The organism is Fibrobacter sp. (genome assembly GCF_017551775.1).
Lineage (GTDB): Bacteria > Fibrobacterota > Fibrobacteria > Fibrobacterales > Fibrobacteraceae > Fibrobacter.
In genome coordinates this window covers 1-97,491 of the sequence record NZ_JAFZKX010000017.1, presented here as the reverse complement: position 1 = coordinate 97,491, position 97,491 = coordinate 1, and the positions used below count along the sequence as shown (strand labels likewise).

At 55.7% G+C, this 97,491-nt stretch carries 87 protein-coding genes, 2 tRNA genes and 1 pseudogene; 69 read left to right on the top strand and 21 right to left on the bottom strand.

Annotation, left to right across the window (positions count from 1 at the left end; genetic code table 11):
* Positions 1 to 225 precede the first annotated feature (225 nt).
* Both IK012_RS02070 and IK012_RS02065 read left to right on the top strand, forming a co-directional pair.
* Entirely contained in the window at positions 226 to 1,242 is a 1,017-nt protein-coding gene (locus IK012_RS02070) for a fibrobacter succinogenes major paralogous domain-containing protein (RefSeq protein ID WP_290949789.1), read from the top strand.
* A 14-nt stretch (positions 1,243 to 1,256) separates the two neighbouring features.
* Entirely contained in the window at positions 1,257 to 2,204 is a 948-nt protein-coding gene (locus IK012_RS02065) for a fibrobacter succinogenes major paralogous domain-containing protein (RefSeq protein ID WP_290949787.1), read from the top strand.
* Here IK012_RS02065 and IK012_RS02060 read toward each other — a convergent pair.
* The 3 genes from IK012_RS02060 to IK012_RS02050 form a co-directional block, all read right to left on the bottom strand.
* Positions 2,201 to 3,541, bottom strand: coding sequence for an MATE family efflux transporter (locus IK012_RS02060; protein WP_290949785.1), 1,341 nt, complete (start codon positions 3,539 to 3,541; stop codon positions 2,201 to 2,203). The two genes, IK012_RS02065 and IK012_RS02060, sit on opposite strands and share 4 nt — an antisense overlap.
* An 85-nt stretch (positions 3,542 to 3,626) precedes the next feature.
* Positions 3,627 to 4,139 (bottom strand): acyl-CoA thioesterase, encoded by a 513-nt coding sequence (locus tag IK012_RS02055; protein ID WP_290949783.1) that lies wholly within the window; start codon positions 4,137 to 4,139, stop codon positions 3,627 to 3,629.
* Positions 4,136 to 5,380, bottom strand: coding sequence for a DegT/DnrJ/EryC1/StrS aminotransferase family protein (locus tag IK012_RS02050; protein WP_290949781.1), 1,245 nt, complete (start codon positions 5,378 to 5,380; stop codon positions 4,136 to 4,138). The genes IK012_RS02055 and IK012_RS02050 overlap by 4 nt, the downstream gene beginning before the upstream one ends.
* Positions 5,381 to 5,654: 274 nt before the next feature.
* On the opposite strand from IK012_RS02050, the gene rpsT reads away from it, so the two are divergent.
* From rpsT to IK012_RS02020, 6 genes and pseudogenes are all read left to right on the top strand, one after another.
* On the top strand, positions 5,655 to 5,915 hold the full coding sequence (gene rpsT / locus IK012_RS02045; RefSeq protein ID WP_173343556.1) for a 30S ribosomal protein S20: 261 nt from the start codon (positions 5,655 to 5,657) through the stop codon (positions 5,913 to 5,915).
* 180 nt (positions 5,916 to 6,095) lie between these two features.
* Positions 6,096 to 6,683 (top strand): annotated as a pseudogene (locus IK012_RS13560) (ATP/GTP-binding protein); the annotation flags it as partial.
* 423 nt (positions 6,684 to 7,106) lie between these two features.
* On the top strand, positions 7,107 to 7,493 hold the full coding sequence (locus IK012_RS02035) for a roadblock/LC7 domain-containing protein (protein ID WP_290949776.1): 387 nt from the start codon (positions 7,107 to 7,109) through the stop codon (positions 7,491 to 7,493).
* Positions 7,494 to 7,532: 39 nt separating this feature from the next.
* Entirely contained in the window at positions 7,533 to 8,015 is a 483-nt protein-coding gene (locus IK012_RS02030; RefSeq protein ID WP_290949774.1) for a hypothetical protein, read from the top strand.
* A gap of 5 nt (positions 8,016 to 8,020) precedes the next feature.
* A complete protein-coding gene (locus IK012_RS02025) occupies positions 8,021 to 10,915 on the top strand; it encodes a hypothetical protein (RefSeq protein ID WP_290949772.1) in 2,895 nt (964 codons plus the stop codon).
* A 96-nt stretch (positions 10,916 to 11,011) separates the two neighbouring features.
* Entirely contained in the window at positions 11,012 to 12,559 is a 1,548-nt protein-coding gene (locus tag IK012_RS02020) for a BamA/TamA family outer membrane protein (RefSeq protein ID WP_290949770.1), read from the top strand.
* Positions 12,560 to 12,578: 19 nt separating this feature from the next.
* On the opposite strand, the gene IK012_RS02015 is transcribed toward IK012_RS02020, so the two are convergent.
* Positions 12,579 to 13,421, bottom strand: coding sequence for an undecaprenyl-diphosphate phosphatase (locus tag IK012_RS02015; protein ID WP_173378771.1), 843 nt, complete (start codon positions 13,419 to 13,421; stop codon positions 12,579 to 12,581).
* A 135-nt stretch (positions 13,422 to 13,556) separates the two neighbouring features.
* Here IK012_RS02015 and IK012_RS02010 point away from each other — a divergent pair, with 135 nt between their 5' ends.
* The gene (locus IK012_RS02010; RefSeq protein WP_290949766.1) at positions 13,557 to 14,282 is read left to right on the top strand and encodes a polysaccharide deacetylase family protein; all 726 of its coding nucleotides are present in this window, start codon (positions 13,557 to 13,559) and stop codon (positions 14,280 to 14,282) included.
* Positions 14,283 to 14,306: 24 nt separating this feature from the next.
* Here IK012_RS02010 and IK012_RS02005 read toward each other — a convergent pair whose 3' ends face one another.
* The 3 genes from IK012_RS02005 to IK012_RS01995 form a co-directional block, all read right to left on the bottom strand.
* Positions 14,307 to 16,295: a M23 family metallopeptidase gene (locus IK012_RS02005; RefSeq protein WP_290949764.1), complete on the bottom strand. Its 1,989-nt coding sequence runs from the start codon at positions 16,293 to 16,295 to the stop codon at positions 14,307 to 14,309.
* Between the two features lie 104 nt (positions 16,296 to 16,399).
* Positions 16,400 to 16,472: transfer RNA gene (locus IK012_RS02000), tRNA-Ala, on the bottom strand.
* Positions 16,473 to 16,677: 205 nt separating this feature from the next.
* Entirely contained in the window at positions 16,678 to 17,223 is a 546-nt protein-coding gene (locus tag IK012_RS01995; protein WP_290949762.1) for a peptidylprolyl isomerase, read from the bottom strand.
* 114 nt (positions 17,224 to 17,337) lie between these two features.
* On the opposite strand from IK012_RS01995, the gene IK012_RS01990 reads away from it, so the two are divergent.
* From IK012_RS01990 to IK012_RS01940, 11 genes are all read left to right on the top strand, one after another.
* On the top strand, positions 17,338 to 18,270 hold the full coding sequence (locus tag IK012_RS01990; protein ID WP_290949760.1) for an FISUMP domain-containing protein: 933 nt from the start codon (positions 17,338 to 17,340) through the stop codon (positions 18,268 to 18,270).
* 67 nt (positions 18,271 to 18,337) lie between these two features.
* Positions 18,338 to 18,898: a bifunctional pyr operon transcriptional regulator/uracil phosphoribosyltransferase PyrR gene (gene pyrR, locus IK012_RS01985; protein WP_290949758.1), complete on the top strand. Its 561-nt coding sequence runs from the start codon at positions 18,338 to 18,340 to the stop codon at positions 18,896 to 18,898.
* A 1-nt stretch (position 18,899) separates the two neighbouring features.
* Positions 18,900 to 19,835 carry an aspartate carbamoyltransferase catalytic subunit gene (locus IK012_RS01980; protein WP_173378766.1) on the top strand — a complete coding sequence of 312 codons (936 nt, stop codon included), beginning with the start codon at positions 18,900 to 18,902 and terminating at the stop codon, positions 19,833 to 19,835.
* Entirely contained in the window at positions 19,828 to 21,075 is a 1,248-nt protein-coding gene (locus IK012_RS01975) for a dihydroorotase (protein ID WP_290949755.1), read from the top strand. The genes IK012_RS01980 and IK012_RS01975 overlap by 8 nt, the downstream gene beginning before the upstream one ends.
* Positions 21,076 to 21,078: 3 nt before the next feature.
* Positions 21,079 to 22,098 (top strand): PilZ domain-containing protein, encoded by a 1,020-nt coding sequence (locus IK012_RS01970; protein ID WP_290949753.1) that lies wholly within the window; start codon positions 21,079 to 21,081, stop codon positions 22,096 to 22,098.
* Positions 22,099 to 22,200: 102 nt separating this feature from the next.
* On the top strand, positions 22,201 to 23,337 hold the full coding sequence (gene pilM, locus IK012_RS01965) for a pilus assembly protein PilM (RefSeq protein ID WP_290949750.1): 1,137 nt from the start codon (positions 22,201 to 22,203) through the stop codon (positions 23,335 to 23,337).
* Positions 23,337 to 23,969, top strand: a complete 633-nt coding sequence (locus IK012_RS01960) for a PilN domain-containing protein (protein ID WP_290949748.1) — start codon at positions 23,337 to 23,339, stop codon at positions 23,967 to 23,969. The genes pilM and IK012_RS01960 overlap by 1 nt, the downstream gene beginning before the upstream one ends.
* Position 23,970: 1 nt before the next feature.
* On the top strand, positions 23,971 to 24,570 hold the full coding sequence (locus IK012_RS01955) for a type 4a pilus biogenesis protein PilO (RefSeq protein ID WP_290949746.1): 600 nt from the start codon (positions 23,971 to 23,973) through the stop codon (positions 24,568 to 24,570).
* Complete coding sequence (locus tag IK012_RS01950) at positions 24,567 to 26,432, top strand: hypothetical protein (RefSeq protein ID WP_290949744.1); 1,866 nt, start codon at positions 24,567 to 24,569, stop codon at positions 26,430 to 26,432. Before IK012_RS01955 ends, IK012_RS01950 begins: the two co-directional genes overlap by 4 nt.
* Positions 26,429 to 27,994, top strand: a complete 1,566-nt coding sequence (gene pilQ / locus IK012_RS01945; protein ID WP_290949742.1) for a type IV pilus secretin PilQ — start codon at positions 26,429 to 26,431, stop codon at positions 27,992 to 27,994. Before IK012_RS01950 ends, pilQ begins: the two co-directional genes overlap by 4 nt.
* 83 nt (positions 27,995 to 28,077) lie before the next feature.
* Positions 28,078 to 28,569, top strand: a complete 492-nt coding sequence (locus tag IK012_RS01940) for a hypothetical protein (RefSeq protein WP_290949740.1) — start codon at positions 28,078 to 28,080, stop codon at positions 28,567 to 28,569.
* Here the strand turns inward: IK012_RS01940 and holA are convergent.
* A complete protein-coding gene (gene holA / locus IK012_RS01935; protein WP_290949739.1) occupies positions 28,566 to 29,534 on the bottom strand; it encodes a DNA polymerase III subunit delta in 969 nt (322 codons plus the stop codon). The two genes, IK012_RS01940 and holA, sit on opposite strands and share 4 nt — an antisense overlap.
* Before the next feature lie 15 nt (positions 29,535 to 29,549).
* Positions 29,550 to 30,017, bottom strand: coding sequence for a transcription elongation factor GreA (gene greA, locus IK012_RS01930; RefSeq protein ID WP_290949738.1), 468 nt, complete (start codon positions 30,015 to 30,017; stop codon positions 29,550 to 29,552).
* 74 nt (positions 30,018 to 30,091) lie between these two features.
* Between greA and argJ the strand changes: the two genes are divergently transcribed.
* Both argJ and IK012_RS01920 read left to right on the top strand, forming a co-directional pair.
* A complete protein-coding gene (gene argJ, locus IK012_RS01925) occupies positions 30,092 to 31,309 on the top strand; it encodes a bifunctional glutamate N-acetyltransferase/amino-acid acetyltransferase ArgJ (protein WP_173378758.1) in 1,218 nt (405 codons plus the stop codon).
* 116 nt (positions 31,310 to 31,425) lie between these two features.
* On the top strand, positions 31,426 to 31,974 hold the full coding sequence (locus IK012_RS01920) for a hypothetical protein (RefSeq protein ID WP_290949735.1): 549 nt from the start codon (positions 31,426 to 31,428) through the stop codon (positions 31,972 to 31,974).
* A gap of 353 nt (positions 31,975 to 32,327) precedes the next feature.
* Here IK012_RS01920 and IK012_RS01915 read toward each other — a convergent pair whose 3' ends face one another.
* Together IK012_RS01915 and IK012_RS01910 are read right to left on the bottom strand one after the other, a co-directional pair.
* The gene (locus tag IK012_RS01915) at positions 32,328 to 33,254 is read right to left on the bottom strand and encodes an FISUMP domain-containing protein (protein ID WP_290949733.1); all 927 of its coding nucleotides are present in this window, start codon (positions 33,252 to 33,254) and stop codon (positions 32,328 to 32,330) included.
* A gap of 14 nt (positions 33,255 to 33,268) precedes the next feature.
* Positions 33,269 to 34,381 carry a glycosyl hydrolase family 8 gene (locus IK012_RS01910; protein WP_290949732.1) on the bottom strand — a complete coding sequence of 371 codons (1,113 nt, stop codon included), beginning with the start codon at positions 34,379 to 34,381 and terminating at the stop codon, positions 33,269 to 33,271.
* A gap of 65 nt (positions 34,382 to 34,446) precedes the next feature.
* Between IK012_RS01910 and IK012_RS01905 the strand changes: the two genes are divergently transcribed.
* Complete coding sequence (locus tag IK012_RS01905; RefSeq protein WP_290949729.1) at positions 34,447 to 35,316, top strand: NAD(P)/FAD-dependent oxidoreductase; 870 nt, start codon at positions 34,447 to 34,449, stop codon at positions 35,314 to 35,316.
* A gap of 24 nt (positions 35,317 to 35,340) precedes the next feature.
* Positions 35,341 to 36,324 carry a radical SAM protein gene (locus tag IK012_RS01900; protein WP_290949727.1) on the top strand — a complete coding sequence of 328 codons (984 nt, stop codon included), beginning with the start codon at positions 35,341 to 35,343 and terminating at the stop codon, positions 36,322 to 36,324.
* Positions 36,325 to 36,359: 35 nt separating this feature from the next.
* Here IK012_RS01900 and IK012_RS01895 read toward each other — a convergent pair whose 3' ends face one another.
* Positions 36,360 to 37,295 (bottom strand): hypothetical protein, encoded by a 936-nt coding sequence (locus tag IK012_RS01895; protein ID WP_290949725.1) that lies wholly within the window; start codon positions 37,293 to 37,295, stop codon positions 36,360 to 36,362.
* A 338-nt stretch (positions 37,296 to 37,633) separates the two neighbouring features.
* On the opposite strand from IK012_RS01895, the gene IK012_RS01890 reads away from it, so the two are divergent.
* The 16 genes from IK012_RS01890 (at position 37,634) to IK012_RS01815 (ending at position 56,966) form a co-directional block, all read left to right on the top strand.
* Positions 37,634 to 38,110 (top strand): division/cell wall cluster transcriptional repressor MraZ, encoded by a 477-nt coding sequence (locus tag IK012_RS01890; RefSeq protein ID WP_173378750.1) that lies wholly within the window; start codon positions 37,634 to 37,636, stop codon positions 38,108 to 38,110.
* Positions 38,097 to 39,053 (top strand): 16S rRNA (cytosine(1402)-N(4))-methyltransferase RsmH, encoded by a 957-nt coding sequence (gene rsmH / locus IK012_RS01885; RefSeq protein ID WP_290949722.1) that lies wholly within the window; start codon positions 38,097 to 38,099, stop codon positions 39,051 to 39,053. The genes IK012_RS01890 and rsmH overlap by 14 nt, the downstream gene beginning before the upstream one ends.
* Entirely contained in the window at positions 39,050 to 39,367 is a 318-nt protein-coding gene (locus IK012_RS01880; protein WP_173378748.1) for a hypothetical protein, read from the top strand. The genes rsmH and IK012_RS01880 overlap by 4 nt, the downstream gene beginning before the upstream one ends.
* The gene (locus IK012_RS01875) at positions 39,357 to 41,303 is read left to right on the top strand and encodes a penicillin-binding protein (protein ID WP_173378747.1); all 1,947 of its coding nucleotides are present in this window, start codon (positions 39,357 to 39,359) and stop codon (positions 41,301 to 41,303) included. The genes IK012_RS01880 and IK012_RS01875 overlap by 11 nt, the downstream gene beginning before the upstream one ends.
* The gene (locus IK012_RS01870; protein WP_173378746.1) at positions 41,303 to 42,727 is read left to right on the top strand and encodes a UDP-N-acetylmuramoyl-L-alanyl-D-glutamate--2,6-diaminopimelate ligase; all 1,425 of its coding nucleotides are present in this window, start codon (positions 41,303 to 41,305) and stop codon (positions 42,725 to 42,727) included. The genes IK012_RS01875 and IK012_RS01870 overlap by 1 nt, the downstream gene beginning before the upstream one ends.
* Positions 42,721 to 44,109 (top strand): UDP-N-acetylmuramoyl-tripeptide--D-alanyl-D-alanine ligase, encoded by a 1,389-nt coding sequence (gene murF / locus IK012_RS01865; protein WP_173378745.1) that lies wholly within the window; start codon positions 42,721 to 42,723, stop codon positions 44,107 to 44,109. Before IK012_RS01870 ends, murF begins: the two co-directional genes overlap by 7 nt.
* 16 nt (positions 44,110 to 44,125) lie before the next feature.
* Positions 44,126 to 45,328 carry an FtsW/RodA/SpoVE family cell cycle protein gene (locus IK012_RS01860; protein WP_173378744.1) on the top strand — a complete coding sequence of 401 codons (1,203 nt, stop codon included), beginning with the start codon at positions 44,126 to 44,128 and terminating at the stop codon, positions 45,326 to 45,328.
* Entirely contained in the window at positions 45,325 to 46,464 is a 1,140-nt protein-coding gene (gene murG / locus IK012_RS01855; RefSeq protein ID WP_290949715.1) for an undecaprenyldiphospho-muramoylpentapeptide beta-N-acetylglucosaminyltransferase, read from the top strand. Before IK012_RS01860 ends, murG begins: the two co-directional genes overlap by 4 nt.
* Positions 46,464 to 47,846 carry a UDP-N-acetylmuramate--L-alanine ligase gene (murC, locus tag IK012_RS01850; protein ID WP_290949713.1) on the top strand — a complete coding sequence of 461 codons (1,383 nt, stop codon included), beginning with the start codon at positions 46,464 to 46,466 and terminating at the stop codon, positions 47,844 to 47,846. The genes murG and murC overlap by 1 nt, the downstream gene beginning before the upstream one ends.
* Positions 47,843 to 48,685 (top strand): FtsQ-type POTRA domain-containing protein, encoded by an 843-nt coding sequence (locus tag IK012_RS01845; protein WP_290949711.1) that lies wholly within the window; start codon positions 47,843 to 47,845, stop codon positions 48,683 to 48,685. The genes murC and IK012_RS01845 overlap by 4 nt, the downstream gene beginning before the upstream one ends.
* On the top strand, positions 48,678 to 49,919 hold the full coding sequence (gene ftsA / locus IK012_RS01840; RefSeq protein WP_173378741.1) for a cell division protein FtsA: 1,242 nt from the start codon (positions 48,678 to 48,680) through the stop codon (positions 49,917 to 49,919). The genes IK012_RS01845 and ftsA overlap by 8 nt, the downstream gene beginning before the upstream one ends.
* A gap of 39 nt (positions 49,920 to 49,958) precedes the next feature.
* Positions 49,959 to 51,557, top strand: coding sequence for a cell division protein FtsZ (gene ftsZ / locus IK012_RS01835; RefSeq protein WP_290949708.1), 1,599 nt, complete (start codon positions 49,959 to 49,961; stop codon positions 51,555 to 51,557).
* Between the two features lie 175 nt (positions 51,558 to 51,732).
* Positions 51,733 to 53,289 carry a hypothetical protein gene (locus tag IK012_RS01830; protein ID WP_290949706.1) on the top strand — a complete coding sequence of 519 codons (1,557 nt, stop codon included), beginning with the start codon at positions 51,733 to 51,735 and terminating at the stop codon, positions 53,287 to 53,289.
* A gap of 128 nt (positions 53,290 to 53,417) precedes the next feature.
* Positions 53,418 to 54,602: a formate-dependent phosphoribosylglycinamide formyltransferase gene (gene purT, locus IK012_RS01825; RefSeq protein WP_290949704.1), complete on the top strand. Its 1,185-nt coding sequence runs from the start codon at positions 53,418 to 53,420 to the stop codon at positions 54,600 to 54,602.
* Between the two features lie 64 nt (positions 54,603 to 54,666).
* Complete coding sequence (locus IK012_RS01820) at positions 54,667 to 55,836, top strand: hypothetical protein (RefSeq protein WP_290949702.1); 1,170 nt, start codon at positions 54,667 to 54,669, stop codon at positions 55,834 to 55,836.
* Positions 55,837 to 55,844: 8 nt separating this feature from the next.
* Positions 55,845 to 56,966, top strand: coding sequence for a hypothetical protein (locus tag IK012_RS01815; RefSeq protein ID WP_290949700.1), 1,122 nt, complete (start codon positions 55,845 to 55,847; stop codon positions 56,964 to 56,966).
* Positions 56,967 to 57,028: 62 nt separating this feature from the next.
* Here the strand turns inward: IK012_RS01815 and IK012_RS01810 are convergent, their stop codons facing one another.
* Complete coding sequence (locus IK012_RS01810) at positions 57,029 to 57,943, bottom strand: tyrosine-type recombinase/integrase (RefSeq protein ID WP_290949699.1); 915 nt, start codon at positions 57,941 to 57,943, stop codon at positions 57,029 to 57,031.
* Positions 57,944 to 58,126: 183 nt separating this feature from the next.
* On the opposite strand from IK012_RS01810, the gene IK012_RS01805 reads away from it, so the two are divergent.
* From IK012_RS01805 to IK012_RS01785, 5 genes are all read left to right on the top strand, one after another.
* Positions 58,127 to 59,338, top strand: a complete 1,212-nt coding sequence (locus IK012_RS01805) for a hypothetical protein (protein ID WP_290949698.1) — start codon at positions 58,127 to 58,129, stop codon at positions 59,336 to 59,338.
* Between the two features lie 75 nt (positions 59,339 to 59,413).
* The gene (locus IK012_RS01800; protein ID WP_173378734.1) at positions 59,414 to 60,076 is read left to right on the top strand and encodes an STAS domain-containing protein; all 663 of its coding nucleotides are present in this window, start codon (positions 59,414 to 59,416) and stop codon (positions 60,074 to 60,076) included.
* Between the two features lie 4 nt (positions 60,077 to 60,080).
* On the top strand, positions 60,081 to 61,004 hold the full coding sequence (locus tag IK012_RS01795; RefSeq protein ID WP_290949695.1) for a peptidase M23: 924 nt from the start codon (positions 60,081 to 60,083) through the stop codon (positions 61,002 to 61,004).
* A 16-nt stretch (positions 61,005 to 61,020) separates the two neighbouring features.
* Positions 61,021 to 62,091: a hypothetical protein gene (locus IK012_RS01790; RefSeq protein ID WP_290949693.1), complete on the top strand. Its 1,071-nt coding sequence runs from the start codon at positions 61,021 to 61,023 to the stop codon at positions 62,089 to 62,091.
* Positions 62,092 to 62,109: 18 nt separating this feature from the next.
* Positions 62,110 to 62,847: an NUDIX domain-containing protein gene (locus IK012_RS01785; protein ID WP_290949689.1), complete on the top strand. Its 738-nt coding sequence runs from the start codon at positions 62,110 to 62,112 to the stop codon at positions 62,845 to 62,847.
* Positions 62,848 to 62,926: 79 nt separating this feature from the next.
* Here the strand turns inward: IK012_RS01785 and IK012_RS01780 are convergent, their stop codons facing one another.
* Positions 62,927 to 63,139 carry a hypothetical protein gene (locus IK012_RS01780; RefSeq protein ID WP_290949684.1) on the bottom strand — a complete coding sequence of 71 codons (213 nt, stop codon included), beginning with the start codon at positions 63,137 to 63,139 and terminating at the stop codon, positions 62,927 to 62,929.
* A gap of 264 nt (positions 63,140 to 63,403) precedes the next feature.
* Here IK012_RS01780 and rimP point away from each other — a divergent pair, with 264 nt between their 5' ends.
* The 9 genes from rimP (at position 63,404) to IK012_RS01735 (ending at position 72,152) form a co-directional block, all read left to right on the top strand.
* Positions 63,404 to 63,850 carry a ribosome maturation factor RimP gene (gene rimP, locus IK012_RS01775; RefSeq protein WP_290949682.1) on the top strand — a complete coding sequence of 149 codons (447 nt, stop codon included), beginning with the start codon at positions 63,404 to 63,406 and terminating at the stop codon, positions 63,848 to 63,850.
* 14 nt (positions 63,851 to 63,864) lie between these two features.
* Entirely contained in the window at positions 63,865 to 65,082 is a 1,218-nt protein-coding gene (gene nusA, locus IK012_RS01770) for a transcription termination factor NusA (RefSeq protein ID WP_173378730.1), read from the top strand.
* 41 nt (positions 65,083 to 65,123) lie between these two features.
* Positions 65,124 to 68,198, top strand: a complete 3,075-nt coding sequence (infB, locus tag IK012_RS01765) for a translation initiation factor IF-2 (protein WP_290949678.1) — start codon at positions 65,124 to 65,126, stop codon at positions 68,196 to 68,198.
* Positions 68,188 to 68,541 (top strand): 30S ribosome-binding factor RbfA, encoded by a 354-nt coding sequence (gene rbfA, locus IK012_RS01760; RefSeq protein ID WP_088638362.1) that lies wholly within the window; start codon positions 68,188 to 68,190, stop codon positions 68,539 to 68,541. The genes infB and rbfA overlap by 11 nt, the downstream gene beginning before the upstream one ends.
* A 69-nt stretch (positions 68,542 to 68,610) precedes the next feature.
* On the top strand, positions 68,611 to 69,546 hold the full coding sequence (locus IK012_RS01755) for a tRNA pseudouridine(55) synthase TruB (protein WP_290949675.1): 936 nt from the start codon (positions 68,611 to 68,613) through the stop codon (positions 69,544 to 69,546).
* Positions 69,546 to 70,457 (top strand): riboflavin biosynthesis protein RibF, encoded by a 912-nt coding sequence (ribF, locus tag IK012_RS01750; protein ID WP_290949673.1) that lies wholly within the window; start codon positions 69,546 to 69,548, stop codon positions 70,455 to 70,457. The genes IK012_RS01755 and ribF overlap by 1 nt, the downstream gene beginning before the upstream one ends.
* A 57-nt stretch (positions 70,458 to 70,514) precedes the next feature.
* Positions 70,515 to 71,036 carry a hypothetical protein gene (locus IK012_RS01745; protein ID WP_290949671.1) on the top strand — a complete coding sequence of 174 codons (522 nt, stop codon included), beginning with the start codon at positions 70,515 to 70,517 and terminating at the stop codon, positions 71,034 to 71,036.
* A 36-nt stretch (positions 71,037 to 71,072) separates the two neighbouring features.
* Complete coding sequence (locus IK012_RS01740) at positions 71,073 to 71,675, top strand: hypothetical protein (protein ID WP_290949669.1); 603 nt, start codon at positions 71,073 to 71,075, stop codon at positions 71,673 to 71,675.
* A gap of 54 nt (positions 71,676 to 71,729) precedes the next feature.
* Complete coding sequence (locus IK012_RS01735; protein WP_290949668.1) at positions 71,730 to 72,152, top strand: hypothetical protein; 423 nt, start codon at positions 71,730 to 71,732, stop codon at positions 72,150 to 72,152.
* Positions 72,153 to 72,205: 53 nt separating this feature from the next.
* On the opposite strand, the gene IK012_RS01730 is transcribed toward IK012_RS01735, so the two are convergent.
* Genes IK012_RS01730 through IK012_RS01715 form a run of 4 tightly spaced genes read right to left on the bottom strand, consistent with a single transcriptional unit; the run spans position 72,206 to position 79,336 of the window.
* Positions 72,206 to 76,054 carry an SNF2-related protein gene (locus IK012_RS01730; RefSeq protein ID WP_290949666.1) on the bottom strand — a complete coding sequence of 1,283 codons (3,849 nt, stop codon included), beginning with the start codon at positions 76,052 to 76,054 and terminating at the stop codon, positions 72,206 to 72,208.
* A 43-nt stretch (positions 76,055 to 76,097) separates the two neighbouring features.
* Positions 76,098 to 78,074, bottom strand: a complete 1,977-nt coding sequence (gene lnt, locus IK012_RS01725) for an apolipoprotein N-acyltransferase (protein WP_290949664.1) — start codon at positions 78,072 to 78,074, stop codon at positions 76,098 to 76,100.
* A 4-nt stretch (positions 78,075 to 78,078) separates the two neighbouring features.
* Positions 78,079 to 78,762, bottom strand: coding sequence for a 16S rRNA (cytidine(1402)-2'-O)-methyltransferase (rsmI, locus tag IK012_RS01720; protein ID WP_173379206.1), 684 nt, complete (start codon positions 78,760 to 78,762; stop codon positions 78,079 to 78,081).
* Between the two features lies 1 nt (position 78,763).
* Positions 78,764 to 79,336, bottom strand: coding sequence for a hypothetical protein (locus tag IK012_RS01715; protein WP_290949662.1), 573 nt, complete (start codon positions 79,334 to 79,336; stop codon positions 78,764 to 78,766).
* A 56-nt stretch (positions 79,337 to 79,392) separates the two neighbouring features.
* Between IK012_RS01715 and IK012_RS01710 the strand changes: the two genes are divergently transcribed.
* A complete protein-coding gene (locus IK012_RS01710; RefSeq protein ID WP_290949660.1) occupies positions 79,393 to 80,112 on the top strand; it encodes a UDP-2,3-diacylglucosamine diphosphatase in 720 nt (239 codons plus the stop codon).
* A gap of 6 nt (positions 80,113 to 80,118) precedes the next feature.
* Here the strand turns inward: IK012_RS01710 and IK012_RS01705 are convergent, their stop codons facing one another.
* From IK012_RS01705 to IK012_RS01695, 3 genes are all read right to left on the bottom strand, one after another.
* Positions 80,119 to 80,562, bottom strand: a complete 444-nt coding sequence (locus IK012_RS01705; RefSeq protein ID WP_290949658.1) for a hypothetical protein — start codon at positions 80,560 to 80,562, stop codon at positions 80,119 to 80,121.
* Positions 80,563 to 80,577: 15 nt separating this feature from the next.
* Complete coding sequence (locus IK012_RS01700; protein WP_173345637.1) at positions 80,578 to 81,273, bottom strand: hypothetical protein; 696 nt, start codon at positions 81,271 to 81,273, stop codon at positions 80,578 to 80,580.
* A 217-nt stretch (positions 81,274 to 81,490) separates the two neighbouring features.
* On the bottom strand, positions 81,491 to 82,264 hold the full coding sequence (locus tag IK012_RS01695; RefSeq protein WP_290949655.1) for an alpha/beta hydrolase: 774 nt from the start codon (positions 82,262 to 82,264) through the stop codon (positions 81,491 to 81,493).
* A gap of 484 nt (positions 82,265 to 82,748) precedes the next feature.
* On the opposite strand from IK012_RS01695, the gene IK012_RS01690 reads away from it, so the two are divergent.
* The 14 genes from IK012_RS01690 to IK012_RS01625 form a co-directional block, all read left to right on the top strand.
* The gene (locus IK012_RS01690) at positions 82,749 to 83,603 is read left to right on the top strand and encodes a TIGR02147 family protein (protein ID WP_290949653.1); all 855 of its coding nucleotides are present in this window, start codon (positions 82,749 to 82,751) and stop codon (positions 83,601 to 83,603) included.
* The gene (locus IK012_RS01685; RefSeq protein ID WP_290949651.1) at positions 83,600 to 84,985 is read left to right on the top strand and encodes a carboxypeptidase regulatory-like domain-containing protein; all 1,386 of its coding nucleotides are present in this window, start codon (positions 83,600 to 83,602) and stop codon (positions 84,983 to 84,985) included. Before IK012_RS01690 ends, IK012_RS01685 begins: the two co-directional genes overlap by 4 nt.
* 53 nt (positions 84,986 to 85,038) lie before the next feature.
* A tRNA-Gln gene (locus IK012_RS01680) sits at positions 85,039 to 85,109 on the top strand.
* 102 nt (positions 85,110 to 85,211) lie between these two features.
* Positions 85,212 to 85,976 carry an RNA methyltransferase gene (locus IK012_RS01675; protein WP_290949650.1) on the top strand — a complete coding sequence of 255 codons (765 nt, stop codon included), beginning with the start codon at positions 85,212 to 85,214 and terminating at the stop codon, positions 85,974 to 85,976.
* A gap of 70 nt (positions 85,977 to 86,046) precedes the next feature.
* Positions 86,047 to 87,594, top strand: coding sequence for a hypothetical protein (locus IK012_RS01670; RefSeq protein ID WP_290949648.1), 1,548 nt, complete (start codon positions 86,047 to 86,049; stop codon positions 87,592 to 87,594).
* 13 nt (positions 87,595 to 87,607) lie between these two features.
* The gene (locus IK012_RS01665; protein ID WP_290949645.1) at positions 87,608 to 88,195 is read left to right on the top strand and encodes a DUF1007 family protein; all 588 of its coding nucleotides are present in this window, start codon (positions 87,608 to 87,610) and stop codon (positions 88,193 to 88,195) included.
* Positions 88,196 to 88,333: 138 nt separating this feature from the next.
* Positions 88,334 to 89,227 (top strand): hypothetical protein, encoded by an 894-nt coding sequence (locus IK012_RS01660; RefSeq protein ID WP_290949643.1) that lies wholly within the window; start codon positions 88,334 to 88,336, stop codon positions 89,225 to 89,227.
* A gap of 10 nt (positions 89,228 to 89,237) precedes the next feature.
* On the top strand, positions 89,238 to 90,896 hold the full coding sequence (locus IK012_RS01655; protein WP_290949641.1) for a PCMD domain-containing protein: 1,659 nt from the start codon (positions 89,238 to 89,240) through the stop codon (positions 90,894 to 90,896).
* Positions 90,897 to 92,720, top strand: coding sequence for a PCMD domain-containing protein (locus IK012_RS01650; protein ID WP_290949639.1), 1,824 nt, complete (start codon positions 90,897 to 90,899; stop codon positions 92,718 to 92,720). It abuts the gene before it with no gap.
* Between the two features lie 43 nt (positions 92,721 to 92,763).
* Positions 92,764 to 93,087: a thioredoxin gene (gene trxA, locus IK012_RS01645; protein WP_173379753.1), complete on the top strand. Its 324-nt coding sequence runs from the start codon at positions 92,764 to 92,766 to the stop codon at positions 93,085 to 93,087.
* Positions 93,088 to 93,152: 65 nt separating this feature from the next.
* Complete coding sequence (gene hisF, locus IK012_RS01640) at positions 93,153 to 93,944, top strand: imidazole glycerol phosphate synthase subunit HisF (RefSeq protein WP_173345648.1); 792 nt, start codon at positions 93,153 to 93,155, stop codon at positions 93,942 to 93,944.
* Position 93,945: 1 nt separating this feature from the next.
* On the top strand, positions 93,946 to 95,346 hold the full coding sequence (locus IK012_RS01635; protein WP_290949635.1) for a TldD/PmbA family protein: 1,401 nt from the start codon (positions 93,946 to 93,948) through the stop codon (positions 95,344 to 95,346).
* A gap of 295 nt (positions 95,347 to 95,641) precedes the next feature.
* Positions 95,642 to 96,046 carry a hypothetical protein gene (locus tag IK012_RS01630; protein WP_290949633.1) on the top strand — a complete coding sequence of 135 codons (405 nt, stop codon included), beginning with the start codon at positions 95,642 to 95,644 and terminating at the stop codon, positions 96,044 to 96,046.
* 162 nt (positions 96,047 to 96,208) lie between these two features.
* On the top strand, positions 96,209 to 97,491 hold a 1,283-nt coding region (locus IK012_RS01625; RefSeq protein ID WP_290949632.1), incomplete at its 3' end, for an AAA family ATPase.

The following is a 97,491-nucleotide window of genomic DNA, read 5'->3' as shown; positions in this document are numbered from 1 at the left end:
TTTTTTTTTTGCTGATTGCTTGCAGATAAATTAATAAAATGGCGGTGAAAATAGCAAAAAAGTTCCGATTTCACCGCCACTTCGGTATTTTGAGCGTAAAAGGATATCTTATATTTTATGCAGATAATGGAAAAAGGAGGAAATATGACGAATTTGTGGTGTCATCCTGGATTGCGGTCATCCTCGCGTAGGCGAGGATCCATACATCTTGTACTTTCGCTTATCTTGGCTGCATTCTTTGTCGCCTGTAGTGACGACGATAGCAGTTTCGCGACGCGGCCTTCGGACTGGTCGTCGTCGAGCGTGTGCGATGACTGCGATGACGGGTCTTCTTCCAGCGTCACACCGAAGTCGAACGATAGTGAGACAAGTGTGTCCAGTAGCAGTACTAAATCCAGCAGCAGTTCGGCGGAGTCTTCGTCCTCATCTGTCATCCCCGGCTCGTCTGGGGATCTCCTGTCTAGTTCCAGCGCTAAGTCAAGCAGCAGTTCTGCGGAGTCTTCGTCCTCATCTGTCATCCCCGGCTCGTCTGGGGATCTCCTGTCTAGTTCCAGCGCTAAGTCTAGTAGCAGTTCGGCGGAGTCGTCGAGTTCGGTCACTTTGGCGACTCGGTGTAAGACAGAAAGTAAAGACAACTGCGAATATGGTGAATTGGTGGATGAGCGTGATGGCCAGGCTTACAAGACAGTGAAAATTGGTGACCAGTGGTGGATGGCGGAGAACCTGAATTACGATACGGCGAGTGGTTATTGTTATAACGACTCTGCAGAATACTGCGCAAAATACGGTCGCCTATACGACTGGGCGACAGTTATGGACAGTGCGGGTATATGGAGTACGAACGGCAAGGGGTGCGGTTATGACAAGACTTGCTCGCCGACATACCCCGTGCGCGGCATATGCCCTAGTGGTTGGCACCTGCCTAGCAAAACTGAATGGGAAACGTTGTTCATCGCTGTTGGTGGCTCATCGGTTGCTGGCTGGGTTCTCAAGTCTACATCCGGATGGAATAACAGTGGTAACGGTTCGGATGCCTTTGGGTTCTCGGCGCTCCCTGCCGGTCGCAGGTATGACGAAGGGAATTACGCCATTGAGGGCGAGGGCGCGCGTATCTGGAGTTCTACTGAGCAAAATAACGGCGGGTCTGTGTACGACCTGTGTTTGTATGACGACAGCAACAAAGCGTTCCTGCTCAACGGCGACAAGGAAGGCGGATTTTCGGTCCGCTGCATCAAGGATTAGTTTTAGGAGGAAATATGTCTAAACTGTCACCCTGGAGCAAGCGGAGCGCCGCGATAGGGTCCATAGCGTTTCTTTGTGCGGCTCTGTTTGTCGCCTGTAGTGACGACGATAGCAGTTTCGCGACGCGGCCTTCGGACTGGTCGTCGTCGAGCGTGTGCGATGACTGCGATGACGGGTCTTCATCCAGCGCCAAGTCGAGTAGCAGTTCTGTGAAGTCCTCTTCCAGCGCCAAGTCCAGCAGCAGTTCGGTGGAGTTATCGTCTAGTTCACGAATAGGCTGCAAAACAGAAACGGAAGACAACTGCGAATACGGCGAGTTGGTGGATGACCGCGATGGTCAGACCTACAAAACCGTGAAGATAGGTGACCAGTGGTGGATGGCGGAGAATCTCAACTACGCATTCACGGACGTTCCTTATTCCTTTAGGGAAATTACCTCTGATTCCACTAGCTGGTGCTACGACAATGACTCGGATAACTGCACCAAATACGGCCGCTTTTATACTTGGGCGATAGCTATGGACAGCGTGGGCATCTGGAGTGGGAACGGCAAAGATTGCGGTTCTGATAAAATCTGTTCACCGACATATCCTGTGCGTGGTATATGTCCCGAGGGCTGGCATCTGCCAGACAATGGTGAATGGGATGTTCTATTCACGGTAGTTGGTGGAGGATCAAAGGAAGAAGGTAAAGTGCTCAAGTCTACTAGCGGCTGGGATGACTATTACACTCATATTGGCAATGGCACGGATGTATTCGGTTTTTCTGCGCTCCCTACTGGTGGCAGATCCTGCTATGGAGGAAAATTCAATAACGAGAGCTTCTATGCAATTTTTTGGAGTTCTACCGAATACGATAGCGACTACGGGAATGCTGTGAGTATGGCATACGCCTTTGACTATGCGGTTCTGAGCAAAGAAGAAAAGCCTGCTGGTATCTCAGTCCGTTGCATCCAGAACTAAACCACGGCCTTGCTTTTCCAGCGGCCGCTGCGCCAGCGCCAGATGTTGGCAAACGAACGGTAGAGTTCGTCAGCGGCCATGCCGAGCCAAAGTCCCGGCAGCCCGAGCCCCAATGCAAACGCGAGTATGAGCGAGGTGACAAGCCCGAGCGTCCACATCATTCCGCTTCCGACAATGGCGGGGAACTTGGAATCGCCCGCGGCGCGCAGAGAGGTGGTGACGATGAAGTTTACTGCCTTGAAGGGTTGCACGGCTACGTCGCACCAGAGACAAATTTTTCCGAGTCGGAGTACTTCGGGATTGTCGGTGTAGAGCCTGAGCAAATGTTCGCCCAAAAGCGCTACGATAATCGAGAGCAAGAGCCCGCTCGTGATGCCGATGGCAAGCGTCTGGCGCACGCGGCGGTTCGCCTTGTCGAAATCGTGCGCACCAACCAAATGTGCCACGAGAATCTGGTTTCCGCTGCCGAGGCCGACTCCGAGGATTACTGACAAAGCGGCGAAATTGCCTGCGAATACGCGGGCGGTCATGGCGGTGGTGCCTACGTACACGACCATCGCGGTGATGAACACTTGGAAAAGCTGGAAACTGATGGGTTCTGCGGCGGCGGGGAGGCCGATGCGTATCCAGTCGGGGAGAAGGATGCGGGAGCGCTTCCAGTCACGGGCCTTGCTCTGGTGATGCACCTTGAATTTGAGTACGAGCCAGAGGATGCACGAGGATATCAGCCACGAGAGCGCTGTGGCAAGGGCCACGCCGTGCACGCCCATCTTGGGGAGTCCGAAGAGCCCTTCCAAAAACACGACGTTCAGGGCGGCGTTGCTCGCGATGGTGAGCGTGTTGCCGACGAGGTTCCAGATGGTAAGGCCGTGCGTGGCGATGAGGGCGGTGAGGATGGTCTGCAGCGCGCGGAAGGCGAACCCGAACGAGACGACGCTCAAAAATTGCATCGCGTATTCGGCGGGTTCTTCTGTCAGGCCCATCCAGCGGGGAATGGTGCCCGAAAGCGGGTAGATGAGGAGCGTGAGGGCCACCCCGAGCAAGATGCTCCCGAAGAGGACCATCGTTTGCGTGCTGCGTGCGTGGCTGTTCTGCTTGGCGCCGATGTACTGCGAGACGATGCTCGCGCCCGACTGCGAGAAGGCGTGGAGGGCGGTAAAGAGCGCCCCGAGGATGGGGAGCATGGCGCCGACGCCGGCGGCTGCGGTTTCGGATGTGCGCGAAAGGAACCAGCTGTCCATCATGGGCTGGATCATGCCCACGGCGAAGGTGAGGATAAGCGGCCAGGAGAGGCTTATCAGGGAACGGTCTTTGACGTCTTTTTGTGTTCCGCGCATGCCTAAATTTTAGAAATGGGAAGGGGGCTCAGAAAGAGCCCCGGACATAAATAATGGTTCCGCCTGTATACAGGCCGCGCCGCTGCTATACCAGCTTCTTCCCTAATGCAATTCGGGCTTCGCGGCGGACAAGCGCCTGTTCGTACCTGCGCTTTTCTTCGGCGGTTTCGGGCTCTACCGGGGCGACCGCGGTGGGGCGGCCGTCTTCGCCGATGGCGACGAACGTGAAGTAGCCGTGCGCGATGGGCAGTTCCTGCTTGTTTACCGGGTCGGTCTCGGTGATTTTCAGACCGATTTCCATCGAGGTGTTGAACGCGCGGTTCAGGCTCGCGTGGATGTTCAGGATGGTGCCGAGTTTTGCCGGGCGGAAGAACCTTACCCCGTCGATGGAGATGGTGTTCACCTTGCGGCCCGCATGGTTGAAGGCGACCACGCAGGCGGCCACGTCCATGAGGCCCATCAGGTAGCCCCCGAAGGCGTTGTGGAGCGCGTTCGTGTTGTCCGGATGCACAATGGCGTGCGTTTCGGTCTGCGAGTCCTTGACCTTGCGGGGGGTCATGTCGTTCGCAATTTCGGGGATCAGGTCGGTGTTTCTCATAGGACGGACCTCAGCTTGTTTATGATAAAGTCGACATCGGTAAACGCGCAGACGGGGAGGCTTACGGCCTTCTGGCTCGCCATGATGGCGTTCTTGTTCTCGCTTCCCTGCGCGAGTCCCTTGAAGCAGGGCTGTTCGTGCAGCGGCTGCGGGTAGTGGATGCAGTGCGGGATTCCGGCTGCGTTTAGCTTTGCAATAAACGCTTCGCGGTTGTCGGCCAGCACCGTATATTGCGCGTAGGTGCTCGTGCAGTTTATCTCAAGTTTCGGCGTCTTGCAATTTGCACCGATTTGCTGCGGCACGATTTTTGCACCGTCAATGCCGCCGGCGTCGTTCAAAGCGCCGAAAAACTCGTCGTACTTGCGGGCGTTCTCGCGGCGCACCTTCAGTTCGTCTTCGAAGTGGCGGAGCTTTACCCGCAATATGGCCGCCTGTAGGGCGTCGAGCCTGCTGTTGATGCCGACGGATTCGTGCAGGTAGCGGCCGGTACTCCCGTGGTTCGCGATCTGCCGGATTTTCGCTTCCAGCTTCGGGTCGCTGGTGAATAGCGCGCCACCGTCGCCGTAGCATCCCAGCGGCTTGCTCGGGTAAAAGCTCGTGATGGAAATGGTCGCGAGGGTACAGGCGCGTTGTGCTATGCTGCCAAATTCGGACGAAATTCTATACTCTGCGCCGAATGCCTGCGCCGCATCTTCCACTAGCCACAGGTCGTTCACGACGGCGATTTCCCACAGCGTTGTTTCTGCCTGATGTGCAAACGGCGCGCACTGCCCGAACAGGTCCACGCCGATAATCCCGCGCGTCTTTGGGCCGATTAGCGCCTTTACGCTTTCCGGGTCGATTTGCAAGGTCTCGGGGTCGATGTCTGCGAACCGCGGTATGCCGCCCAGAAACGCGACGCATTCCGCCGGTGCAATGAACGTGAAATCGGGCACGATGACCTCGTCCCCCGGTTTAAGCCCGAGGGCCATGAGGGCGATGGTGAGGGCGTCGGTGCCGCTCGCGCACGTTACGGCCCTGGTTTTTGGCTCCGCGCGGTCACTTCCTGCGATACCCCCCAAAAAAGAGCCCTTCCCGGCATTCCGACCCGCAGAATTGCAAAAATCCGCAAGTTCCGCCTCCAGGGCGGCCACTTCGGGCCCGCCGATATAGCATCCGCTATCGAGGACGGCCCGTTCTGCGGCCAAAAACTCCTCGCGGTAGGCATCCCGTTGCCCTGTAATGTTCACGAAAGGCATCATAATGGGCAAAATTTAGCATTTTTGCGTAGGGCGAGTGAAGCGAGGCTGCTTGCAGACTCATTTCTGTGCCTAGCAAAAAAACGCACGAAGTGCCTCAATGGCGAGTGCCGTAGCAAAGGAATTTTGCTTCGATAGGGCCGAGCCTGGCTAAAAGCGCTCGTTTTGGGCGCAATTTTAACGAAATTAGCAAATGTGGGGGGGTTGACAAATTTCCATTGTTTACTATCTTTGTCCCTACAAAAATTTATAAGTAGGTTTTACCCGGAGATTTAAGGTGCCTCAACATCAATCTTGCAAAAAGCGTTTGCGTCAGGCCGAAAAGGCCAATGCCATGAACCGTGCAGCCCGCGCCGAAATTCGCGCAAGCCTCAAGGTCATCCGTACGGCCACCACCAAGGATGCCGCCCTTGCCGAAATGCCGAAGCTTTTCCGTCTTCTCGACGTCGCTGCCAACAAGAGCCGCGCCGGCTTCAATGCCAACCGCGCTGCCAACTACAAGGCTAAGGTCGCAAAGCTCGTCAACGGTTTCGCCTAATCAGGCGTAACAAGACTTGAATCGGTCTTAAAACCGGTGCACTTACGTGCATCGGTATTTTCTGTTTTTGAAGAATGCGTTTGGCGTGGCCGTGGACACAATGAGGGCCCTGTTTGCGTTGACTCACATACAGATACGCAAATAATTTACTAGATTAATCGCAAGTATCAAGGATTAGTGATGTCTTCAATCAATTTTGCAACACGCGAAATCAGTTGTAAGGTGGTCTATTACGGGCCGGGTCTTAGCGGTAAGACTACGAACCTGCAGGTCATCCACCAGAAGATGCCCCAGGACAAGCGCACGGACATGGTGTCGCTGGCAACCGAGGGCGACCGTACTCTGTTTTTCGATTTCCTTCCTCTAAATCTTGGCGATATCAAGGGTTTCAAGACTCGTTTCCAGCTTTATACGGTTCCCGGTCAGGTCTATTACAACAGCACCCGTAAACTTGTGCTTCGCGGTGTGGATGGTATTGTCTTTGTGGCCGACTCGCAGCGCTCCCGCCAGGCCGAAAACCTGGAGAGCCTCCAGAACCTTCGCCAGAATCTGCAGGATTACGGCATGGATCTGGACGACATGCCCTTCGTGCTCCAGTACAACAAGCGCGACATGGAAAACGTTTTTACCCTCGACGAGATGAACGCGGAACTCAACCTCCGCAACGTCCCGTTCTTCCCGGCTACGGCGCATAACGGCAAGGGTGTTGTCACGACGCTCAAGACTATCGCCATGCTGGTGATCGAGAAGTTCAACGTGAAGCAGGGATTCCTGCGCAAGGCCGCTGAGAGCGTGAACAACACCGGCGTGCACGACGTGAGCCTCACCAAGGAAGGCGTTTCTGTTTCCCAGGCGGCTCCCGCAGCTCCTGCACAGCCTGCCGCTCCTGCAGCAGCACCTGCAGCGGCGACTCCGTTCAAGATGCCCTCGTTTGCGGCAAAGCCCCCCGTCGGCGGAATGGCGTCCGGTGGTGCCAGTCCGTTCCAGAAACCGGTGTCGTCCCCCTTCGGACGTCCGCGTGCGACCCCGCAGCCGCCGCGTATGCCGTCATTCGGTCGATCTGTGGATCGAGGTAACGCCGAGGTCTCGGACGACGAAATTGAACTGCGTCCGTACGTACCCAAGAAGTAGTTAACGGGTTTAAAGTCATAGCAGGTTTGAATGAGCGACTTTACGATTTTTTCAGATGATGTGGGAAAGGTTCGCCGGTTGATGCTTGCTTACCAGGCCAGCGTCAAGGCTGATTACATTGTCCTTTGCCACCGTGACGGTTCCATTATCGCCGAAGTCGGTACCCTCGGTATCGACGCCACTCCGCTTGCAGTTCTTAGCACGGCATCGTTCGACTCCGCCCGCCAGGTGGGCATGATGCTCGGCGGCGAGAACTTCCAGTCCGTCTCCTATGCGGGCGAGAAGCGTTCCATCTACATTTCTCCTGTGGACGAGGCGCTCTTGCTGGTGCAGGTGTTCCCGGGCTCCAGGCTCCCGAACCGCATCGACGACTTCAACCGCCTGCTTGTCGAAAAGCTGGTGGACGCCGTTCCCGCATTCACCCAGAACACAAGTAAACTCAGGTAATAGGGGTTTACCGTGGCCGGCATTCCGCCACTTCGCAATTTGAGGAAGACAACCATCGTCGTGGTGCTTGTCTTCCTTGTTTTCTTTGGACACCGCATCGTCAGTTTCTGGATGGACGACGCTTCGTTGCAGAGTTTTTCGGGTGCCGAACTTTCGCCCTCGCAGAGCGTGGTATGCCGCGATGTGGTGCGCGGGACGCCCTTCGGTGCCGATACCGTATTCGAAGAAAACACGAGGCTCTATTTCTATTCCACGATATCGAATCCGGCGCGTTATTCCTCCGATACGTTGTTGCACATATGGTATTGGGGTACGGACACCATACAGACAGTGCGCTGCATTATAAAGGCGACTGAATACCACAAGGGCATCGAAGACAAGGAATCTTCGCAGTCCGGAATCGGCGTGTGCCATACGGAGATTTCTCCCAAACTCCTCAAGCCGGGAGAGTGGAGCGTTGACCTTGTTGCGGGGCGCAAGCTCCTGTCGAGCAGGCAGTTCCGCATCGAATCCAATAGGTAGTCCCGATGAGGCGTTTGCTGTGGGTAGGCGCCCTTTCGGTCGGGAAGGCATTTTCTCTCGATATAGATTCGCTTCCGGTATGGAATCCGGATATCCTTTCGCATAAGGTGGAGGCGTCCGCTCCCGCCGATACGGCGCATGTCGAAAACCGTCTGGAGACTCACGGTTACAAGACCATGCAGGTGACCGTGGGCGACGGCGATACGCAGGTCGACCAGCAGTTGAAGCTCTCTATCCAAGGAATCGTGGGCGACAGCGTCGTGATAGATGCCTTGCTGAACGACGTGGACAGGCGTGCGGGCGACCAGACGACGGCTACGCTCCAGGAGGTGGACCAGGTGTATTTCAAGGCGACCTCCAGGCACTGGATGCTCCATCTGGGCGACTTCCTCTGGCAGGATGCCGATCTTGGCCTGTTCTCGCTGGAACGGACCTCGCTTGGCGGTATGGTTGGATTTAGGACAAACTATTCTGACGTGCGGGCCGCCGTAGGTACCGACGAAGTGAACCGAACCGTGCGCACGTTTGCGGGTGTGAGCGGCCAGCGAGAAGGTTATGCCCTGAGCGGCGACGGCAACTACATCTCGGTCGTCCCGAATTCAGAATCCGTATGGATAAACGGCGAAAAGCTCGAACGCGGCAAGGATTACGAGGTGAATTATGCCGGTGGCCTTTTGAATTTCAAGGGGCTGCGCATGCCGTCCGCCGAAGATGAAATCCGCGTGGAATACGATGCTTACGACGATGACAACATAATGAGCCTCTATGCGGCTGCGGGCAAGTTCCGCCATCCGAACCTCTACTTGGACGTGTCTGGCTTCCGGCTGGAAAACGACGTGGACCGCTTGAAGAAGGGCGCATGGACCGATGACGACTATGCGATGCTCAAGCACGACGACGGAAGTGAATTTGTTCGTGACGATACGCTCGGGGCGCTTTCCCGCCCGTCTAGGACGGACATGGCGGGCGCAAGGTTGCGCGCGCAGCTGGACAACCGCTACTATACCGATTTGGAAGTGGCGTATTCCAGGCGCGATACCAATACGGTTTCCGACGACGTGGGCGGCCCGGAAGCCCATGCGTTCCGCTGGTTTTTGACTTCCGATTCCTCGTCGGCGATGAAACGTTTACCGGTGGCGTTTTCCGCATATGGCAACTATGTAGGGGAAGGCTTTGATATTTCGGATTTCAAGGGCGGCGATGACGACTGGAATTCGTACAGGCTGAAAGACGAGTGGGACCTGGACAGCGCGCTGCTTGCAAACGGAAGTTTCCGGCACGACGAGTTCGCGATGCGGCTCCGTCTGGGTTCGGAATGGTTCGGCAATCTTGCGTGGGGTTACCGGCAAGGGGACGATGAACGCTGGAATTCCTCGCGAATAAAGGCGAGCCTGACGCATAATACGCAGGACGGGCGTTCGACCGAGGTTGCGCTCGTGCATGTGCAGAGCCAGACGGACGTTGCCCGCGAAAGGTTCCAGGGCTATGCGAACGTGAAAAAGACGCGCGGTTTTTTCCAGGGCTTTGTCGGGGCGGACGTGCGCTATACCGAACGCGACAGCGCGGAAATCGACGACGGGGAACTTTATTTGCGCACGAATTACGGAGTGAAACTTTCGGAGAGTTCCTGGAACGTACTTGAATCCATCGACCTTTTGAACGTGAGCCGCGGGGGCGATTCGTATACGGGCCGGGGAGGCAATACCGGCGATCCCTTGAAAGACAACTGGATAGATTCTTTGCGCCAGTTCAAGTGGAACCAGTCCGCGGAAGTCCACCTGAAGGGAATAGACCTCACGCACTATTTGCAGTACGTGTATCGCGACCTGGCGGAATCCGGGGACGAGCACAACTGGGCGGGCGACCTGAACGCGCGTTTCGGCAACGAACGCATTGGAATCCACGGAAACGTTGCCTACAAACTGGGCCTCACTGAAGAACAGACCTATACCGCCATATACAAGGCGGTGGCGAAGGGCACGGGCGACGTGCGTTACGATAGCCTGACCGGCGCGTTTATCGAGGGCGTGGACAACGGTGACTTCGTCTACGAGGGAATGGGCCGAAACGATTCCATCGGGGCGGTGCTCGCCTCGAACGCGTCTTTCAGCGCGAATCTCGAATGGAATCCGGGAAAGACCTTCGGCATAGACCGTGGAATCCTTCGCGATATCAAGCTTTCCGGTTCAATCAGCGCCGTCTCCGAAGACACTACGGGCCGCAAGCTGTATTTCCCGGAGGTTCTCCCGTCGGGACTGCGCGATGTCTCCTCGGGTACGTTGTCGTGGACGGGCAACCTGGAATGGACGCATCCCTCGGGTGCCACGCTTGCTTACAAGCCCTCCGCCTCGTACGACAAGAAGCTCTCTTCTATCGAGTATTACGAGTCGCTCTTCCATCACGAAATTGCGGGTTCCTACAGGCTGAACGAGAATCATTACGTGGGTGCGGAAGCCTTCATGGAAGATGTCGGGCTGCAGGCGCTCCAGGATTTGGAATGGAACATCAGGAGTGTCGCGGGCAGGTACCGCCTGAGTTTCTGGGAGTTCTTCAGCGTCGAGCCGGGCGGACGATTCCGCTACGGGTCCGGCGAGGAAGCGGCTGGGCGCGAGTTCGACGCCTACCTCTGGGAAGCCTACTTGCGTCTGGGTTACAAGAACCCCAAGCGCTTTGACGGGTACGTGCGCTTCTCGACAGTCCAGGTGGAGACCGGCGACGATGCGGTGCCGTACCAGATGATGTCGGGCTACAGCGATGGAACCACGTTCCGCCTGGAAACGTCCCTCTCGTTTACCGTGAACCAGAACATTTCCTTCGGGTTGCATTATATCTTGCGCTTCGGCGATGCCGAGGAAAATATTTTCCAGAAACTTTCGACAGAAGCGAGGGCGATATTCTGATGTGTAATGTGGAATGTGTCATCCTGAGCGGAGCAACATAGTTGCGGAGACGAAGGATCCTGTTGAGATGTCTTGTGAGAAATTAGCAGTTAGAATATGAAAAAATTGGTGCTGTACATAATGTTGTTTGCGGCCTTCGCATTGGCGGAGGGTGTGGGCGCATGTACCGTAGACAGCATCGCGTGGACAGGCGAACATTCCGGATTCGACGATTCGCAGATGGATGCGGCCTTGGGCGCGCCCTGTGACGCTTGGAAACCGCTGGCCGACAAGCTTGCCCGCTATTACGAGGACCAGGGTTTTGTCGCGGCGCATGTGACGGGAAAAATCCGGCAGGCGGAACTTAAGCAAGCGGAACTTTGGCAGGCAGGCGCTGATGCGAACGCTGTTGCTGATGCAGGCGCGGTTGTGGGCGCTGTTTCTGTTGCGGGCATGGATTCCGCACGCGGAATGCATGTGCTCGAACTTGAAATCGTGCGGGGAGCGCTCTACGTGTGGGCTCCGCCCGAAAACGCTGATTCCGCGGGAACGAAGCGCGATGTGTTCGCGAAACTCTCGGGCATCGAGGATGGCAAGCCCGTTTCCCTCACGGACCTGGAACGCTCGGAACGCAGGCTTGCCCGCATGGGCTACTTCGAGAAGACGGCACCCGCGCGCCTTTACCGCGATCCGTCGCGCAACAGGATTTTCCCCGTGTTCAGCATGCGCAAGGCGAACGTCTCTACGGCGGAAGGCGTCCTGACCTATTCGAGCGACGAGAACGTCTGGGAGGGTAGGCTTGACGTGAGCCTGTACAATATTGCGGGGACGGCGCGCGACCTGCAGCTTGAGGGTTTTACGGGCGAAAACTCGCGCCACCTGACGGGCTACTACAAGGAACCGTGGATTTTAGGCTCGGCCTGGAATGTCGTTGTGCGCGGGAACTTCGACGAGGAAACACTTGACGGCGACGGAAGTGCCGCCGGCGATTCTCTGGAATCGGACTCCGCCTCGAGCGATGTTATCGAAAGGACCATCGTGGGCGAGGTGGGCGTCACGCGCGACATCGGCTTCGACTTCAGTATCGGCGTGTTCTTCGGCATGAGCGAAGACGACAAGCATTCCACCTTCGAGATTTCGTACGTGTCGCTGGACAGGTTCGTGCTTCCGCGCAGGGGCTGGCGCCTGGAAGCCTCGGCCACATGGAAGATGGGCCGCCCCGACTCGCTCGACAACTACCTCGGTGCCACCGCGAGCGTCCTCGCGTACTTCCCGCTGTACGGCAATTTCATCAGCCGCTTCTCGGGCATGGCCGGCGGAATCTTCCCGACAGGCGCGTCACTTGCGCGCAAGGACTACTTCGCTCTGGGCGGGCCCGAGAATTTCAAGGGGATGCATTACCGCACGCTTCGCAGCAGGAGCTACGGGCTTTCGGAAATCGCTATCCTCTGGCAGTACGGCTATGACTTGAGCATCGAGGCGTTTTACCAGCCCGGACTCTACCGCCGGCTTGCGCCCGATCACGGCTGGTCCCGCGAACAGAACTACGGTATTGGCTTCACGCAGTACCGCGGCAACTGGAGCGTCAATCTGTATTATGCGCTGCGGAACGGCGAAAACTACCTTGACGGCATTATCGGTTTCGGTTTGAGGACGCTGTTCTAGACGGGTGGCGGGAGTCGGCCTAGATGAAAATCAGGCCGAGGATACCGACGATCCACAGGTAGTACGAGAAGTAGTGGAACTTGCCCTTCTGCACGAAGTTCATGAGCCACACAAGCGCGAATATGCCTGCGATGAACGCGACGAGCATGCCGGCCAGGAGCTCGGGACTGAAACTGCCGGCGTCGATGCACTTCATTGCCTTTTCGGGGTCGAGCAGCGCCTTCTCGGGCGTCATGCCCTGGCACTTCACCCACTTGATCACGTCGAGCAGTGCGGCGCCACCTACGGCGGGAATGCTCATGAGGAAGCTGAATTCTCCGGCGTACTTGCGGTTCACTCCCATGAAAATCATGCCGCTGATGGTCGAGCCGCTGCGGCTGATGCCCGGGATGCAGGCGATGCCCTGGACGACGCCGGTGACGAGAGCGCGCCACCAGTTCATCTTGACGCCCTCGGCTTCAGGATGCTTGCTGCCGGTACGGCCCCACTGGCTTACGAAAAGCAGGGTGGCGGTGACGAGCAGGGCGACGCACACGGCGCGCGGGTTTTCGAACAGGCTTTCGAGCGGCTTCTTGAATCCGATGCCGATAATCGCCGTCGGGATGCTTGCGAGAACGATGTAGCCCGCTTCCTTGAGCTGTACGGGGTCGCGGTGGATGCAGCCCACGATGATTTCCACAATCTTCTTGCGGAACACGACGAAGATGGAGAGCAGCGTGCCGGCGTGGAGCATGATGTCGAAGAACATGCCCGCTTCGCTTACGCCCAGGAGTTCTTTCCCGAGGACGAGGTGGCCGGAGCTGGAAATGGGGAGAAATTCGGCGAGGCCCTGCAATAGGCCCAGAATGATGGATTCAAGCATGGCGGGAAAGATAGCAATAGGAGTTGCTGATTAATAGTTGCTAGTTGCTAGAAATGCGGAAAACAGGCGCTTCTTGCCGCCCGAAGTCCTATAACCGGTAGACATAAACTTGCAACTATTAACTATATTCATGACATGGTTCGCAAATTCCTTCTCTGTTTTCACGATTTTAGTGTCTGGAATTTCCGGAAGGTGTTGCCGTACCTGCGGGACCTGAAGGCCCTGGCGGGTGCGCCGTTCTGCATCCTCGTGATTCCCGATACCGAAGGGGCGTCCGCTGAATCTGTCGCGGCGTTCCGTTCCACCCTTGCCGATCTCAAGGCGGAGGGGTTCGAACTTTCGCTCCACGGCTACAAGCACAAGGCTGAATTCAGCCAGGGCCGTAGCTACATGGGGCTCTTCGGCATGACCGTGACCCACAGGGAGGCGGAATTTGCGGGACTCAGCGAGTACGAGTCCGGAAGGCTTCTGCAGGCGGGCATCGATGCCTGGAAAGCCCTGTTCGAGGGTACGCCCGATGCGGGCCTTAAGCCCGTGGCGTTCGTGCCTCCGACATGGTACAGCAACAAGTTCCTGCCCTTGCAGGTGCGCCGCATGAAGATGCTCTACGAAGACCGTTTCTCGCTCACGACTGTGGGCGGCAAGCGCTACGCCTCTCCGGTCGCGAGCTTTGCGGGTGTACCCGAATTCATGGTGAAGCCGACGTTCAAGTTCGGCGCGCTGATGCTGGACGCTCCTCTCGGTACTCCGCGCATTGCGCTGCACCCGGTGGATTTCCCCGAACGCGACGACGATGTGCGCGATCTCGTGCGCATAGCCCTGAGCAGCGGCCGTAAGCTGGTGCGTTACGCCGACCTTTAGCGGATTCTAAAAAATTGATTGCGGCTACATGCCCGGAACGGGAATGGTGTAGCTCGCCTTGTGCTTTGCTTCGTCTTCGATTTGGATGGTGATGCTTTCGCCCTCGTCGGGCAGCCTTTCGCCTTCCAGTATAATTTCACGCGGTTCGGAATCGTATTCGGCGGCAATCCATTTCTTGCCGGCCTTGACCGTGATGGAATTTCCGCTTTCGACACCGTTGTACTTGAACTGCAGGGGAATCTTGAGTGCGGGCTGGTGGACGCCACCGATGATGGCGTTGTCCCAGTAGGGGAACCCGAGCGTCGGGACTTCCTGGTTGTCTATCGATGCGATGTCGCGGAGTTCGTTCGTGTTCGCGCAGCGCTTCTTGCCGCCGGTCTGCTTGCTGAAGATGAACCAGTTGCGGCTCGTCTCGCCGAGCCAGTAGAGAGGCGCCTTGGCAGTCTGCGCGTCTATGCAGACTTCCCATTTGCCGCTGAACTGCAGTCCCTTCGGGTGGAATTCGAAAAAGTTCAGGCTGTCAGTGATGTTCCTTGTGAAGGCGAGCACCGGAGTGCCGTCGTTCGTTTTAACCGCCATCCCGGACACCTTCTGCGAAATTTCGAAGTCTTCGTCCTTGACGGTCCAGTTCGCCGACGCGGCTCCCGGGCGGAGCGTGGTCATGTAGATGGTCTTCTCGTCGTTGCCCCTGCCGTATACGATTTTGTCGGCGGCGGGGAAGGTCTCTGCAATCTTGCCCAGGAAAGTCAGCTTGTGGCCGAATACCTTGCACAGGTTGGAACTGAGCATCTGACCTTCTTTGCCTACGGCGGAGAACGTGTAGTTGGAATCGCAGCGCGCAAGGTTCAGCGCGGGCCTCGAGAGGTAGGTGATGAGCGGGGTCGTCTGGAAATGCTGCTTCGGGAAGTCGCTATTGCCCTTGCAGTGCGAGCGCAGGGAGAACTTCTTCGTGGTGATGTTCCCCGCGTAGTCTTCCACTTCCAGCCGGTATTCGGACTGGGGCGGCAGCTTTGCGTTTATGAAGTGCCAGTCGCCCGCGGTGTCCGCCTCTTCGGCCCACAGCAGCTCGTCGCGAATCCTGAGCTGCTTCGACATCGGGATGGTGTCTTGTATCTTGCTGTAGATTTTCTCGTCGTAGCGGAAAAGTTCGAGCCTCCGGATGGACATCGGGTTTTCCTTGGGCTCGCGGCTGTAGTCTACGATCTTGAAGGCGACGTGCACGGGCGCGTCGTTCTGGAAATTGTTCTTGATGGGCGTGACGACGCATTTCTTGTCGAGCGCCTCCGTGGAGGTGAATGCGACATCGTCCTTGTATAGTGCCGCCGCCGCGACAATCTGCGGTGCGATGGTGTCCAGGCAAAGTGCGCCTTCGCCGCAGGGGGAGAGCGCCTTGTTGTCGGCGGTACGGACTTCGAGGTGCAGGTGCGGGTTGCCGATGCCCGTGCTTCCGGCAAACGAGAGCGTGTCGCCCTTCTTGAACGAGATTTTCGGTGAAATCGAGATGTCGTTCTTTTTGCTGTCGTACATTTTTTTGTAGACGATTTCGTCTACTGCGGGACTGAAACTGCTCTGGTGGGCGAAAACCCATGTCTTGCCGCTAGCGCCCTTGAAGAATAGAACCTTGCCGTAGCCGAAGGGAGAAGTCTTCACTTCGCTTATCACGCCGTCTTCCGGAGCGTAGACAACCCAGCCTTCTTCCATCTGCGTGGAGTAGTCGATGCCCAGATGGTATCGCGTGCCGCGGTTTTCGCCGAAGCTCGAAGTGAGGTAGGCGTCGCGTCCGAAGGGGCTGTACGAGAACGGCTTGCTTGTTGTCTGTTCCGTGCTGCTTTCGCTTGCAACCGCTGCTCCCGTGCCTGTCGTGATTCCTTTTGCGGCGAGGCAGTCTTCGTAGGCGAAGGCGTCCATGGTGGCTTCATTGCATTCTTCCGCGAAAGTGACCGTGCCCGCAAACAGGGCGAACAATAACGCGCTCCCAGCGCTACCGATAAGTTTGTTTGAATTCTTCTTCATGCAAGGAAAAATACAAAATTCTTACGGTTGCATTAAGTTTGTTCTGGCAAAAACACGTGCCGAACGGGTATAAAAAAAGACCCGCTTTAAGCGAGTCTTTTTAGTGGAGCTAAGGAGAGTCGAACTCCTGACCTCCTGCATGCCATGCAGGCGCTCTACCAACTGAGCTATAACCCCGAAAGGTGAGCCAAATAGAGAAAATTATTTGACTCTTGTCAAGGGGTTTTCACCATTTTTTTCAAAAAAAATAGTGAAAGTTGCGAGTTCCAAGTTCCTTGTTGCTAGAATGGCCAAAAAACAAGAAATTTTTTTTCTGGAATTCTTCTGGTAACTATTGCCTGGTAACTGGGAACTCGTGATTGCGTCGCGGTTGCGGCTGCAATTACACCTTCTCGATGGTCACGGATTCGATAATCACGTCATCGAAGGGGCGGTCCATGCGGTCGGTCTTGACGCCTGCGATTTCGTCGAGCACTTCGAAGCCTTCGTAGAGCTGGCCGAACACGGAGTAGCCGTCAGCCGGGCCGGGGCCCACCTGGTCGTGGTCGAGGAAGTGCACGTTGTCGCCGTGGACGATGAAGAACTGGCTGCCGATGGAGTTCGGCATGGCGGTCTTTGCCCAGCTGAGTGCGCCGCGCATGTGGGTGAGGCACGGGTCGTACTTGTCGCCGATCGTGGTGCCCGGGCCCTTGGCGGAGTGGCCACCGGTACCGTTCCTGCGGGTGAAGTCGCCACCCTGGATCATGAAGTCCTTGATGATGCGGTGGAACGGGGCTCCGTCGTACTTGCCCTGCTTGGCGAGTTCGATGAAGTTCGTGGCGCATTCGCCGACGCGTTCTTCGAACAGGCGGAGCTTCATGGTGCCGTGGTTGGTTTTCATGATGGCGATGGTTTCGCCGGCCTGCGGTTTGTCGAGCTGGTTGAACATAAAAATCTCCTTGGAGTTGTTGAATTTACCGCCTTAATATAGGTAAAAAAGCGTGCCTTTATTGACGCGATAGGGAGATAATGGTATTATGTTGCAGAAAGGAGGTGTGCTACAATGCTCAAAAAAATCGTTTTTCTTTCGTGGATGGCCTTATTCGCTGTCTTTGCCTTGAATTTTACCGCCTGCGGTGATGACGAATCCTTTATCGACAAACCTGAAGACGGGGAAAAATCATGTTCTTCGCTCAATGGAGCAGGTTCGTCGAGTTCGGGAGCGCAGGTGACAGGTTGTGAAACATGCGAATTCGACAAGCTAAAAGATGACCGCGATGGACAGACGTATAGGACCGTTAAAATTGGGAACCAGTGGTGGATGGCGGAGAACTTGAACTACGCATACCTTGAACCCACGGAAACCTTGGATTCAAGCAGTTTCTGCTACGACAATGACCCCGAAAACTGTAAACAATATGGCCGTCTGTACGTATTTAGTGCGGCGATGGATAGTGCGGGGCTTTTCTCTTCTGACGCAGAGGGGTGTGGCGATGGTTCGGAGTGTCCTTTTGACCACATTGTCCCTAAAATTTACAAGGGATACAGCGATACGGCGAGTTCTTTGGAACACCCTATCCGCGGGGTGTGTCCGGAGGGGTGGCATGTGCCCACTGTGGATGAATTTGTGATATTGTTTGAATCTGTGGGTGGACAGAATGACGAAAAAGAGTACTGGACATGGGAAAATGTTGACTTGCGATCTACCAGTGGCTGGTCTGAAATTTCTGGAAAAGATTTTAATGGTACCGATTCTTTTGGTTTTTCCGCATACCCTGCAGGCGAATGGTATAAGCCGTCAAATCTGGATTATCCGATATTCAGTTCTTTAGGTAAACAGGCTCATTTTTTTACGGCATCAACGAAGTATCCGAATTTTTCGGGTCATGGTCGTGTGCACATCATGGAAATATGGCGTACTAAAAATAAAAATGGGGCCGAATTTAATTTTTACTGGAAAAATTCTGCTCAATCAGTCCGTTGCGTCAAGGACTAGTTATTGCTAGGCCTTTTCTAGAAGACTGTCCCGCCAAACTATATGTTGGATTACTAAATTCTTGAATATGAAAGACAACTGCAAACGTATTCAGGAACTGCTTTCGGCGCAGGCGATGGAATTCGCCCTCGACGAGATGGCTGCAAAGATTGCCAAGATGCATCCGTCCGCCGAAAACTTGATTGTACTTGGCATGGCAAGCCGCGGGATTCCGCTGGCGAAAAAATTGAGCGAAAGGCTCTCGCAAAAATTCGGCAAGCCCATCGAGATGGGTAGCCTGGATGCCACGTTCTACCGTGACGACTTCCACTACCGCAAGAAGGTGGGCTCCACCGAGATGCGCTTCACCGAGATGCCCGCGACTGTCGAAGGCAAGACGGTCATCCTCGTGGACGACGTGCTCTATACGGGCCGCTCCGTGCGTGCCGCCATGCAGGCCATCCTCGACCTCGGGCGCCCTGCCGCCATCCGCCTCTGCGTGCTGGTGGACCGCGGGCACCGCGAGCTCCCGATTGCGCCGGACTGCGTGGGCCTCACGGTAGAGACCGCACAGAACCAGGAAGTCCGCGTGATGATTGAACCTATCGATAACGAAAATTCAGTTTACCTCGTAGAAGTGGAGGCTTAGCTTGAGCGCCCTTGAGATTAAACACCTGTTCGGGCTGCGCGGAGTATCCAAGCACGATATCCGCCTGATTCTCGACAATGCAAAACAGTTCCGTGAAATTTTGGAACGCCCCGTGAAGAAGGTGCCGAGCCTTCGCGGCATGACGGTCGTGAACCTGTTCTTCGAGAACAGCACCCGCACCCGCACGAGTTTCGAACTCGCCGAGAAGCGCCTTTCCGCCGATACGGTGAACTTCACGAGTTCCAACTCCAGCGTGAAGAAGGGCGAGACGCTCGTCGATACGCTTCGAAACATCGAAGCCATGAAGATTGACATCGTGGTCGTCCGCCACAAGGGGACGGGAGTCCCGAAGTTCCTCGCCGACAACAGCGACGCGATTATCGTGAACGCGGGCGACGGCGCGCACGAGCATCCGACTCAGGCGCTGCTCGACATGCTCACCATCGAAGAAAAACTTGGAACGCTCGAAGGCAAGAACGTGACCATCGTGGGCGATATCCGCCACAGCCGCGTGGCCCGCAGTAACCTCTGGGGCATGACGACGATGGGTGCGCACGTGACGCTCTGCGGACCGAGCACCCTGGTCCCGCGCAATAGGGAACTGATGGACAAGGTCACTTGGGAACCTGACGTGAAGAAGGCCGTGAAGGATGCCGATGCCATCATCGCGCTCCGCCTGCAAAAAGAACGCATGGACGACGCCCTCTTGCCCAGCATGCGCGAATACCGCAACACGTTCGGCATCACGCACGAACTGCTGGAATGCGCGAAGGACAAGGTGCTCATCATGCATCCGGGTCCAATCAACCGCGGCGTGGAACTCGACAGCGAGATTGCCGATGGCGAGAACTCGGTAATCTTGAACCAGGTGACTAACGGGGTGGCCGTGCGTATGGCCGTGCTTTACCTTTTGGCTGGAGGCCGTGCAAATGCGTAATATGGTTTTGAACAACGTTCGTCCGTTTGTTGACGGAAAGTTCGGCGAACCGACGAAGATTTGCCTTGTAGATGGAAAGTGGGCCGACAGCGCTCCCGAAGGTACACCCGAATTCGACGCGAAGGGCGCGCTTGCGCTCCCCGCGCTCTTTGGCCTCGGTCTCGATTTTAAGGAACCCCTGCGCGACGACATCTACACGTTCAAGGATGGCGTGAGTGCCATGCGCCGTGGCGGGTTCTTCGGCGGGCTTTACGAAAGCTCCGCGAACCCGATTGACGATTCGCAGAAGCTCACCGCGATGCAGCAGCTGGCTTCGAAGTCCGGTCTCGAGTTCGCGTTCCTCGGCGCCTTCAGCATGGGTTACCAGTGCAAAGATTTGGCCGAGATGATGGAACTTGCGCAGGGCGGCGCCGTCGGCTTCGGCGACGGCAATCAGGACGCTTCCCGCACGCGCTTCTTGCGCCTCGCGATGGAATACGGTTCCATGACGGGCAAGCGCTTCTTCTTTATGCCGCTCGACGATTCGCTGCGTCACCACGGGCTCGTGCACGAGGGCAGCTACGCCGACACGCTCGGCATGAAGGGCATCCCGCGTATCGCCGAGACGATTTCCGTCTTCAGGATTCTCGAGATGGCGCGCTTCCTCAAGGTTCCGGTGCATTTCAAACAAGTTAGCTGCGGCGAGACGCTTCGCCTTATCGAGACCGCGCGTGCTCAGGGCGTGGATGTCACCTGCGACGTGGATATCTACCACCTTCTCCTGGACGACAGCTGCCTGTTCGACCTCGACTCGCACTGCAACGTGCCGATGCCGTTCCGTTCCGCCGACGATCGCGAGGCCCTGTGGAAGGGCCTGGAATCGGGAACCGTGAATGCGATTAGCGTGAACCACGACCCGGTGCTCAGGCAGGACAAGGAAGTGAATTTCGAGGATGCGGTGCCGGGAGCGGTTTCTTTGGAGATCGCGCTCGGGGCCATCTGGAAACCGCTCAGCGGGCGGCTTGGCGCCGCACGCGCGGTGGAACTCCTTTCCACCGCCCCGGCACAGCTTGCGGGCGTGGAACCTGCGGCCCTCCGCAAGGGTGGACAGGCGAGCCTGGTCCTCCTCGACCAGGACCGCCCGATGAAGGTCGTCCCCGCCATGTTCGCTGGCAAGACCCGCAATACGCCGCTCCTCGGCAAGGAACTGCCGTCTTCCATTGTCGCTTCCTACATCAACGGGGAGTGGACCGAGGTGTAGCCCGTGATTTTTCCTTATCAGTTAGCGTGGGTTGTCGCCATCCTCTTGCTGGGACTGCTGCTTGTAGTCCTGTTTGAAATCCAGCGGTCGAATTACCGCCGCGAACACGAAGAAATGTTCGGGACAAAGGAATTCGACACGAAGGTGGCGCTTTACGACTTGACTCCTAAGGAAATCAGGACCCTCGAAAAACTGGTCCGTGCCTCCAAGTTCGAGAACAAGGACGCCGTCCTCAATTCCTCGCACTTGTTCGAGGCTGCGGTTCTGGATTTTTACGAAATGCGCGATGTCGACACGATTCGCGACGAGACCCTCGACGCGGTAACGCGCCTGCGCCAGAAGCTCGGGTTCGATGCGTCGAACCCGCTGACCGTCATCGTGAGTACGCGCCAGTTCAACATCGGGAACAGGGTGGACCTCCTCCTGGACGGTGTAAGTAAATTAAAACATTCCGAAATTCTCTCGCAAAGGGAGAAAATCTGGAAGGTCTCCTACGACGACAGCTTCGGCCCCGGCAGCGTCTATGTGGGCAAGGAAGTGCGCGTCCGCTGGACCCGTCCTGAGGATGCGGTCTACTCCACGAACGTGCGCGTCTTTGCGAGCGAACCTGGCAAGCTGGTTCTTCGCCATTCCCAGCAGCTCGACAAGCAGCAACTGCGTCGCTGGCTGCGCGAAGTCGTGAATTTCCCGGTCGAGGCCGTCTTTGCGGACGGCAGTACCTGCAATGGCGTATTATACGACCTTTCCGCGGGCGGTATCCTCATCGGGCTGCCCATAGAATGCGAAAGCGGGAAGCACATCCGTATCAAGTTCGACCTCCCGAGCTTCGGTCCGGAAGATGTAGAAATTGAGATTTTGCGCAATTTGGGCCACAAAAACCCCGATTACCCCGAATATTTCTCCACGACAGCCTCGTTCAGCGGCGCCTTCGGGTGGACCCAGGAACGTGTTCTGCAGTACATATTCGAGGTCAACAAGAAAAAAAAGGCCAAAGAAACCGCCCAAAATGCGCTAACTAGTTAATTTTCAATGACTTAGGTGCATTTTCCGCTTGACATTTCGCTTTTATAAAGGTAGAATTAGGGTAGTACAGTTTCCGATCGGAGTTATACTTTGGCACTTGATTTGTTAGCTAGAATTCGCGGTGAGCGCGAAACTATCGGCATAGATGTTGGCCACTACAGCATCAAATACGTGAAGGTTTACCATAACAGTCGCGGTGGCAAGGTTGTCGTCGAGATTGATACGGAACCAGTGCCCGACGGCGCCATCATCAATGGTGAAATACAGCGCCGCGATGGCGAACCCGTTACCGGCCCCGACGGCAAGAAGGAAAAGGACGGCTACGAGCTTTTGAGCGAAGCCCTCACCAAGATGATGATGAGGCATACTCGCGACAGCAATACGGACATTGTCGCCTGCGTGAACTGCTGTGCTGGCGCGGGTGGCGTGCTGGTCGATAGAATCAGCGTGAAGGTCCCGAAAAACGGCAACGAGTCGGCGATTATTCTCCAGACCGCGCAGTCCCGTCCGCCCTTCGATGACCAGGACAACGTTATCGACTTCGAAATCGAATCCCGCGAGGGCGACGACGTGAAGGCGAACGTGGTGGCGGCGAAGAACGCGCTGCTCGACTCCTGGGCCCAGTTCTTTACCATCAAGGGGCTCAAGCTTACTGCGATGGACGTCGATATTTTCGGCCTTTTGAACGCCTATACGGCGACCGCCTCCGAAGAAGACCTCAAGCAGACGACCGCCGTGATTAACATCGGCGAAAAGAAGATGAGCATCGGGTTTATCCAGGCGGGCAAGTTCCATTCCATGCGTGCCATGACCGGCGGTTCGATTGATATCATTATCGCGAAGCTGAACGATACTCTCGGAATCGATGCGGCGAAGTGCCACGAAATTTTCGAGACGGGCGACCTGAGCGTCGTGGACGGCTATGCCGAAGCCGAAGTCGAACAGGCCTTGCAGATTGCGTTCGAAGACATCATGGCGCAGGTGGATTTCGGTTTGCGCTACTACTCTTCTTCGGAAGATTCCGAACCGCTCGACAAGATTCTGCTTGGCGGCGGCGGCGCTTCCATTAAGGGATTGAAGGAATTCATTGCCGAACGTTCCGGCATCGAAACCGATACGGTAAACCCGTTCCGTTACGTTGAATGTGATGCGAGCGTGGTGGGCGAATCGGGCGTGTCCCTTGCTCTTTCTAACATCCTTGCGCCAGCGCTTGGGCTTGCTATGAGGAAGTTTGACTAATGGCTGATAAGAATACAAAGACAAAGGAAAAGGCCAAGGCGAAGAAGTCGAAACGCGACATCTGCATTTCGATTAACCTTTTGCCTGCGGAATACCGCAAGGTCAAGAAGGACCTGTCGTGGATTACTGACCGTCGAATCATCTGGCCTACGGTGGCGCTGCTTATTGCGATTGTCGGTATGGTGATGCTTTATACCCACACGACGGAAACTTTGGAAGAGCACCAGAACAAAGTCACCCAGATGAAGGCGGAAGTCGAGCGTGAACGCCCGTTGCTCACCAAGATTGGTGAACTGGAGCAGAAGCAGGCTATCGTCAACACCAAGATAAACGCGCTCAAGAGCATCCAGGTGAGCAAGAAGCGCTGGGTCGTGCTCTTCGAGAACGTCTCGTCGGTGCTGCCGCCCAATATGTGGCTCACGAGCCTGAACCAGGTGTCCGAAGACAACCTGGAAATGAAGGGCATGACGTTCGACTTTTCTGAGGTGGCCGAATATATGGTCAAGCTCGAAAAGCAGGTCAGCATTGAAAAGGTCTCGCTGTTGACTATCTCTACGACGAAGGTCGAGGGAGAAGAGGCGTATAGCTTCACCATAAAGGTTGTCCTGAAACAGGACCTGGGGGATAACTAGTATGGGTAATTTCGATTTTAAAGACAAAAAGAATATATTCGCGATAGTCGTGGTCGTGCTGATCGGAGCGATTCTGTACTACATGTGGTTCTACATGTGGACTCCCTTCTCTGAAGAGGAAGATCGCCTCAATGCCGAGGAAATCGCAACCCAGGCGGAACTCGACAAGATTGAAGCGAAGAAGCATCGCATTGCCGAACTGGAACTTCAGCTCGTGCAGGCTGAGAAGGACTTCGAGAAACTCAAGGAAATGTTCCCCGAAGAGGAAAAGGTGCCGCTGCGCCTGCAGGACCTCTATGCGGTGCTCCGCAGTTCGGGCGTGCAGATCCAGAAGTTCAACCCGGAAGGCTCTTCCGAGAAGGAACACTACGTGGAGAATCGCTACTCCATCGCGGTCAACTCCGGTTACCATATGCTCGGTTACCTGTTCGCCGAAATCGCGAACTTCAATTACCCGACCGCCATTACGAACCTGAGGCTGAACCGCTATTCGGGCATCGCGGCCGAACTCCAGAAGGCCGAAACCCACGGCTGGACGCCTATCACGGTGTCGGTGTCGTTTAACCTGACCACCTATACATCCAAGAAGGTTGCCAAATGATGAAGAACAAATTAATAGTTTTGTTCCTGTTCGTTGCGGTGGCCGTCAATGCAGCCCAGATCAAGGACGTGTCGCTTGATTGCAGCGTGAAGGGCTGTGCGCTTACGTTCAAGTTTGCTTCGGACAAGGATCTGCCCTCGTTCTACCAGAAGTACGATGCGAAGTCCCACAAGCTTTCGCTCGGTTTCTCCGCTACGTCTTTCGCCCTCGGCGAAGGCAATTTCGAAATCGATGCGGCGAGCAACTTCGTGAAATCGATGAAGGTGTACAAGGAACCGTACCGCGGTACCGAATTCTTGAAAATCGACTTGATGGTCGGTTCCTCGATTGCGACCGACAAGAACGCCATCGCGCTCAACAAGTCCGACTTCATGTTGAAACTCGCGAGCAAGGGCGGAAAGTCCTGGACGCTCTCCAAGCTGTTCGCCGACAGGAAGAAGGCTGCGGAAAAGGCCGCTCTCGAAGAGAAGAAGCGTGCTGCCGAAGACAAGAAGGCTGCGGAAAAAGCTGCTCTTGAAAACAAGAAGCAGGCTGCGCTCGACAAGAAGGCCGCCGAGAAGGCCGCCCTCGAAGAGAAGAAGCGTGCTGCCGAAGAAAAGAAGGCTGCGGAAAAGGCTGCGCTCGAACAGCGCAAGCGTGAAGCCGCCGAGAAGAAGGAAGCCGAAAAGCGCGCCCTCGAAGAGAAGAAGGCGGCTGAGAAGGCTGCGAAGGAAGAAGAGAAGCGCATCGCCGAAGAACAGAAGAACCTGGACAAGGCTATCATGGAAGGCGGCAAGATTTCGGCGCTCCTCCCGAACTTGAAAGAAATGACGGTGCTCGTGGGCTCCGGCATGGAACAGTTCCGTCTCGTCGCGACGACGCCGATTGAACTGCAGAATGTCATCGGCCCGGACAAGGCGTCCACCATCACGGTCGGGCTTGCCGGCCCGCAGAAGTCCCCCGTGTTCAAGATTGGCGCGGGCTCGCTCGTGAAGCATGTGACCTGGGGTGCTAACGGCCTCAAGATCCAGCTGCAGCCGAACGCGAAGCCCGTAATCGTGGTGCAGGAAGGCGCCCTGATCCTCCAGGCCGCCGAGAAGACCATCAAGAAGGACGGGTTCCTCTTCTGGTCCGCGCATCCGGATGGAATTTTCATACGTGACTGGATGAAGTCTTCCGAAGAAAAACCGAACTTCGAGACTTTCGTGAACAAGTTCGACAAGGACAGCAAGAAGATTGTTTCCGGAGCGCAGACGTTCCACCTGCGTCCGGTTGTTCGCGAACTCATCGTGGTCGCCGACGAAATCGAACTCTTTGCCGCCCCCAACGACAATGCGCAGGTGCTCAAGCGTCTTACCTTCGGTGAGCGCCTCGTGAGCCTCGACGTGAAGGGCATTTACTGCAAGGTGCAGCACGGCAGCCACATCGGCTTCGTGAACAAGCGCGCCGTGAGCTACATGGATGAACTTTCCGCCGTACAGACGGAACGTCTCAAACAGGTCGACAAGGAAAGGGGCGAGGTCGTCTCCGATGGCGGCGAAGTTGCCGGAAGCCAGCTCGACGGCCTCTACGACGATCGCGTGACCTACAGCTCGTTCGGCCGCCGCGACCCGTTCGTCGAAATCAAGGGTCTGGTGGAAGAAGGTATCAATATCGACCAGGTCGAACTCGTCGGTATCATCTGGGAATCCGATGTCCCGATGGCAATTCTCGTAGAATCCAAGAATCCGGCCGTCTCCTACACGCTCAAGGAAGGCGACAAGATTCTCAACGGAAAAGTTCTTAAAATCACACAAACAGACGTGCTCTTCCTTATCCAGGAATTTGGCGTGAGCCGTCGCTACTCCATGGGTCTTCCCGATAAATTTGGGGGTCAAAAGTGAAAAAGCTGATAAACATTCTCGCAGTCCTGTTACTCGTCGCAGGCCTCAGCTCTGTCTGGGCAGCCCCCGCTTCGGGTTCGATCGAACCGAACAAGAAGCTGTATGACTTCTCGTTTGTGGATACCGACTTCAACGCCGTGTTCCGTTCTGTTTCCGTTGTCGCTGGCGTGGATATCTTGCTTGCTCCCGATGTGAAGGGCAAGATGAGCCTCAAGGTTACCAAGAAGACTTGGCAGGAGACTCTGGATATCATCTGCGAAATCAACGACCTTACCTGGGTCATCCAGGACAAGTACATCGTGGTTCAGCGCCAGAGCACCTACCAGGCGAAGCAGAAGAAACTGGCTGACGAAGAGAAGCAGCACGAAGAGACTGCGCCGCTCGTCCGCAAGAACTTCCAGATTCACCATGCGAAGGCCGAAGAACTCGTGAAGGTGCTCGAAAGCATGAAGAGCGGCCGCGGCAAGATTACCGTCGTGGAACGCACGAACTCCATCATCGTCTACGATACCGATTCCAAGATCGAGCAGATGGAAAATGCGCTTACCGAACTCGACGTGGAAACGCTGCAGATCATGATTACCGCGAAGCTCGTGGTGGTGAACAGCCAGCGTGCACGCGAACTCGGCGTGGACTGGAGCGCAATGCTTGGCAACAACGTGGCCATGACTCCGGGTGCTGCTACCGGCGAATACGGCAGCGCTGCTAATGCAAGCCGCAACGGCGCCATGATAACCTCTTTCCCGAACAACGGCGCGACTCCCGCTGTCAGCGGTGCTGCTACGACGATTACCACGAGCCTCTTCGACAACAACCTGAAGCTCGCCATCTCGAGCCTCATGGGTGACGCTTCTACCGAAGTGCTCGCCTCTCCGCAGGTTTCTACCCTCGACAATACCGAAGCCCAGGTGTTCATGGGTGACAAGGTCTCCATCCGCGTGATTGACGACAGCGGCGAATCTTCTACGCAGCTCGTCGAAACGGGTATCAAGCTGACGGTGACCCCGCACGTTTCGGGCGACAACCGCATCTTGCTCGACCTGCATCCGGAAAACAACTCCTACGATTACGACTCCAAGGGCGAAATCGTGATTTCTACGCAGGAAGCCAAGACGAAGGTCGTGGTGGCCGACGGCGAGACCGTGATTATCGGCGGCCTGACCCGCAACGAAACTCAGGAATCCGAAAGCGGCATCCCGTTCCTCAAGGACATTCCGTTCTTCGGCAACCTCTTCAAGTACACTCGTACTTCCGTGGTCAAGAAGGACCTCGTGATTTTCGTGACCCCGCGTATTATCCGCAACTACATCGGCAACGTGGAACTTTCGGAACCCTCTGCCGAAACGCAGGGTGACGCCGCCCCGCAGATGCAGAAGGTGGAAAAGCCCGCAGCCCAGAGTGCCCCGGCCGCAAAGCCTGCCGCTCAGAGCGCCCCGGCTGCCGAACCGGCTCCTGTCGAGGAAAGCTTCCCGGAAGAAGAACCCGCTCCTGCCGAGGAACCCGCCGTGGAAACGCCCGCCGCACCGGAGCCTTCCGAAGAAGTCCAGGACGAGTGGAACTAAGCGACAAACGAGAACTTTAAGAGAGCCCTGCGGGGCTCTTTTTAAATTATGCGGGAATGGAAATTTAAAAGGATATTTGCAATATGCCGGAACAGTCTTTGACGCGTGAATCCCTGGTGGAATTTTTCGGGGAAGAGGAATACAGGAAGTTGTGCAATCACGAGGCGGGGCACGCCTTGGTGGCGTTCCTGTTCAAGCGCCCGCTCGATTACGTGAAGATGGACCGCTCCAAGGAGCGTCCGGGCATTACGCATATCGCGGGGAGCGAGCTGGACGGCGACGCGCACATCGCGATGGCGGGCCACATTTCGGAGTTCCTGATGCGCAAGGATTTCGCGTGTGACCTCGATACCGTCATGAAGGAACTGCCGATGGAACTCTACAAGAGCGATGCGGATTACCAGCGCTTTCAGGCCGCGTGCTATTACTTCCAGCTGGCCGAGACGAACGTGGTCGAGCAGGATTACAACATCCTGATGGCGTGCAAAAAGCAACTATGCGAAATCGCGGGAGCCCTGAACGAGCGGGCGTACCTTTCCCGCGCGGAGATTGAAAATATCGTAAAAGGCGCCTAGCGCACGACCAAGGCGGCGAGGGCGAGTTCCTGCGACATCCTGGTGCTGCACAACCCGCTCTTGATTTCGTAGTCTAGGTCGGCCAGGCGGCGGATGACCCTGCAAAGCAGCGGCTTGCCCCAGCGGCGCGCGCATTCGGGAGCCTTGCCCTTCACGTTGAATATGAAGTCGTTCTTGCCCAGGGCTGCTGCTGCGTCCTTCGGGGTCATGCCCTTGGAGAGCAGCGCCGAGAAGTTCATCAGGTCGACCGCGTAACGGTAGAGCGAACCCACGATCTGGATGGCGTTCACGCCGTTGTTGAGCATCTCGTTCAGCATGCGGGCGTACGTCTTCGCGTCGCGCATCCCGAAGGAATCGTTAATCTCGAACGAGACCATCTCGCGCTGCGGCACCACCATGGTGCGCACGAGTTCTCCCGTAATCTTCTTGCAGTCGGGGGCGTACAGCAGTACCTTCTCGACTTCCTCGCACACGAGCTTCGTGTCGGTGCCGAGCGCCTCGGCCAGGTACTGGCAGGCGTCTGAATCGATGGCCTTCTTGAAGTGCGTCGGGATGGCGGATGAAATCCATTCGGCCATCTTGTACTGCTTGGGGACGTCGTACTTCTCGATGGTACCCGCGGCCTTGAGCGCCTTGAAGAGTTCCCCGCGGGCGTCGAGCTTGCTGAATTCCAGCAGGAGCTTGCAGTTGGGCCCGTGGCTCATCCACTTGGCGAGACTCTTGGAATCGTCGGCCTTGAGCGCCTCGCACTTGCGGACGACCACGACCTGTTCCGGCGCGAACATCGAGACGGAGTCGCAGGCGGTGATGACCGCATCCGCGATGGACGGGATGTTCGAATCCGTAGCGAACAGTATCTGGCGCGACATCGGGTCGTCCTTGAGGTCGCCGAGGGCGTCTTCGAGGAAGCGCTCGATGCACTTGTCCTTAGTGAACTGGTCTTCGCCGATGATTGCGGTTATCATTGGGGGCGTTTCGACTTAGTTGATGTCGAGAATTTCGAACTTGTTGATGCCTCTCGGGGTCGTGACCTCGATGGTCTCGCCCTTCTTCTTGCCCATGAGGGCGGCGCCGATGGGGCTCTTGAAGCTGATCTTGCCGTTGAGCGCGTCCGCTTCTTCGGGGCTCACCAGCTGGTAAACGACGTTCTTCTTGGTCTTCGAGTTGAGGAGGGACACCTTGGCGCCAAAGCGGATGGTATCGCAGTTCGGGTCGAACGCGACGACTTCGGCACGGGCAATCTGGTCCTGGAGCCTCGGCATCTCGATATTGTCGATGGAGGAGAGACGTTCCTTCGCTGCGTGGTATTCGGCGTTTTCGCTCAAATCGCCCTGTGCACGGGCATCAACCAGTTCTTGCAATACGCGCGGACGTTCTACATTTTTTAAATTTTCTAGGTCTTTAACGAGCTTGTCGAAAGCTTCCTGTGTAAACTTGATCTTTTCCATGCTCTACAAAGTACAAATTTTAACGAGGCTTCGCGGGCCCGTAATCGCGAAAGAACATCTTTTTAGGAGATAGTATGTACAATCTGCTGGATAAGGGCGGCGTATGTTCCCCCAAGGGGTTCACCGCATCTGGAATTTGTGCCGGTATCAAGGCTAGCGGCAATGCCGATATGGCGCTCCTCAAGAGCGAGAAGGCTGCGCGCTGCTTCGCCGTTTTTACCACCAACAAGGTGAAGGCCGCTCCGGTATTGTACGACAAGGCTGCGCTTGAACACGCCCACTTCGCGACTGCCGTCGTGGTGAACAGCGGCAACGCGAACGCCTGCACCGGTGAACAGGGTTACAAGGATGCCGAACGCATGGCGACGCTTACCGAAGAAGCGCTCGGCCTTACCCCGAAGAGCGTGCTCGTTTGCAGCACGGGCGTGATTGGTCACCTGATGCCGATGGACAAGATCGAGGCGGGAATCCCGAGGCTCGTCGAAAAGCTGCATGCCGATGCTTCCGAAGAATTCGGCCGCGCCATCCTCACGACCGACCTTGCCCTCAAGAGCCATGCCGTTGAAATCCACACCGAGAAGGGCGTGGTGACGATTGGCGGCGCCTGCAAGGGCTCGGGCATGATCCACCCGAACATGGCGACCATGCTTGCCTTCATTACGACCGACATTTCGCTCCCCATCGACTTCTTCGCCGAATTCCGCGCCGACATTGCGGATTCCTTCAATGCGATTACCGTCGATGGCGACACGAGCACGAACGACACCTGCATCTTGCTGGCCAACGGCATGAGCGGGCTTCGCTACGAAGACCTGAGCCTTACCGAGCAGGGTGAATTCCGTGCGGCGCTGATGCTCATTATGCAGAGCCTCGCGAAGGACATCGTGCGTGATGGCGAAGGCGCCACCAAGCTTATCGAACTGCGCATCGAGAAGGCCGAAAGCCACGAAGAAGCTCTCCGCATGGCGCGCTTCATCGGTACCAGCAACCTCGCGAAGTGCGCGATGTTCGGTGAAGACCCGAACTGGGGCCGCATCCTCAGCAGCGCGGGTTCCAGCGGCTGCAACATGGTGGCCGAACACACCGACCTGTACTTCGGCGACGTGAAGGTGCTCGAAGGCGGGCGCCCCATCCAGCTCGACGAAGCCCAGACGGCGGCACTCCATGCGGTCGTTCGCCAGCGTGAATACAAAGTAACGCTCGTGCTCAACATCGGGCAGGCATCCGCAAGCGCGTTTACCTGCGACTTGAGCTACGGCTACGTGAAGATCAACGCCGAGTATACGACGTAAGCGACCGCTCGCGTACCATTTGAAGTAAACAAGAAGCCCTCGGTAATAACCGGGGGCTTTGTCTGTAATGGGATTTATTTTGCTATAATGGATTATTGTTGAAGGGAACGCATCCTATGGTAAAAAAGTCCTTTTTGTTTCTGCTTGTTTTTCTGGTTGGTTGCACGACTAATCAAATAAAAATGTTTGATCGGGTGTTGGGTGGGTATAGGGTGCTAGGTTCTTTTGAAGTCGATATAAATAATACGGAAAAACAGACTTTTGTAGTTGATAAACCGCGAAAACCATCTTTTTGGGGCTCAAGATTGGATGGCCAGATACATTGGATTGTTCATTTATGTTTTGATAATGTTGATACCTTAGAAAGACTGCCCGATCATTTAAATGCTTTAATAAAAACATCCTTGACAATAGGGGGCGAATCCTATGTTTTTGAAACAGATTCCGTTTTTCCTAAATCGTCTGGATGCTGGTGGTTTGATGAACGGGATGAAATTCGACGTCAGGGATGGGGAATAAGTGGTGTGTATTTACTATCATCAGAAGCGCAGTTTAACTCCCCAATGGTCGTTGAAATACAAATTATAGATGACAAGGATTCCGTTTTGAAGAATACTGCAAAAAAATATTCTAATCCATATTTGCTGATATCTACGGGAGATTGATTGTAGATATATGGTGGTTTGGAATTGAAGAACATTTCATAGAAAACTTTGTACGAAAGAAACGAATCTTATCGACAGGGGTGGTATATTGCTGGTGGGTTTCTTCCGATGAATGCCGACTTCTCTTCCCCTATGATTGTTGAAGTCCAGATTCTAGATGACAAGGACTCCGTATTGAAAAAATATGCGGAAAAGTATTCGAATCTTCATGTGATGGTTACGACGGGCTACTAGTTCCTAGTTCCAAGTTATTAACAAATAAGGTCTCGAGAATCATCTCGAGACCTTTGAGTCTATTAACTAGTAACTAATAACTCATCACTAATAACTAATAACTGCACCGTAGGTGCTCGCTAGTCCTTCAGGCAGCGGAGGCTGGCGCCGAATTCGGGATTGAACTTTTCGAACTTTGCGATGTCCTTGTCGTGGTAGAACACGAGGACTTCGCCTTCGGCGGTCCAGAGGTAGGCCTTCTTGCCGGCATCTTCGAACTTGCGTTCCTTCAGCGGGACGTCGCTCTTTGCGAAGTGGGCGCCGCCGGCCTTCACGCCGAACCCGAGTTCATCCTTGCCGTTGCCGTAGTCGTTCCCGCCTTCCTTGATGGGATCCCAGCCGAAGCCGGCCTTGAGTACGGTACCGACCTTGCCGCTTGTTTCGGCGAAGGTGAGCAACGTCTTCCATTCTTCCTTGGTGGGCATGTGGAAACCTTCGAGGCAGGCTTTCTTCGCGTTCTCGAAGTTGTAGAGGCGGCCCCAGTGGTTGCACTGGTTGCACACGGAACCTTCATAGGTACCGAAGTTCATGTTCTCGGCGGTCCAGAGCTGCGTGCCGATGCGGATCCACTGGTAGGCGTATCCGTCGCGCGGGTCCTTGTAGCTGCCGTCGGTAGCGGGGCTTCCATCGGGGTCGAAGACTTCGCCGAATTCAATCTGCTTGTTCTTCTGGTATTTCGCCTTGGAGGCGAGCTTGCCGTTCTTGTGGTACTTCGAGACTTCGCCTTCGATGTAGCCGTCGGCGAACGGGGTCTCGGCCTGGAGCGTACCGTCGTCGTAGTATTCCTTCTGCACGCCTTCCTTGCGGTCTTCGTTGTAGTTCGTTTCGCGCTTGAGAGTGCCGTTGTTGTAGTATTCCTTTTCGATACCCTGCTTCTTGTCCTTGACGTAGGTCGTCTCCATACGTACCTTGCCGTCAGGGAATTCCTGCACGCGGACGTCTTCGCAGGCGGTGAGAGCGAAGGCGGCCATGATGGCGAGGATGGAGATGGTGGTTCTCTTTTGCATAGGTCCTCCTGTTTTTAGATGATAATCTTGCCGGCGGTGGCCAGTAGCCCGATGATGTAGAGCATGCCGTCGTAGTAGCGCCAGAAACGGAAAGGTACGGAGAGCGCCGCGAGGTCCTTCACGAACGATTTTACCAGCGGGTCTTCGGAATCGAGTACCTGCGTGGCGGCGGCGTTCATCGCGATGATGCCGGGCGTTGCGTTGCGGCCCTGGCGCGGATAAGGCGATCCGTCTGTCGCGTAGTCCGAAAGGTAGGGCCTGCGGCTCTCGAAGAAGTTCAGCAGTCGCGTGCAGGTGTCCTTTTCGCTTTCGTCGCCGCGGTTGAGCGCGTAGTCGAGGCTCAGGTTGAGCGCCACGCGCCATGCGTCGCCGCTGAAGCAGTTGCTTTCTGGGAACCAGGGCATGGCCTTCGGGGTGCCGTCGTATTCGGAGTAGTCTCCGCAGAGCCCGGTGACCGGGTGCGCGGCCTTTTTCAGGTATTCAATGCTTTTCTTTGCGATTTCGAGCCATTCGTTGTCGCCGGTAGCCACTGCGAATGCGCGGTAGAAGGCGATGGTGTGGTAGCTCGGGTCGGTAAAGTCGTTGCCGAGCACGGGCGAGAACTTGACGAGCTTTTTTACGGGGTCGATCATCGGGCCCACGAGCTCGTTGAACGGCTTGTCCTTGATGCAGTTGATGAGCTCGATGGCTTCTTGCTTGTAGTCGTCGCGGTTGAATTCCCTTGCGGCGATGAGGAGGGCTGCGGCGATGTATTCTTCGCCGTCGGGGGCGGCACCCGGGTCCATCATCGAGAAGTCGGTGGTGGATACCTGCCAGGAGAAGTATCCCTTGTGCGGGCCGTCGTTGTTCCTCAGGTATTTCTTCGCGAAGTTCCACAGTTTCTGGAACAGCTTGTCGTGGCCGGTGAGGGCCGCGATGAACATGCCGTAGCTCATGCCCTCGGAACGGATGTCGTCGTGCCCGATATCGATGATGTATGCCATGTCATCGGAGGCGTCGAAGCAGACCCGCTCGTCGATGGGGTCGCCTTCAAAAAGCTTGCTGAATGCGTTCTGGATAAGTTGATCGGCGAAGTTGGGGCCGTAGCCTGCTTCGACGAACATGTCGCGGGGCTTTTTGCAATCCATGGTTATAGTCCTTTTATATATACACTAAAATAAATTTTTTTCGTATTTTTGGAATGGAGGTTCTTATGTCAGATGTAATTATTATCGGTTATGGGCCGGCAGGTGTGTCGGCTAGCTTGTACGCATTGAGGTCCGGATTGGACGTCGTGCTGGTAGGCAAGGATTCCGGGGCGCTCGAAAAAGCGCACATGATAGAGAATTACTATGGCCTGGAGAAGCCTCTGGCCGGCTCCGAGCTTTTTGCGGTCGGCAAGCGCCAGGCGCAATCCCTCGGTGCTCATATCGTGGACGACGAGGTGACGGACCTGTACTTCGACGGCAATATGTTTGTCGCAACAGGGCTTGCGGGGGAATACCGCGGACGCGCATGCATCATGGCGACCGGTTCTGCCCGCAAAAAACAGCCCCTGCCGAAGATGGCCGAACTGGAAGGCCACGGCGTGAGCTATTGCGCCATATGCGACGCCTTCTTCTATCGCGGCAAGAACGTCGCCGTACTCGGGGCCGGGGAGTACGCCCTCCACGAGTGCAAGGAACTTTTGAATATCGCCGGCAGCGTGACGCTCTTGACCAACGGGGCCGAGGTCACGGCTGAATTCCCGGAGACTGTGAAAATCGAGAAGCGCCCGCTCAAGGCGCTGCTTGGCGAAGGCCAGCTTGCCGGAGCGGTGTTCATGGATGAATCCGAAATCAAGCTCGACGGGTTGTTCGTTGCCCTCGGGAGCGCGAGTGCGATGGACCTTGCCCGCAAGGCGGGAGCCGCCTTCGAGAACGGGAATGTGGTGCTCGACAAGAACTTCATGACGACGGTTCCCGGACTGTTCGCCGCGGGCGACTGTACCGGCGGGACGTTGCAGGTCGCCGTCGCCGTAGGCGAGGGCGCCATTGCGGGCCTTGCCGCCATCAAGTATTTGCGGGAGACGCGGGAAGGCTAGAATCGCACCCGCGGTATCTGTGCGATGCGCCGGCTCACCCTCCTCACGAATCCGGACAAGTGCAACCTGCGCTGCCCGTTGTGTTTCTTGAACCAGCGGGGAAGGCCTTTCGGGATGGGCGAGATGCCTCTCGAAGTCGCGAAGGCCGCTATCGAAAAGTATGCGGGGGTAATCGCGGGCGATGCCTCAAGCGGCTTGCCCGGTAAAGGGCAGTGCGGGCTTCGCGAGGTCATCCCGAGTACGATGGGTGAACCATTACTTTATTCAAAATTTGAGGAATTGCTCGAGTTTTGCGGTGAAAAGAAAATCCCGCTCAACCTCACGACAAACGGCAGCTTCCCCGGAATATGGGGCACGGCTGCAGGGATGGAGCGCCTGCTCCTTGCCTGCAGCGATATCAAGGTGAGCTGCATGGGGTTCGACGCTCCCACATTCGCCGAGATGATGCCGGGATTGTCTTTCGATTGCTGGTGCTCCAACGTGGAAAAACTGCTTTCCCTTGCGGGCGAGTTGCGGCAAAGAATCGCCTGCGGGCAGGAACATGAAAAGAATAGCGGACAATCTTGGGTCGCGACGGTCTCGCTTCAGGTGACGTTGCACAAGAATCTCCTGCGCGGCGTTCCTGAAATTCTACGCTGGGCGGATTCTGTCGGGATTGTGCGCATCAAGTGGAACCTTCCGGTGTTTATTTCGGCGGGGGAAACCCTTCGCGCTGAATACGGAATCGCGGGTTCCTCCGTGCACGAAATCCGCCGGGAGCTGGAATCCCTGCGGACGCATTACCCGCGGGTGCGTTGCGAAGGTAGCCTCTTTTTCGGGGCTGATACCGCCGGCGCCATGCCCGTTCGTAAAATTGCCTCGGGCGAGGGCCCCTGCGACTTTTTCAAGGATGAAATCTGGATCCTGCCCGACGGAACGGAAGAACGTTGCCCGAATCCGGAACGCCGTTTCGGTGACCGCACAAAAAAAGGAGCAGCATGCGAAAATTGCATGCTGCTCGGTCGCTAAGATCTAGATAGCCCCGATAATGGGGCCCAGAAATTTTACTTGCGGACTACGACCAGGCTGAGGCCGACGGTGTAGCAGTCGGTATTGTTGCCGCTCGTACCGTCACGGATGGTGCCGTCGAGAGAGCCCTTGGCCACGAGACCTGCGCTCCAGGAGTCGCCCAGGCTCCAGACTTTTCCGATTTCCATACCGAAGGCGAGACCGGCTTCGTCTATTTCGAGTGCATCAATATCGGGGTCGATCATACCGGCCGATGCAACGAAGACGCTAGCCGTGATGCCGACGAAGGCTCCGTTCAGAACGCTGTTCGTGTCGTTGGTCAAGAAGAGCGTGGTACCGCCGCCGAACGTGAATCGGATTGCGTCCGTATCGAAGTCGTATTCTTCGGAGACCCCTTTATAATCCTTCACGTTGGCCTTGTAGTTACCGTCGAACGTGCCGAATTCCATGGTGCAGTACATGGCGAGACGGTTGGCGATGAGTCCACCGAACTTGAGGCCGATATCAGGGCCGAAACCCTTGAACCTGCTGGTGGAACCGCTTTTGTTGTAACCGTATTCCAAGTCGTCGTAGGACTGGTACGCAAGCTTCATGTAGCGTACGCCGAAGTTCGAGCTGAAGAAGAAGCTGCTGCGGTTAGCGGACTTGTTGGCCTGCTTTGCTACAACGGGCTTTTCCTGGACTACGATTGTCTTGGGTGCCGGAGCGGGAGCCGGAGCCTCGGCCTGGGCGGGTGCCGGAGCGGGGGCCGGAATAATAATAACGGGTGCCGCGTTTTGTGCGGGCGCTTCTGTTGCGACAGGGGCGGAAACTTCTGCTGCGGGGGCCTGGGCGGCCGCTTCAGCCGGAGCTTCGATTTGCTGTGCCGGAACTGCCTGTGCAGCCGGGGTAGAGGTTTCTGTTGTGCCGTCATTCACGTTGGCAAATGCGGCGGTGGCAAGAGAGAGAAGTATAAGTTTGTATTTACGCATGTCAATAATATAACAAACAAATTATGGAAAAAGTCTAATGATGCTTGGAAAAAAAGATGAGCTATCTCGAAAAGCCGACTAATGGGAAAATCGCGTGATGAAACTCTCTGGAATATGTTTTTTCGGGCTGAAATGGTGTCGGTAGCGTTTCATATAGGTGCTATTATATAGTGCTTTTTACAAAAACGTGAACAAATGTTCACTAAAATTACGCCGGACTAGGGGTCGAAGTATGTTTTTTGTATGCTTCGAGTGTGAAAATCGGACTTATCTCTTGCCAAGGTGGTAGAAAGTGGGTAGATTTGATAGTGTTGTGGTAAAATGTGTCAAAAACTAGTATGAACTTTACGTCTTTCATAGGTCAGGCCCAAACGGCTATCGATGGAAAGGGAAGGACTTCCTTCCCCAGGGAATTCCGTCGTCAGCTGTTGGGAACCGACGGGAATGAGTTCGTGGTCACGCGTGGCCCCGATCAAACCCTGAGGTTCTTTACCGTGCCCGAATACGAAAAGTTCATGGCGGACCTGGACTGCCGGTCCGACCGCCGTCAAGCCGACCTAGTTCGGAGAGGCCTGCACCCCACTGTAGTGGAGTTGGATGGCCAGAACCGCATTTTACTTCCCAAGGCTTTGCTGGAGTATGCTGGTCTAAAGGGCGAAGTCCTTTACGTACAAGCTAGCGGTAAAACTCTCGAACTATGGAATCCTGAACGCTTCAATGCCAAGTATGGTTTGCAGACAAGTGAAGATATTGCTGCATTCGATGCCGCGTTCTACGGAGAAAGCTTGACGGAGGGTGGCGATGTCAATCGTTGACGAAAGCGCTTTCTATCATGCTCCCGTAATGCTTCCGGAATGCCTGGAGGCACTGAACCTCAAGGCTGACGGCACCTATGCGGACTGCACCCTCGGTGGAGGCGGACATTCCTACGCAATTGCAAACAAATTAAATTCCTCGGGGACGCTCCATGCCTTCGACCGTGACGAAGAAGCCGTGGCCTATGCGACAAAGCGCCTTGCAGGAGTAGCCCCGAAGTTCATTGTGCATCCGGTGCGCTTTGGCGAACTGAAGAACGAAATCCCCGCCGGTACGCTGGATGGTATTCTGTATGATCTTGGAATCAGCAGCCACCAGGTTGATGATTCTGAACGCGGGTTCACCTTCGTTGGCAATAACCCGCTCGACCTGCGCATGGATCGCCGGGAAGGGGTCTCTGCGCAGGATTGGATGTGCAACGTGGATGCCGATACACTTGCCGCCGCACTGCGCAAGAATGCAGATATGGACAGGGCGTTCAAGCTTGCTACCCGCCTTGTCGAAATGGCTGCGGATATCAAGAGGCAGGACCGCGCTATACTCCCGAACGATGTGAAATCTGTAGTGGAATCCGTTTTCCCGGACAAGCGCCGCGAAGTGAACGGCCTCCTGGCCCGAGTGTTCCAGGCTGTCCGCATGGAAGTGAACGGGGAACTGAAAGAAATTGAAGACAGCCTGCGCGCTGCGGTGGATTGCCTCAAGGTGGGCGGACGCCTGGTGGTGATGAGCTACCATTCCGTGGAAGACCGCTGCGTCAAGGAGACTGCCGCCGAATTCGAGAAGGCGTGCATCTGTCCCGAGAACTTGCCCGTATGCATGTGCGGCGGGAACCACCAGAAGCTTAAAAAGGTCAATCGCAAGCCGATTCTGCCGACGGACGAAGAAATTGCGAAAAACAGCAGGGCCCGCTCTGCGAAACTGAGGGTTTACGAACGAGTATGAGCGTAAGCGAGAAGATACCACTGCCGAAGACAAACAAGGCGATCGTCGTGATCGTCTCGCTTGCCGTTGTCGCGGTCGTCTCGGGACTCATGACTCCTCTGTACCTCCAGAACCGTATCAACAGCCTTTATTCCAAGTACCGCAAGCTCACCGAAGAGGTCGTTTTCCTGGAAAGCGACGTGATGCGGCTGGAACTGAAGATAAACCAGCTGTCCACTCTGGAACACCTGCGCGGGTATGCCGAGCAGACCGGCCTCGGGCTGAATGCGCTTCCCGTGAAAATCAAGGGCGAGGGAGGGTCTTATGAACAATAAGATCAAGATAGAACCGCTCGCCTTCCTCAAGTGGCTCGTGATGAGCCTTGTCGGTGTGCTTTTGTGGCAGACCTTCAGCATCCAGGTGCTGAACCGTGAAGTGTACCAGACCAAGGCCAAGAACATGGTGACGAGCACGCGCAACGTCTATGCCGACCGCGGTCGGATTATGGACAGGAACGGCGTCGTGCTTGCCGACAACTTCAGGGATACCACCAACAAGATTGATTATAGCCGCATATTCTTGCATGGCCAGCTCGCGAGCCAGGTGGTGGGCAAGGTCGACTTCAACGGCCACGGGAACATGGGCCTCGAAAGGACTTTCGACACGAAGTTGAGCGGTATTAGCGGAATCCGCGTGGGCGTTGACGGCCAGGCGGTGGAAACTGTCACCTCGACCGAGGGCGACTCGGTGAAGAAGGTGAGGGTTATCGTGAAGCGCGAAATATATGCGCGTACCCGCGAAGTGGCAAAGGCCGAACCCGGATTGAATCTCGTGTTGACCATCGACGGCAACATGCAGGAGATTGTGGAAAAGGCGCTGAAGGATGGCGTGAACGAGTTCGAGGCGAAGAGCGCGAGCGCAGTCGTCGTCGAACCCTATACCGGCGAAATCCTTGCCATGGCGAGCTACCCGACATTCGACCCGAATTCCAAGACGCAAGGCGTGGGCCGCATGTCGAAAAACGAAATCGTTTCGCTTTCGTATGAACCGGGATCGACGTTCAAGGTGATTACCGCCGCCGCGGCCCTCGAAAACAAGATTGTGCCGCCGACGCGCATTTTCGAGAACGAAGGGCGTTGCTGGACATGGAACCCGAAATCCGAGAAGATTTGCGATACGCACGTCTACGGTGACATGGACATGTCGGAAGCGATGGTGCAGTCCTCGAACATCGTGTTCGCGAAGATTGCCGCGGAAGTCGGTGCCGAAAAACTTTACTTTATGGCTCGCAATTTCGGGTTCGGCATGCCGACCTCGGAATACTTCCAGGGCGAAGAAAAGGGCCGCCTGCTCATGCCCTACGAGCTCACGCGCGATGACCGTACGCTCAAGACGATGGGCTTTGGCCATGCGATTTCCGTTACGCCTATCCAGATGGCGATGGCCTATGCGGCGGTTGCGAACGGCGGCGTGCTGATGGAACCGATGATCGTGCGCGAATGGGTCGATGCCAACGGGAACGTGGTCGAGAAGAACAAGCCTACGGAAGTGCGCCGCGTGATTTCGGAAAGCACGGCGGCGACCATCCGCTCCATGCTCTTCCGCGTGGTGAACAGCGGTACGGCTAAGAAGGTCGTGTCCAAGAAGCTCCCCGACGTGTTCTTCGGCGGCAAGACGGGTACAGCCGAAAAGTTCAACCAGGAAACTCAGAAATACGACCGCGACCATCAGGTGGCTTCGTTCATCGGGCTTGCGCCTGTCGAGAATACGCGCTATGTGTGCCTGGTGCTGGTGGACGACCCGCAGGGCAAGCATGTGGGCGGCCTTACCGCGGGTCCGATTTTCCGTCGCATCATGGAAGGCATTTACTACCATCCGGAAATTTCTCCGGCATCGTACAACCTCGCGCAGGTGAAGAAGAGCAATCCCTGCGATGTGGACTTTATGGGCCTTACCGCGGATGCTGCCAAGAAGCTCGCTTCGGATAAGGGCTGCAAGGTGGCTTTCACGGGTGCCGGCGTCCGCGTGGTTTCGCAGAACCTGGATGTGACGGGGGAATCGGGCGTCGTGCTTTCCCTCGGCGAGATGGTGGCATCGAAGATGCCCGACTTGAAGGGACTTTCTTTGCGCGACGCGATGGAAATTATGGGCAATATCCGCGTGAATGTCGAATACGAAGGCAAGGGCCGCGTTGTGGCGCAGACGCCCAAGCCCGAGGAATTGCTCCAAAAGGGAACGACGTGCAAGCTTACGCTTAAGGAGAGAGGCTAATGATATCTGAAGGCTTGATGCGCAATTTGGATGTGAAAGGACTTTGCGATGACTCCCGCCGCGTGAAGGCGCAGGACCTGTTCTTCTCGATGCCTGCGGAAGGCTACGAGGAATTCGCCCGCAATGCGGTCGCCTCGGGCGCGGTTGCGGTAGTGAGCGAGCAGGCGGCTCCCGAAGGGATTGCCTCCAAGTGGATTCAGGTGGCCGACGTGAAGGCCGCCCGCCTGGAAGCCGCGAAGCTCTTTTACAAGGATCCGTTCTCGAAACTCAAGTGCCATGCGGTTACCGGGACCAACGGGAAGACGACCAGCGCCTTCCTCATGAACGCGATGCTCGAATCCGCCGGCAAGAAGACCGCGCTGCTCGGGACTATCAAGAACAAGATTGGCGATTCGTCGGTGCCGGCGACGCTCACGACCCCGGGCCTTCTGGACCTCTTTGCCTTTGCCGCGAAGGCGGTTGCCGCTGGCTGCACCGACCTCGTGATGGAAACTTCCAGCCATTCGCTGCATCAGGGCCGCGTCGCCGGAATTTCGTTCAGGAGCGCGCTGTTCAGCAACCTCACGCAGGACCATCTCGATTATCACAAGACGATGGAAGCCTATTTCGAAGCGAAGAAGCTCCTGTTCACGAAATACCTTGCCGAAGACGGCGTTGCGGTTCTGAATGTCGATGATGCGCATGGCGAACAGATTTATGACGAGATGAAGGCGGCAGGCCGCAAGGCGGTTGCCGTGTCGAGACTCGGGAACGTAAAGGCCTTCGTGAAGCCCGAGGGAAGCGTCGTCAATACCGAAAACGGGCTTGAATTTACGCTCCCGATGGTGGCGAAGGAAAAGTTCGAAACGCCCCTGTGCGGCGACTTTAACGTGGACAACGTGTTGCTCGTGCTCGCCTGGGCGAACGCTCTTGAAATTCCGGAACTCTCTATGCGTGCGGCGCTTGCCAGCGTGCGCGTGCCCGGCCGTTTCGAAAAGGTTTGGAACAGGGGCGGGAAGCATGTGGTCGTCGATTATGCGCATACGCCCGACGCTCTGGAACGCGTGCTTACGACGGCCCGCAAGCTCTGCCGCGGAAAGCTTTCAACGGTGTTCGGCTGCGGTGGTGACCGCGACCGCACCAAGCGCCCGATTATGGGGCATATCGCCGAGACGATTGCCGATACGGCATGGCTCACCTCGGATAACCCGCGTACCGAAGACCCGATCGCCATTATCGAAGATGTGCGTGCGGGCATGAGTACGGATAAGTTTGTCGTAGTTGCCGACCGCGCCGAAGCGATTCGCAAGGCATGCGCAGCCCTGAAGGACGGCGATTGGCTCGTCATTGCCGGCAAGGGTCACGAAGACTACCAGATTGTCGGCAAGACGAAACATCATTTTGACGACCGCGAAGAAGCGGTGAAGGCAATGGAAGAATGCTGAAGCTTGATTTGACAGTTCAGGAGATGCTGGACATTTTGGAGACGGCCCCGGTGGGCGTCCCGGCCCGCACTCTCAAGCGCAAGGTGAATCTGTGCCTGGATTCACGCGAAAAGGCCAAGGGCGTGGTGTTCTGGCCTATCAAGGGCGCACGTTTCGATGCGCACAAGTTTGTTTCTCAAATGGAAAAGGATGGTGCACTGATGAGTGTAGTGAACCAGGAATCTGTTGAACAGAATGCCATCAAGATGTACGCCCCGGTGGACGATACCACCAAGGCTCTCCTGAAACTCGCCAAGGGCTACCAGCGCCTCTTCAAGCTGAAGAAGGTCGCCATTACCGGCAGCAACGGCAAGACCACCACCAAGGAGATGACGAAGGCCGTTCTCTCGATGAAGTTCAACACCCATGCGACGCAGGGAAACTTTAACAACCACATCGGTGTCCCGATGACGCTTTTCCAGCTGAAGCACAGCCACGAAGCCGCCGTCGTCGAAATGGGCACTAGCGGCCCGGACGAAATCCGCCCGCTTTCGCTCGCTACTGAACCCGACGTGGCCGTGATTACCAATATCGGCGCTAGCCACCTGGAACGCCTCAAGGATCTGGACGGCGTGTTCAACGAGAAGATTACCATCAAGGACGGTCTCAAGGCCGGTGGAACGCTTATCGTGAATGCGGACGACGCGCACCTCTGCAAGGTCCGTTCGACGAAGAACATGAAGGTGGTGACTTTCGGCGTGCGCCGCGGTATGGTGAAGCCCGAAAAGCTTGCCTGGAACGCGAATGCCTGCGCTGACTTCTACATCGGCCGTACGCATTTCGAACTCGGAGTCCCGGGAATCCATAACCTTTACAATGCGCTCGCGGCGATTGCCGTGGGTACGGCTTTCCGCGTGCCGAAGGCCGATATCGCGAAGGCGCTCAAGAACTTCCGCGCGACCAACATGCGCATGGAAATCCGCAAGGGCAACGGCTTCAAGATAGTCTCGGATTGCTACAACGCGAATCCGTCTTCTACCCGCATGGCGCTCCAGACCATCGGGAACATGAACGTGCAGGGTAGCCGTATCGCGATTCTGGGCGACATGCTCGAACTCGGCGCGGCTAGCAAGGATTTGCACAGGGAAATCGGCAGGCTCGTGCCGGAAATGAATTTTGACCTCCTGCTTGCCGTGGGCGAACAGGCGAAGGAATTTGTCAAGGGCGCAGAAGAGCGCGGCATGGCGCATGCGTTTCACTTCGATTCCGTGAAGGATGCCATCGAGTTCCTCGGCGATGTCGTTTCTGAAGGCGATGTGCTTTTGGTGAAGGGCAGCCGCGGAATGAAAATGGAGCAGGTGGTGGAAGCCCTCATGAACTTCACTCCCGCGAAGGTGAAATAGTAGAGATTAGGAATATATGAGTAACACCCAGGCGACAGGCGTAAACAAATTGCTGATGCTGTCAACGATGCTGTTGATAGTGTTCGGCATATTTGTCGTGTACACGGCGACTTCGCCGCGTGCGGTGCTTGACGGCAGGTCTCCGGAATACTATCTGGTGCAGCATTGCACCAAGGTGGTCGCCTGCCTTGTCGCCATGTTCTTCGGTGCCCGTGTCGATTATTCCATCTGGAAGAAGGGCTCTCGCGTCATCTTCTTCTTGGGTTGCGCGCTCACGTTTGCGGCCATTGCCAAGGGATGGCTCCATCCTGAAACTGCAATCAAGGGGGCAAACCGCTGGATTCTGGGCATACAGCCTTCCGAAATCATGAAGTTCGGGTTTATCCTGATGATTGCGACCAAGGTGTCCGACGCCGGGGCCGATATCAAGTCCATCAGGTGCAGTCTCAAGCAGCCCGCGGTTCCGCTGGTCATCGTGTCGGCATTGCTGGTGCTGCAGCCGAACTACTCCATGCTCATCATGTTCTGCGGAATCATGCTTTCGATGCTGTTTGTCGCCGGTGCGAGGCTGAAGTATGTTGCTGCCGGATTTGGCGTCTACGGGCTTGTGGGTATCATAGGCCTACTTGTGAAATCGGCGGTCTCCGAAAAGGGATTCCATGTGGCGAACCGTATCGGGGCGTTCCTCAATCCGGATGAACACAAGAACGGCGTTGAACAGGTGGAGCGCTCGCTGGAGGCTCTCGGAAACGGCGGGTTCTTCGGTGCGGGTGTCGGAAACGGTTCCGTGAAGTTCGGTTATTTGCCCGAGGCGCACAAGGACGTGGTTTACAGCGTGATTGGCGAAGAGTTCGGGTTCCTGGGGACGGCTGCCGTTCTCGGTGTGTTTGCGGTCATTTTCTACCAGGGCTTCGAGATCGCGAGGAACTGCCCGACGCGATTTGGCAAGTGCCTCTCGGTGGCGTTGACTATTTCGCTTTTCTTGAATTTCATCGTGCATGTCTGCGTGAGTACGGGGCTGGGCCCGACTACGGGACAGCCGCTGCCCTTCCTGAGCTTCGGCGGCACGAACCTGATTATTTCCGGACTGTTCATCGGCATCTTGCTGAACATTTCGAAGGCGGGTACCGGAAAGAAGATTGACGAGGCGTATTCGGGCGGAGACCGCACGAACGTCTATACGTTTGGTGGATTTGATATAGCGAGGACTGAAACATGAAAAAGTTCCTGTTTGTATGCGGTGGCACCGGTGGCCACATCTTCCCGGCAGTAGCTATTGCCGAGAGCCTCAAGAAAATGGGCGTGGCGGACATTACGTTTGCCGGCCGTAAGGATTCTATGGAAGAACGCCTGGTGGCAGGCAACTGGCCCTATGAATACATCACGGCCGAACCGCTGCACCGCGGGCCGTTCCTCAAGAACCTGGCGCTTCCCTTCAAGCTTTCGAAGTCGCTGGTGCGCGCGAAGAGCGTCGTGAAGAAGGTGAACCCCGATGTGGTCGTCGCTACCGGCGGTTACGTTTCGCTCCCGATCGTGCTTGCCGCGGGTTCGTTCGGCATTCCCGTCTACCTGCAAGAACAGAATGCGGTTGCCGGCGTTGCGAACAAGTTCGGTTCCCGTTACGCTAAGACTATTTTCGTGTCTTCCGAAGATGCGGCGAAGTTCTTCCCCGCGGGAAGGTGCATGGTGTTCGGAAACCCGGTGCGCAAGTTGCCCGATGGCGATTCGCTTCCCCGTCCGGCCGAATTTGCGGAAGGCAAGAAGGCCGTGTTCATCGTGGGCGGTTCGCAGGGTGCTGCCGGCATCAATGCTAAAATCGAAGAAAGCATCAAGCGGATTGCCGCCCGTGACGACGTGAGTGTCGTGTGGCAGGTGGGCGTGAAGAACGTGGACGCCATCACCGCTCGCGTGGGCGATGTACCGAATATCGCTATCCGCGGGTTCCTCGATGGAATCTATGCCTACATGAAGCATGCCGACCTGATCATCAGCCGTGCGGGTGCGTCGGCCCTTGCCGAGATTCTCGCCTTCGGGAAACCCTCGATTCTGCTTCCGTTCCCGCATGCGACGGCGAACCACCAGGAACACAATGCCCGCGTGGTCGAGAAGGCGGGCGCATGCCTTGTGGAACTGGACAGCGAGCCGAATGATTTGTGGAACAAGGTGGAAAACCTCCTTGCTGATTCTGATAAACTTGGTTCGATGGCGGTCGCCGCTAAAGGCCTCGGGATGCCCGATGCCGCGGACAGGATTGCGAAAGAGATTCTCTTAAAAGAGGGTTGTAATATTTTTGCGGGTGATCCTCAAAAGAGCGAATTGACTGTGCGTGAGAGCATTTCAAAGGAAGATGTCTAATGCAGATTAATGATTGTAAACGAGTCCGTCGCCTGCACTTTGTGGGCATCGGTGGTGCCGGAATGTCGGGCATCGCGGAAGTGTTGCACGTGAACGGCTTCGAGGTGAGCGGTTCCGATACAGGCGAGAGTCCGGTGATCGACTACCTCAAGGGCCTGGGCATCAAGATTGCTCCGAAGCACGAGGCGAAGAATGTGGAAAGCGCCGACCTGGTCGTCTATTCCTCCGCTGTGCCGCACGACAATCCCGAACTGGTCGAAGCGCGTAACCGCCGTATTCCGGTAATCCGTCGCGCCGAAATGCTCGGCGAGCTCATGCGCATGAAGTACACGCTGTCGATTTGCGGAACGCACGGCAAGACGACTACGACATCCATCGTCGGTGAAATCTGGGAAGAGGCCGGCCTCGACCCGACTATCATCGTGGGCGGCGTGGTGAAGGGCAAGGGCTCCGGCGCCAAGGTGGGCAAGGGCGATTACCTGATTGCCGAAAGCGACGAGTTCGACCGCAGTTTCCTTTCGATGATGCCGTCTTCGGCCATCGTCACCAATATCGATGCCGACCACCTGGATACCTACGAGAACATCGAGGAAATCAAGGATGCGTTCGTGCAGTTCGTGAACAAGATTCCGTTCTACGGACAGGCTATTTTGTGCCTTGACGACCCGAACGTGCAGGCGATTCTCTCCCGCGTGAGGAAGCCGGTGATTACCTACGGTTTCAGCCGTCAGGCCAAGTACCGCGTGGACAACCTGCGCTTCGAAAAGGGCTTCCCGGTATTTGAAATTTTGAACGACGGCGAAAATCTGGGCGAATTCCGCCTCCAGATTCCCGGCCGCCACAACGTGCTCAATGCGACTGCCGCGGTGGCGCTCGCTGTCGAGGAAGGTATTTCTGCCGATGTCGCGCGCAAGGCCTGTGCGGCCTTCCAGGGCGTGACCCGCCGCTTTGAATTCATGGGCGAGAAGAACGGCGTGATGGTGTTCAACGATTATGCGCACCACCCGACGGAATCGACCGCGACGCTTCTCGGGTTCCGCGAGGCATTCCCGGACAAGCGCATCGTTGTCGCGTTCCAGCCGCACCTTTACTCCCGCACGCGCGACCAGCACGAAGCCTTCGGTATGGCTTTCGCCAACTGCGACGTGCTTCTCGTGACCGATATTTATGCAGCCCGCGAACGCCCGATCGAGGGCGTCACCGGGGCGCTTGTGGCCAATAGCGCAAGCGACCGCGGTCACCGCAACGCGCGGTTCGTGGGCGACCAGATGAACCTGCTCCCGATTCTCAAGACGGAACTGCGCAAGAACGACGTGGTGGTCTTGATGGGCGCCGGCAACATCTACAAGCTTGGAACCCGTATTCTGGAGGAGTGCGTTTGACCGAATCCAAGACGACATTCTTGGGACGCCGTATAGGCTACAACGAAGGCAAGCGGAAGCAGGCCCGTGCGCAGAAGATGAAGCGCCGTGTCCAGGATACTTTCCGCTGGTTCAAGCGTCGTGGCTGGATCCTCTGCGTCCTCTTGATTGTTGCCGGGGTGGCTCTCTGGACGAACCGCTTCTATGTGCAGCGCTTCAACCCGCTGGAACTGCGTCACCTGCGCTATATCGATATCGAAGGGAACCGCATGCTTTCATGGGAAGATGTCATCCAGAACGCTCAGGTGGAACCGGGCATGCTCATGTCCGAAGTCTACCCGGATTCTATTGAGAAGATGCTCATCCAGGTCCCGCTTATTCGTTCGGTGCGGGTGCAGAAGCATTTCCCGTCTTCGATGTCCATCGTGCTCGAGGAATCGAAGGCCGTGGCTTCGTTCTTCGACGGCGGAAAGGCGACCGTGTATTCCGAAAGGGGAGTGCCGCTCCCGCTTTCGACATCGACTGCGCTCCGCCTGCCGATTGTGGAACGCGAATCGATGAGCGAGATAAAGCCTATCTGCAGGTTCCTCGCCGAGATGAAGAAGGCGGACCCGAACCAGTATGCGCTCGTGTCGCAGGTTGGCTGGTCGCAGAAGGACAAGGCTTTTGAAGTGATTTTCAGGGACGTGGAATTCCACGTACTCTACCCGGCGACGGGATGGAATGGAGATCTGTTCGCCCTGTACGACATGGTGAAGGTGGGTTTCCCGCAGGATTTGCGTTGCGCTGGTGAAATTGATTTGCGATATGCCGGTTTTGCTTATGTAAGGAATTTCGACAAGAGGTGTGTCAATGGATGAACCGAGAAATGAAATAAGGAAAGAAGATCTGATATTCGGGTTGGATATCGGTGCCTCAAAAATCAATCTGTTCGCGGGAGTGGCGAACGGAGATTCCGTGCGCGTGCTGGAATGCGGCGATTTCCCGCTGACCAATGCCGACGAGTTCGACCATGTGGTCGAAATGCTGAAGCAGGCCGCACAGACTGTCGAATCTATTACCGGAGTGGATGTCCACGATGTGTACGTGGGCATTGCGGGAATGCATGTCTCCGCCGTCAATTACAAGGGGCTGATTACGCTCCCGACCGGCGAAGTCCGCAGCCAGGATATCGAGATGGTGAAGGATCAGGCTAGCACCATTCCCGAGTCCGCAGGCCAGATTATTCACGTGTTCCCGGGTGAATACACTCTTGACGACCAGACGGGTATCAGGAATCCGAAGGGGCTCAACGGACGCCGCCTCGGTGTGGAAGTTCAGGTGGTCACCTCACGCCCGAGCGCTATCCAGAACCTGGACAAGTGCGTGCGTAGCGCCGGTCTCCATACCGTCGAGTTTGTTTGGGAACCTCTTGCCGCCGCATACGCCGTGCTCACCGCCGATGAAAAGGAACTGGGCGTCGCCCTCGTGGACGTGGGCGCAGGTACCGCCGATGTCGCCGTTTTCGTGGGTGAATCGCTGCGCTATACCGCGTCGCTCGACATCGCGGGCAACAGCATCACGAGCGATATCAGCAAGTGCCTGAAGGTGCCTATCTCGCTTTCGAAGGCCGAAGAAATCAAGAAGAAATACGGTACGTGCAAGATTACCAACCTCAATGCGGACGAGACGTTCCCGGTTCCCGGTGTCGGTGAACGCGGAGACGTTCTGTGCTCGCGCAATTTGCTTGCCCGCGTGATTACCGCCCGTGTCGAAGAAATCTTCAAGCTCCTGAAGAAGGATCTCGAAAAGCACGGGATTGTCGGCCTCATCAATGGAGGCATCGTGCTTACCGGCGGGTGCTGCGCTCTTGACGGTATCGACGAGATTGCCGAGAAGGTTTTCGAGAAACCGGTACGTATCGGTCGCCCGAAGGGCGTCAGCGGAATTCAGGATGCATTCCGCAAGCCTTCGTACGCGACGGGTATCGGTCTATTGCATTATGCGGCGCGCCAGCGCAGCGAGAACAAGAAGTACGAGACGGGGAAACAGCTTACGGTCTCCGTCAAGAAGGGCTTACAGTGGCTCAAGGATCTTGTTCGCACATACTTTTAAACAAAAACAACCACTCAATCTAATACAGGGAGATAAACCATGAGTGAATTCATAAACGGGGCGACCCATATCGAAATGGATGAATCCATCCTCAATAACGCCAAGGTGAAAGTGTTTGGCGTCGGCGGTGCCGGCGGCAACACGGTGAACCGCATGGTCGGCATGAACATCGAGGGCGTGGAATACTACGCTGTGAATACCGACGCTAAGGCTCTCGAACTGAGCCTTGCCGATCACAAGATCCAGATTGGCAAGAAGCTCACGAAGGCTCTCGGTGCTGGCATGAAGCCCGAAGTCGGTCGCAAGGCCGCCGAAGAGAACATCGAGGAAATCAAGGAAGCCATGAAGGGCGCCGACATGATTTTCATTACCGCCGGCATGGGTGGTGGTACCGGTACGGGTGCTGCTCCTGTCGTGGGTAATGTCGCCCGCGAAATGGGTATCCTCACGGTTGCTGTCGTTACGAAGCCGTTCAAGTTCGAAGGCAAGCGCCGCGGCACTCTCGCTTCCGAAGGTATCGCGAACCTCCGCACCTCCGTGGACACCATGATCGTGGTGGACAACGAGAAGCTCATGAACGTCGTGCAGAACACCGACAAGGGTCTTACCCTTGATGGCGCCTTCAAGCTCACCGACGAAATCCTTGGCAACGCAGTGCGCAGCATTTGCGACATCATGTTCCGTCATGGCCTCATCCACGTCGACTTTGCCGACATCAAGACCGTGATGACCAACGGCGGCTCCGCCCTCATGGGTACCGGCATCGCCGAAGGCGAAGGCCGCGGCATCCGCGCTACCGACATGGCACTTTCTTCTCCGCTGCTTGAAGACATCAACGTGGACGGTGCTACCGGCGTGCTCGTGAACGTTTCCCATGGCGAAAACTTCTCCATGCTCGAATACAACGAGGCGATGGAACACATCCACGAAGCAGTCAGCGACAAGAACGACCCGAACATCATCATGGGCGATATCCTGCTTCCGGAACTCGGCGACAAGGTGTGCATCACCATCATCGCTACCGGCTGCGGCAATACCGGCTACCAGCAGATGACCCAGGCTCAGGTTGCCCCGATGCAGCAGACCTACACTGCTCCGGCTGCTCCCCGTGCAAGCGATCTCGTGAATTCCCTCGGTGCTCCGTCGGCACCGGCTCCGCAGGCAGCCCCGCAGCAGCCGCAGCCTGTCGCCGCCACTCCGCGTCCGACGTCGCTCAACTTTGTCGCCCTCGCGCAGACTGTTCCCATGCCTGCCGTGAGGACCGAAGTTCCTGCCGCTCCGCAGTCCGTGTTCACTCAGCATGGCGCCGTGCAGGGCACGTCTTCCAGCTTTGCCGCACCGGGATTCTCGGCAACGGCTCCCGCAGAAGAAGTGATTCTCGGAACTCCGAACGCCTCGCTTCCGGAAACCCAGGAATTTTCTCCTGTTGCCGACATGGATATCATGAACACGGTTTCTGAAAAGCCTGCCCCGATGCAGGAAGAACCGTCGCTCGATACCCCGACGTACATCCGCAACACGATGGCCGAGAAGAGCATCCCGGCCGCGGTTACGGCTGCCCACGAAGCTTGCGCTCTCAGGAGCCGTGGCGTCGACTACGACGTGCCGGCATTCCTCCGCGGAAGCGACGTGTTTTAGCAAGTTTTCCCGTTAACGGGAAAAAATAACACACACACACACAGGGTGCGCCTCTCTAGCGCACTCACCACAACACAAGGGAGTCGCCCGGGTCTCCCTGCTCGGGCGACTCTTCTTTGATTTTTGCGCGCCTGGCTTAATGCCAGGCGTTCGCTTTTTTTATTATTTTACAGGTATGGCTTTCCGCAGTTCGTTCATAGGCTTCTGTTCGCTGTTTATGGCGGTCATGTGCAATGCGGCTCCGGCGCATCCGGAGTCGGGCCAGAACGGCTATTTCCAGATTGGCGCCGATGTCGATTTCGGGTTCAATGGTGGCCCGACCGACCCCACCTTCGCTGTGGATACCGCGGACTGGTACGGGCACAACTGGCGCGGCCTGCAGATTCCGCTCGAGAACGCCCGCAGTTACGAGGAACACGTGTCGCCGTTCTTCACGCTCAGTTTCCGCGCAGCTTACAAGGATTTCCACGTCTTGCTGGATCTGCCTCTCCGGCGCGATCTCGAAGCCTGGTATCAAGACAATTTGCACAAGAATTTTACGTACAAGCCGAGCGAACTCGATATCAACGTTCCGAACAATGCCTATGCCGTGTGGGAAAATCCCGTGGGCTACGTGCAGTTCGGTCGCTTTGCGGTTGACGAACTGAAGGTTTCCAAGAACGATATCCTTGTGGGCGGGGCCCCGTATCACGACGGCCTGTACTGGAAATTCGCTCCGAGCATCTTCCGCTACGATTTCCTTTTCAGTTCCCTCAATGCATGGCTTTACGGCGACATGCGTGGCGAAAACGGCTGCCCGCCCGTGGGCACTGAGGCCTATGTGCAAAAATGTACCGACCCCGGCAACCAGGTGGCAAACCAGCGCAATCGCGTGTACGATGAGAATGTCAAGACGTTCGTGTTTCACCGCTTCGGTATCGAGACCGGCAAGTTCTGGATATACGTGGCCGAGCAGAGCATGATAGGGGGCAAGTCGCCCGAGTTCCGTTCCATCAGCCCCTTCATCTATTGGCACGACAATTATGCAAACGGATACACCTCCGCGGCGACTTCCGTGGAACTGGGCTACAAGACTTCGAACGGTGCGCGGTTCTACGGCCAGGTGAACATGGAAGATATCAATAGCCCGGTGGGCGAGGATGACAATTTTGGCACGAGCCGTTCCGTCATCAACTTCCTTTTCGGCTATTACCATGAACTGGAAACGCGGACTGCGGGAAAGTTCTCCTGGAGACTCGACGTGGTGCGTACCGACCCTGTGGCGAACAACAGCAGGCTTCCGCTGCTCAAGTACACGAGCCGTCGCAACTACCGCAGCAACTTCCGTGAGCAGCAGGACATAGATTACGCCGATGCCTATTTTGTGGATTATCCGATTGGGTACCGTCGTGGCGCCGATGCTCTTGACGTGTGGCTTGATATCGGCTGGTCCCGTGGCCCGCATTCACTTGCGCTTACGCTCGCATGGCTCCGCCAGGGCGACAAGGAAATGTACACCGATTACAACGTGGCACTTGCCGGTGCCGAAAATTCTCCGTCGGGAATTGAGGAAGCGCAATACCTGCTCGACGGTGTCTACCGCATGAAGGTGAACGGCTGGTTCGGTTTCTACGTGGGTGGCGGCTTCCGCTATTACGAAAATCTCACTCATGTCAAAGGTGACGACGGCTTTGATGGCTGGCTCCGTTCGGGCATACGCTTCACGTTCAATCCGGTTGACTTGAAATTTTAGACTAGGCAAAACATTTTGGCAAATCCATAAAAATTGAAGAAGCTCTGCCTCGGCAGGGCTTTTTGGTACTTTGGGTGTGTTTTCTTGTTGTCTAATATCTATATTATTTGAAAATCAAGGAGTATTTTATGGCAGAAATCGGTACACCTCTAAGTTCTAGCGCTACCAAGGTCCTGTTCTGTGGAGCAGGCGAACTGGGCAAGGAAGTCATCATCGAGATGATGCGTCTGGGCGTCGAAGTGATTGCCGTGGACCGCTACGCCAATGCTCCCGGTATGCAGGTGGCTCATCGCAGCCATGTCATCAACATGCTCGACGGTGCCGAACTCCGCCGCGTGATTGAACTGGAAAAGCCGGACTACATCGTTCCCGAGGTGGAGGCGATTGCGACCGATACGCTCGTAGAACTCGAAAAGGAAGGCTTTACCGTCATCCCGACCGCGAAGGCCACCAAGCTTACCATGAACCGCGAAGGCATCCGTCGCCTGGCTGCCGAAGAACTCGGCATCAAGACGAGCCCGTACCGCTTCGCCGACAATTTTGAAGATTTCAAGGCCGCCGTCAAGGAAATCGGCATCCCCTGCGTGGTGAAGCCGGTGATGAGTTCCTCGGGCCACGGCCAGAGTGTCATCAAGACCGAAGCCGATATCCAGAACTCCTGGGATATTTCCCAGCATGAGGGCCGTACGGGCCATGCCAGCCGTGTGATTGTGGAAGGTTTCGTGCCGTTCGATTACGAAATTACCCTGCTCACGGTTCGCCATGTGGCGGGCACGAGTTTCCTGGAACCGATTGGCCACCACCAGGTGGGCGGTGATTACCAGGAATCTTGGCAGCCGCAGCCGATGAAACCGGAACTGCTGGAACAGGCGAAGGTGATTGCGAAGAAGGTGACGGACGCCCTCGGTGGTCGCGGCATCTTCGGCGTGGAACTCTTCGTGTGCAAGGACGAGGTGCTGTTCAGCGAAGTTTCCCCGCGTCCGCACGATACCGGCATGGTGACCCTCATCAGCCAGGACCTCTCTGAATTTGCACTGCATGCCCGCGCCATCCTTGGCTTGCCCATCCCGAACATTGCGTTCCACGGCCCGAGCGCCTCGAAGGCGATTGTGGTGGACGGCAATTCCGACCACGTGAAGTTCGGTGGCTTGGAAGATGTGCTCGCCGAACCCGATACGGCGCTCCGCCTGTTCGGTAAGCCCGAACTTAAGGGCCACCGCCGCCTGGGCGTGTTGCTTGCCCGTCGCGATACCGTGGAAGAAGCCAAGGCGCAGGTCATGGCCATGCGCGAGAAGGTGAAGGTGAAACTGTAATTGTTTGTGTCATCCTGAAGTGAGTCCGTAGGGCGAACGATAGGGGTTATTTGGAAAAAAGTAAATGAAGAAGTTATTTGGAATATTGTTGCCCGCGTTGCTTGTCGCGTGCTATTCTCCCGAACCGTTCGAGGCCGAGGCGGGTGATACCGCTAGCCAGGCTTCTGGTTCAGTGTATCCGGTGAATACGATGGAGCAGATTTGCAATCCGTCCGTTTCGCAGGATACGGTGAATTTCCCGGCGTCCATGCTTTGGCTCAACTTCGGCAGTGACCTTAAGGTGACTCGTCCCGATTCGGAATATACGGTTTCAAAGGCGGATGTTGTCCAGCATGACCGCTTGACGATTTCCGATACGGCGGGCAAGGTGCTTTGGTACATGATGGCGGATTTTGATGCGGGCGATTGCCAGTTCCAGGATCCGGAATGGAGTACGCATCCCGATTATGTCGTGGCGCTCCGAGCCTACGATATCAATGGCCGCAAGTCGTGTTATGACTTGGACTATGGCATGTTTGCCGTGCGCCTTTCCGACAGCAAGAAGTTCTGGTTCTACGACAAGGATATTATTGAAACGGCGACTCCGCATCTCTGGGTTTCTCCGGATGCAAGCGTCGAAGAAGATGCCGCTGACTCCACTGTGGAGGGATTCTTCGGTACGAAGGATGTCCGTCTTACTTACGTGAGCGAGAAGAAAGAAATCGTGTTTGTCGATTTTGCTAATGGCGGGCTCAAGAAGGCCAAGACGCTCAAGAAGCCTGCTGACCGTTCTTCCTGGGATATAGACAGCCCGTTGATTTCTCCGGATGGCAAGTTCGTTGTGTATAACATGCTGGAAAATCCAGCCACCTGGGAAGCTTACATCCAGGAACTTTCTTCGTCTTCCGTTCCGGTGAAGATTGAACGCTTGTCGGGTTCGACATCGGATCCGGCTCAGCCGCACTGGTTTGAATACAATGGACACCTGTACGTGTTGTGGACCGAGTTCCCGCAGAATTGGCCGCAGATGCTCAACAAGAGCGACCTCCGTGAAACGTCTACTCAGGATGGTTCCGTCGGCCGTACCGTGATGCGCGAAGTCCGTTTGCTTGCGGGCGCGCCTGTCGACCTCTCTGTTGAATGGGTGGGGGAAGCCCGTACGGTGGCTTCCGTTCCCATGATGGGAGGGCGTTCTCCCGATGGCAAGTTCCTTGCTACTGGTACAAACTACGGCTTCCTGCTTGAACTCCCGTGAGGTGCACCATGAAAAAGCAGAATATTTTTAAATACGGTGCAGTTGCGGTTTTGGCCGCTGCCTCTTTCTTTGTTTCGTACAATGTTCCTGTCGAACCTGCGACTCCGTGGCAGTCCATTGGCGGCTGCGGTGCGGGCGGTTCCGGTGGTGGTTCCGGCGACGGCATCAAGTGGATTGGTCAGGGAGTCTCCGGTGGCTACCTTGAGACGGAAGTGTTCACCAAGTACAATGTCGGGCAGAACTTCTCCGCCTTGACGCTCACCCCGCATTTCTCCATCAAGCCTACCTGGTCCACGAAGCTCGGTGTTTCCATCCCGTTCGTGTCGCATCAGGGCGAAGTGCAGTATCGCAGTAACCAGGCTCCGGCAGACAGGAGCACAGGTGGCCTCGGCGATATCAGTTTCGATTTCAGCAAGACCATCGGTAGCGGTGGCGCAGCATCGCTTTCGGCAAGCCTCTCGATTCCTACGGGCCAGTACGACATCAAGCGCGGTAACGATGCCGCACAAGAGTTTCTGCCTTCGAGTTTCCAGAAGGGCTCGGGCCTTTATTCCCTCACGCTCGGCTGGGATTACAGCCGCGATACCGACAAGGGAATCTGGCTTTACAGCCTGAGTTACACGCACCCGTTCGCAATGCATTTGATTTCGGGTGAGAACGAGTTCAACGATACTTATTGGAAGGATATCAAGCACGAAGGCGACCGCTTCGAATACCGTTTCAAACCCTATGGCGAAAACGATTTGGGCGCCTACACGCCGCCTTCCGTGAGCGCGTCTGTCGCCTATGGCTACCGTGGTCGTCCGGGGATTGTGCAGAGCCTCGGTCTCAATTTCTCCGTGCCTCTCGGCGTGGCGTGGATCAGTTCCGAGAAGGCGGATACGTACGACCCGCGTCCGGATCCCGATCACCAGGCCTGGTCGCTTGCGATTGCTTACGGCATCGAATTCTCGAATGCGGATTTCCCGGTGTTCCTTGCGCTGTCTGTGCCTATTCACGACAAGAGCAATCCTGCCAATCCGAAAAATGAATACGATGATTCTCCGATGCGCAAATGGGATGCTCCGGACTGGAATGATATCCTCCAGCAGTGGACTATCGCTGTCGGCATAAAGGGAAGTTTCTTCTAGTTTGTATAAAATTGCGGCGTCGGCAGTCCGATTCTTGAATCTGTCCGCTGCATCACGAAACTCTAGGCTCGCGGGTGCGTCTTCTTGAAGGCGGCGCGCAGGCGTTCTGCATTTACATGCGTATAAACTTGAGTGGTGGAGATGTTCGAATGACCGAGCATCTCTTTTACGCTCATGATTTCGGCGCCGTTTTCGAGCAGGTGCGTGGCGAAGCTGTGCCGCAGCACGTGCGGGCTCGCCTTGCCCTCCCATCCGATTTCGCGGAGCAAGTCGTGGATGTCGTTCCGGAGGGTGCGCAGTCCATAGGGCCTGCCGTCTTCGCTTAGGAATACGTAGCCTGTGGCGGTAGGCTGGTGACCTGCTTCGATTTGCATTTGTCTGTAATTTGCGATGCGTTCGATGAAACTTCCGGTGAGCGGCACGATGCGTTCCTTGTTCCCCTTGCCAAGCACGCGCACGAGTTTCGCGTTGGTGTCGATCCGGTCCCACGTGAGCATCTGGCATTCCGAGATGCGGAGCCCGGAACCGTAGATGAGTTCGAGCAGAATGCGCGCCCGTACCTGCGGGAGCGTCGGGTTCTCGAGTTCAGGGAATTTCTCGGGCGCGAGGTCCTTCTGGCCGAGTACGTTCACGAGCCGCTTCGGCCGTTTGGGCATCGGGATGTTCTCTGCGGGATTTTTCTCGAGCGTCTTGCTCTTGATGAGGTACTTGCCGAAACTCTTCAGGGCGGCGAGGTGCTCGCAAATGCTCGTGGGGGCGAGCTTCTGCTTCATCTTCAGGTCCCACACGAAGGCTTTCACGTTCATCTCGGAGAAGACGGAAAGTGCCGGAGCGTTTTCGATGCGCGATGCGTCGTAACCCAGGTGCGAGAGGAACTTCTCGAGCGACTTTCGGTACGTGTCTACGGTGCGCGGCGAGAACCTGCGCCTCTCCGCGATGTACTGCAGAAATTGTTCGATGTGTTCCGGAAGTTCCATGCTGCGTAATTTAACAAACGGCTGGCGGTGCTTGGCTGCATGGTGGCATGTGAAGGCTCTTTTTGCATTCATTGCGCGGCACTGGCTTTGCTTGCGAAATACGCTCGAATTGTCTTGAAATGCGCAATAAGGGCTTTTTAGGTTGGTCTCAGAAATGTGAAAAATCTATTTTATGGACAGAATATGAGAATCGCGAGTTTTTTTGAAATGTTTGTCGGCATGGTGGCGCTCGTGTCCGTGCCTGCTCTGGCCGTCGACCGCGTGGCTGGTGCGAACGCCTCCCTCGATATCGAACCGGGAGCACGTTCTGCCGCGCTCGGTTCTACGACGATGGCGATTGATGGCGATTACCTCGGGCTTGTTTCCAACCCGTACCAGCTTTCCAATGTGCGCTACATGTGGGCGAGTTTCTCGCATACGGAATATTTCGAGGACACGCGTTACGATTATGCGTCGGTGACTCTTCCGCTGGGGCTCGACCAGGGGCTGGGGATTTCTTTTGCTCGCTTCGGCGCCGACGACATTCCGCTCATTCGCGAGGGCGATGCGCTGCCCGAAGGTAGCGACTACGAGACGCTTTCGATTGCCGACTGGATGCTTTCGGCTACATGGGGCCGCCGCATTTTTGACCGTTTCGAACTGGGCGTAGGATTCCACCTGTTGTACCGCGACATGGACCAGTCGGGTTTCGGCTTCCGCGGCGATGTGGGCCTGCGTTACCGCATTTTGGATGACCTTTACGTTTCGGGACTCTTGAAGGGCTGGACCTCTTCTGCGACGAAATGGGATTCGGGCGAGTTCGAATATTCCGCTCCGGACCTCTTCCTTGCTGCAAGCTACGGCCTGGACATCCGCTACCTTTACGGGAAGCTCGGGCTCTACTGGCAGAGCGCCGGCGTGTTTAGGCACGAGGCGCGCGACCTCGGGTTCGAGACCGACGAATCCCGCGGCGATCCCCTCTGGAGGAATCCGCTGGACTGGCTTTCGGGTGGCCGTGGCGGTATAGAGTTTTCCTTCGATTTCGGGCTCAGCCTGCGCGCGGGCCTGTCTAGCTTTACGACGTTCCGGAGCTTTACCGCGGGTGCGGGTATCGTCATCGCGAAGTTCCTGCGTGTCGACTATGCGTTTGAATCGCACCCGGTTCTTTCGCCGGTGCACCGCGTGAGCATAAGCGTTAGCCCGTACCTGTTCTCGCATGCGCCCAGGCCCGAGCCGGTAAGGCCCGCTGCTGCGGCCCCGACCACGCTTCTCGGTGCGGAGGCGGAAGAGCCCGAAGTGAAGGCCGAGGATGAACCGGCCCCGCAGGAGAACGCTCCGGCAGCGCCGGTCGTGGAGGAAACTTCCGAGGAAGTCTTGGAAACGCGTCCTTCCGGCGGTATACAGTGGGAAGAGTGACAAATGTTGCCTGATTTTAACATTTTTCGAGCCAAATTTTTCACATCCCCCGTTTTTTAGTTTATATTTCTGCATATGACGCAATTGAAGAACTATCGCGAAGTTGGCATTTTTGACTTGTTGTCCGCACCGCTCAATCCGATTGGGGCGTTTGACGCTGAGCAGTTCAAGAAGGACGCCCGCAAGTTGATCGATGACAATCCCGATGATAAGTTCGTGGCGGTCGACCTGACTGGGCTCGATTTCGTTTATAGCGATGCCTACAATGCTTTTGTGCAGTTCCAGAGTGAACTTTCGAGTAAGGGGGGCATGCTTGCTCTCCTCAGCAACAGTCCTTCCATCGCCGACGGTCTCAGGAAGGCTGGCCTCGATCGCTCGCTCAAGGTGTTCTCGTTCGAAGCCGAGATGATGTCGTTCTCCCTGCATAGCCGCGGGCCGGCAGAATCTCCTGCTGCACAGGAACCCGCTCCTGCCGCTCCGGTGGAGCCGGAACCGTCTCCGGTCGCGTCGCAGAATGGCTCCATGGCGGAAAGCGATATGCGGTCCGAACGCCGCACCAGCCATAACCGTCGCTTTACCAAGAGTTTCAATGCGGTCGTGAAAGACGAGAAGAAGCTTGCCGCGAAGGGCATGAACATGCCTTTCGAGGAAGAATCCTCCTCGGGCAAGACCGTATTCTTCATTATCCTTATCCTTCTGCTGCTCGGTGGCGGTCTTGCCGCCTATTTCCTGATGTAATCGGATGGCTGAAGGCTTTTCGGAACATCGTTGTAAAAAGAAGTACAAGTCTAAACGGCGGAACTATCCGGTAGTCCGGGTGTTCCTCCTGTGCCTTTTCTTTTTCCTTTTCATAAAGCTGGGTTTTGCCGAGAAGCTGGTGAACATGCTCCCGCTTCCGGAAAACGAGGAGGTCGTGGTAAACGACTGGAAGGCGAAGTGCGAGTCGATGCGCGGGACTCCGTTCGAACTGAACGGCGGGCTCGGACAGTGCTCCTGGGTCGTTTCCGATTCCGTATTCTTCTTGCCGAACGATTTCTTGCGGTATGTCGCGTCGCAGGCGAAGACTCCGCATGCCAAGTTGCATTGGATCGCACCGCGTGAGGATTTTTCGAGCGCCGTTCTTGTACAGCGGGAGGACTCGTTAGTTTATACGTACCTCCACGTGATGGGCCAGGATTCGCTCTTTTACTGGGTGAGCATCGACAACGGCTGCCGCTATCCGGGAATCTGTCCCAGGCAACCGCTCGACTGGTCGGCGGTCACCATCACCGGCGACTTTGACTTCGAAGGCAAGGAATCGATGCTTACGATGGACGCCATGCTCGGCATAGGGGAGGCGCCTATCCATCCGATTCTTCCGGGCTACGTGCTTTCTTCGGGAAAGGATTCCCTGGGGCATTTCGTGGAACTCGATCACGGGAACAACATCACCTCGCGCATGTCGGGCATGTATCCTGTGAATCCCGCCGATACGGTTCCGTTCATCGTCGGCGAATATCTCGACATGAATTCTACGGTCGGTCGCCTTGCCCCGCGCGACAGCGCGAAGTTCTTCCTCACCGTGCGTCAGAACGGTTTCTTTGTGCGCTGGGCCGATCTCTATGCGCAGACGCATCCGCTCGACAGTGTCGAAATTGCTAAATTCGTAAAGCAGATAAAGCTTTAGCATTTCTGGAGAGCACGTGTCGAATCGAAATCCTGTTGTAATCCTCCTCGTCGCGCTTTTTGCGCTGTTCTTCTGCGTGACCGCATGTACGCAGGATGACGACGGGGCGCTCCCGCTTTCGTCGGGCGACGATTACTTTTCGGGCATGGGCTTTTTCCGCAAGGCGGAACTCGATTCCGGTGCGCGCATCCACCTTGTTTCCGATACGCTGTTCCTGCAGATGGGCTACCTCTGGACGTTCGCCAATTGCGCCCTCAAGGAAATCGAAATCGATAAGAGCAGGGAAGGACAGTCGCTCGTTATTTCGCCCAAGGTGATTCTTGAATACGACGGGGAGGATTGCCCCGCTCCGTACTACCATCCGGATACGGTCCTTTCGCTCGTGCTCGATGAAGACGAAATGGAGGATGTCTCGCAAATCTTGGTACGCAACGACGAGGACTCGCTGCTCGATTCCATCCTCCTGCGTCGCGGAAAATTCGAACTCGATACGTTCAAGTTGTTTGTGGATTCCCTGTTCGATTCCGTACATGCGCTTCCGTTGCGCACGAAGGGTTCCCCCTCGATAATGAGGGTGCTGGACAGTCTTACGCCCCGAGTGTTTTACTGGCGGCCGATGAAGTCGGATTGCGAATTGCGTGTCGACATGTGCGATTCGGTGGTAAACGATACGATTTTCCCGTCTTCTTGGGATTTGAGCGATACGGCGCTCGTGCCCATGCGCAAACTCTGCGCGCTCGGCGATTCCGTTTATTGTGTGAGTGCCCGCTGGGTGAACGACTCGACGAAGTTGGGTGACGTGCAGGAACGCGCCGACACGGTATGGCACACGAGCCTCTACTACGTGGAAAAGATTCCCGAATGCGCTTCGGTGAACTCCATCTCCTTCGGGACGTTTGCCTTGGACCATGATTTTACCATAGTGCGAGAACTCATGGTTCCCGACGGTGACGAGACGTTCTGCGGGCCTGCTGCCAGGAAGGACCTTTTCGTTTATGATATCCAGCGCATGCGCTTCTTCCCCGATTCCCTCGATGTCGATTCGCTTTATGGAATCTGGAAGTCCGAGGCGACAGTCGTAAAGTAAGGCTAGCGAGGTTTTCTAATGCTTGTTGACGGTATTGAATTTACGTTTGCCCCCGAGATCGCGGCAGACGATTACCAGGTCGTTCTCGACTGCAATTTTTTCAGGGACTGGCTTTCGGCGGTAAAGTCCAAGTTCAGGGTGCAGAAGATTCATTTTGCTTCGGTCGACTTTTTTAGGAAGGAACACCGTCCGCTGTTTATTAAGTTGTCTGCGACGGCGACTCTTTCGGACAATCGCCCTGTCAACGGAATCGTGGTTCTGCGCGGGAACGCGGTGGGCGTGCTTGTGGTGCTGCGCTGCGAAGGCGAAAAGTACCTGCTGCTCGTGCGCCAGCCCCGCCTGGCCATTTCCGAGACGACATCCCTCGAAATACCCGCGGGAATTCTCGACTGGAGCGGAGACTACCGCAAGGTGGCGCTTTCTGAACTGGAAGAAGAAGCGCAGATTGTGGCCGACGATTCGGAACTGATCGACCTTACCGAATTCTGGTGGAAGGGCTCGACTCCCGGTTTTGCGGGCAGCTGCGGGCTCTTGGACGAGCGTATTCGGTTGTACGCAATTGAACGCGACGTGACCCGTGAGCAGCTCGATGCCATGAATGGGAAAAACCAGACCTATGTCGAAGAGAACGAGTGGATCCGCACGGAAGTGCTCCCGTACGAAGAAGCCGCCCACAAGTTTGTGGACGGCAAGAATCTGATTGCTCTTTTCCTTTACGAACGCTGGCTGGAAGCTAATGCGGTTACTAGTCGCTAGTGACTAGTATTTCTATTATCAAGAGGCTTCTAGATTAAGGCTTTACTAGTAACTCAGAACTTGGAACTAGGAACTGTGCTTACCAGTTCCCTAGGTTATTGACGGTGACGCCTACGAAGAACACGAGCAGGTAGCCGTACCAGAGTCCGGTGAGGATGTAGTTCGATGCGCGCTTGTACGCCTTCGGCTCGCTCTTGTTCTTTTCGCGGATGCGGACGATGTTCTTGTACAGGTAGAATACGGAAACGGCGATGCCGATGAGGGATGCGATAATCAGAAGTACGTAAGCCATGCGGTAAATATAGGAATTAAGAGTTGAAAATGAAAAACTAAAAATGAATTGTTTAACTTTTTGTTTTTTCACTTTCCATCTCGCTTTTTGCCGTTTATTTGAGGCGTTTTTTCCTTTTAATCCCTTGTTTTTAGCGAATCGCGGTTGCCTAGACCACTAAAAATTTCTCTATTTGGTGTGTCTTGACGTTCGTGGACCCGATTTCGGCTTAAATGAGCAGATTTCGGGGCCGTATACGAACGCCGTTTATTATACGAGGTTTATTTGGTTAACCAGAAGTTGGATACGCTCATCGCCCAGGCATGCGAGGCTGTTGGCGTAACATTGGTGGAACAGGACATGTTCCGTGCCGGGAAGCGCAAGACGCTCCGCCTATACATAGACAAGCCCGAAGGGGTAACGATTGACGATTGCTCCAATGTGAGCCGTCACCTTTCCGACGCTCTGGACCTCGATCCGGACATTATTGATGGCGCCTATACGCTCGAAGTGTCGTCGCCGGGGTTAGACCGCCCCCTCAAGTCGGTTGCTGATTTTACCCGCAACATCGGGCGGTTCGTGCGCGTGACGCGCAGTACCGGTAAACCCATTACCGGAAAGCTGAAGGCTGCGGACGAAGAGAATTTGACGATCACCCTCAAGGGAAATGCCGGTGACGTTGTCGTGCCCCGCTCCGAAGTGCTGGTCGCGAAAGTGGATGTACAAATATAATAGGAAGGTCTAAAATGGCTAAAAAGAACGAACCCAAGGTTAATTTGGTTGAAGTGCTCAAGGAAGTGATGGAAGCCAAGAACATGGACGACGAAATCATCGAGGGTGCCCTCAAGCAGGCCCTGATTTCTGCCGCTCGCAAGTATTTGCACATCGACAAGAAAATTGAAGTGGATATCGACAAGGAAACGAACGACATCCATGTGTTCCTGCGCGTTGAAGTCGTGGACGACTATCCGGACTACGACCCGAACATGACCGCCGAAGAAGTTGAAGAAATGGACGAAGGCTACATGCTCGTCGCCGAAGCCCAGGAATACAACGAAGACGCTCAGCCGGGTGACTTCCTCGAAATGGAAGTGCCGACCACCTCCTTCGGTCGCCAGGCCATCCAGACCGCCAAGCAGCTTTTGACCCAGCAGATTCGCGATGCAGAACGCCAGAAGATCATGAACACCTACCGTGGCCGTATCGGAACGATGATCAGCGGCGAAGTGCTGCGTCTCGAAGGCCGCAACGTGATCGTTTCCTTGGGCAAGCAGACCGAAGCCATGATTCCGCCGCGTGAACAGATTGGTCACGAACGCCTCGTGCAGGGCCAGTCCGTGAAGGCCGTCATCGCCCGCGTGGAAGAATCCGCGAAGAACGGTGCGCAGGTCATCCTGTCCCGTGCAAGTGGCGAATTCCTCAAGGAACTCTTCCGCCAGGAAGTTCCGGAAATTTACGAAGGCTCCGTCGAAATCAAGGGTGTCGCCCGCGAACCGGGTTACCGCGCCAAGATTGCCGTTTACTCTCGCGACGAGAAGATCGACCCGGTCGGCGCATGCGTTGGCATGAAGGGTGCCCGCGTGCAGACGATTGTTCGCGAACTCGGCAACGAACGCATCGATATCGTTCACTGGAACGAAAACCTTGACGTGTTCATCACTCGCGCCCTTTCTCCGGCGAATGTCGTGAAGCTCGCTGAAGTTCCGGGTACGCGCCGCGTGGTGGTCGTCATCAACGACGACAACCTGGCCCAGGCAATCGGCAAGAACGGCCAGAACGTGAAGCTCGCTTCCCAGTTGGTGGAACGCGACCTCGACGTGTTCGGCGAGAAGGAATGGTCCGAGAAGGATGACGAAGCCAAGGCTCAGGTTCTGGCTCCGCGTCCGCAGGAACTCCATCGCAGCGCCGTGCAGAAGGTCGAAGCGCTCTTTGGTGAAGCCGAAAAACAGGAAGAAGGCAACTAGGTTCTTTCTTCAAGAAAAGGGATTTATTAACAGGCTATTGAATGAGTATAGAAGAACAGATTAAACCAATCGATTGGGCGAAGGAACACGGGGTCAAGAGCGATTTCGTGGTGAAACTTCTGCGCGACAACGGTGTCAAGGTATTGACGCAGGTGTCGAAGGTGAACGCTTCTGAATTCGAGAAGATCGAAGCTGCCGTCGCCGAAGAAAAGAAAAAGCAGGAAGCCCGCGCCAAGAACCTGAAGAAGCCCGCTTCTTCGGATGCCGCCGCGGCTCCCGTCGAAAAGACCAAGTCCACGACATCGACTACGACCAAGAACGGCGTGAAGGTGAGCCTCAAGCGCTCGACGGTGAAGAAGCCGGCCGCGACAAAGACCGCTGCCCCGAAGGCAGCCGCTGCCGCTCCTGCTGCTCCCGCAGCGCCCGTTGCACCTGCCGCTCCCGCCGCTCCGGCCGCGAAGGTCGAGGCACCGGCTGCTCCGGCAGTCGCACCCGCTCCGGCAGCGCCCGCTGCTCCGGCCGAGGTGAAGAAGCCCGAACCGGTCAAGGTCGAAAAGCCCGTGGAGGCTCCCGCCGAACCCAAGATTTCCGTGAAGCCCGCCGCTGCCCCTGAGCCTGTTGCAGCGCCGGCCGCTCCCGAAGTCAAGACTCCGGCACCGAAGGCGGAAGAAGCTCCCGCCCCGAAGCCCGCGGCTCCCGCACCGTCGCCTGCACCGCAGCCGACGATGATGACCGCGAATACAGAACTTAAGCAGCCGCCGATGAAGGCGCAGGTGTTCAAACCCGATGCTGCCATCCTCGCGCGTATCGCGAAGTCGCAGCAGCAGGCCGGCAACGCCCGTGGCAACAACCGCCGTCCGGGACCGGGTGGCCGTGGCCAGGGTAATGCCCAGGGCTATACGGGTTCGTTCGGCCCGCGTACCGGTGGCACAGGCGACAATCGCGGCAATGGCCAGCGCAGACCCGGTCAGGGTGGTGGCGCCAGCAGTTCCCGCGGCGGCTACACCGGCCGTAGCGGTGGATTCTCCAGCGGCTCCATGCAGGAAGCCTTCAACGCTAGCGCATCCGGAATGGGTTCGCAGAATGCGGGCAAGGGCGGCAATGCAGCGAAGGGCCAGAACGGCCGTCATGGCAACGACAAGAACCGTCGCGGCAATGGCCGTGACCGCCAGGAGCAGCAGAAGGAACAGCAGCAGGAAATGGTTCGCCAGAACGTTTCCCGCGTTATGGCTGACCTCTCCAAGAAGCCTGTCAAGAAGGTTTACCGCAAGGAACACAACGACAATTCTACGGGCGAAGAGAAGAAGATTCTCAAGACGTCCGACTTCATCACTGTGGGTGAACTCGCCGGTCTTATGGACCAGATGCCGGCCCGCGTGATTGCGAAGTGCATGGAAATGGGCATGATGGTGACCATCAACGCCCGCCTCGATTTCGAGACCATCCAGATTCTTGCCGACGAATTCGGTTACGAAGCTCAGCTGATGGAAGAATACGAGGAAGAAGCACTCGGCGTGGAAGAGGAATCCCAGGAAAACATGAAGCCGCGTCATCCGGTGGTGACCGTGATGGGCCACGTTGACCATGGTAAGACCTCTCTCCTCGACTGGATTCGCAAGACTCACGTTGTGTCCGGCGAATCGGGCGGCATTACGCAGCACATTGGTGCTTACGAAGTGACGACGGCGCAGGGCAAGGTGACGTTCCTCGATACTCCGGGTCACGAGGCGTTCAGCGCCATGCGTGCTCGCGGTTCCCAGGTGACCGACGTTATCGTGCTCGTGGTGGCTGCCGACTCCATGGTGATGCCCCAGACTGTCGAATGTATTGAACTTGCAAAGCGCGAGAAGGTCCCGATGGTTGTCGCCATCACGAAGATCGACCTTCCGACGGCGAACCCCGACAAGATTCGCTCCCAGCTTGCCGAACGCGGCGTGGAAGTGGAACAGTGGGGTGGCCAGACGAGCTGCGTGGAAGTTTCCGCGCGTACGGGCCAGGGCATGGATCAGCTTTTGGAAACGCTCGCCCTCGAAGCCGAAGTTCAGGAACTCAAGGCGAATCCGGACGCTCATGCTCGCGGTGCCGTGGTGGAATCCAAGCTCGACGTGGGCAAGGGCTCCATGGCCACGATCCTCGTGCAGAACGGTACGCTCCATGTGGGTGACCCGTTTGTGTGCGGTATCTACGCCGGTAAGGTGCGCGCCATGTTCAACGAACGTGGTGAACAGCTCAAGGCCGTGCCGCCTTCCAGCCCCTGCCAGGTGCTCGGTTTCGACGGTACGCCGCAGGCTGGTGACGACCTCATCGTGGTCGACGACGAAAAGACCGCACGTGAAATTGCGAGCAAGCGCCGCATGGCCGCTCGTGAACGCGACCTGCGCTCCCGTAACGTCAAGACCCTGGAAGATACGTTTAACGATAGGAAGGAAGGCAAGCTTTCCGAACTCAACCTCATCGTCAAGGCCGACGTGGGTGGTTCTGCCGAAGCTCTTGCCGCCTCTCTCGAAAAGCTTACCAACAAGGAAGTGCGCGTCAACATTATCCGCAAGGGTGTGGGTACCATTACGGAATCCGATATCCTCCTCGCGACGACCGCACAGGCGATTATCATTTCGTTCCACCTGATGCCTTCGCTCTCCATCCGCGAAATGGCGCAGAAGGAAGGTATCGAAATCCGCAACTACCGCGTGATTTACGACTGCATCGAAGATATCACGAACGCCGTAGAAGGCCTCCTCAAGCCTATCATGCGCGAGGAACTCTCCGGCGAAGCCGAAATCCGTCAGGTGTTCAAGATTCCGAAGATCGGCCTCATCGCCGGCTGTATGGTTACCGACGGCGAAGTCGACCGTACCTCTCACGTTCGCGTGTACCGCAACGGCGTGGAACTCGGTACTACCGTGGTCCAGTCGCTCAAGCGCATGAAGGACGACGTGAAGTCCGTCGTACGCGGTTTCGAATGCGGTATCGGCCTCAAGGGCTACGACGATATCAAGGAAGGCGACAGCCTTATCTTCTTCAAGGAAGTCAAGGTTGCACGTACTCTGAAGGATGTCGCCCGCGAAGAAGCCGAAGAGAAGGCCAAGAAGGCCGCCGAGGGTTCGAATGAGTCGTAGGACTGACAGACTGGGCGAACAGTTCCGCGAGGAAATCGGAAAGCTCCTGCAGAAGGGGCTGAAGGATCCTCGCGTGAGCAGCCTTTCGAGCATTACGCGCGTAACGATTACCGAAGACCTGAGCTATGCGAAGGTTCTCGTTTCGGTGATGGGTTCGGACAAGGAAAAGCGCGATTCTTTGATTGGCCTCAACAATTCCGCCGGCTATATCCGCGGGGTTCTTGGCAAGGCGCTCAAGATTCGCAAGATTCCTGAACTGAACTTCGTGCTGGACGAAAACTTGGAACATGCGATGCACATCGAGGAAATCCTCGCCGAGCTGAAGCAGAAAGGGGAACTCTAGTTGGCTCCCTCGGGATTCATCCTGTTGGACAAAGTCGCAGGCGAAACTTCGTTTAAGGCCCTTTTCCCGTTGAAAAGGGTCTTTTCTACTAAGCGCGTGGGGCATGCCGGAACGCTCGATTTGCGGGCTTCGGGCCTGATTATCGCGGCTACGGGCCGTGCGACGCGCCTGCTGCCTTATGTGGAAGCGAAGGACAAGTGCTACACGTTCCGCCTGCATTTGGGCTACGAGACCGATACCCTCGAATGGGACGGTGACGTGGTGGAACAGGATGAGGTGTTGCTGGAGGAACAAAACAGCAGTGTCATCCTGAGCCCATTCGACAAGCTCAGGGTGAACTCCGAGGCGGAGCCTCGGAGTCGAAGGATTTCTCGCGCAGACTTGGAGGCGGTTCTCCCGCAATTCACTGGCGATATTGACCAGGTTCCGCCCCGCTATTGCGCTGTGAAAATTGATGGCCGTCGTGCAAGCGACTTGGCCGAACGCGGAAGGGATTTCGAACTGAAACCGCGTCGCATCCACATCGAGTCGCTCCGGATTGTGGGCGAGGGTGGCGTGACCGAAGGCAGTTCCGGCAAGGAATTCGCGACGTTCGATATCGAATGCGTGTGCAGCAAGGGAACCTACGTGCGCGCGCTCGGACGCGACATTGCTCGTGCTCTTAAGACCTGCGGGTGTGTCTCGCAGATTCGCCGTCATCGCATTGGCAAGGTTTCTGTGGAATCCGCCGTGCGCGGGGAAGACTTGACCCGCGAACATTTGAAGTCGGTGGAAGAGGTGCTCGATTTTCCGGTCCTGAAACTCGATGACGAGCAGATGGCTATCATCCACAAGGGAAATTGGATTCCATGGCATGAGCCCGTGGAAGGCGCCAAGATGCAGCAGGGGCGCGGTGAAGATTGCGAGAGGCTCGTGTTCGCCGCCGATTCAAATGGCAATGTGCTGAGCGTGTGCCGCTATGAGCCGGGCCGCATTTGCCCGAAGATTTATTTGGGAGAAGATTGATGAGTTTGTCGGATCAAGTGAAACGCGCCGTGACGATGGGCAATTTCGATGGGTGCCACCTGGGACACCAGGCGCTTTTCCGTACCCTGAAGGCCGTCGCTGAAGTGAACGGCTGGATTCCGACGGTCATCAGCTTTGAACCTCATTCCAACTATGTGCTGCGTGGCCCTGGCGACCCGCTGCTCCTTACCACCACCGAAGAAAAGCGCGAGTTTATTGAAAGCCTCGGACTCGATTTCTTGGTGCTGCCGTTTACGCCCGAAGTCGCGAAACTCCCGTTCGATGTATTTGTCCGCAAGGAACTCATCGAAAAGCGCGGCGTGTGCTCCATGTTCTTTGGACACGATCACTGCTTTGGCGCTGGCGGCAAGGGAAACTACGAGACGATTACCGCTGCGTTCCCTGAACTTTCGACGGCGATGCTTTCCATCGTGCTGCATAAGGGCGAGCGCGTGAGTTCTTCTGCGGTGCGCAATGCGCTTTTGAACGGTGACGTTTCCCGCGCGCAGACTTACCTCGGGCGCCCCTACCGCCTCTCCGGCACCGTAGTCGTTGGCAAGCGCCTTGGGCATACCATCGGGTTCCCGACTGCGAACCTGCAGGTAGAACAGTACAAGTTCTTGCCGAAAACCGGCGTGTACGTGGCGTCCGCCAGACTTGCGGATGGCCGCATTTTCCGCGCCGTGGTGAATATCGGCGTGCAGCCCTCTGCGCCTGGACTCCACCAGATGGCCATCGAGGCCTACCTTCTCGATTTCAGCGAGGATATCTACGGGCAGCACCTGGTGCTCGACCTGATGGCCTATTTGCGCCCGGAACAGAAATTCGCCAGCATGGAAGACCTTGTCCGCCAAATCGGCATGGACGCCGACACCGCCAAGAACTACAACGGCAACCACTGGGCCGAATAGAAACCAAGCCCACGCCGCCGAAAATTTCCTATGATTTTAGAGCGGAGTTTGTGAAAGATGAAGAATTGTAATATTGGGTTTTACGCTTTACTTTGGTTTTTATTCTCCATTTTTTGTTTTCTTTCTTGCACAAAAACAGAGCCTGTGCAAGAAAAAGAACAAACGAAAACATTCAGAACATCCTTCTGGGAAATAGAGGTTCCCCTGTCTTACAGCATTGATTCAGCAGACCATTGGGAAATGGGACGTGCCTATTTTTTGAAGAATAAAAAAAATGAGCATGTGATGACAATCCGTAGCGGTTCGAATTCAGTTTATGCCTTAAATGAACGCGCAATTTATTCAACCGATGAGTTTAGCGTCAACAATAAAGTTGATACAAGCATCTATTGGGAAGACAAAATCTATAAGGAAAGAATAGTTGTGCTACAAGCGAATCGTTTAGAGAAAGTGATCATTCGTAATGAACCAGTAATGCATAATTTTCCTATTATGTTTGAGTTCATCTGTATTCTAAATTTTTTTGATTCACAAACGTGCGATGATATTGTGAATTCGGCAAAAAGAATTCATAAGTAATTAGGATTTTTTTTTATTGGAGAGGTGGGGTTCAACATGAAAATAAAATGCTGCTTTTTACTATTGCTTGTTTTCCTGGGCTGTGAGAAAAGCGAGGAAACAGAAAAAGTAGATTCGGTATTTAGCGAAATCAGTTCTAGTCAATCAACCCTTGACAGAGCGAAGATAAATCGGTGCAAGCAGTGCTCATATAATGAAGACTTTTATATGACTTTTGAGCTGTTCTTGAGGTATTACTTTAGTCATTTTGACAACTCTTTTTCTTTAGATGATGATCTTGTGATTTATAAGCTTCCGGCGGATGACAATTATTTTATGTACACCAAGAACAAAGAAGTAAATAAGGTCTGGTCGGGTGTTTGTGGTGTATATGAGAATCTATCGCCGGAGCAAATGGAAAGATTAAATAATATTGAAAATAAAGTAAGAGTTGTGACAAAAAAAGAATCGACAAAAAATGGACCAAGAATTTCCTTGTTCGTGTGGAAGGGGAAAAGTAAAAAGTATGGTACATTAAAAGATAGATTTGAGTATTTTCCAGGCAATGAAGAAATCAGAGGAGAAGATGATATGTACAATTTCTTTGCGAAAGAAGTCTTTGTTCATGGATGCAAAAAACATCTTCTATTAGCTTTTTAAGTGACCGAGGGCAAGCTCAAGTGAAGAAACTCTAAAAGAACGCGGATAAGGATTATGATGCAGAAGTTTTCCTGTATTGTGTTGAGTTTGTTTGGATTGCTATATGCTGACTGTCCCCAAAAAATGGTGCAGTCGGACTTATTTATGATTCGTGATACAGGGAAACAGTGCGTTGTATATAACGAAATAGAATTAAGCGATTGTGTTAAGGATTTTCCATACAAGAATTATGTTTTTTTGATAGATTATGTGAGCACATCATTAATTGTATGGAATGATTATATGGCGTATTTGAATGTAAGTGTGCCTGGAGGCGTGTCTAAGAAAAATGGGAAATGGATAAGAAAACCTGATGCAAGAAATTTTTGTGTTGATAAAAATGGTATAAAGGAAATAGACTATTACGCTCCATATGCCAAAGAAACAATTGAAGAAAAAATACGAAGGATGGCTTCTCAAAAGCGTAAAATGAAATGATTAAAAAGGTCGCTCCGGCGGCCTTTTGCGTTAAGGGGCTGTGCTGAAGGCTGCTATACGAGAGTGTTGTCGAGCCCGAAGACTTCGCCGAGCTGCTTGTCGTCCATGTCGGCGAGCCATGTTTCGCCGGCGCTCACGGTCATGTTGGCGATAGACTTCTTGGTTTCCAACAACGCGTTGATTTTTTCTTCGAACGTTCCCTTGGTAATGAACCTGTGGACTTGCACGTTGCGCGTCTGCCCGATACGGAAGGCGCGGTCGGTGGCCTGCGCTTCGATGGCGGGGTTCCACCAGAGGTCGTAATGGATGACCTGCGATGCGGCGGTGAGGTTGAGGCCTGTTCCGCCCGCCTTTAGCGAGAGGATGAGCACCTTGCAATCCGGGTTTTCCTGGAGGTCGCGCACCATGGCCTCGCGCTGTGTCTGCGAGCAGCCACCGTGGTAGAAATGCACCTTCAGTTTCAGTTCCTTCTCGATTGTCGATTTCAGCAGTTCTCCCATTTCGGCAAACTGCGTGAAGATGAGGGTCTTTTCGCCCTGTTCTTGTATGGAGGTGAGCAGGTCGAGGAGCATCTGCAACTTGCCCGAAGTGAGTTCCGGCGCCTTTTCTGCGGGCGTTTTTTCTGCCGGCGCACTTGACGCCTGCGCGGTATCGGCCTGCGAGTCGCTTGCCGCGGCTCCGTTTTCACCTGCGGGCGCATCGCCCTCGGACTCTACATTTGCTGCCGTCGCACCCTTGAGGAATGTCGCCGGGTGGTTGCAAATCTGCTTGAGCGCGAGTATCATCTGCAAGATGATTCCCTTGCGCTTGAAGAGGGCGTGCGCGTCGTTCGCCTTCTCGCTGAGCGCCTGTTCCATCTCGAGTTCCTGCATGAAGTGCTCGAGCGTCTTCTGGTACAGAGCCGCCTGCGGCTTGGTGAGTTCGGCGTACTCGTCCTGGATAATCTTGTCGGGCAAGTCGCTGATGATGCTCTTGTCGGTCTTGAGGCGGCGCAGCATGAACGGCGCGGTAATCTTGCGGAAGGTTTCCGCCACCTTCTCGTTGCCCATTTTCTGGATAGGCGTCTCGAACTTTTCGCGGAATTCCGCCGCGCTCGGGAAGAACCCGCGGTTCGCGAAATCCATGATGGTCCAGAATTCCATGAGGCGGTTTTCTACAGGCGTGCCGCTCATCGCGATTTTCATGGGGGCGCGCATTTTACGGAGCAGCTTGCTCTGTTCACTGTCGGCGTTCTTGATGTTCTGCGCTTCGTCGATGATGATGGCCTGCCACTGGAGCGCATTCAGGGCTTCAAAATCCTTGCGGAAGGTGGCGTAAGTGGTGAGCAGCACGTCGGCATGGAACTTTTCGAGGTCGCGGCTTCCGCCATGGTAGGCGAAGAACGTGAGGTCGGGCGCGAATTTCTTGATTTCGACCTGCCAGTTGCAAAGCAGGCCCGCGGGCAGCACCACGATGGCCTTGCGTTCGGCGAGCTTGCCTTCTTCGTGCATCTTGAGGAGGAAGGCGATGACCTGGAGCGTTTTTCCAAGACCCATGTCGTCGGCGAGAATACATCCGAAACCGATTTCGAGGTTCTTGTACATCCATGAGTAGCCGCGCACTTGGTAGGGGCGGAGCGTCGCGTTCAGGTGTTCGGGCAGGGCGACTTCGGTTTCGCTGCGCCAGGAATCGAACTGCTGCTTGAATTCGCCCGCCATGTCGACCGGGATGCCGTCGCATTCGCCGGTGAAGCATGCCTGCACGAGCTTGGCCTGCGTGATTTCGGGAACGCCGTCCGCTTCTTCGTCTGAATCCGCATCGCTCGCGGCCTCCGAGCCCGAGGCGCTTTCCGTGCCCGCGTTTGAACCTTTTTTGCCGGCGCCTTCCTTACCAGAACTCTTCGCGTCCGACTTGCCCTCCAACTTTTCGCGGATGGCTTTCAAATCTTCTTCCGAGACGGTCACGTACTGCGATTTGTATTTCAGGAGCCCGTCCGCGTTTTCGGCAAGCTCCAGGAATTCTTCCGCCGAGATGTTCTCGTCGCCGATTGCCACTTCCCAGTCGAAATCGAGCAGGTCGTTCGCGGTAAACGCTCCGAAGCTCATGCTCCCCTGCAGGCGTATCTTGGGTTTGGGCTTGCCCACGTTCAGCAGGTTCTTCGGGATTTCGGTCTTGATGCCGAAAATTTCGAGTTTCTTCAGGCAATCCTGCAAAAATTCGAGAAGCACGCCTCCTTGCATCATGATGGGGGAGGCCGCCCGGTTTTCGATGTAGGTGCCCATCGGCTTGAAGGAATCCGCGATGCCGTTCAGGATGTTCAGAATCGAGAGGAGCCGCGCGTCGTTTTCTTCGAACAGGGTGGAAAGCGGCGTGAGCTTGTCTGCGTCAAAGACGAAAACTTCGAGAGCGACCTGTTCGCCTGTCTCGTAGCACTTGAAAAGCAGTTGCGTGCGGAAATCCAAACTCGAGTAGACTGAGAACCACTTCTGGATTTTCCCGGGGATGGCGTGCGCGCTGTTGGCGAGTTTGCCCGAGACGCTGGTGAAGAAGAACGAAAGCAGGTTCGTGTGGTTCGTCTTGAGGGGCGTCTTGTAGGTGTGCGCGAACTTGAGCAACTGCGAAATGAAAAGCGAAAGCACATGTTCCGCCGGTTCGGCAATTTCGACAAATTCGTCTTCTTTTGCCGTGAACGCGAACTTTGGCGGGGCGGCTGCTTCGAGGTCCGCGACAATCCCGAGAATGTCGGGGAGCATTTCCGCGGGGAGCCAGCGCATCTGCGCGACGTCCTTGCCGATCCATAGGACCTGCGGGTAGATGGCGCCTGTCCGTACCAAGTGGTAGGCGACGTTCAGGAGCAACAGCAGGTAACGTACCGAATAGCTGTGCCACGAGAGGTTCCCTTTGTCGAGACAGCAGAGTGCGCCCATCACGCTCGAGACGGCGAGTCCGCTCTTGATGACGTTCCCGTTTTCGCCCGCTTGCTCGAAATACCAACGCCAGCCGTCCTTGTGGAACAGGCGCAGGCTTTCTTTTTCCATCAGGAACGTCTTCGCGTTGTTCGCGCGGAAGTGTTCCGCGAATACGTCGAAGTTCTCGTAGTTCAAGAAGAACTTGCGGCAGCCTTCCAGTTCGTCGGTGTAGCTCTTGCGGAAGTTGCCGGCGGGGCAGAACGACGGGAAGTTCTGCAGCATGGCGGGCAGTATGCGCGAGTAGTCCTTCCAGTCAACGTAGTTGAATACGGGCAGGCGCTGTGGCGGCGTGCGCGAAACCCCTTGCGGCGATCCGGCGAAGAGGCTGGTGCTGGCGTCTTCGGCGAAGTCGAGGCTGTTGTCGACCTTTTCTTCGAAAATCTTGTTCCTGCCGCCTGCGGTCCGCACGAGGTTCTTCTCGTCGGGGGCGTCGATGTTCGACGTCATGGCGGGGCGTTCCTGGTAGTGGGCGAGGTCGAGTCCGTGGAGCTTGAATAGGAGCGCGGGCTCGGTGCTGGCCATTTCGGCAATCTTGAGGAAGGTCGCGGCGATATACTTGCACGGGACTGGGTCGCGGCAGTCGCAGCCCATCTTCACATCTTCGCTGTTATCGAAAATGTTGATGCCGCTCTTCGCGAGCAAAAGTTCTATAGGCGGGTTCATCGCCCCGTTCTTGAGGGCGAGCATCTCGGAGGGCTGCTGCATCAGCAGGTTTATGAAGACCCCGATTTTTTCGTCGTGGAATTTGGGGAATACGATGTAGTTGTTGTGGAGGCCGCCGTTTGGCCCCTTCACTACGGAAATGACGCGGTTGTCGATGATGTCGATGCTCGTGACCTGCCCGCGTTCCACGAAGCGCATGCCCTGGATGACGGTCTGGTCGTCACACGACCGGAAAAGGCCTTCCAGCCATTTGTTGCACCACCAAGTTTTCCCGTACTTTCCAAAATCCATTACACCAAATATAGCAAAATTTTTTGCTCATTTGTGCATGAATTTATATGCTATTCGCTTTTCTCTTCGCGATAGCCCCGGCGAAAGTCCCTACCACGTAGATGAGGAAGAACCACAGGAGGGCGGTCTCGACGTCGTCGCCGTAGTGCTGGTAAGGCGTATCGCGGGTCTTGAGCTGCATCTTGCGCTGGATGACCGCATCGACGAAGATGTCGGTATTCAGGTCGTAGTGGCCGTACTGGTCGATAAATGCCGAGACGCCGCTGTTCGCAAGCCTCGCTGTGGGCATGCCGTTCTCGATGGCGCGGTAGCGCACGAGGTTCAGGTGCTGGTAGGGTGCGGTACTGCGGCCGAACCAGCCGTCGTTCGTGATGTTCACCATCAGGCGGGATCCTGCGTTGATGGCTTCGCGTACGAGGTCGCCGAATATCGCGTCGTAGCAGATAAACGGAGTCCACTTGAACGGCTCGTATACGGGGGTTTCCTTTCCGGGCACAAAGTCGCCTTCGCCCAGGTCCACGTAGTTCAGGATGGGGAAGATTTCATCGAAGGGGATGCGCTCGCTGAAGGGCACGAGGTGCTTCTTGATGTAGCGCTGGTAAGAGTGGGGGTCTTCGGGCGAAAACAGGAACGAGGCGTTGTAGATGTCGTACTTGCGCACCTTTTCGGATCCGTTGCGGTGGAAGTCTAGCGCCCCCGTGAGGATGCTCGCCTTGTGCTGATCCGTTAGTTTGTGCAGTTCCCTGATGGTCGCGGGCTGCCTGCGGATATGGTCCGGGATGGCGGTCTCTGCGAGGATGATGAGGTCGGTTCCTGTCTGCACGCTGTCGTTTACCATGCCGAAGGTCTTTGCCGTGATGGAGTCGTATCGGGCCTTGCTCCACTTTTCACCCTGCTCGATGCTGGGCTGAATCAGCGCCATCCGGGGTGTTTCCGGTGCGTCGGCGCCGTAGAAGGGCTGCGCTTCGGGTTTGGACAGCACGACGGATCCATGCACGAGAAGGATTGAGATAATCAGCAGGGGTACTGCGAGCGGGAGCTTCGCGCAGATAAACTTCGCGCGGCTTTCGTTTGCTGGCAATTTCCACGGGCCTTCGATTGCCTTCGCAACGATCATGTTTGATGCGATGATGAGCGCCGTGTACCCGAAGATGCCGATTACGGAAAGGGCCTGCAGGAGTTCGAGCGTGCTGCCGAAAACATAGCCGAGGTGGCTCCACGGGAAGGCGAAATCGCCGCGGGTGCGCGTCATTTCGAGACCGGCGTAGAAAATGGGGTAGAGTGCGAGCAGCCAGGCGCGGCCGCCGAACTTGATGTTTTTCGCGAGCGTGTAGATGAATGCGGCGAACACGCTGTAGGCGCTGAAGAATGCGATGAGGAGGATGACGCCGAGGAAGATGAGCCCGGAGGGGGCCGAATCCACGTGCATGACGTTGTAAATCCAGTAGTAGTTGATGGTGTTGTACACCATGCCCGACCAGAACGTCGCGAAAATTGCGGTGTTCCTGTTGTATCGGTTGAGGACGATGAACCAGGGCACGAGCAGCACGAGGGCGGCGGGTCCGAGCGGGAGCGGCGGGAATGCGAATCCGAAAAGTCCCCAGGCGATTGAACTCAGTAGGAGCGCACGGCGGGAATCGAACTCGCGGAAGCGGGCGATGTTCCAGCGCGCGAAAAGTACGAGCCAGAAGATGAACAGCGGGATGAACAGGGTGGCTATCTGGTACAGGCCCGCATGCCCGGTGCCGGTATCGTCACCGAGGGTGTAGTCGAGGGCGAGGGATATGAACTGCAATATGCCGTAGGTATAGATGTGGCGCCGGAAATGCGTGCGCGATTCGCTTGAAAACAGGAATCCGAGCGCGATGAGGATCGGAGCGAACTGCTGGGAATCCGAGTAGAGTCCCGGTTCGTCGGGCCGGAACGCAAAACAGGAGACTTCTACGGCAATCAATACCGCGAGATAGATCCAGTAAATTTTCGGGAGCGCTTCCAGTCGAGTCTTAATTTTATCCAACATATTTTTACAGCCCGCTTTTGTCCTGGGGGTTGAATATGAGTACGAATTCGCCCTTGGGCGGGTGCGCCTTGAAGTGCGCCGTAATCTCGGTCGGGGTTCCGATGAGGTGTTCCTCGAACTTCTTGGTGAGTTCGCGCATCAGGGCGATTTTGATGTCGCCGAAAACCAGCTTGATTTCTTCGACGAACTTGTCGATGTTGTGGGGGCTTGCGTAAAAAATCTGGGTCGCTTCTTCGTCTTTCAGTTTTTCGAGCAGGTGGATGCGCTGAGCGCTCTTTTTGGGCGAAAAGTACTGGAAAGTGAAATGGTCGGTGGGCATGCCGCTCGAGACAAGCGCGGTAATCATGGCGCAGGGGCCGGGTATGGCCCGCACGTCGATACCTTCGCGTACGCATTCACGTACCAGGTTGAATGCCGGGTCGGCAACGCCTGGCGTACCCGCGTCGCTCACGAGCGCGATATCGCCTTCGTTCTTCAGGTATTCCACGTACTTCGGGGTCACCTTCTCCTTGTTGAAGTCGTGGTAGGCTTCCATTGGGGTGGTAATCCCGTAGTTGTCGAACAGGATTCGCGTATGCCGCGTGTCTTCGGCGAGCACGAGCGGGACTTCTTTCAAGATCCGCACGGCACGGTAGGTGATGTCTTCCATGTTCCCGATGGGGGTCGCGACTACATAGAGTGTGTGCATTTTAAAAGTCCTGTGCGGAGTTCAAGTCGGTGCGCCTTCCGAGCTGGGTTTCGAACCGGATGCGTTCCATAAGCTTGCGGTGCATTTCTTGCGAGGCGTCGTTCACGAGGTCGGCGCGGAGTTTCCCGTACCAGAACGCATCTACGTGCTCGCTTTCTTCGAATGTCGCCTTGAATGTGAGCGTCCCGTTGCAGAAAATGCGCATATCCATGCTGTAATGCCACGTTTCTTTCACGGGGAGCATTGGCCAGAACGGGATTATTACCGCCCCGATGCTCCAGGCGCTCGGTTCTTCGTCCTGTTCGACGGAGGCTTGTATGCTTGCGACTCCGCGGCAGCTTTCCATCGGATAGCTCGCGGTGTCTACCGCGCGGGTGTAGGCCCTCTGCAGGTTCGCGTCCAGCTGTATTGTGTCGCCTCCGTAGACAATCGATATGGGCTCGAAGAACGGGATGGTCTTTGGAAATTCCTGCAGGTCGTATTTAGTGAGGCTCATTGAACAGCCGGCGAAATACAGGCACAGCATGCCTGCGAACATCGCGAAAGCGAAGGCCTTTACCTTGGAAAATCTCATCGCCTTAAATATAGATTCTTTTCCTGATTCCGTTCTAATTACTATATTCCTCCACGATGTCCTTGCCCGCTTATTTCATATCCGACGTGCATCTCGGGGTAAACCCTCCGGGAGCCCTTCCTGGGCGTGAAAAAAAACTCATCCAGTTCCTGGAATCTATCAGGGGAAAGGCCTCGCATTTGGTCTTGGTGGGCGACCTTTTTGAATTTTGGTACGAATACCGCGATTACGTGAACCGCAATCATTTTGAACTGTTCTTCGCGCTGCGAGAACTTGTCCGTTCCGGCTGCGAAGTGCACGTGATGCAGGGAAACCACGATTTCGCCTACGGGGATTTCTTCCCGAAAACGCTCGGCGTGCAGGTTCACAGGAGCCTCGTGCTAGAAATTCAGGGCAAACGCGTATTTTTCCATCATGGAGACGGAGTCGCAAAATCCGATCGCGGTTACCGCATCATGCGCCGCATACTCGATTTGCCGCTCAATCGCTGGCTCTTTAGACAAATTCATCCTGATCGCGGCATGGCGATAGCCCGTTTTGTGGGCCGCAATAGCCGTAAAATCGGGGAGTCCCGCGAAATCAATATAAATGAATATCTCGATTGGGGTACATCCGTCCTCAAACGGAGGAATTGCGACATCTGCGTTCACGGACACCATCATATCGCGGGCATCTGGAACGTGAAGAATGGTGTAGTCGCTTCTCCCGGGGAGTGGATATGGAAACCCGCCGTCCTCCGTATGGAAGAAGGCGGGATTATCCTTGATACGTTGTAGTGAACCTTACTCGGACAGGCCGCCCGCGTGAGATTCCGACGCTTTGATCATCTTCTTGCTCTTGTTTTCGCCCCACAGGGCACCGATGACGTCTGTCTCCGAGAAGTTTTCCCAGAGCTGGTCGACCCAGCACCAGTGGTGGATAGTGTCTCCACGGTCCACGATGATGCCTTGTTCGTTGACCCAGTTCTTGCTTACGGAGAAGGTCATGGGATCGCCCTTCTTTTCCATACCGAACTGGTCCTTCACTATCGCGGCCTCGAGAGTCCAGGACTTGCCGTCCGTCATCTTGTAGATCGCGATGTTGAAGGCCACTACAACGAGCAGTGTGATTCCGGCGAAGATGTAGATCTTCTTCGAGAGGAAGAAAATCGCCAACAGCAGGATGATGATGGCAAGAATGCCGAAATTGTAGTGCACGCTGTAGAATGCTTTCAGAACGTCTATCATAATTGTGCCTATGGTTTATTTTTTGGCCTTGGCAGCCTTGGACTTCGCCTTCTGCTCAGCGACCAAGCTGGCCACGCTGAACGTGACGACCTTGCCATCGATCTTGCAGGCGGTGCGGAAGCTCTTGGTCGGGAGCGCGATACCGTGAGAGGAAAGCGTACCCATGAAGGAGGCATTCGCATGGCTTGCGATGGTGCGGACGTTGATGAAGCCCTTCTTGCTGAAGGTCAGGGTGAATGTTTTCTTGCTGGCGTCGTATTCGGCGACCATGGTGTCGTTCTTCGCGGTTTCGACGGCGGTGCTGGTGCGCTTGTCGAAAATGATGGTGCCGCGGGAATCGATGGAGAGCATCGGGATGCCGACGGAGTTACGGCAGGCAAACGGCTGCCATGCGCCTTTCTTCTTGGCGGGGGCCTTGCCCGTGAACACGAACCTGTTGCCTTCCTTGACCATGGTATAGGGCCCGGGGGCAATCTGGAAACCGGTGGCGTTCATGGCACCCTTGAAGTACAGGAGGTAGCCAGCGCCGTTCGGCATGAAACGGAAGGAGGACGTCTTGAGCGTCTTGGTGGGGGTCACGGCAATGCGCTTGCCCTCGGTGTCGACTTCGATATCCGCATAGGGATTCTTGTCGAGTTTTAACTCCTTCATTGCTTGGTTGGAAAAGCGGATGAATCCGCGAATATCCATCTTGATGTTGATTTTGTCCATTTTATACACCTCATCTTTGATTGTTATTTGCTGCCCCCTGCCGTATAAGTTAGCATATTTTGTGCGGGGATGTCAAGTGCCACTGTGAGAAAAGTCATACGTAAAAAAATCATTTTTCTGTAATTTTTTGACAAAATTATCTGTAAATTTTTTTGTTACTTTTTTGATGCAATCGCTCTGGAACCCGCATAAAATAAGGGACTGTTATTTTTTAGTTTCATTCATTTATTGCGATAGACAAAGTTCTTCGAAGAGTATTTTGTCCACGTTCAACGGTGCTAATTTGCCCGAATACGTTAATAAACCTGTGATTTCTGTCACCAAACATTTTCCGGTCTGCAAGCAAAATCGTGTGATGCCTTGCACCATCTAGGGTTTCGGGGGATATTTGCGTGTTAGCTCGGACTAAAAATTTGGGGTAAAATAGCCTGTATTTTCCGCTCACGGCGTCGGCGATACTGCCTACAGGATCTATGAGAATGAGCTTCTTTTCTTTCCCGGAGAGGTTCGCTGCGGGGATTGCGCCTGTCCCGCGGCCGGCAAGGAAAGCGGGTTCCCCGTTTGCTTGGCGCGCGCATTCCAAGATACTGCGGGCGTCCAGCTCGAATGTCTCTTCGGAGGGCGTGCCCTTGTTCTCGCCGGAACCCCTGTAGTTAAAGGTGATGAGCGCGGTTCCCTGCATTTCCTGGATCTCGGCGAGGAACTGCGTCGCGTCTTCATCGGCGTCGGGGAAGTAGAGCAGCGTGGGGTCGCCCTGGTTCCCGAGCATCCATCCTTCGAGAACCGTGCCGTCTTCTACGGAGCACGTGATGGACTTGGCCTTGCCGGCGATGGCTTCACGGGCTTCCTTGTGCGTAATGGCGCGCGGGAACGCGTTTCTGCGTTCGGTGAGCGCGAGGTAGAATACCATACTTACGTAGATGAGAAGGAGTGCGCCAGCGATACGGAGGAGGCGTAAGCTTATTCCTAAAGCTTTTTTCTTAACATCCATGCGCCAAATTTAGAAAAAAGTGTGACAAATTTGGACGTAAAACTTATGTAACAAAAGATTCCGCCTTTTGTCCCAAGCCCTCCCCGCGGGGTTTCCAGGGGTGCGAACAAGTGCATGCCGTAACAATTTAGCCCCCAAAATGTTGCACGGACGATACGAAAATGTAACACGCAAGCCATGAAAACGCTGAACTGGCGCCTCCCGGAGGAATTTAAATCCCTAAACGTAGCGCGAACGGTATGATAAACGTAGCGCGAGCGGTCTAAAAAAGGACCTTCGCTGGGAGTATCAGCGAAGGTCCGAGGGATGGGATTGGGTGTTCCCTAAAAGTAGACAATTTTTTCGCAAAAGGGTATACCTTTTTTATAAAAAGTGTTCCCCAAGTGTTCTTTTTTACCGTTTTCTTTGAAAATTCGTGATTTTTTGCAAATTTTTGGAAAACAGGGGTGTTCCCAAGAAAATAAAAAATTATTTTTAGAATATAATGAACGTCTACGCCTATTACAACTACAGAAAATACCTGCAGGACTACTACGAGTACAGAAAGTCCGTGCAGCGTTATTTCTCGTACCGATCCTTCGCGAAGAAGGCGGGGTATTCGTCGTCTGGACTTTACCTCGATCTTATTCGCGGCCGCAAATCGCTTACGCCGCAGATGCTCCCGAAGTTTATCGCCGCCCTGGGTTTGAATGAACGCGAGGGCCGCTACTTCAGCCTCATGGTGGATTTCACCCATGCGACGACGCCTGCGTCCAAGCAGCAGATATTCGACCAGATGTCGGCGCTTTTGCCGCGAACCGTCAAGACGCTCACCAAGAACCAGCAGGAGTACTACAGCAAGTGGTATTATGTTGCCGTTCGTGAATCTCTTTCTGTACTCGATATAAACGAAAAGAACATCCAGGAAGTGGCTCTGTTCTTGAACCCGAAGATTACGCTCCCGCAGGCGAAGCAGGCCATCCAGCTGCTCCTCGACCTCGGGCTTATTGACCTCGCCGAAGACGGCTTCTACCGCTCCGTAAACAAGACCATATCGAGCGGCCGCGAAATCGCCCCGCTTTTTGGCCACCAGTTCCAGAAACAGATGATTGACCTTGCAAAAGGCGCTCTGGACCACTACAGCACCGAACGAAGAAATGTATCTTGTACTACGATGAGCGTGTCCGCCGAAGGGCTCGAACGCATCATCAACAAGATCGACGTGTTCCGCAAGGAGGTGCTGGACATTGTGCGGTCGGATAGCGGAGAAACCATGGTGTGTGAGTTGAACGTTCAATTTTTCCCTCTCAGCAAGGAGAAGGAAGCCAAGTCCGGTAAGGACGGGGAGGACGCGAAATGAAATACTCTTTGACCATGGTCATGGCTTGCGGTGCTTTACTTTTGGCCTGTACCGGCGGCAAGGACGTTGGCGGTACGGCGACCGATACCGAGAACATGATGACGGCGTCGGTGACTGGGCTCGTGAAGCGTTCCGACGGGACGCGCGCGGATTCTGTCGTCGTGCGCATGTCGCGTGTTTATTCCAAGGATGAAACGAATGGCGTTCCCGAGTTCGTTGAGGTGAAGACCGATACGGCGGGCGTGTTCGCGTTCGATTCCGCTATCGCCGATACCTTCCAGCTTGCGGTCATCGACGAGAGCGCCGAAGAAATTTCTTACCTGCCCCGCGTGGTGGCTGCCGAGAGCCTTGAAGACATCAAGCTCGAGAAGGCCGCTCATTTCGAGAGCGTACTCTACTACGATCGCGAGTCCGAGCCTGCGGTCGAGGTCGGGTCTCACTTCTTGGTGTACATGCCGGGCATGCCCTTTGTGCAGAACGTCTTCGCGAAGGATTCGTTCTCCATGCTCATTCCGGCTGGTTCCTGGTGGTTCGGGTTCTGCCCGGGTGACCCGCAGATGGTCGCCAAGCTGCAGGATTCCGGCGTGGCTGATAGTCTCATCTACCGCGTGTGGAGCATGGATTCCATCGAGGTGGATGCGGGCGGCACGCTCGATGTGGGCCCGTTCTTCTGGAGCACCGAGTTTGATGTCGATACTCTTATCAAGGAAAAGAACGGCGATGGCAAGAGCCGCGCTAGGATTTCCGGTCAGGTGAACTGCGATTCCGGCAGGGTCTGCTCGGGCATCGAGGTCATGGCGATTACGGATATCTACGGGTTTGATTTTGTCGGGGATTCCTCCGTGTTCCGGGCACAGACGGTGACGGACAGTGACGGACGCTGGTGGCTCCCCGTTCCGGCCGAAGTTCCTTACGACAGCTTCCGCGTGGAATTCCGTGCAGAAGCAGGTGATTCCGTGATGATGGGACTCAGCCGTTACGTGATGGCCTCCGAAGTCGCGGGTCTGGAAGACACGCTGGATGTGGGAACCGTTGACCTGACTCCCTCGTCGGGACTCGTCAGCACGATCGCCCTGGTCATCGGCCCGAACGATTCCACGCAGTCGCTCATGGTGAACAGCGTGGTGGTTGGCGCAAAGGGAACGGCGCACTTCGTTCGCGGGGTGACTTACAACTCTTTGAAAATCAACGAGATGCCCTCGGGCGAACAGGAACTCCTGCTCTATTCCGGCGATACGAAGGTTATTTCGACGCTACAGGCTGCGGATACTCCTGTCGATGAGTATGTGGTGGTCACGTTCGTGAACCTGCCGAAGGGTGACGACCTCGAATGGCAGGGGATGACCTACACCCCGCCGGCACTCCCGAAATCTGCAAAATAATTGAAATTACCCCTTGCACAATTGAGGATTTTTTTCTAAAGTTGTGCGCACACTGAGCTATGGTGTAACGGTAGCACAACAGATTCTGACTCTGTTTGTCTAGGTTCGAATCCTGGTAGCTCAACGAAACCCCTGTCATCCGGCGGGGGATTTTTTATTGCCGTAATGTCATTCCGGCCTCTGTGCCGGAATCGCCGTTACTTTGAAAAGAGTATCTTTGGAATAAATGGAATTTTTCGACTACTTCTCTCAATTGTACGGCGAACGCTGGTCGGCCCTTCTCGAATCGCTGAAGGGCGAGGGCTGCGCTACGGAACTTCGCTTTGGCGAGGGGCTCGAGCCGTACTACCTGGACGAGGCGTCCGTCTTCGCGGCCGAGTCGCTCGGGGTTGTTCCCGGTGATCGAGTGCTCGACATGTGCGCCGCTCCCGGTGGCAAGTCCCTGGTGCTCGCTTCCGGATTGGGGGGGGAGGGGTCGCTGCAGAGCAACGACCGCTCGCCCGACCGCAGGATCCGCCTTTCGCACGTGCTCGAAAATTCCTTGCCCGAACAGTGGCGCTCCGTCATCTCCGTGACCGGCTACGACGGCGTGAAGTTCGGCATGCACAAGAAGGAAAGTTACGACAGGATTCTCCTGGACGCTCCGTGTTCCTCGGACCGGCACGTGCTCAACGCTCCCGAGCACCTCAAGGTGTGGTCGGTGAAGCGCGTGAAGCGCCTCGCGGTGGAACAGGGCTCGCTTCTGGCCTCGGCGGTGGACGCCCTTGCCCCGGGCGGGACCCTCGTCTACAGTACCTGCGCGCTTTCGCCGATGGAAAACGACGACGTGGTGAAAAAAATCCTCAAGAAGCGCCCCGCGATGCGCCTCGACGAGATCGCGGAAATACCCGCGGGGGCGGACCGCACCGAATGCGGCGTGCATATCTTGCCCGACCATGCCGAGGGACGTGGGCCCATATATTGCGCTAGGCTTGTGAAATCGGGCACATAACGGGCGAAAAACCCCGTTTTTGGCCTTTTTTCACGTATCTTTTTCTTTTCAAATAATATATCTTTAAGGTATGCTGAAACGATTCATTCCTTTCGTGTTTTTTGCTGTGCCTTTTGCCTTTGCCGCAGAACCTGCCCCAACCGCAGCTTCCGCTCCGGCAGCTCCTGTCGCGAAACAGGCAGCGCCCAAGGCAGCACCTGCAGTCGTCAATCCGGCCGATACGGCCACGACCCGCGAAGTACCCGTGCGCTACTGGGTCATCGGGGACTCCGTGGAGCTTGAGGCCATCTTCGTGAAAATCGAAAAGGACACCGTCTACCTGCGGGCTCCGGACGAATCCACGCAGAAGATTTTCGATGCCATCAACGAAGCTGAGGCTGCCGCGTTGCAGAAGAGCAACGGCCAGAAGGTCGAGGAAGAAGACGAATTCGAGGATGACGACAAGGTGGAAGAGAAGAAGCCCGCCGACGTCATCATGACGGACGCCGTGAAGGATTCGCTTGCCGCGCAGTCCGAACTCGATTCCGCCGCAGCCGCCGAGGCGGCCAAGGCCGCGGAAGTCGCCGCCGATGCGGAAGATGACCTGGAGGCCGCCCTCGAGAAAGAAGAGAAGCGCCTGAAGATGGAAGAAATCGCGAAGGTCGAAGCCGAAATCCGCGAACGCGAAATCCAGGACAGCCTCGCACACGTGGTCGAAAACCCGTACATCAAGATTTTCCGCCTCGACTTGAAGCGCCTCTACAACCTCGAAGACAAGGTCATGATCGACCTTTCTCTCTCGAACTACGTGGTCCCGGTCGTGAAGGAAGAGGAAGAGACGATAGAACTGTATCCTCCCGGAAAGGCGAACCTGCTTGTGGTCTCGAACCCCGAAGCCTGTTCCCTGTTCGTGAACGGCATCCCGCTCCACCAGATTGCACCCGATACCATCAAGAACATCAAGCCGGGCAAGTACACCATCTCCGTGATGAGGGTCCTGCGCGATGTGGAATGGTGGGGCACGAAGACGGTGAAGATCAACGCGGATAGCCTGAACAAGGTCGAAATCGCGGTGGAACGCCCGTCCACGAAGCTCACGCTCAATACGAACCCCGAGGCGGTCGAAGTCTATATCGGCAAGGAGCCTTCGGTGAATCACATGCCCGACTACGAAACCGATGTCGTGGTGAACGAAGTCAATCCGCAGCCGCAGTTGCAGATATTCTTCCGCAAGGTGGGATACCGCGATACCTCGATTACGACCGAAGTCAAGGCGTTCATGCCGAACTTCATCAACGTGGAACTGGAATCCGTCGAGGATGTCGAGTATATCCAGGGACAGAGGGAATTCAACCAGAAGCGCAGCGACCGCCGCGTGGGAAAGGTATTCCTGTTCAGTTCCATCGCGCCGATTATTGCGGGCGGGGTACTTTGGTACCTGGCGGAACGCAACTGGAGCAACGCCGCCGACAAGAAGCATGAATACAACCGCTCCGTGTTCGACAGCGAGAAGGCTCAGCGGCTCATCAAGGACAATCACGACCTGAACAAGCAGGGCGATATCAAGGGCGGCATTGCTGCCGGTCTCGGTGCCGTTGGCTTGGGCCTCCTTGTGGCGGGGATTGTCTTTACCTTCTAGCGTGATTTTTCCGATGCGCAAATTGCTGTTTGCTCTTGTCCTGGCTCTCCTTTCGGGCCAGGCTTTTGCGCATCCTCATGTCTTTGCCGATGTCAAGGTGAAGATCATGTACGACAAGGCCGGTTTTTGCGGAATTCTCAACCACTGGGTCTTCGACGAAATTTACAGCGCCGGGATGGTGGCTTCGGTCGACAAGAACGGTGACGGCAAGCTGTCGGCGGAAGAAGGCAAAGGCCTTGAATCCGCCATCTTGGACCCGATTGCGAAAAGCAACTACTACAATTACGTACAGGCGGGTTCGGAGTTCTTGAAGGTCCTGAATATCAAGAAGTTCAAGGCGTCCCTCGTGAAGGGCAAGCTTGTGCTCGACTTCGTGTCGGAATTCTCGAAGCCTGCGGGTGCGGATTGGACGATGCTCGTGGTGGTCGTGGGCGACCCGTCGAATTACATCCAGATGACATCCGATATGGAGAATGCGGAAGTCGATTCCCCGGCGACACTCGAGGTCGAATATTTTTCCGACGCGATTGATGGCCTCACGCTGTTCAAGGCGTTCCGTCCCGAAATAGAAGGCCTGTATTTGCGGTACAAGAAAAAGTAACTTTTTGCCTGAATTTGTTGCGGTTGGGTTAAATTAGTTGAAATTCCTCACAGGCGTGTAATACAAGGCTATGCATTTGCACGATAAAAAACTAAATTCGTGTATATGCGGAGAATTTTTATTTCTGTTTTTTTTGTAGTGGCGTCTGTCCTGGCTCAGGAGGCGCCTGTATCTGTTTCCCAGCAACCTGTTTCGCAGGATTCTGTAATCCCGTCGGTTTCGCAGGATACTGCGGCGACTGCGCCCGCTGCCCCCAAGGCGGTGGAGCCTGCGCCTGATTCGGCTGCCTTGGCTGTCAAGCTTACTGAACCGGATTCCGTGAAGGTGGAAAAGGCCCCTGCGGATTCGGTGAAGAAGGGCGGGCTTCTGGATGCGCTTTTCCCGGTCCAACCGGACGAGATGATTTCGAAGGGGCATGCCTATGCCGGTGCGACGCTTTCGCTTATCCAGGCGAACACCGAGGACGATGCTCTGAACATCCTTATCGGCGATGTCTACGAGGCCTACGGCTACACGTTCACGGTGGAGGCCTTTGGCGGGTACTTTTTCCGCGACGCGATGGCAATCGGCGTGCGGGCCGGCTATTCGCGCACCTGGTTCGATATAGACTTCTCGATTCTCGAGGACTTGATGGATGTCAAGGAACACCGCAAGTACGTGAGCAACGGGTTCTTTGTGCAGCCGCTCCTGAAAAATTACCTGAAGGTGCTCGATTCCCGCCTGTTCTACCTCTTCAACGAGACCTCCATCATGGTGGAGTATTCCTACGGTATTTCGCAGACGGATAACGGCGAGGATATGAAGAAGACGCGCAACAGGGGCTGGTCCATCGAGGCGGGTATCAATCCGGGTATCTGCGTGATGGTGTTGAACCGCATCGCGTTCGAAACCTCTGTCGGGCTTCTGGGCTTGAGCTCGAGCATTATCGATGTGGAAGAAAATGGCGAGACGAAGAGCCGTGTCGTGTACAATGTCGTGAATTTTACCATTAACCTCCTGGCGTTGAAATTCTCGCTGGTGACGTTCTTCTAAGGGGGCCCAGATGCAGCTTGAACTTTTGAAAAAGAAATTGGTTGTCGCGGGTGCGCTGTGCACGTTCGCATTTTGCCTTTGCTCCTGCACCGATCAGCCCAGCGTTCCTGTGGTTCCTCCCAGCGCATATGAATTTTTTGAAGACCTGGACGATGCGGAAATCGATGTGGCTTCGCATACGATAGTACTCCCTGAAGGGACGGATTCCTTCACGGTGGACAATGTCGCGGCTTTGGGCGGAAGTTCGTGCTACCTTGCTCTGGACGATGACCCTGTGGACCCCGAAATCGACTGGGACAACGAGGTGTCGACGGGAACGACGCTTGGTGTCGGCGAAGACGGCCTGAACCTGGTCATTCTTGATGGCGATAAGCGCGTTGTCGCCGTGTGGCATGTGAGCCGCGCCAAAAAGAAGTCTTCCAGCAGTACGAAGAAGTCCTCTTCGAGCGCAAAGGCCGCGTCCAGTTCCAGCGAAAGCGAAGAATCCTCGAGCAGCAAGAAGGAACCGGCGAGTTCGGCTGCGGAGTCCAGCTCGTCGCAGGAGGAATCGTCCTCGTCGGAAGAAGCGGTGTCTTCGAGCGAAGAACCCGCCGAAAGTTCCTCTAGCGCGGAAGAGCCTTCTTCTAGCAGTGTCGAGCAGTCCTCGAGCAGCGAGGAATCGTCCAGCAGCGTGGAGGAATCTTCCAGCAGCGAGACTCCCGCATCTAGCGCGAACGTGGCCGTGAAACTGTCCGAGCTTTCTGTCGCGAAGGGGATGGTCTCGGTGAAGGATTCGTTTGTGTACGTGGAACTGCCCTATGGGACGAACCTCACGAGGGTGGAACTTTTGCCCCTCGACACGGTGAACGACTTGCGCTGGCCGGTAGAAATGGAATTTGCGGACGATGAAGGCAACGTTGCCACCTACAGCGTGGTTGCCGGCGTGCAGTTGCCCGGTTCGGATTTCAGTGCCCGCGATGATTTCTGGGCGACTACGAGCGATGCGATGGCGACAGACAAAACCGTTGCGGCAATTACGGTCTCGTCGTCAGCGAACCTTGAATTTGACGGCGGTACGGCGACAATAACGACCCGCGAAGTCGAGGGATCGCTTGTGATTATTGACGGCAGCTGGAAAATGGCGGGCGGCTTCTACTTTAGCGGGGAATACGCGGGCACGACGGCGCTCGATATTTACCAGCAGGGCTATACGAGCGGGACTCCTTCGACAGGCGATTCTTACATCGCAAGGGACATGACCTTCGGCAAGCCCTTTACTGCGCGCCCGACAGCCTTCACGGTAAAGTATTCCTACACCCATAAAGCCAACAAGTCTACGAGTTACCCGCAGAAGAGCCTCGTGTATGTGATGCTTGTGGGCAAGAATGGCAAGGTTGTTGCGACGGGCGCCTTCTCGGACAGCGAGAGCGTCGAGATGAATACCCGCACGGTGAAGCTTTCCTACGGCAAGGACCCGTTCGGGCTCCTGGATGGCGGCTATGCGGTTGCGGAAGGCCTTACGCTCGGCAAGGGCGACGAGGATGTCACCTCCATTCACGTGATGTTCGCTTCTTCTGCATACGCTCATGTCGTAAGCGGCGGAACGGCGGGCAATTCGGGCAAGTACCGCGGCGGCGAAAATTCGGCGCTCGTGCTCGATGACTTCAAACTGGAATACCTGGGGGAATAAATGAATAAGTTTGCTGCTTTGCCTCTTGAATTCCTGCTCGCCATTTGTACGGCGTTGTTCGTTTTGGCGGGCTGTACGGCGGACTACGATACGTTCGGTGCGTCCGATTACCACAAGATGAATGAAATCGGCTTCGAGGAACAGGACGGGAATCCTTCCATATACGAGTCGGAACACAAGATTATCGTATCTCTTGCAGAAATTCCCGATAGCCTCGATACGTGGGATTCCGTGACCATTGGCAACCTGGATATCAGCTCCATGGCGACGCTCCACCTGGTGACGAGCAAGTTCAAGGAATTCCCCGAAGATTCCGTCGCTATCGATTCCCTCGCGCAGGAAGTCTCGTATTCCAAGGACCGCCTGCGTGAAGGCGACAAGCTCCGCATTCCTTCGAGCGCGGTCATCTATGTGGTGGTCGTTTCGGAGAGCGGCATTCCCGACTTGTGGCAGATTGCCTTCGAAATTCCTGAGAAGCCGGAAGTTTCGAGCAGCAGCAAGGACGAAGACCCGGAGGATGATCCGGAAGAAGACACCGGCAAGTCCTCTACGGGCAAGAATTCCGACTCCAGTTCGTCTTCTGCGAAGGATTCGGACAAGTCCTCGTCTTCGGGCAAGTCGTCTTCTAGTAAGGGCGGCGATTCCAGCAGCAGCAAGGGTTCCGATAATGGCTCGGCAAGCAGCGACGGGAGCTCCTCTTCGAAGGCGAATTCTTCGTCGAGTACCGAGGGCAATTCCTCGGCCGGTGGCGAAGAACCGCAGTCTTCGTCGTCTGTTCCCGCTTCCGCCCCGAAGCTCCTCAAGATATCGGTAGGTGAAGGCAACGTTGTCGGCAATATAGACCAGGATGCAGGGACGGTTTTCTTGGATATGGATTATGCGACGGATTTGGACCTCCGCGATTTGGTGGTCAAGTCGCTCGAAGTTTCCGAAGGCGCCAGCGTGAATATCCAGAAGGGAAAATCCTACGACTTTACGCGTGGCTACAAGGTTACGCTTACAAGCGACGGCGGCGAGCGGACCTATACCGTGAAGGCGGGCTACCAGTATCCGGGCAGCGATTTCAACCACTGGGTGAAGGATGCGTTTGGCAACAAGAACGATATCAATGGTTGGGACAACGGTAACAACGATGCCATATCTTCGACCAAGACGCTTACTGTGAACGAGAATGAAGAAGTTATCAAGATGGAGTCGATAAATGCCACTGTTTTAGGCATAGGCCGCTTTGCGAGTGGCAACATGTTTATCGGCTATTTCAATCCCAAGGGCGTAGGTACGCTCAAGTTGACCAATTACGATGACGGCAACGAGCTTATCGATTTCGGCAGGCCGTTCTATGGTCGCCCGAAGTTCGTGGAATTCGACGTGAAGTACGAGGGCAAGAAGGATTCCTGCGACCTCTATGTGATTCTTGAACACCGTAGCCGCACGAGCAACGAGGGCAAGAACCAGTACAGGACATCCAGCGACGTGAATACGATGGTCGCCTCTGCCTGGTACCGCGCGACGACGGTCGAAAGCGAAGATGACCCGGACGTGGTCTCCATTACCGATGCGAAGCGCTCGGGCTACAAGACCATACGCCTTGCCCTCAAGTACGGGGAACCCCTGGAAGGCTCGCCGATTTTCAATTCCAGCGTCTTTAACAAGAACCTCAAGAATTCCGCCGGAATCAACAATTCTATGGTCCGGACCGATTCTCCAGACGATTTCGACGTGACGCATATCCGCGTCGTTGTGGCCTCCAGTGCGCTCGGAAACGTCTATAAGGGGACGGTCGGGGCGACTCTTTGGGTCGACGAGATGCGTCTCATTTACTGATGCTTCAGAATTTGCTATTTTAGGGAAAAAAACGGAGATTCTTATGTCTGCTATACACCTGACCGCAGAAAACTTTGACAAGGCCATCACCTCTGGCCAGCTGGTCTTCGTAGACTTCTGGGCCACCTGGTGCCGTCCGTGCATGATGATGGGCCCGATCGTGGATGAGCTCGCCGCCGAATACGAAGGCAAGGCTATCATCGCCAAGATGAACGTGGATGACGATGGTGCGAAGGACATTTGCGCCCGTTTCGGCATTACGAATATCCCGAACATGAAACTCTTCAGGAATGGCGTGGAAGTCGACAACGTGGTGGGTGCCGTACCCAAGGCGACCGTCAAGGGCGTCATCGACCGGAACCTGTAACCTGCGTGTTATCCTGAGCCGTGCGACGAAGTTGTGCGGCCGAGGGATCCAGACCTGATTTTTGTATGCTAACCAAACGATTGATTGTATGCTTGGACGTCCGTAACCGCAAGGTGACGAAGGGCGTCAAGTTTAAGGGCAATATTGATATTGGCGACCCCGTGGAGATGGGTGCGCAGTACAGCGCCGACGGTGTCGACGAACTGGTGTTCTACGATATCACGGCAAGTGCCGAAAACCGTCCGTGCGACATGGAGATGATTCGCCAGATCGCCAAGCGCGTATTTATCCCGTTTGCCGTGGGTGGCGGAATCCGCAACCTCGACGACATGCACGAGGCTCTTTTGGCCGGGGCAGAGAAGGTGAGCGTGAACAGCCTTGCCGTGCTGCATCCCGAAATCATCGCCGACGGCGCGAAGGCTTTTGGACGCCAGTGCGTGGTGCTCGGTATGGACGCCAAGTTTGTGGGCGTTTCGGACAAGTTTAAGAGCGGCTACGAGGTGTACATCCGCGGCGGCAGGCAGGCCATGGGCATCGATGCCGTCGAATGGGCCAAGAAGGCCGAAGATTTGGGCGTGGGCGAAATTTGCCTGAACGCCATCGATACGGACGGTGTCCGTAATGGTTACGAACTGAATATCACCGACCAGGTGGCGCGTGCCGTGCAGGTGCCCGTTATTGCGAGCGGTGGCGCCGGGACTCCGGCCCATATCGTGGATTTGTTCCGCAAGACATCTGCCGATGCGGCGCTGGTGGCGTCGATGGTGCACTTTGGCGATTATACCGTACCCGGCATCAAGTCCGAAATGCTCGCTGCGGGAATCCCGGTGCGCAAGAAGATGAACGGCGAGGTGTAGCGTGAATCCATCTACCGCGGTAAAGATTTTTGAGGCTGGCCGCAGTGCCGGTGCCGACTTTGTGGAAATTTTCGAAGAGGAAACCCGCAGCTCCAGTCTCGGGCTCAAGGACCGCCAGATAGATACGGCGACCGCGGGCACGGAATACGGCATAGGCGTGCGCCTGCTCTACGGGACGGAAGTCCTGTACGGTTTCACGAGCGACGACAGCGAAGAAGCACTTGTGAAGCTGGTCAAGACTCTTGCCTTCGGGCGTATCGCCGGCATGAACGCGCCCGGTACCGCGGGAGCAAAATCTTTCGAGTTCGCGCCCGAGAAGCGGGTCTGCGACTACAATCCGGCCGCATACCAGGACCCGCGCGTGCTGGGGCAGGCCATCAAGCAGGATTTCCTTTTCCGCGCCGACAAGGCGGCCCGTGCGCTTTCCCCGAAGATTGCGCAGGTGGGCGCGAGCGTCACGGACAGCTGCAGCACCATCACGCTCATGAACAGCGATGGCCTGCATTTGGAAATGAGCCGCGGGCGTTTGCGCGTGAACGTGAATGTGACCGCGACCGACGGTAGCGAGCGCCTCACGACCCACGAATCTCCGGGTGCGCTTGGCGGTTATGAACTTATCCAGAATTATTCCCCCGAGGCGCTTGCGACGGAATGCGGCGAGCGCGTGCTCCGCATGCTCGATGCGGGCTACATCGCCGGCGGCCAGATGCCCGTGGTGATGGGGAATGGATTCGGTGGCGTGATTTTCCACGAGGCCTGCGGGCATCCGCTCGAGACGGAATCGGTACGCCGTAAGGCAAGCCCGTTCTGCGGAAAGATTGGCGAGGCGATTGGACAGCCTTGCCTTACCGCGATTGATGATGGTACCATCGAGGGCATGTGGGGAAGCCTCAAGTACGATGACGAAGGCACTCCGGCCCAGCGTACCGTGCTTATCGAGAACGGCATCCTCAAGACTTACATGAGCGACCGCGTTGGCGCCGCCGAGGTCGGTATCGGCCTTACGGGAAGCGCCCGTCGCGAAAACTACAAGTATGCGCCCGTGAGCCGCATGCGCAACACGTTCATTGCGCCCGGCAAGGATTCGCTTGAATCTATGATTGCGAGCGTTGACAACGGACTCTATGCCGCGCGCATGGCGGGCGGCTCCGTGAACCCCGCGACCGGTGAATTCAACTTTGCTGTCGGTGAAGGCTATGTTATCCGTAACGGAAAGATTTGCGAACTTGTCCGTGGCGCCACTCTGATTGGCAAGGGCCACGAAATCATGCCTCGCATAAGCATGGTCGGGAGCGACTGGGATGTTGCTGCCGGCGTATGCGGAGCCTCTTCTGGACATGTTCCTGTGACGGTCGGTCAGCCTTCCATTAAGGTCGACCAGATCTTGGTTGGCGGACGGTAACCGTCCCGATTTATCAAAAACCCTATAAAACCACAACGACACCTCGCGAGGAGATGCCGTTGTTGGTGTATGGGATGTTTGGATTACATGTAGTAATGTAGATTATAAACGCAGGTTGGGAGATAATTTGAGATAAATTCCATTGTAATGTTTTACAACACCTTTTGGCCGGGATGTCGAATCCGGCAAGAAACTTGGTGCAAGGCCTGTTAAACGCTAATGTGTATTTTAAAGTTTACAAAATGATGGGATATTTTTTTATATCTTTATCTCCGCTTTTATAAAGGAGAATTTTATGAAACTTAAAGGCATTCTTCTCATGGGAGCAGCCGCTCTCGCCCTTCAGGCCTGTTCTAACTACCAGCCGCGTGTTTACACTCCGGCCCCCTTGGCCGAAGGTCAGCAGGTTGAACCGTTCAATGATTTCTGCTTCTTCGACACGGAGCCCAATGGTGCCGCATTTACGGTGCTTAAGAGAGTTGTCGTGGGTGGCGGTTTCTATGGTTCTGCCGACGGTCTCAAGCCCAAGCTGGAAGATAAGGCTAAAAAGCAGGGCGGTAACTCCGTTGCTAACTATAAGGGTTCCCAGAGGTTCGGTTTCTGGCCCTGGCGCTTTATTCGCCCGGTGGTCAGCGGTGACGCTATCCAGATTCTGAACGCCAATGGCAAGTCTTGCGAAGAACTGGGTGGACACCACTAATTGTTCCCAAAATAAACGCTTAAACGTCTATTTTTGAAAAAATGTTGCAGTAAAATGCGACATTTTTTTTGTTTTTGGGCGATTTCGGGCTTTTTTGGCCGTTTAGGCTCCTTGGCACGGCCTTTGCATATATATGGCGGTAAAAAATAAAGGAAAAACGCTATGTCTGATTTTAACAACGATGCAGAAAAAGTCTTGGCGAAGGCACAGAGCCTGCGCGACCGCTGTTCCCATTCGTACCTGGGAGCGGCACATTTGGCTGTTGGCCTTGTAGAAGGCCCGGATGCCACCCTGAAGAAACTTTATAAGTCCAAAGGCGCGAAAACCAATGAGCTCCGTGGCAAGTTGGAACCCTTCGTGCAGAAGATTCCGCGTATGGAAGGCGTGAACCCCGACGTGGAACCGGATAACGACTTGAACCGTATCTTGCGTGCCTCCGTGCAGGCGGCGCGTCAGGTGAACCGCATGGTGACCCCGGGTGATATGCTCGTGGCCCTCATGAAGTTCTCGGGCGACCGTGGCCTTGCGAAGGTGTTTGAAGATGCGCTGGGCTCCGTGGAAGTCGTGGAAACGTGGCTTTCGGACCCGTTTGCAGGTGCTGCCAACGCCGAAGAACAATCTCCCTTGAAACTCTACGGTCGTGAACTCGTGGAAATGGCCGCCGACGGAAAGCTTTCGCCGGTGATCGGCCGTGAAGAGGAAATCCGCCGTGTCATCTTGATCCTTAGCCGAAAGACGAAAAACAACCCGTGCCTGGTCGGTGAACCGGGCGTGGGCAAGACCGCTATTGTCGAAGGGCTCGCCGAGCGAATCTATCGCGGCGATGTGCCTGACGCTTTGAAGGGCAAGAAGTTGTTCGCGCTGGATTTGTCCGCCTTGATGGCGGGTGCAAAATACCGTGGAGATTTCGAGGAACGTTTGAAAGCCGTGCTGGACGCTCTTGAAGAAGACGGCAACACGCTCCTGTTTATCGATGAAATCCACACCATCGTGGGTGCGGGCAAGACCGAGGGCTCCATGGACTTGGGCAACATGCTCAAGCCGAAACTGGCCCGTGGTGAACTGCACTGCATCGGTGCGACGACCACGCAGGAATACCGCAAGTACATCGAGAAGGATTCCGCATTGGAACGCCGTTTCCAGCCCGTGCAGGTCGACGAACCGAGCGAAGAAGAATCGATTTCTATTCTGCGTGGCATCAAGGACGGCTTTGACGCGCACCATGGTGTGCGTCTGCACGACAACGCGCTCGTGGCGGCGGTGAAACTTTCGAACCGTTACATCAGTGACCGTTTCTTGCCGGACAAGGCCATCGACTTGATTGACGAAGCCGCAAGTTTGGTGAAGACGCAGATGGATACGGTGCCGGAAGCCTTGGACACCTTGCAGCGTAAGGAACTCCAGATGAAGATCGAGGAGCAGGCCTTGGCGAAGGAAACCGACGA

Excerpts from the sequence above, each read along its gene's own strand:
- IK012_RS01705 (WP_290949658.1), bottom strand. The coding sequence starts at position 80,562 with ATGATAGACGTTCTGAAAGCATTCTACAGCGTGCACTACAATTTCGGC.
- IK012_RS01735 (WP_290949668.1), top strand. The coding sequence starts at position 71,730 with ATGATGCAGAAGTTTTCCTGTATTGTGTTGAGTTTGTTTGGATTGCTA.
- IK012_RS02025 (WP_290949772.1), top strand. The coding sequence starts at position 8,021 with ATGAGGCGTTTGCTGTGGGTAGGCGCCCTTTCGGTCGGGAAGGCATTT.
- murC (WP_290949713.1), top strand. The coding sequence starts at position 46,464 with ATGCAGATTAATGATTGTAAACGAGTCCGTCGCCTGCACTTTGTGGGC.
- murF (WP_173378745.1), top strand. The coding sequence starts at position 42,721 with ATGCTGAAGCTTGATTTGACAGTTCAGGAGATGCTGGACATTTTGGAG.
- purT (WP_290949704.1), top strand. The coding sequence starts at position 53,418 with ATGGCAGAAATCGGTACACCTCTAAGTTCTAGCGCTACCAAGGTCCTG.
- IK012_RS02055 (WP_290949783.1), bottom strand. The coding sequence starts at position 4,139 with ATGAGAAACACCGACCTGATCCCCGAAATTGCGAACGACATGACCCCC.
- IK012_RS01690 (WP_290949653.1), top strand. The coding sequence starts at position 82,749 with ATGAACGTCTACGCCTATTACAACTACAGAAAATACCTGCAGGACTAC.
- IK012_RS02015 (WP_173378771.1), bottom strand. The coding sequence starts at position 13,421 with ATGCTTGAATCCATCATTCTGGGCCTATTGCAGGGCCTCGCCGAATTT.
- greA (WP_290949738.1), bottom strand. The coding sequence starts at position 30,017 with ATGGAAAAGATCAAGTTTACACAGGAAGCTTTCGACAAGCTCGTTAAA.
- IK012_RS01785 (WP_290949689.1), top strand. The coding sequence starts at position 62,110 with ATGCTTGTTGACGGTATTGAATTTACGTTTGCCCCCGAGATCGCGGCA.
- IK012_RS02010 (WP_290949766.1), top strand. The coding sequence starts at position 13,557 with ATGGTTCGCAAATTCCTTCTCTGTTTTCACGATTTTAGTGTCTGGAAT.
- murG (WP_290949715.1), top strand. The coding sequence starts at position 45,325 with ATGAAAAAGTTCCTGTTTGTATGCGGTGGCACCGGTGGCCACATCTTC.
- trxA (WP_173379753.1), top strand. The coding sequence starts at position 92,764 with ATGTCTGCTATACACCTGACCGCAGAAAACTTTGACAAGGCCATCACC.
- IK012_RS01800 (WP_173378734.1), top strand. The coding sequence starts at position 59,414 with ATGACGCAATTGAAGAACTATCGCGAAGTTGGCATTTTTGACTTGTTG.
- IK012_RS01940 (WP_290949740.1), top strand. The coding sequence starts at position 28,078 with ATGCCGGAACAGTCTTTGACGCGTGAATCCCTGGTGGAATTTTTCGGG.
- rbfA (WP_088638362.1), top strand. The coding sequence starts at position 68,188 with ATGAGTCGTAGGACTGACAGACTGGGCGAACAGTTCCGCGAGGAAATC.
- lnt (WP_290949664.1), bottom strand. The coding sequence starts at position 78,074 with ATGTTGGATAAAATTAAGACTCGACTGGAAGCGCTCCCGAAAATTTAC.
- IK012_RS01870 (WP_173378746.1), top strand. The coding sequence starts at position 41,303 with ATGATATCTGAAGGCTTGATGCGCAATTTGGATGTGAAAGGACTTTGC.
- IK012_RS01730 (WP_290949666.1), bottom strand. The coding sequence starts at position 76,054 with ATGGATTTTGGAAAGTACGGGAAAACTTGGTGGTGCAACAAATGGCTG.
- IK012_RS01805 (WP_290949698.1), top strand. The coding sequence starts at position 58,127 with ATGAGAATCGCGAGTTTTTTTGAAATGTTTGTCGGCATGGTGGCGCTC.
- IK012_RS01895 (WP_290949725.1), bottom strand. The coding sequence starts at position 37,295 with ATGCGTAAATACAAACTTATACTTCTCTCTCTTGCCACCGCCGCATTT.
- IK012_RS01975 (WP_290949755.1), top strand. The coding sequence starts at position 19,828 with ATGCGTAATATGGTTTTGAACAACGTTCGTCCGTTTGTTGACGGAAAG.
- hisF (WP_173345648.1), top strand. The coding sequence starts at position 93,153 with ATGCTAACCAAACGATTGATTGTATGCTTGGACGTCCGTAACCGCAAG.
- rsmH (WP_290949722.1), top strand. The coding sequence starts at position 38,097 with ATGTCAATCGTTGACGAAAGCGCTTTCTATCATGCTCCCGTAATGCTT.
- IK012_RS01915 (WP_290949733.1), bottom strand. The coding sequence starts at position 33,254 with ATGCAAAAGAGAACCACCATCTCCATCCTCGCCATCATGGCCGCCTTC.
- IK012_RS01700 (WP_173345637.1), bottom strand. The coding sequence starts at position 81,273 with ATGGACAAAATCAACATCAAGATGGATATTCGCGGATTCATCCGCTTT.
- IK012_RS01795 (WP_290949695.1), top strand. The coding sequence starts at position 60,081 with ATGGCTGAAGGCTTTTCGGAACATCGTTGTAAAAAGAAGTACAAGTCT.
- IK012_RS02050 (WP_290949781.1), bottom strand. The coding sequence starts at position 5,380 with ATGATGCCTTTCGTGAACATTACAGGGCAACGGGATGCCTACCGCGAG.
- IK012_RS01960 (WP_290949748.1), top strand. The coding sequence starts at position 23,337 with ATGGCTGATAAGAATACAAAGACAAAGGAAAAGGCCAAGGCGAAGAAG.
- argJ (WP_173378758.1), top strand. The coding sequence starts at position 30,092 with ATGTACAATCTGCTGGATAAGGGCGGCGTATGTTCCCCCAAGGGGTTC.
- IK012_RS01670 (WP_290949648.1), top strand. The coding sequence starts at position 86,047 with ATGCTGAAACGATTCATTCCTTTCGTGTTTTTTGCTGTGCCTTTTGCC.
- IK012_RS01715 (WP_290949662.1), bottom strand. The coding sequence starts at position 79,336 with ATGAGATTTTCCAAGGTAAAGGCCTTCGCTTTCGCGATGTTCGCAGGC.
- IK012_RS01950 (WP_290949744.1), top strand. The coding sequence starts at position 24,567 with ATGATGAAGAACAAATTAATAGTTTTGTTCCTGTTCGTTGCGGTGGCC.
- IK012_RS01820 (WP_290949702.1), top strand. The coding sequence starts at position 54,667 with ATGAAGAAGTTATTTGGAATATTGTTGCCCGCGTTGCTTGTCGCGTGC.
- IK012_RS01810 (WP_290949699.1), bottom strand. The coding sequence starts at position 57,943 with ATGGAACTTCCGGAACACATCGAACAATTTCTGCAGTACATCGCGGAG.
- IK012_RS01665 (WP_290949645.1), top strand. The coding sequence starts at position 87,608 with ATGCGCAAATTGCTGTTTGCTCTTGTCCTGGCTCTCCTTTCGGGCCAG.
- IK012_RS01650 (WP_290949639.1), top strand. The coding sequence starts at position 90,897 with ATGAATAAGTTTGCTGCTTTGCCTCTTGAATTCCTGCTCGCCATTTGT.
- IK012_RS02020 (WP_290949770.1), top strand. The coding sequence starts at position 11,012 with ATGAAAAAATTGGTGCTGTACATAATGTTGTTTGCGGCCTTCGCATTG.
- IK012_RS02065 (WP_290949787.1), top strand. The coding sequence starts at position 1,257 with ATGTCTAAACTGTCACCCTGGAGCAAGCGGAGCGCCGCGATAGGGTCC.
- IK012_RS01955 (WP_290949746.1), top strand. The coding sequence starts at position 23,971 with ATGGGTAATTTCGATTTTAAAGACAAAAAGAATATATTCGCGATAGTC.
- holA (WP_290949739.1), bottom strand. The coding sequence starts at position 29,534 with ATGATAACCGCAATCATCGGCGAAGACCAGTTCACTAAGGACAAGTGC.
- IK012_RS01860 (WP_173378744.1), top strand. The coding sequence starts at position 44,126 with ATGAGTAACACCCAGGCGACAGGCGTAAACAAATTGCTGATGCTGTCA.
- IK012_RS01815 (WP_290949700.1), top strand. The coding sequence starts at position 55,845 with ATGAAAAAGCAGAATATTTTTAAATACGGTGCAGTTGCGGTTTTGGCC.
- IK012_RS01830 (WP_290949706.1), top strand. The coding sequence starts at position 51,733 with ATGGCTTTCCGCAGTTCGTTCATAGGCTTCTGTTCGCTGTTTATGGCG.
- pyrR (WP_290949758.1), top strand. The coding sequence starts at position 18,338 with ATGAAAGACAACTGCAAACGTATTCAGGAACTGCTTTCGGCGCAGGCG.
- IK012_RS01740 (WP_290949669.1), top strand. The coding sequence starts at position 71,073 with ATGAAAATAAAATGCTGCTTTTTACTATTGCTTGTTTTCCTGGGCTGT.
- IK012_RS01920 (WP_290949735.1), top strand. The coding sequence starts at position 31,426 with ATGGTAAAAAAGTCCTTTTTGTTTCTGCTTGTTTTTCTGGTTGGTTGC.
- nusA (WP_173378730.1), top strand. The coding sequence starts at position 63,865 with ATGGCTAAAAAGAACGAACCCAAGGTTAATTTGGTTGAAGTGCTCAAG.
- IK012_RS01655 (WP_290949641.1), top strand. The coding sequence starts at position 89,238 with ATGCAGCTTGAACTTTTGAAAAAGAAATTGGTTGTCGCGGGTGCGCTG.
- ftsA (WP_173378741.1), top strand. The coding sequence starts at position 48,678 with ATGGATGAACCGAGAAATGAAATAAGGAAAGAAGATCTGATATTCGGG.
- IK012_RS02005 (WP_290949764.1), bottom strand. The coding sequence starts at position 16,295 with ATGAAGAAGAATTCAAACAAACTTATCGGTAGCGCTGGGAGCGCGTTA.
- IK012_RS01695 (WP_290949655.1), bottom strand. The coding sequence starts at position 82,264 with ATGGATGTTAAGAAAAAAGCTTTAGGAATAAGCTTACGCCTCCTCCGT.
- IK012_RS01675 (WP_290949650.1), top strand. The coding sequence starts at position 85,212 with ATGGAATTTTTCGACTACTTCTCTCAATTGTACGGCGAACGCTGGTCG.
- ftsZ (WP_290949708.1), top strand. The coding sequence starts at position 49,959 with ATGAGTGAATTCATAAACGGGGCGACCCATATCGAAATGGATGAATCC.
- IK012_RS02060 (WP_290949785.1), bottom strand. The coding sequence starts at position 3,541 with ATGCGCGGAACACAAAAAGACGTCAAAGACCGTTCCCTGATAAGCCTC.
- IK012_RS01710 (WP_290949660.1), top strand. The coding sequence starts at position 79,393 with ATGTCCTTGCCCGCTTATTTCATATCCGACGTGCATCTCGGGGTAAAC.
- ribF (WP_290949673.1), top strand. The coding sequence starts at position 69,546 with ATGAGTTTGTCGGATCAAGTGAAACGCGCCGTGACGATGGGCAATTTC.
- rsmI (WP_173379206.1), bottom strand. The coding sequence starts at position 78,762 with ATGCACACACTCTATGTAGTCGCGACCCCCATCGGGAACATGGAAGAC.
- IK012_RS01995 (WP_290949762.1), bottom strand. The coding sequence starts at position 17,223 with ATGTTCAACCAGCTCGACAAACCGCAGGCCGGCGAAACCATCGCCATC.
- IK012_RS01910 (WP_290949732.1), bottom strand. The coding sequence starts at position 34,381 with ATGGATTGCAAAAAGCCCCGCGACATGTTCGTCGAAGCAGGCTACGGC.
- IK012_RS01745 (WP_290949671.1), top strand. The coding sequence starts at position 70,515 with ATGAAGAATTGTAATATTGGGTTTTACGCTTTACTTTGGTTTTTATTC.
- IK012_RS01905 (WP_290949729.1), top strand. The coding sequence starts at position 34,447 with ATGTCAGATGTAATTATTATCGGTTATGGGCCGGCAGGTGTGTCGGCT.
- IK012_RS01890 (WP_173378750.1), top strand. The coding sequence starts at position 37,634 with ATGAACTTTACGTCTTTCATAGGTCAGGCCCAAACGGCTATCGATGGA.
- IK012_RS01780 (WP_290949684.1), bottom strand. The coding sequence starts at position 63,139 with ATGGCTTACGTACTTCTGATTATCGCATCCCTCATCGGCATCGCCGTT.
- IK012_RS01630 (WP_290949633.1), top strand. The coding sequence starts at position 95,642 with ATGAAACTTAAAGGCATTCTTCTCATGGGAGCAGCCGCTCTCGCCCTT.
- IK012_RS01900 (WP_290949727.1), top strand. The coding sequence starts at position 35,341 with ATGCGCCGGCTCACCCTCCTCACGAATCCGGACAAGTGCAACCTGCGC.
- IK012_RS01990 (WP_290949760.1), top strand. The coding sequence starts at position 17,338 with ATGCTCAAAAAAATCGTTTTTCTTTCGTGGATGGCCTTATTCGCTGTC.
- infB (WP_290949678.1), top strand. The coding sequence starts at position 65,124 with ATGAGTATAGAAGAACAGATTAAACCAATCGATTGGGCGAAGGAACAC.
- IK012_RS01875 (WP_173378747.1), top strand. The coding sequence starts at position 39,357 with ATGAACAATAAGATCAAGATAGAACCGCTCGCCTTCCTCAAGTGGCTC.
- IK012_RS01685 (WP_290949651.1), top strand. The coding sequence starts at position 83,600 with ATGAAATACTCTTTGACCATGGTCATGGCTTGCGGTGCTTTACTTTTG.
- IK012_RS01880 (WP_173378748.1), top strand. The coding sequence starts at position 39,050 with ATGAGCGTAAGCGAGAAGATACCACTGCCGAAGACAAACAAGGCGATC.